Source organism: Vibrio sp. V38_P2S17PM301, from assembly GCF_009904845.1.
GTDB lineage: Bacteria > Pseudomonadota > Gammaproteobacteria > Enterobacterales > Vibrionaceae > Vibrio > Vibrio proteolyticus.
In genome coordinates, this window is sequence record NZ_WXWO01000039.1 from 1 (window position 1) to 85,294 (window position 85,294).

An 85,294-nucleotide genomic window follows, 5' to 3' on the forward strand; every position below is an offset into this window, starting at 1 on the left:
AAGTTTTTCTCTCAAAGCGGAGGTGCATTCTAGCGAGATAATTTGAAGAGTCAAACACTTTTTCAAATTTCTTTTCGGAGAAGTTTTTCACCTCGCTGATACCGCTGAAGCCTTGTGGCGTCTGCCGTGTCAGTGGATGCGCATTATAGGGAGTTGAGATTTCAGCGCAAGCCCTTTTTCAAAAAAAATTGAAAAAAGAGTCATTTCGTTGAATAAAGCATCAATAACGTAAAAAAGAGGGTATAAAACCCTCTTTTTTCGCTTCTGGAAACCCTTTAATTAAATAAAGGCATACGCATCTGCGTACATGTGATCACTTAACGCTTGTTTATTTTGTGTAAACTGTTCACGCGCAGAGCCCGCCATTTCAAAGCGACCCGCGATATAGATATCGTAGTCGGCCAGTGAATCGAAATCGTCATTAATGGCTTGCAATACGTTACCGACTTTTCCTTGCCAGTCTGCTTCTGCTTGTTCCACGACCGGAACAAAATGAACATTATTATATCGCTGTTCAATCGCGCGTAACTCGTCTTTCGCGTACAACTGGCATTCATCGCGCGCGCCCCAGTATAAATAGATGTTATTGGATTTGTTTTGCGCAATACAGTGATCCAAGATCGAACGTACGTAGCTGAAGCCTGTGCCCCCTGCGATCAGCAGCAGTGGACGTTGGCTGTCCTCTTTTACCCAAGCGTCACCGTGCGGGGCATCGATCGCGATATCCGTGCCATTCGCCAAAGCGGCTTGCATCGCCTCAACCACTTCACCGGCATAAGCATTATGCTCCGCTGCTCCGATGTGCAGCTCCAGCTCCCCCTCATGGCGGCACGGACTGCTGGCGATAGAAAACGGACGCTTGTCTTTTTCTCCCATTACCACCATCAGGTACTGGCCGGCTTTAAAAGCCACCGGAGTTTCTGGATGCAGCAGGATCTGGTATGTATTGCAGGCTAACGGCTGAATAGACTTTACTTTACATTGGATGGTCATGGTCTTCCTCTATACTTACTCATCAAAAGTAAGCACTAAATTACTTTCGGCTAAGGCCTGACAAGCAAATATCCATCCCTGTTCCTGCTCCTTCTCTGTCAGCATGGGTTCAAGGAGATAACTTACTTCGCCTTCTATTTTTCGGCACAGACACGCAGCGCATGCGCCGACCTGACAACGGTGCGGGAAGCTAATTTGATGGTTGAGCGCCGCTTCCAGCACTGTTTCTCCATCTTGCACATCAAACTGGATATTCGCTGGCTGCAAGATGACAAGGTGGCTCATAGGATACCTAACTTATCCCAGATCGCATCGATTTTTGCCACAAGTTGGGGATCTTTCTGAATAGGAGTCCCCCACTCGCGTTGTACTTCCCCGTCGAACTTATTGGTAGCGTCCAGAGCCAGCTTGCTGCTCTGCCCTTCCGTTGCCGGGTATTGAATGGTGTCGCGTGCCGGATCCATGCGCGTCGTGATCGCCCAGATAACATCATTCCAGTCTCTGACATTGACGTCATCATCGCACAGCACCACAAAGCGGGCATCACTCAAAGGCTGGAGCCATGGCCAGAGTGTGTCCAGCAAAGCCCGGGACTGACCAGCGGCGTCTTTTTTCATCGACACCAGTACGAATCGTTGCTGCGCACCTTGTGGCAGATGTATATCCACCAGATCCGGGCATATGTGACGTAGTTGCTCTATCTCTGCCTCACCAACCCGGGCACTCGGCGGGGTCAACGTATCAGATGCCCTGCTCTGCTCTGCTTCCCATTTTATTGTCGCATCCAGGCCCATTTTCGACCCCAGCCCCGTCACCGGAGAAGCAAAATCCAGTGAGTCGATCGGCGTGTTTTCGATCAAAAGGGTGTCGCGCACCGGATCCATGTGTTCGGTCATCGCCTGAACCACCTCATCCCAGTCGCGGGCATTGACTTGTTCATCACACACTATCACGAACTTGGTGTACATAAACTGGCGCAGGAATGACCATACCCCCATCATGACCCGCTTCGCGTGACCGGGATATTGTTTTTTCATGGTCACCACGGCCATGCGGTACGAGCACCCTTCCGGCGGCAGGTAGAAATCTGTAATCTCGGGAAATTGTTTTTGCAGAATCGGCACAAACACTTCATTGAGCGCCACGCCTAATACCGCCGGTTCATCTGGCGGACGGCCGGTGTACGTGCTGTGATAGATCGGCTCGTTACGCATTGTGATGTGCGTAACGGTAAATACGTGGTGACGTTCTTTTTCGTTGTAATAGCCGGTGTGATCGCCGTATGGACCTTCTTGCGCAAATTCAGTCGGATCGATATAGCCTTCCAGGACAATTTCGGCGCTGGCAGGCACATCCAAATCATTGCTGATCGATTTCACCACTTCGGTTTTACGGCCCCGCAATAAACCAGCGAAAGCGTATTCGGATAAGGTATCTGGTACGGGTGTCACCGCCCCCAGAATCGTCGCCGGATCCGCCCCGAAGGCGGCCGACACCGGAAACGGTTGGCCTGGATGAGTCTCCATCCAGTCGCGTAGATCCAGCGCTCCGCCCCGATGCGCCAGCCAGCGCATGATCACTTTGTTCTTACCCAGCTTTTGCTGACGGTAAATGCCCAGATTCTGCCGTTTCTTGTGCGGCCCACGAGTGATGGTTAAGCCCCACGTCATCAATGGCGCTACATCATCGGGCCAGCAACTCATAACCGGGATTTTGTCGAGGTCGACCTCTTCGCCTTGCCAGATGATCTCCTGGCAAGCGGCTTTGCGCAGCCGTTTGGCTGGCATATTGAGCACCTGACGGAACACCGGCAGCTTGTCCAGCGCATCTTTGAAACCACGTGGCGGTTCCGGCTCTTTGAGATAAGCGAGTAATTTGCCCACCTCGCGCAGCTCTTGAACGTCGTGGCGCCCCATTCCGATGGCAACCCTTTCCGGCGTCCCGTACAGGTTGGTCAAGACCGGCATGTCGTAACCAATCGGATTTTCGAACAGCAATGCCGGCCCACCGGCACGCAGCGTACGGTCACTGATTTCGGTCATTTCATAATGAGGATCAACTGGGTGAGTGATGCGTTTTAGCTTGCCTTGGCGTTCAAGATAATCTGTAAAATCGCGTAAATCCTTAAAACTCATAGGCCTTCTGCTGGCTGGTTAAACTGCACGCAGTATACCAAAAAGCACTCTAGACGGTGCCCCATTTTTCGTGTGGGTATTACTGGGCAATCGCCTGCAAAATCGCACTGCTTTTGACCTGTTGATTGCTGTCGGCCAAATCACGTAACCAACTGCCGTAGCCCTGCTCAGCCAGATGGCGAGCGACCAGAGGCGCCTCGTCGCTGTTGCCCATCCGCTCAATCAGAAATTGCTGTACCTCTTGCGGCATCGGCTTAACTCGGGTCAGGGCTTTGAGCGCGTCTTCTTTGAGGCTGGGATTGGCTGTTGCCAGTATCACCTGATGCAGCGAAAACGGATCATGACGGGCGGCTAAGCGTAACAACTCATCTCGGGTATTGCTGTCAGCGCGCATCAGCCACAACAATTTATACACTTCCGGGTCGTCACTGACCTGAGCCAGGCGCACCATCACCTGAGACGACGGCAACCAACTGGTGACTTTCGCCTGAGTCAGCTGCTGCGTGAGAGCCGTCAGGGCGCGAGGCGACAGACTGTCCAGTTCACGAATCAACAGCACTTCGCGGGTCTGAAGCTGATAATCACTGCCTGACAGCCAGTGTTGCAGATCCAGCTCACCACGTTCTGCCATCAGCACAAAATCGAGCGTGGTCTGATCCTGACGCCAACGTTTCAGCAGACGGAACGCGATCGCCGGATAGTCAAAAGCCGGCACACTGAATTCATACCCGTCTCCCCGTTCCAGTATTTGATACACGGGCGGCTGGGCTTGTTGACGCTCAATGAACAGTGCCATTTTCGGCGTTAAGATCAGGTCTTGGTGTTCGATTTCAGACAACAGGCGATAACGTGCCACCTCTTGTTGCGGCAACGCCAGTCGCTCGAGAGCGAAATTGAGAGAGTCGATTTTATCCGCTTTAACCAGCTGCATCAGTTCATCGACTTTGTGTTTGATCTGATCGTCATGCGCCCATTGCTCTATCACTTGTGGTGACATTTCCGTGGCGCTGAGTGGCGACACCGGGAGCAGTAATGACGATATCAGGAGAAGTGACGACAACATTCCTTGTTGCATGTTAACCTCCTTGTAACATCTTCCTCATTCTGAGCCTTATATAAATAGAATGCAATAAAAAACGCCACCGCAAGCGGTGGCGTTTTCACAAGTCAGAATGGGTTACTGACGACGCATCGCGTCGAAGAACTCATCATTGGTCTTGGTCATGGCCAATTTATCGATCAGGAATTCCATCGCGTCGATTTCACCCATCGGGTGAACAATCTTGCGCAGAATCCACATCTTCTGCAGCTCATCAGCTTTGGTCAACAGCTCTTCACGACGAGTGCCTGAGCGGTTGAAGTCGATCGCTGGGAAGACACGCTTTTCTGCAATCTTACGGTTCAGGTGCAGTTCCATGTTACCTGTACCTTTAAACTCTTCGTAGATCACTTCATCCATCTTCGAACCGGTGTCGACCAGTGCCGTCGCGATGATGGTCAGGCTGCCGCCCTCTTCCACATTACGAGCTGCACCGAAGAAACGCTTCGGACGGTGCAATGCGTTGGCGTCCACACCACCGGTCAGAACTTTACCTGATGACGGAACCACGGTGTTGTAAGCACGAGCAAGACGAGTGATTGAATCCAGCAGGATCACCACATCTTTCTTGTGTTCAACCAGACGCTTGGCCTTCTCGATCACCATCTCAGCAACCTGAACGTGACGAGACGCTGGCTCATCAAACGTCGAGGCAATCACTTCGCCTTTCACCAAGCGTTGCATTTCGGTTACTTCTTCCGGACGTTCGTCAATCAGCAGCACCATCAACTCACACTCAGGGTGGTTGTAGGCGATGCTCTGAGCGATGTTTTGCAGCAGCATGGTTTTACCCGCTTTTGGCGGAGCAACAATCAGGCCACGCTGACCTTTACCAATCGGAGAAGCCAGGTCAAGAACACGCGCCGTAATGTCTTCGGTTGAGCCATTACCACGCTCCATCACCATACGCTCGTTGGCGTGCAGTGGCGTTAAGTTCTCAAATAAAATCTTGTTGCGGGCGTTGTCCGGCTTGTCGTCGTTAACCGTGTTGACTTTCAGCAGGGCAAAGTAGCGCTCACCGTCTTTAGGTGGACGAATCTTACCGGCAATAGAGTCACCGGTACGCAGGTTAAAACGTCGGATTTGGCTCGGTGACACGTAGATGTCGTCAGGACCTGCCAGGTACGAACTGTCTGCACTGCGCAGGAAACCAAAACCGTCTTGAAGAATCTCCAGTACCCCGTCGCCAAAGATATCTTCACCACTTTTCGCATGAGCTTTGAGGATAGCGAAGATGATGTCTTGTTTTCTCAGACGTGCCAGGTTTTCAAGGCCCAAGCTTTCGCCCAGTTTGACAAGATCAGACACAGGTCTGTTCTTCAGTTCTGTTAGATTCATTGTGGTGGATGCTTGTTTAGTCAAAATAGGATCTGTTGTTAGTTAAGAAGGATTTGGTCGCAGGATTGACCAAGAAGTGAACACTTGTTTATTTAACGTGCGATAAGTTAGCACTAAATACTAGCCTAGTCTAGATTTAGTTACGCTTCAAAAACAAAACCGTGCATCGGTAATTATGCACGGTTTTATCATTTGAGCTAAGGCTTAAAGGTTTGCGTCCAGAAACTCTTTCAGTTGAGTCTTAGACAGGGCGCCAACTTTGGTTGCCGCTACATTGCCGTCTTTAAACAGCAGCAGCGTTGGAATACCACGAATACCAAACTTAGGTGGAGTACCTGCGTTGTGGTCGATATTTAGTTTGCCGATAGTGAGTTTGCCTTCGTACTCGTCTGCGATTTCGTCCAGGATAGGCGCAATCATCTTACAAGGACCACACCATTCTGCCCAAAAATCTACCAGAACCGGGCCTGCAGCTTTGATTACGTCATTTTCAAAACCGTCATCAGTTAGCTGCAAAATCTTATCACTCATCTTCCACTCCAATGTGTTTTTTTCTGAGCTGGTTGGATGATAACCAGTAAATAGATGCTCTATTGGAATGTATTTACTTTCGTATTGCAAGCTTAAGCTGATATTCTATAGCCATGAAAAAGACGCATATCACAGAGCAAAAGTTCGCCGATTTGGGATTACACGCCCAAGTTGTTGAAGGATTGGAAAAAAAAGGGTTCGAATACTGTACCCCGATCCAAGCCTTGGCGTTGCCGGTCCTGCTCACCGGCCAAGACATTGCAGGCCAGGCCCAGACGGGCACTGGTAAAACCCTCGCGTTTCTTACTGCTACTTTCCACCACCTGCTGACCACGCCAGAGCGCGAAGGCCGCCAGCCAACCCAGCCGCGCGCCATCATTATGGCTCCGACCCGTGAACTGGCTATCCAGATCTATAACGATGCTGAACCTCTGATTGCCAGCACCGGTCTTAAGGCCGCACTGGCCTACGGCGGTGAAAGTTATGATAAGCAGCTCACAAAATTGCAACAAGGCGTCGATATTCTGATCGGCACCACAGGTCGCATCATCGACTTCCATAAACAGAAGGTCTTTAACCTCGACAGCATTCAGGCTGTGGTTCTGGATGAAGCGGACCGCATGTTCGATCTGGGCTTTATCAAAGACATTCGTTTCCTGTTCCGCCGCATGCCCAATGCCAAAGAGCGCCTCAACATGCTGTTCTCTGCCACGCTGTCCTACCGAGTACAGGAACTGGCGTTCGAGCACATGAATGACCCGCAAAAAGTTGAGTCTGAACCGCAACAGAAAACTGGTCATCGGATTCAGGAAGAGCTGTTCTACCCATCCAACGAACACAAAATGTCGCTGTTGCAAACGCTGCTCGAAGAAGATTGGCCAGACCGTGCGATCGTGTTTGCCAACACCAAGCACAAATGTGAATCGATCTGGGGCCATTTGGCAGCCGACGGCCACCGTGTGGGTCTGTTGACCGGCGACGTACCGCAGAAAAAACGCGAAAAAGTGCTGGAACAATTTACGCAAGGCGATCTCGACATTCTGGTGGCCACCGATGTTGCCGCCCGTGGTCTGCACATTCCTCAAGTGACGCATGTCTTCAACTTCGACTTGCCGGATGACTGCGAAGATTACGTTCACCGTATCGGCCGGACCGGACGTGCTGGTGCCAGCGGCCACTCGATCAGCTTTGCCTGTGAACAGTATGCCATCAACCTGCCGGCGATCGAAGAGTACATTGAACATGCGATCCCGACCTCGGAATACGATCCGACCGCTCTGCTGACGGATCTACCACCGGCCATTCGCATGCGCTCAAGCTCGCAGCAGCAACGTCGCACCAACACGGGGGGTTCTCGTAACCGCAAACCGCAGCGTCGTCCACGCCCACCACGTCAACAAAAGGATTCGTAAGCCGTTTATGAGCCAAGCCGTCTCTTCTCCGCTCTATGCCGCCATCGACCTCGGGTCGAACAGTTTTCACATGCTCGTGGTGCGTCATATCGATGGCAGCGTGCAAACCATGGCCAAGATCAAACGTAAGGTGCGTCTCGCCGCCGGGCTGGACGACCACAATGCGCTGAGTCAGGAAGCGATGCAGCGGGGTTGGGACTGTTTGAGTCTGTTTGCGGAACGCCTGCAGGACATTCCGGCGCAACACATCCGTATTGTCGGGACCGCCACACTGCGAACCGCCACCAATGTGGATGTGTTTCTGACCCGAGCCAATCAGATCCTGGGGCATCCGATTGACGTGATCTGCGGAGAAGAAGAAGCGGCGACCATTTATAAAGGCGTCGCGCATACATCCGGCGGAATTGGCCGTCGCCTAGTGGTCGACATCGGCGGCGCCAGTACCGAACTCATCATCGGCGAAGGCTTTGATGCCAAAGCGCTGACCAGCCTGAAAATGGGCTGCGTCACCTGGCTGGAACGCCACTTCAAAGATCGTCAGCTCACTGCCACTAACTTCAGTAACGCGATTGCGGCAGCCAAAGCCACATTGCAACCTATTCTGGAGCAATACACCCGCCTCGGCTGGGACGTGTGTGTCGGCGCATCCGGAACGGTGCAGGCGCTGCAGGAAATCATGCTGGCGCAAGGCATGGATGAAGTGATCACCCTCGCCAAGCTGAAGCGTCTGCAGAAGCAGGCCATGCTGGCGGATCACCTCGAAGAGCTGGAAATTGAAGGTCTGACGCTGGAACGGGCACTGGTGTTCCCCAGCGGCCTGTCGATCCTGATCGCCATTTTTGAACTGCTGAACATTGACTCCATGACGCTGGCCGGCGGAGCGCTACGCGAAGGGCTGGTGTATGAAATGGTCAAAGAGCTGCGCCAGGACGACATCCGTGCCCGCACGATTGTCAGTGTTCAGGCGCGCTATCAGTTGGACGTCGATTACGGCAACCAGGTCGCCGCGTTGGCTGAAAAACTGCTGCACGCCTGTGGCGATGACTGGATCGAAGAAAATCAGGGCGCCATGCTGCTGGAGAGTGTCGCCAAGCTGCACGAGCTCGGTCTGACCATTGACTATAAAAAAGGCGGCGAGCACAGTGCCTACCTGTTGCAACATCTGGATCTGCCTGGCTACACCCGGGCGCAAAAGCACTTCCTGGGGGAAGTGGCACGCCGCTACCGGGAGCAGTTGACCTCGTTGCCGGAGCAGCACGCCTTGTCCGGCAACAGTGCGAAACGTGTGCTGCGTCTGTTGCGTCTGGCGGTTCTGCTGACGCACCGTCGCAGCGTCGCTCTGGAGCCGGAGGTGACACTGCACGCCGATGGTGACAAGCTAACTCTGACTCTCGATCACGGCTGGCTGGCAGCCAACCCGTTGACCGCAGCTGAACTGGAAATCGAAGCCAACCGCCAAACCGACATCGGCTGGCCGTTGGTGATTGCATCCCGCTAAATCGCGCTTCGAACACAAAAAAGCCCGGGTTGATTAACCCGGGCTTTTTATTACGGTTTAAGGTTGTTTGACTCCGGCGACCTGAAAATCCGGATTAACCGCGGTGATTTTGCGGATCAGATAGTTGAGCAGCACCCCATACATAGGGACAAACAATCCAAGGCTGATGATCAATTTGAAACTGTAGTCGACCAACGCAATTTCGGTCCAGTGCTCGGCCATAAAGGCGTCCGGACTCTGGTAAAACGCGATAGCAAAGAATGCCATGGTGTCGAGGGCGTTACCAAACAACGTCGAACAGGTCGGTGCCACCCACCACTGCTTCATCTGGCGCAGACGGTTGAAGACGTGCACATCCAAAATTTGCCCGAGCAGATAGGCCATAAAGCTGGCAATCGCAATCCGCGCGACAAACAGATTGAATTCACTCAACTGCGCCAGTCCCTGGAACTGCCCTTCCAAGAACAGCACCGACAGCACATACGACACCGCCAGTGACGGCAGCATCACCAGAAAAATGATCTTGCGCGCCAGCGGCGCACCGAAAATCCGTACCGTCAGATCCGTGGCCAAAAAGATGAATGGGAAAGTAAATGCGCCCCAGGTGGTATGAAAACCAAATAGGGTGAACGGCAACTGCACCAGATAATTACTCGAAGCAATGATGATCAGGTGGAACAGAACTAAATACGACAGGGCTTTGCGCTGCTGCGCAGGGGTAAAGTGACTCATGCGATACCTTTTTAGTTTGGTTTGGGGGCGAGGGAACCCAAATCGAACCCGTCTTGTGACGTGATTCTTACCAACAATGTCAATCAAATACGTGTGGCTGCCCGCCAGCAGGCAGCGGCGGGCGATTATACCTTAACCAATGACGTTCGCAATAGCCGCTAGCGAGGCAAACGTTTGAGCACTAAAAACCGCGCCGGAACAGTTCGGCAAGAAACGCCAGCTCCTCGGTAGACTCCTCCATCGACAGCGCCTCGAGCCACACGCATTCACTGTAATGCTCTGCCCGCAAAAACAGCTGGCAGCCTTCGAAATCGATCAACCAGGAATGGATATCCGCATCCCATTGCTTTTCCAGCACCCGCGCCGACAACAGAACCACCAGTCGCTCCCCCAGCTCAGGAAACGAATCAAAGTCAAAGCGCGGCGCACGAATAATAAGCCGTCCGTATTCGGGCTCGTATTCCACCAGTCCAAATTCTGTCGGTGTGTCAGCCATGATGAGTAATGTGCTCCTGAATCAAATCTAAGAATGGATCGGCGTATTTTTCCAGTTTACGCTGCCCGACCCCGCTGACCGCCAGCATCTCGCCGTACGACGTCGGCAGAATTTCGGCCATGTCGATCAAGGTCGCGTCACTGAACACCACGTATGGCGGCAGCCCGTCTTCATCGGCGATCGCTTTGCGTAGTTTACGCAGCTTGGCGAACAGTTTCTTATCATAGTGTTTGTTCGACAGTTTATCCGCTTTCGCGGCACGTGCTGCGGTATCTAACCTTGGCACCGCCAGCTCGAGCGACATGTCACCACGCAGCAGCGGCCGCGCTTCTTCGGTCAATTGCAGTGTCGAGTTGCGCGTGATGTTCTGAGTCAGCAAGCCTTTGTGAATCAACTGGCGGAAAATACTCACCCAGTAGTCGTGGCTGTGATCGCGGCCAAGACCATAGGTCGACAATTTATCGTGCCCGTTTTCCCGCACCCGGATATTTTGCATCCCACGCAGCACTTCCACCACGTAGCCCATGCCAAAACTCTGATTGACCCGGTAGACGCACGACAACGCTTTCTGCGCTTCCTGAGTGGCATCAAAATGTTTGGGCGGATCCAGGCAGATATCACAGTTCCCACACGGTTTTTCCCGGTACTCTCCGAAGTAATTCAGCAGCACCTGACGTCGGCAGGTCTGGGCTTCGGCAAACGCACTCATCGCGTTGAGTTTGTGGCTCTCAACCTGCTTCTGCGGACCGTCGTCTTTCTCATCCAACATGCGTCGCAGCCAGCTAATGTCGGCCGGGTCGTAGAGCATCATGGCTTCCGCCGGTAACCCGTCGCGGCCCGCACGGCCGGTTTCCTGATAATAGGACTCAATGTTACGCGGAATGTCGAAATGGACCACAAAGCGGACATTGGGTTTGTTGATCCCCATACCAAACGCGACGGTGGCGACAACAATTTGCAGATCGTCCCGCTGGAACGCCTCCTGTACCCAGGCGCGCTCATCGGCGTCCATGCCGGCGTGATACCCGGCAGCACGAATGTGGTTATTGCACAGTTTCTCGGTCAGCATTTCGACTTTCTTACGGCTGCCGCAATAAATAATCCCGCAACTGCCTTTGTTGCTGTCGAGAAAACGCACGATTTGCGACACCGGCTTGTGCTTCTCCACCAGCGTATAGCGGATGTTGGGCCGGTCAAAACTGCCGAGGTAAGTGTGCGGCTGATTCAGTTGCAGCCGATGGAGAATGTCTTTGCGCGTGGCGTCGTCCGCGGTGGCGGTCAGCGCCATCACCGGCACGTGTGCAAACTGCTGCTTGAGTTGGCCCAGTGCGGCATACTCGGGGCGAAAATCGTGTCCCCACTGGGAAATACAGTGCGCTTCATCCACCGCAATCATTGACAGCGGCAGACTCTCCAGACGTTCGATAAAGTCACGCATCAATACCCGCTCCGGCGAGACGTACACCAGCTTGAGCGTGCCCTGATGCATGCGGTTGTAGACCGAGATCAGCGCTTCTCGCGACATAGTGGAGTTGATGCACTCCGCCGCCACGCCGTTGGCTTTGAGTTGGTCCACCTGATCTTTCATCAATGAAATCAACGGAGAGATAACCAGCGTCAAGCCGTCACGAACCAGCGCCGGGATCTGGTAACAGAGTGACTTGCCGCCACCTGTTGGCATGATCACCAGGCTGTCCTGCCCGGCCATCGCCGCCTCAATCACCTCCTGCTGACCATCACGGAACGTCTGGTAGCCAAAAACGGTCTCCAGAACATGCTGGGGAGTGAGCGGCGGCTGAGTGGGTTCGGCTAACAGTGTGGAGGTCATTGAATTCTCGGTCAGGAAATGCTGAATGTGGATTGTGCATTGGCGAGCGCACATTGTAGTGGCGTTTGATGGTGAATAAAACCGCAAAATGTTAGGTGATTCACATCGTCGCTCGTATACTGCTCATTCGGATAGTAAATCAATAAGTGATGTCACATGACACTTGATGAACAACAAAAAGCACGCCAGGGCATCCTGCTCGCAGTCGGTGCTTACACCATGTGGGGCATCGCGCCGATCTACTTTAAGTCGATCGCCGAAGTGTCACCACTGGAAATTCTCAGTCACCGGATCGTCTGGTCGTTTTTCCTGCTCGCAGCCCTACTCCATTTTGGCCGTCGCTGGCGCACCGTTTTTGAGGTCATGAGTTCGAAACGCAACATGCTGTATCTGCTGTCCACCGCGCTGCTGGTCGGCGGTAACTGGCTGATTTTTATCTGGGCAGTCAACGCCAACCATATGCTCGACGCCAGTCTCGGTTATTACATTAACCCATTATTCAACGTGGTGCTCGGGATGGTGTTTCTCGGCGAGCGGCTGCGCAAAATGCAGTGGTTTGCGGTCACTCTTGCCACCTGCGGTGTGCTGGTGCAGTTGATCGCGTTCGGCTCCGTCCCCGTGGTCGCCATTGCACTGGCGATGAGCTTTGGTTTTTATGGCCTGCTGCGCAAAAAAGTCAGTCTGGATGCACAAACCGGCCTGTTTATTGAAACGCTGCTGCTGTTTCCGGTTGCGGCGGTTTATCTGCTGACCATGGCCGACAGCGCAACCTCAGACATGACAGCCAATCCGTGGTCACTCAACCTGCTGCTGGTCGCCGCCGGTGTGATCACCACACTGCCACTGCTGTGTTTTACCGGCGCCGCCACCCGGTTGAAGCTGTCGACGCTGGGCTTCTTCCAGTACATCGGCCCCAGCCTGATGTTCTTGCTGGCTGTGCTGGTGTACGGTGAAATTTTTACTCTCGATAAAGCCATCACCTTCGCCTTTATCTGGGGCGCACTGGTGGTGTTCAGTATCGATGGTCTGAGAAACAACCGTCGTTCACGTGCCGCCGCCATCGCGAAGTGATCGTTTTTTACAAGACAATCACCACAGTGCGGGATAAGCTTGGTTACTCAGTAACCAAGCTTTTTTTTGTCGCGATGGATCACGTCAGTTACCACACCTCTCCCAGTCAGGCCGTCAGTCTGATAGAAGGCAACTATCAGCGTTTTGCCTTCTCTCGCCACTATCACCTCGATTTCCACATCGGGTTGATCACCCAAGGCCAACAGAAATTCCGCCATCAGGGACGCTCTCATCTGGTCGGTCAGGGGGAATTTGTGATCATGCAGCCTGACGAGCTGCACGACGGCCAGTCGCAACACGATTCCGGTTACCAGACACGCGTGTTTGCGATCGATCCTGACTGGTTCAGTGATCTGGCGGATCCACGCCAAGCCGGTCAAATCATCAGCTTTGAGCAGTTGATCATCGCGGATCCTGCAATCTATTCACAACTGCTTAACCTGCACCGCTGGCTGAGCGTCCCCGACCTCAGCCAGTTGGCCAAAGACTGCCTGCCGTTTGAAGGCTTCAATCAATTGTTTGATCGATACGGCGCGCTAAAACGGCGCGACTGCATTCCGCTCGGTGAGCAGTCGGTCGACATGCTCAAGCAGTATTTGCTGGCCAATCTGGACCAACCGGTCAGACTCGAACAGCTGGCGGCGTTGTGCCAGCTCAGTCCGACTCAATTTCAACGCCATTTTAAAGCGCGCATGGGGATCACGCCGTACGCCTGGCTCAGTCGCTTACGTCTGGAGCAGGCGATGAAGCTGCTGAAATCCGGGTTGTCGGGCACCGATGTCGCCCATCAAGTCGGCTTTTACGATCAGGCACACTTCAGCAAGGCATTCAAACTCTCGTTCGGGATTTGCCCCTCACAGGTCAACTGACGGGCCGGCTGTCAGAAATTTACAATCGCCTAGGCTGACCGCTTGTCATACTCAAGCTCTCAAACTATAGAGTGAAGATTCGCTTATGAACGAAATAACCATTCTCGCCACACTCGCCGGGGTCCACTTTATTGCTCTGATGAGTCCGGGGCCAGACTTTGCCCTGGTGGTGCAAAACGCCACCCGTTACGGCCGCCAGACCGGGCTGTTTATTGCCCTGGGTTTGTCATGTAGCATTCTGCTCCATTCCTTGTTTAGCCTGACCGGCGTGAGCTTTCTGGTGCATCAACACCCCGCACTGTTCGCCCTGTTGCAACTGGCCGGGGGCAGTTATTTGCTCTATCTCGGCATCGGAGCACTGACAGCGATCTGGCGTGCTCATCGCGCTCCGCAAGACACAGACCCGGGCGCGCCCAAACCGGATCAGCTGCTGAGCAATAAACGTCAGGCCTTTTCACGCGGCTTTGCCACCAACCTGCTCAACCCAAAAGCCTTGGTGTTCTTTGTCAGCCTGATGTCGAGCCTGGTACCGGCCGGTATGTCGCTCGGCGGCAAGGGAATTGCTCTGGTGATCCTGTTCAGCCTGTCACTGCTGTGGTTCTCATTTCTTGCTTGGGCTTTGTCGACCGAACGTCTGCAACGCCGCCTGCAATCTCTGAGTGTCTATATTGATGGGCTGTGCGGGCTCATTTTCACCCTAATTGGTGTCAGTATTTTGTGGCAATCCCTCCTTGCACTGAGTCCGTTGTTCAATTTTTGATTCAACGTTACAAATCGCCAACAAACCACTAGACCTTGCAACATTCCACTGCCAATCTGAACCTGCATTCACGATAACAAGGAGAAAATGATGCAGTGGAAAACCACTTTCCTCACCACATCAATGTTGGTTGCCTCAGGAGCTTGCTGGGCCGATCAAGCCGCCGACAGTGTCGCACCGGAACAGAGCAGCGGCCTGGAACAGAAACAGCTGGTGAAAGCCCAGAATTACATGGTGACGGCGGCGAATCCGGTCGCAACACAGGCCGGCGCCGACATTCTCAAACAAGGTGGCAACGCGATCGATGCCATGGTCACCGTGCAGCTGATGCTGGGCTTGGTTGAGCCACAATCATCGGGGATCGGCGGAGGGGCATTTTTGGTCTACTGGGATGCCAAAAAGCAGCAATTAACCAGTTATGACGGGCGAGAAACCGCTCCACTCAATGCAACCCCGACGTTATTCCTCGACGAGCAGGGTCAACCACTGCAGTTCTATGATGCGGTGGTGGGTGGCCGCTCGGTTGCGACACCGGGCACAGTCAAGCTGTTGTGGGATACTCATCAGAAGTACGGCAAACTGGAATGGAAAAAACTGATTGAACCTGTGGTCGCCCTCGCCGAACAAGGATTCACCATCAGCCCACGCCTGGCCACACTGATTGCCGGCGATGCAGAACGACTGAGCCGTTTCCCGGCCACCAAAGCCTACTTCTTTAATCCCGACGGCACACCGAAAACGGCAGGCACCTTGCTGAAAAATCCGCAATACGCCGCCACGCTCAATGCCATCGCCAAACGCGGCGCCGATGCATTCTATCAGGGCGACATTGCTGCTGATATCGTGAAAACGGTGCAAAACGCCCCCGGCAATCCGGGAGTGCTGGCTCTGAAAGACTTTGATACCTACACCATCAAACAGCGTGAACCAGTGTGTGCCGCATACGCCAGCTACGACATCTGTGGCATGGGACCACCCAGTTCCGGGGCGCTGACGGTTGGTCAGATCCTGGCGATGACCGAAACGTACGATCTTAAAGCTTGGGGCGCAGACAATCCCAAATCCTGGCAGGTGATCGCCGACGCTTCACAACTGGCTTTTGCAGACCGGGGTCTGTACATGGCGGATCAAGACTTCGTCCCCATGCCGACCCAAGGCCTGCTCGACCAAGCTTATCTGCAAGACCGCGCTCAGTTGATCAAAGTCGGTCAGGCTCTTGGCAATGCCACCGCCGGTAATCCACCCTGGCAACATGCGCTGCGTCTCAGCCGCGATGAATCCATTGAGCTGCCCTCCACCAGCCACTTTAATGTCGTCGACCGGGATGGCAACGTTGTCTCCATCACCACCACGATAGAGAACGCGTTTGGTTCACGGCTGATGGTTCGCGGATTCCTGCTCAACAATGAACTGACCGACTTTTCCTTCCGCACCCACAGTGACGGCCGGCCGATCGCTAACCGCCTTGAACCGGGCAAACGGCCACGCTCTTCGATGGCGCCCACCATCGTGATGCACAATGACCAGCCCTATATGGCGATTGGCTCACCTGGCGGCAGCCGGATCATCGGCTACGTTGCCCAGGCGCTGATTGCCCACACTCAATGGGGTATGGATATCCAGCAGGCGATCAATCAGCCGCATTTGCTCAACCGTTTTGGAGAACTGGACATCGAACAAGGTACCGCCGCCGAGCGTTTGGCACCGCAACTGGAGAAAATGGGCTTTAAGGTTAACGTGCGTGACCTCAACTCCGGCCTGCACGCCATTCGGATCACCGCCGATGGTCTGGAAGGCGCTGCGGATCCTCGCCGGGAAGGGGCTGCGATCGGCGAATAAAAGATCCTATGGCGGATCGTCTCACCCGCTTGTGCGAGATCTCTCACAAGCGGGTGAGTCAAAATCGCTTTTTTGCTGAGATAAAGGCAGATAGATAACAATAACTTATTGATAATAAAAGACTTGATTGTATTTTAGTCATCCTCAATAAAAAGAAATCGATTTCACAATATTGCTGAGTTGGGCGGAAACCGTAAGATGAAGGGTGTCGGAAGGATACTGACACGGAACAGGAATTACCACGGAACAGGTAATCTTCAGGATGAAGAGACGGTTATTCAGGATGAATGATCGGGCAAGGACAGCAAAACGGACATTGAACGGACGCAATAGTGACTAGGATGGTTGCTACTAAGGATGGGAAATGGACACCTCTGGACGAGGCAAGGACTCAGCATCAGGATGATGCCAGGGACACCGCTCAGGGAACAAGTGATGTGAGCTAACGAGGATGGTTAGCGGACCAGGATAAGGTCGAGGACACCGCTAGGATGGCGATGAAAGGACTGCGCTGACGGAATACAGCACACTATCATGGATTTGATGCATGGAGCACTTTGAGTAGCTGGATTGCTGCGAGTAAGACTATAACCCCGATGGGCGCAAGCCCTCGGGGTTTTTCTTTGCCACAAAACTGTGATCACATTCCGCTCCTGCGATTGTCATCGGCTGCAAGCGCCAAATCCGATTGCGCCCGGCCGGTGAGACGCTAGAGTATCAGTCACCCTCGTAACTGTGGCGCAACCGTATGGACATCAAACGCCTGCATTATTTTGTGGCACTGGCTCACACCGGCAGCTTCACCAAAACGGCCGATCAGCTCGACATTGCCCAATCAGCCCTCAGCGTTGCAATGCAAAAGTTAGAGCAGGAACTCGGCCTCAAACTGATCAACCGCAATCATCGCCAAATCCAACTGACCGCTGACGGGCGCCGTCTGCTGACGCACGCGCAGCGTATCCTTGAAGATGTCGAGCAAGCCCGGCGGGAAATGAATGAACTGAAAGGTCTGGAGCGGGGTGAGATTGATTTTGGCGTTTCGGCGATGCTCGGGTCTTACTTTCTTCCCCAGGCACTGGCTGCGTTTGCTGAACGCTATCCGCACATCCGCATCCGGGTACAGGAACACGGCAGCGCCACACTACAGCGCATGTTGCTGGACGGCGAACTGGACCTGGCGTTTGTGCGCAGCGATCAGCCGCTGGATCAGTTGCGCTATGTGCGTTTATGCGCCGAGGAAATTGTCGCCTGCGTCAGCCGGCAGCATCACTTTACTGCCCAGCCCTTTGTCACACTGGACGAGTTCTGCCGTGAACCGCTGGTCCTGTTTCGTGAAGGCTATCTGCTGCGTGAAGCCGTCAGTCGTCACTGCCGCCAGCACCACCTCTCCCCCGATGTGCGCTTTGAAACCAACCTGATTGAACTGGTCAAGACGCTGGTGGGGCGTGAGCTGGGGATCAGTACCTGTCTGCGCCGCATCGTTCAACCACATGACCCCTTAGTGTGTGTCCCTTTTCAGCCAGCGCTGAAGCTCGAATTTGGCCTCGGCTGGAAGAGCAGCCATTATCTGTCCCACGCTGCCCGGACTTTCCTCGAATTTATGCAGGCCTGGCATCAGCCGTTATCCACCGAGCACAGTGGCGTTGAGTAATTATCACTTTTATAGATTGAAACTATCACATCAATATATTGTTTAGATAAACGGTCACCTGCTAACCTTGTATTCACTCAATAACGCCGCCAGGACGCGGGTTTTCGACAAGGAATGACCATGACGCAGCTTCACCCCTCTCAGCCCGATAACACCCTGCTTGAGGTGCAGCCTCACCCCAATAATGCCCGCCTGCAAGTCGTAACCCTCAGCCAGGCGCTGTTGAATCAGTTCCAGCAGCTCAGCGCACGCTGGGATCTACAAGCGATTGAATACAAGCCATTTTTGCGTTTTGCGGTGGCCGACGCGCTCGATCTGGCATCCGGACGCCAGTTGAAACCTTTGCTGAGAAACATCATCGATGATCGCGCCCATGGTGCTTTTCTGCTCCAGGCCGACACACAAACACAGGCCAACTGGCGAAATGATGACGCGCAGCGGGACGATTTTGTCAAATTGTCCACAGCGGTGTCACACCTGATCGGCTTGCCCAATTTTGATGCCATGTACGGCAAATATTACGCCCGCTTTACGGTCAAAAATGCCGATAACAGCGACAGTTACCTGCGTCAGGCACACCGACGGATGGAATTGCACAACGACGGCACGTACGTCAAAGAGCGCACCGATTTTGTACTGATGATGAAAATGCAGGAGCAGAACATGCAGGGCGGAGACTCACTGCTGCTGCACCTGGACGACTGGCAGGAGCTGGCGCGTTTTTACCATCACCCGCTCGCCAGCCACCCCATGATCTGGGGCGCTCCACCCAGCAAGAACACCGGTTACGACATTGAGCATGCAGTTTTTTTCGAACAGGACGATAACGGTCTGCCCCACATGCTCTTTATCGACCAGTTCGCCAAACCCAAAAATCTGGCGGAAGGTTTGTACCTGTATGAAATGGGGGAATCGCTCGAGCGTGACAATCACTGCTTCAACGTACGCGTGCCAGTCGGGGCGATGCTGGTGGTCCACAATCATCGCTGGCTGCACGGGCGGGACAAGTTCATTCCGCACCCCGAGCTGAGTCGTGAGTTATTGCGCCTGCGCGGCTGTTTCTCGCGTTAAGCACACAGTAAAAATAACAACGCCGCGCTAGGCGCGGCGTGAGTGTAGATGGATTGGTTTTATAACTGTTCCAGTTTGGCGTACGCGGTCACCAGCCATTTGATGCCCTCACCGTTGAACGCGACCTGTACCCGGCTTTGAGGCCCGCTGCCTTCAAAATTGATGATGGTTCCTTCACCAAATTTCGGGTGCATCACCCGCGACCCCAGACTAAAACCGGTTTCGTTGAAGTTCTCTTTCACCGCGGTCTGGCTGAAACGGCCACTGCTGGTCGGGCGACTGACCTGAGCTTTCATCCGTACTTCATCCAGGCAGTGCTGCGGCAACTCACGGATAAAGCGGGACGGTTTGTGGTATTTGTCCTGACCATACAAACGGCGCATCTCTGCGTAGGTGATGTAGAGTTTTTCCATTGCCCGGGTCATGCCGACGTAACACAAGCGGCGCTCCTCTTCGAGACGGCCAGCTTCTTCGGCCGACATCTGGCTAGGGAACATGCCCTCTTCCACCCCAACCATAAAGACCAGTGGAAATTCCAGACCTTTGGCGCTGTGCAGAGTCATCAGTTGTACCGCATCTTCAAACTCATCCGCTTGCCCTTCGCCCGCTTCCAGTGCTGCGTGCGTCAAAAACGCCGTCAGCAGCGTCATCTCTTCCGCTTCTTCCGGCTTTTCAAACTGCCGGGTTGCGGTGACCAGCTCTTCCAAGTTTTCAATCCGCGCTTTGGACTTCTCACCTTTCTCCTGCTCATACATCGCAAACAAGCCCGACGATTTGATCACGTGGTCAGTCTGCTCATACAGAGGCATCTCGGCAGTGTCATCTTCCAGCGCATGGATCAGCTCAACAAAACGGCTCAGCGCTCCGGCCGCCCGGCCCGGCAATACCTGCTCATCCAGCAGCGCCACACTCGCTTCCCACATGGTGCAACCCCGATCACGAGCTGCGAAACGGATCGTTTCCAGTGTCTTGTCGCCCAACCCGCGGGTTGGCGTATTGACCACTCGTTCAAACGCCGCATCGTCATTGCGGTTGGCCATCAAACGCAAATAGCTGAGGGCATCTTTGATTTCCTGACGTTCGAAGAAGCGCATCCCGCCATAAATCCGGTAAGGTAAACCAGCCTGAATCAGTGCCTCTTCCAGTACCCGCGACTGGGCGTTGTTGCGATACAGCATGGCGGCGTCTGTCAGTACGCCTCCCTTATCCTGCCACTCTTTGATTTTACTCACGGCAAAACGCGCTTCGTCCAGCTCATTGTAGGCCGAGTACACCGAAATCGGCTCGCCCGACTGACCGTCGGTCCACAGCTCTTTGCCCATCCGTTCGGTGTTATTGGCGATCAAGGTATTGGAGGCTTCCAAAATGGTTTTGGTCGAGCGGTAGTTCTGCTCCAGACGGATGGTGTTGACGCTTGGAAACTCAAGCGTGAACTTTTCAATATTTTCAACTTTCGCGCCGCGCCAGCCATAAATCGACTGATCATCATCACCGACGATCATTACATGGCAATCCGGCCCAGCCATCATACGCAGCCAGGCGTACTGGATGTTGTTGGTGTCCTGAAACTCATCAACCAGGATGTGTTTGAAACGCGCCTGGTAGTGTTCACGAATGTGCTTTTTCTCACGCAATAACTCGTGCGCACGCAGCAAAATCTCGGCGAAATCCACCAGTCCGGCGCGATCACACGCTTCCTGATACGCGCTGTACAACTGCAGATAAGTTTTGGTGATCGGATCGTGATACGCATCGATGTGCGCCGGACGCAGGCCTTCGTCTTTCTTGCCGTTAATCCACCAGGCTACCTGACGTGGCGGCCACTGTTTCTCATCCAGGTTCTGCGCCTTAATCAGGCGGCGCAGCAAACGCTGCTGATCATCACTATCGATGATCTGAAAATCTTCCGGCAGCTTCGCGTCCAGATAGTGAGCGCGCAGAATACGGTGACAGATACCGTGAAACGTGCCGTTCCACATCCCGGAGGCACTGCCCATCATCAATTCTTCAATCCGGCCGCGCATCTCCGCCGCCGCTTTGTTGGTAAACGTCACCGACATGATTGAAAACGGCGAGGCCTGTTCCACCGACATCAACCAGGCAATCCGATGCACCAGCACCCGGGTTTTACCACTGCCGGCCCCGGCCAGAACCAGCAGGTTCTCCAGCGGAGCGGCCACCGCTTCGCGTTGTTTATCGTTAAGGCCGTCGAGTAATAAAGAGGGATCCATCATGGCACAGCTACTGGTTATTTATACATAAAGCCTGATTATACCCAAGTGCGGTCAAGATGCACGCGCTGGCGGTCAAATCTCCGCCGCGAGCGCGCTGATACCGGCCAAACAAAACCGGGTTGGCTGGGGACGCAAGGGGTCACGAAACAAAAAAATTCTCACATGGAATCAGTTTGTTAAATAACAAAATCGAATAAAAAAGCGAAAATGTATATTTTTTGTGAAAGTTTTCCCCGGCTTTATCTATCTTCTTAAGGGAGCAAAGCAGGCAATTCGCCTGGCCGTCTTTGCCGACACACGAAGGAAAGTAAACAACCGTCTGAGGAATTGATGATGAAGAAATCGAATCTGGCCGTTACCGCGGCAGTCACCGGCTTACTGGCACTGGGTGGCACTATGCTGACCGCTACCCCGGCTGCGGCCGCAGAAAAAGAGAAGTGCTACGGCGTCGCCAAAGCAGGCAAAAACGACTGCGCGACCAAATCCAGCTCATGCGCGGGCACCGCCAAAGAAGACCATATGAAAGATGCGTTTGTCGTTGTCCCGAAAGGCCTGTGCGACAAGCTGGCCGGTGGCACTACTCAGTCTTCATAATCCCCAGTAAGGCGCGCTGTGGATTGGTACAGCGCTCCTTACTTTGCTTCCTGCACCAATTCGTGAGACAACCCTTATGCCATCCACCAGCCACAACATCACGACGCCCTTTCATCCTCTGAGCGGGGTCGGGTTGCGGGCGCCTCACCTGGATTACTTCTGTGCTCAGACTCCGCCACTCAGCTGGTTGGAGATCCACAGCGAAAACTACTTTCAGCCCTTCTCCCCCCAGAGACAGCAATTGCGTCAATTGGCCCGGGACTACCACATCAGCTGTCACGGCATCGGCCTGTCACTCGGCAGCGCCGAACGGGTCAGTCGCACGCACTTGGTCCGGCTCAAAGCGCTGGTGGATGAGATCCATCCCATCTTAATTTCTGACCACCTGAGCTGGAGTCAGCACGGCGGTCATTACTTTAATGATTTGCTGCCCTTGCCCTACACCGAAGAAGCGTTGACGGTTTTTTGCCGCAACGTCAGCGAAGTGCAGGAATACCTGGGCCGGCCAATACTGATTGAAAATCCCTCCAGTTACCTGACATTTCAGCACTCAACCATCAGTGAATGGGAATTTTTACGTGCTGTCCAGGCCCGTACCGATTGCCGTCTGCTGCTGGATCTGAACAATGTGCATGTGTCGGCGTTTAATCACGGCTTCGACTGCCAGACCTACCTAAATGCCCTGCCGGCAGAGGCCGTCGATGAAATTCATCTGGCTGGCTACACCGTCAAAACCCTCGAACAGGGCGAGATTTGGATCGATACACACAGCCGGCCAGTGAGTGATGCCGTCTGGCAGCTGTATGACGCCTGGTTACAACAACACGGCCCACGCCGAACGCTAATTGAGTGGGATAGCGACATTCCAGAACCCGCCGTTTTGCTCACCGAAGCAGCTAAAGCCAGCCAGCGGTTAAACGCGGCCGACCCCAAGATGAGGTGTTCATCATGACGCTGGCTGAGTTGCAACACCAGTTTGCTAATGCGCTGTGTTATCACGCTGACGGCGAGCAATGCGGCGTAAACAGCGATCACTTTAGCGCCGAGCAGAGACTGCAAATCTACCGCAATCATTTTGTGGTGAGTCTCGGCGAGGTGCTCAGTGCAACCTATCCGCTGCTGGAGCAAGTGCTGGGGGAAGCGTGCTTTGCCCAGATAGCCCGTCACCATGTGTTGCATCACCCCCTCAACGAAGGCGATGTCACTCATTATGGCGCCGGACTGGCGGAAACCGTTGGGCAGTTTACCGAGGTGCTCAAAGCGGCGCCCTACGCAGTTGCACTGGCTGAATTTGAATGGCAGATCGATCGGGCGCGTCAGGCGCAGGCCGAACAGCGACCCGCTACGTGCCAGCCAATGGAAAAACTGGCCGAAGTGCCAGCCGAACAATACACGGCGCTGTGTCTGCACCTCAGACCCGGCGTGTTGTGCCTCGCCAGTGACTACTCTGTGTTTGATTTATGGCATGCCATCCACCAGCAGCACTTTGATGATCTGGATTTGTCCCAACCGCAAGTTGGTGTGATTGCCGCTCACGCCGATGGTCGCCTGCAACTGCAATCGCTGTCTGATGCGGCCTATCAGTTGATGTTTCATGTGAAACATCAGCACTCACTGGGCGCGATTCCACCGGCACTGCTGAGCGGACTGAATGATTTAATGCAACACGACTGGTTGTGCGGCTTCTCACTGCAACACAACAGTGAATGTACACAAGGAGATACACATGTGTAAGGCGATCAAACACAGGCTCAGCGATTACGATGCGCAGGTGCGCCGCTTACAGAGTATCGGCATTCCGGTGCTCTTATTGCTGTGTCGGGCATGGGTGGGCTGGGTGTTTTTCAATTCCGGGCTGGTCAAGATCGCCTCTTGGGACAGCACCTTATACCTGTTTGAGTTTGAATATCAGGTGCCGCTGCTGCCGTGGCAGTGGGCCGCCTATCTTGGTACCGCAGCGGAGCTGATACTGCCGCTGTTTGTTGTCCTGGGGCTACTGACACGGCCGATGGCCACCTTGTTGTTCGCCTTCAATATTGTGGCCGTAGTGTCCTACCCGCTATTGTGGGAAAAAGGGTTTTATGACCATCAGTTGTGGGGCTTGATGCTACTCATAGTTATGCTGTGGGGCGCCGGCCCGCTGTCGCTGGATAGGTTGCTGCGCCAACAACTGCAGAATTAGTCACTGCTGTCGCCCGATAAATCGTCTTTGACCGAGTTGACGGCGTCACGCGAAGCATGCCCGATGGCTTTGGTGGTATCTCGGGTAGCATGACCAATCGCCGTTGTGGCGTCACGGGTGGCATGACCAACCGTGCGGCCAGCTTCTTTCAGTTCGGCACATCCTGTCACGCCGAGGAGGATTCCAGTGGTCAGCCATAACGCTTGGGTAAATTTCGACATAAGCACTCCTTTTATCATGCCACTCAATATATCACTGACGTAACGAATAAACCCACCCGTCACGGGTGGGTTTATCGTTTTATTTACTCAATTTTCACCGGCGGCAGACACCGCGCTCAGGCGGCGATACCACTGTGGCGCAGCAGCGCATCGATTTGCGGCTCACGGCCTCGGAAGCGTTTGAACAGTTCCATCGGCTCTTCGCTGCCGCCCATTTCCAGAATATTGTTCAGGAAACTCTGGCCGGTCTGCGGGTTAAAAATGCCCTCTTCTTCAAAACGGGAAAAAGCATCAGCAGACAACACTTCTGCCCACAGATAGCTGTAGTAACCGGCGCTGTAACCACCAGCAAAAATGTGGCTGAAGCTGTGCGAAAACCGGTTCCATTCCAGGCTTGGCAGGACAGCCACTTTGGCTTTCACTTCGGCCAGCGTTTCCAGCACTCGTGGACCAATCTCCGGATCGTACTCGGTGTGCAAGGTGAAATCGAACAGCCCAAACTCCAACTGACGCAGAATGAACATCGCCGACTGGAAGTTCTTGGCCGCCAGCATTTTTTCCAGCATCGCTTTCGGCAGAGGTTCGCCGGTTTCGTAATGGCCGGAAATAAACGCCAGTGCATCTTCTTCCCAGCACCAGTTTTCCAGGAACTGACTCGGCAGCTCCACCGCATCCCAAGGTACCCCATTGATGCCCGACACCGCGCCCGTTTCAACCTGGGTCAGCATGTGGTGGATGCCGTGACCAAATTCATGGAACAGCGTCACAACTTCATCATGGGTAAACAGCGCCGGCTTATCGCCTACCGGGCGGTTAAAGTTACACGTCAGGTAAGCCACTGGCGTCTGCAACTCGCCCTGGGCATTGATGCGACGCACGCGGCATTCGTCCATCCAGGCACCGCCACGCTTGTGCTCACGTGCGTACAGGTCGAGATAGAAGCTACCACGCAACTGGCCGTTCGCATCGAGAATATCGAAAAAGCGCACCGACTCGTGCCAGGTTTCCACCCCCTGACGTTCTTGCACTGACATGCCAAAGACCCGTTTCAATACTTCAAACAGCCCGCTAACCACTTTGGCTTCCGGGAAGTATGGACGCAGCTCCTCGTCGGAGATCTGGAACAGGTATTGTTTGTGTTTTTCACTGTAGTAAGCAATATCCCACAGGTTCAGTTCATCCACACCGAACTCTGCGTTGGCGAACTGGCGCAATTCGTCCACTTCACGCTCACCCTGCGTTTTGGCTCGGCCGGCCAGATCATTAAGAAAGCCCAACACCTGCTCGGGTGTTTCCGCCATTTTGGTGGCCAGAGATTTCTCGCTGTAGCTGTGAAAGCCGAGCATACGCGCAACTTCGTGACGCAGTTTCAACTGCTCGCTGATGATGTCGCTGTTGTCCCATTTCCCGGCATTCGGGCCACGGTCTGAGGCGCGGGTCACGTACGCTTCGTACAACTCCTGACGCAGCGCCTGATTGTCACAGTAAGTCATCACCGGCAGATAAGACGGGATATCGAGCGTCAGCAGGTAACCGTCCAGCTCTTTGGCCTGTGCTGCGGCTTTCGCTGCTGCCAGCGCCGATTCCGGCATGCCGGCCAGTTGCTCGACATCGGTCACCTGCTTCGTCCAGCCCATGGTTGCATCGAGTACATGATTGGAAAACTGCGAACTCAGCTCCGACATGCGCTTGCTGATTTCACCGTAGCGATGCTGCTCCGCCGCTGGCAGACCTATGCCGGACAGTTCAAAATCACGCAGCGCATCATTAATGGTTTTCTGTTGAGCGCAGCTTAAGGAAGCAAAAGCCTTACTGGCTTTGATGCCCTTATACGCTTCAAACAGCCCTTTATGCTGCCCCACCCAAGTGCCGTACTCGGACAGTAAAGGCAGACAACTTTCGTACGCCTCGCGCAGCTCCTCACTGTTGACCACAGAGTTCATGTGACTGACCGGCGACCAGATGCGACTGAGGCGATCATCCACTTCCTCGATCGGCGCGACGATGCTGTCCCAACTTGGTGCCTGGTCACTTTCCAGCACGGCTTCTATCTTGGCGCGGCAGTCGGCAATCGCCTGCTCGACCGCAGGTTTGACATGTTCCGGCTTAATCGCCGAAAACGGCGGTAAGTCGGTAAAGGTGAGAAGCGGGTTCGACATAAATCATTCCTTTTGCTGCAAAAGTGCCCGAAGCGGCACGCTTAATAATCTTGAGGTATTAAATAGTAAATATAGGTAGGTTCAGCAATTTTCAATAGTGGCGTATAATCGAGCATATACGTTTATTGTTGCACGACACCGATTGGGGTCGTTTCGAGAGTCTGATTTGTTAAGTTATCGCCACAGTTTCCACGCCGGCAACCACGCTGACGTAGTGAAACACATTGTTCAGAGCCTGATCCTCAACGCGCTCAAGCAGAAAGAGAAACCCTTTGTTTACCACGATACCCATTCTGGGGTCGGCCGTTACGATCTGACCCATGAGTGGGCAGAGAAAACCGGCGAGTACAAGCAAGGTATCGCGCGCGTCTGGCAGCAGCAAGACATTCCGCAGGAAATTCAAAGCTATCTGGATGCAATTAGACAACTTAACAACGGCGACACGCTACGCTACTACCCAGGCTCACCGCGCGTTGCCCGGGCTCATCTGCGCACGCACGACCGTATGGTGCTGACTGAACTGCACCCAAGCGACTACCCGCTGCTGGAGCAGGAATTTCACCGTGATCGTCAGGTCAGCATTTACAAAGAAGACGGCTTTTCCCGCCTCAAAGCCAGCCTGCCACCGAAGGAAAGACGTGGCTTGGTGCTGATTGATCCGCCGTACGAAATGGCACGCGAATATCGCGATGTGGTCCAGGCGATCTACCACAGCTACAAACGCTGGGCGACGGGCATCTACGCCATCTGGTACCCGGTGGTGAATCGCTGTGATATCGAGGACATGATTGAAGGCCTGCAAGGACTCGGCATTCGCAAAATCTTACAAATTGAACTGGGGGTGGCACCCGACACCAACGAGCATGGTATGACCGCTTCTGGCATGATAGTGATCAATCCACCATGGAAGCTGGAAAGCCAGATGAACGAGATTTTGCCTTTCCTTAAAGAAGCAATTGCGCCGGCGACCGGTCATTATAAAGTCGAGTGGATTGTGCCGGAGTAGCTCCGGCGTACGACGAATTTATACGGGTGGATTGAGTTCAGCCGATCTGCCCTCATCTAAAGATTAACCACAAATTTGGTTCCCCACCCCAGGGACTCGGGCAAGGAAACCAGGGACAACACCATTTGGAGAAAGTCATGGCGACTCATTTTGATTATATCTGTATCGGCGGCGGTAGCGGCGGTATCGCATCCGCCAACCGCGCGGCAATGTACGGTGCCAAAGTCGCACTCATCGAAGCACAAGATCTGGGCGGTACCTGTGTCAACGTCGGCTGTGTGCCAAAGAAAGTGATGTGGCACGGTGCGCAAATCGCAGAAGCGATGAACCTGTACGCCGAAGATTACGGTTTTAACGTGGATGTGAAAGGCTTCGACTGGAGCAAACTGGTTGAGAGTCGTCAGGCGTATATTGGCCGTATCCACCAATCTTACGACCGCGTATTGGGCAACAACAAAGTCAATGTCATCAAAGGCTTTGCTAAGTTTGTTGACGAGAAAACCGTTGAAGTGAACGGCGAACACTACACCGCGGATCATATCCTGATCGCCGTCGGCGGTCGTCCAACGATCCCTGACATTCCGGGAGCTGAACACGGCATCGATTCCAACGGTTTCTTCGATCTGGCAGAACAGCCCAAACGCGTCGCCGTGGTTGGCGCGGGTTACATCGCGGTTGAAATCGCCGGTGTACTGCACGCACTCGGCACTGAAACGCATTTATTTGTGCGTAAAGAGTCGCCACTGCGCAGCTTTGACCCAATGATCATTGAGACGTTGGTTGAAGTGATGGATGCGGAAGGTCCGAAACTGCACACCCACTCGGTACCAAAAGAGATCGTCAAAGAAGCCGACGGCAGCCTGACTCTGCATCTGGAAAATGGTGAAAGTCAAAACGTCGATCAGCTGATCTGGGCGATCGGCCGTCATCCGGCCACAGACGCAATCAACCTGGCCTCAACCGGTGTGACTACCAACGACAAAGGCTATATCAAAGTCGACGAATACCAGGAAACCAACGTTGCTGGCATCTACTGTGTTGGCGACATCATGGAAGGTGGTATCGAGCTCACCCCGGTGGCAGTGAAAGCCGGTCGTCAACTGTCTGAGCGTCTGTTCAACAACAAACCAAACGCGAAAATGGACTACGACCTGGTCCCAACCGTGGTCTTCAGCCACCCACCAATCGGCACCATCGGTCTGACTGAACCAGAAGCCATCGCCAAATTCGGTGCAGACAACGTGAAAGTCTACACCTCAGGTTTCACCGCGATGTACACCGCAGTCACCAAGCACCGTCAACCGTGCAAGATGAAACTGGTGTGTGCGGGCGACGATGAGAAAGTGGTTGGTCTACACGGCATTGGCTTCACGGTCGATGAGATGATCCAAGGCTTTGGCGTGGCGATGAAGATGGGCGCAACCAAAGCCGACTTCGATTCGGTTGTGGCGATCCACCCTACCGGCAGCGAAGAATTCGTGACGATGCGCTGAGCACCAGTCACAACGAAAAAAGGCCGCAAATGCGGCCTTTTTTATGCGTGCGTGAAACGCGATTATGACTTCATCGATTTGATCAGCCCATCCAGCTCTTTCAGCAGTTTGCTGGTGTCGGGATCAACTTTATTCATCGCCGCCACCAGTTTCTTCTGCAGCTGTTGATTGACTTGCTGCACGTCTGGGTTCGCCAAAAACTGTGTCCGTTTGTCCGCTTGTTGCTGTTGCTGGGCTTTGAGTTTGGTCAGGATCGACTGGCGCTCACTTTCCGTCAGGCCTTTGTCGGCCAGTTTCGTCCGGGCACTTTGTAGCGCCTGCTCAAAGCCTTGCGGATCATACCCGACTTCTTTGGCTTTCTTCTCCAGAGTGGCATTGGCTTTTTCCGTGGCATTCACCAGTTCAGGGTCCTGCTCATACGCTTTCTGTTTAATGGTCGCCAGCTCCTGCTGGATTTCCCCGACCCGCTGACTGATCTGCTGGCTCTGTGCGATCGCCTGTTGCAGATTGGCTTTGGTATCTTGAGTCTCACCCTGTGCCATCACGGGAGATGCTGCGACCGCAGCGGACAATGTCAGCAAAGTTAGCAATTTTTTCATAGGGCACCTTTAGATGTTGTGGTCGAATGGTGTGCGTTGCCATTCCACTCTAAGAGGTGTGACCATTATTTAGTCAAACTGCCGTCATGAATTGTTAACGGGCGGTCAAACCCCGCCTGCTACTTTACGCACATCACATTTAACAGTGAGGAGCCGCTGAGTTGATTGACCTTGCCACTGGTAAACAGCCCTTTGCGTTCAGCCCCCCAGTACGGCAGGTGGATCGGCCACTGTTTTTTCTCCATCACTTTAGTATCAAGCAAGGTCTGCCACTGCGTTTCTCCCGGCAGGCGCATGCCGAGCTTGCGGCAGGTTTGCAGCGCACGCTCGTAGCTGAGCCGGTTCCACGGTAAACCGTGTTCCATGTAAAACTGTTCATCACTGAACATCAGATACGGCACGCTGTAGGTGGTGCCGGCGATTTGAGTTTGCAACCGGATACTGATCTCATTTTTACTGCTGGCTTTGCTGGCCGGGGCCGGTTTGGCAGCAGGAGCGGGCTTGTTTGCCACCGGTTTCGCGGCCTGCGCTGGCTTAGCCGCGGCAACCCGGGTCACCGGCTTGGATTTTACACTCGGCGGATTGGCGGACACGGCTTTGACCGGCGCCCCTTTCGCCACTTCGCGGATAAAAGCTTCCTGGTAACCCGGCACGCGCTTCACTGCCGCCAGTTCACGCTTGGCCTGAGCGAAATCCTCATACGGACCAATCAGGCACCGAAAGCCTTGCTTCTCCGGCTTCCCCCACACATCTACCGAAAGGTGTTGATACAGGCGAGCGGCCGTCGCCAGCGGCATGGGTTTGGTCAGCATGCCGCACTGAATCCAGAAACTGGACTGCTGGGCACGCGGCGTCTGATTGCCCCATAACCCTTTGCCGATCGGGCAAGACTTGTCCAGTACCGGCAATTCATTGGTGGAGGCTTGCGTGGCATCACAGAGAAACTCCTCGCTCTGCGCCGCCGATAATGGGGCCGACAATATCAGCGCCACCAAGCCGAGCAGTGAGGAACGGCGAACTTTAGACATCTTTGCCATGCTCATATCCATACGCGTTGTATACCTTTTTTCGTGACTTTTTCAGGACGACTCTCAATGTATGAAACCGAATGCAAAAAAAGAGCCGTAATCACTTACGGCTCTTAGTTTAGGGAGATAATTGATTTAAAATCAATCGATGTCATCAACCTTTATAGATTTTCGGGTTGAATACGTCACGCAACCAGTCGCCCAGCAGGTTGATCACCAACACCAGAGTCACCAGAACGATGCCAGGGAAGACAGTGATCCACCACGAACCAGAGAAGATGTAGTTAAAACCAATACTGATCAGCGAGCCAAGCGACGGTTGGTCGACAGGCAGCCCCAGCCCGAGGAACGACAGGGCCGCTTCCGACATAATGGCGTTCGCCACCTGCACGGTCGAAATCACCAGGATAGGCGACAAACAGTTCGGTAGTATGTGACGGAACATGATGCGCATCGATTTAAAGCCCATCACGCGCGCTGCTTCAACATACTCTTTCTTCTTTTCCGCCAGAACTGACGCACGTATGGTTCGTGCGTATTGTGGCCACTCCGCCACACCGATGATCACCACCAGCATCAAGACGGCGTATTCGCTGTAAAATTCACTGCCAAAGCTGGCTTTGAAAATGGCCGAGACAATGATCGCCACCATCATGGTCGAGAACGACAGTTGCACATCGGCAAAGCGCATCAGGAAACTGTCGATCCGGCCACCGAAATAGCCCGCCGACAGACCAATCACGATCCCCAGCAACAGTTGCAGGCCAACCGCCAGGAAACCTATCGTCAGCGACAGGCGTGAACCGTACAAAATGGTCGACAGAATATCGCGCCCCTGGTTGTCCGTTCCCAGAGCAAAACGGGCATCACCGTCTGCCATCCAGGATGGCGGCAGCTCTGAGTCCATAATGTCAATCGCGGCCAGGTCGTACGGATCGCTCGGCGACACCAAAGGGGCCACCAGCGACAAACACAGAATCACCATAAAAATGGCAAAGCTGAACATGGCAACTTTGTCGCGCAGGAAATAGTAAAGAAAATCGGATTTTTTGAAACGCTCCCAACGAGAAGGAGCCGCAGTAACAGTTTGCATGATTATGCTCCTTTTCCGGTCAGATTCACGGTCGGGTTGATCAGACCGTACATCAAGTCAACAATGGTGTTGGTCACCACAAAAATCAGGCCGACGAAAATGACGTACGCGGTGATCAGCGGTGTATCTACCCGGTTGATGGCTTCTAGGAAAAGGAAACCGGTCCCCGGCCACTGGAACACAGTTTCGGTCAGGATGGTGTAAGCCACCATCGTACCGATTTGTACCCCACCGACGGTCAGAACCGGCAGCATGGTGTTTTTCAGCGCGTGCTGATAGTAGATTTTGTTCAGCGCCAGACCTTTCGCTTTGGCGAATTTAATGTACTCCGAGCTCAGTACTTCCAGCATTTCAGAGCGAACCAGACGGATAAACAGCGGCAGCATGATCGACGCCAGAGAGACACACGGCAGAATCAGGTGCGCCAGCCCGTCAAGCGTAAAATAACCGGACTCCCAGCCCAACCAGTTCGCGGTCTCGCCGCGGCCAAAGGACGGCAGCCAGCCCAGCTCTATCGAGAAAATGTACATCAGCATGATCGCGGTCAGGAACACCGGGATCGAAATACCAATACTACTGAACGCCATCACCACTTTGGTGAAAAAACTTTTGGGGTGAATGGCGGAATAAACGCCGAGCGGTATCGAGAGCACGATGATGATCACCGTGGCGCCAAACACCAGTTCAAGCGTGGCAACCAATTTATCGAGGATCACGTCCACCGCAGGACGTTTGAAGAAATATGACGTGCCCAAATCGCCTTGCAGCGCATTGGTCACAAAACGGGTGTATTTAGTCACGAAGGGATCATTCAGGCCCAACTCATCACGCAGTGCCTGACGTTCTGCTTCAGAAACCGACTGACCGACAAGCTCACGCAATGGGTCACCCAGGTTATCCTGAATGGCAAACGCCACCAAACTGATCACAAACATCACTATCAGTGCCTGAAACAGGCGCTTGACCAGAAACGAAAACATTCCTTGCCCCTTTCTATCCTTGAACTTCTGCCGAATCCGGGCAGAAGAGAGAAATTCAGCCTCAAAAATGGCACTTAACCCGACTGAAACAAAGCTAAGCACCAAAAGTTACTCAAAGGCATCCGCCTAAGCGGACGCCTTTGCGGGACTGGGGTTATTTGACCACCAGATCACCAAAGTAAGGGAAGTTCATTGCGTTGACGATCGGCTTGATATCGACGTTAGATTTCGCGCCCCACGCCAGGTTTTGCCAGTGCAGTGGTACAAACGCCGCATCGTTGTACAAGGTGGCTTCAACCGTTTGCAGCATCTTGGCACGTTTCGCCGGATCGGTTTCCACGTTCGCCGCTTCCACCAGCTTGTCGACTTCTGGGTTTGAGTAGTGACCGCAGTTGTACTGACCTTTACCGGTTTCTTCGTTACGGGTCATGGTCAGGAACTCAGAGAAGTTGGCTGAATCTTCGGTATCAGAGTGCCAACCGATCATCAGCATGTCCGCCGCACACTTATCAAACTCTGGCCAGTACTGAGCTTTCGGCATGGTCTTCAGATCCACTTTGATGCCGATTTTTGACAGCATCGCTGCGACCGCTTGGGCCACTTTCGCGTCATTCACGTAGCGGTTGTTCGGTGCGATCATGGTCAGCGTGAAGCCTTTCTCATAACCCGCTTCTTTCATCAGTGCTTTGGCTTTGTTCAGATCGTAGCGAGGCACCAGAGCGGAATCGTAACCGGCATAACCCGAAGGCCCTTGCTGGCCTGCAGCGGTGGCGAAGCCCTTCATGATTTTCTTCACGATGCCTTCATTGTTGATTGCATTCACGATGGCTTGACGCACACGCACGTCTTTCAGAGCTTCGTTGCTGCTCTGGTTCATCTGGAAAGTGATGATACGGGTACCCGGCAGTGTCACCAGATCGACCCCTTTGGCTTCTTCCACCCGTTTGTGATCGTTCGGTGCCACTGGCGCGATCATGTCAACGTCGCCTGACAGCAAAGCAGCCACACGCGTCGCGTCTTCTTTGATTGGCACCAGCGTCAGGTGGTCAACGTTGCCTTGCGTGTCTTTGTCCCAGTAGTCTTTAAAACGTTCAAACTCTACTTTTACGCCCTGTTCACGTGCCGTCACGATAAACGGCCCCGTGCCAGAAACGTGGGTAGACGCGTAAGAGTTGCCGTGTTTCACCAGCTCCGCTTTGTCTTTACCGTCGTCGGTCTTACCTGAGTAGAACTTGCTGTCCATTGGGAAGATGTAGGTCGCCGTTTGCAGTACCAACGGGTAAGCGCCTTTCGACACCAGGTCAACCGTGTAGTCGTCGACTTTGACCATTTTCTCATACGGTTCAAAGATCGCTTTGAAATCCGGTGAGTTTTTCAGACGGTCAAACGTCCAGACCACATCATCCGCTGTCAGCTCGTTACCTGAATGGAACTTCACGCCTTTGCGCAGTTGGAAACGGAAAGTCGTGTCGTTGATACGCTCCCATTTCTCAGCCAGACGCGCTTCAAAGTCCAGATCTTGTGTGTAACGAACTAGCGGATCGAACACCATGTGAGACATTTGCAGTGTACCGCCAGACAGTTGCTCATGTGGATCCAGTGATACCGGGTCTGCGTCGTAAGCGACGGTAATGTCGGCGGCGGCGGCGCTAAAGCTCAGCCCTGCTGCCATCAAAGCCACTGCCAGTTTGCTTTTCATGGTTTTCATTGCATAACTCCTTATGCGGGAATCCAATCCCTAGTTGTTGTATTTGCTTCTGTTTCTAAGACCAAGCTCGCTTGGACATTATTGGCTTACGCCGTTTTTACTTCTTCTCTCAAGCCTGTGAATTCAGGCATTAAAGAAATCAGTTGCTTACTGTATTCATGCTGCGGGTTCTGGAACAGTTGCTCCGTCGGCGCGACTTCCAGCAAAGTTCCCATCTGCATGACGCCCACCCGGTCGCACATCTGGCGAATCACCGGTAAATCGTGACTGATGAACAGCATGGTCAGGTTCAGCTCATCCTGGAGATCTTTCAGCAGGTTCAGGATCTGCGCCTGCACGGACACATCCAGTGCCGAAGTCGGTTCATCACAAATCAGCAAACGTGGACGGGTTGCCAACGCACGCGCAATCGAAATACGCTGTCGCTGACCGCCGGAGAATTCATGCGGATACTTCACCCCGGCCATGCGTCCCAGACCAACATGATCCAACAGATCGTTGACGATCTGGCGCGTCTCGGCTTCACTGTTGGTCAGTTTGTGGAAACGGATCGGCTCGGCAATGATGTCGAAAATTTTCATTCGTGGGTTCATCGAGGTGTACGGGTTCTGGAACACCATCTGCATCTGACGGCGCAGCGGACGTCGTTCGTTTTCCGACTTAAGCCCGGTCAGATTGATGCCCTCAAACGTCACTTTGCCTGAATTTGGCTGATACAACCCCGAGATCACGCGCGCAATGGTCGATTTGCCCGATCCGGATTCTCCCACCAGGCCGAAGGTTTCCCCTTCGAACACTTCAAAACTGACGTCATTGGACGCCTGAACATACTCACGGCGGCTTTCAAACAAGGAATCCTTGGTGACAAAACGCAGGTTAACGTGTTCGACATTCAACAATGGGCCGGTGTACTGGCGCTCATCCTGACTCTGTCCCAGCCAGTGGTTTTTGATGTCCAGCGGCTCCATTTCGGTCGCTTCTTCGATGTAGCTGACCAAAGGAAAACGGTCGAGTTTTTTGTCCGAGCGCGGAACCGCGGAAATCAGGCTGCGGGTATAGGCGTGATCCGGATCGCCAAGCACTTTGGCGGTCGGGCCAAATTCAACCAGATCGCCACGGTACATCACCGCAACCCGATCGGTCACGTTAGAGACCACCCCCATATCGTGGGTCACCAGCATACAGCCGACATTGTTCTTGATGCACAGATCACGGATCAGGCTGAGGATTTGGTCCTGGATCGATACGTCCAGAGCCGTCGTTGGTTCATCGGCAATGATCAGATCGGGCTCACCCGCCAAGGCGATCGCAATCACCACCCGCTGACGCATGCCGCCGGAGAATTGGTGAGGATACTGCTTGAGGCGGTTTTCCGGCTGCGGAATACCGACCTGATTCATCAGTGACAATGCGCGCTGATACGCTTCGTCATCACTGACTTTCATGTTGGCGTGAATGGTTTCTTTCAGTTGTTGTTCGACCGTGAACAACGGATTGAGCGACGTCATCGGATCCTGAAAGATAAATCCGATTTTAGAACCGCGCACTTTACGCATCGCTTCTGGTGACAGGCCCGATACCTTTTCGCCATCGAGAAACACCTCACCGCTGGCGATCAGGCCCGGCGGGCTGAGCAAATCACTCACCGCATTACCCACGGTCGATTTCCCTGCCCCCGACTCACCGACCACACCTACGATTTCGCCACGTTCAATATTGAACGATAACGCTTTCACGGCCACATGCACTCCGTGGCGCGACGGGTACTCGATACGAAGATTTTTAACTTCTAAAAGTGACATTACCAGACCTCTACTGCTTCGGCAGTTTTCTGCCCTGTCTGAAAAATTGAATCCATTCCTGCCAGTATAAAATGCTGGCAATTTACAAGCTCATCAATGTGGCAAAAATTTTACACAAAAGCAACAAACAGAGTATAAAAAATCGAAAGCGGTTAAATTAAAAGCAATTAAGCCATATAAAAATGCAGCTTGTATGCATATCATCTTGCCAGCCAAGGTGCTGTAGCACGTCCACTCTAGGTGACAAAGTCAGATTTTACTGCTGTTTCACGGCAAAAACATAAAACAAAATAAAAATCAGCCACTGAATTAAACTTCAAATTTTCCCGCTAGTTTTCCATTAACATTACAGAAACAAAAACCAGATATTTTTCATTACACGATATTACCTACAAGAGTCTGGGTAAATATTTAGTCAATAAAACTATCAAAAAGCCTAAATCGCCTGACGCACTACCAGATATCAAGATAGACAAAAAAACCGTCTTCCGTGAGGGAATCCCTTATAAATAGAGAAAAATACAATATTGTGTGATCGGACAGACGCTTAACGCGCGGCATGACGCGGAATTGTCCCATTAACGACAATGGGTATCCGTGGGAACGTAGCAGATGAGGTAAAATGAAGGCATTAGCGCCGAGGCAGCCGATAGATTTCTAAGCCGGAGCGGGTCACTGGGCGACAACACGTACGCGGCCACGCAAGCAAAACAAACAAAAAAAGCCTCGTCATTTCTGACGAGGCTTCTTAATGTGGTCGGTGAAGAGGGATTCGAACCCCCGACCCTCTGGTCCCAAACCAGATGCGCTACCAAACTGCGCTATTCACCGAGAATGGGGTGGCTAACGAGACTTGAACTCGCGACAACCGGAATCACAATCCGGGGCTCTACCAACTGAGCTATAGCCACCATCAAATTGTCATGTTTACCGCGTTGACGCCATAAACTAAAATATGGTCGGTGAAGAGGGATTCGAACCCCCGACCCTCTGGTCCCAAACCAGATGCGCTACCAAACTGCGCTATTCACCGAGAAATGGGGTGGCTAACGAGACTTGAACTCGCGACAACCGGAATCACAATCCGGGGCTCTACCAACTGAGCTATAGCCACCACTATATTTTGTACCGATAAACATCCTCCGGGATGAAATGGCGCGCCCGAAAGGATTCGAACCTTCGACCTTTGGCTCCGGAGGCCAACGCTCTATCCAGCTGAGCTACGGGCGCATGCCCTATCGGCGGAGTGGAATAATACGTATATCACACTATGCCGTCTAGTACTTTTTTAACTTTTTTTACCGTTTGACGCCTTTTTGGGCAATTAAACACTGAATGTCCGACGTTGACGATGTGACACACCCCCTGAAGCTGATAACTTGTTGTTTAATGCAACAAGTTATCGGGATATAATCACCCAATATTTACATTGATTTAACAGCATCTAACGCTGTAGATCAAACCCACTCTAATAATCAGGTAAGCACGCACTTACCTTCAGGAATGTAAAGTGAGTTTAATGGATATGTCTCGAAAAATTATCATTGCCTTGGTCGCTGCGTTCACTTTTTCTGGTGCCTCTTTTGCAGCAAGCGTCAGCCAAGAAAACCACGATGTCATCGCAGAGCGCATCAAACCTGTCGGTGACGTGTATCTGGCGGGCAGCGAGCCTGTGGTTGAGAAACCAAGTGGCCCACGTGACGGCGCGACCGTTTACGGCACCTTCTGTATCGCCTGTCACGCCTCTGGCGTCAGTGGCGCACCCAAGACCGGTAATGCGGCAGACTGGGGTCCGCGTATCGCGCAAGGAAAAGACGTGTTGAAAGATCACGCGATCAACGGCTTTAACGCCATGCCACCGCGCGGGACCTGTATGGACTGTAGCGATGACGAAATCGTTGCCGCCATCGAGCACATGATCGAAGGCCTGTAACCGGCATCGAGAAAAAAGGCTTGCCAGTGGCAAGCCTTTTTTGATCGTTATTTCTTGTTAAACATGGCACGTAAGTTGGCAATGTGTGCCTGGCCTTTAGCCATGCGCTCTTCCTGGGAGACCGGTTTTTTCGTCTGCTCCCACTCCACATCGTCGTACGGCAGTTCATCGAGAAAGCGGCTTTGCGTCGGTTTAATCAACTCACCGAACTGACGGCGTTCACGGCACATGGTAAACGTCAACTCGCGCTGTGCCCGGGTGATGCCCACGTACATCAGGCGGCGTTCTTCCTCAACATTGTCTTCGTCAATGCTGGTCTGATGCGGCAAAATGCCCTCTTCTGAACCAATCAAATAGACGTACGGAAACTCCAGACCTTTGGAGGCGTGCAGTGTCATCAGTTGCACCGCGTCACTGTCGTCATCTTCTTCACCTCGCTCCATCATGTCGCGTAGTGTCAGGCGCTGAACCACCTCTTTGAGGGTCTTCTCTTCCTGATCGTAATTATCGCCTTCCAGATCAGAAACAATCCACGAATAGAGATCCGAGACATTTTTCATCCGCATCTCGGCCGCTTTCGGACTGGCAGACGTCTCGTACAACCAGTCTTCGTAATTGATGTCGCGTACCAGGGAACGGACCGCTTCGACGGTGTCTCCCCGCTCGGCCTGATCGCCGATTTTCACCAGCCAGTGAGTGAAACGGCGCAGAGTCTCCAACCCGCGACCACTGAGGTGTTGTTCAAGTCCGATTTCAAAACTGGCCTCGAACAAACTTTTGCCCCGCATGTTGGCGTAACTGCCAAGCTTCTCCATCGTCACCGGGCCGATTTCCCGTTTGGGCGTGTTAACGATGCGCAGAAACGCGTTGTCATCATCCGGATTCACCAGCACCCGCAGATACGCCATGATGTCTTTGATTTCAGCTCGGGCAAAAAACGACGTGCCGCCGGACAACTTGTATGGCACTCGGTTTTGCATCAATGACTTTTCAATCAGGCGCGACTGGTGATTACCGCGGTACAAAATCGCATAGTCACGGTAATCGGTGCGGTTAAGAAATTTGTGCGCAATCAGCTCACCAGTGATCCGTTCCGCTTCGTGCTCTTCATTCTTGGCCAACAGGACTTTGAGTTTTTCACCGTCCGGAATTTCAGAAAACAGAGATTTTTCATACACGTGCGGATTGTTGGCAATCAGAATGTTGGCCGCGCGCAAAATCCGGCTGGTCGAGCGGTAGTTCTGCTCAAGCTTGATCAGACGCAGGTTGGGGTAATCTTCACCAAGCAGTACCAGGTTCTGTGGCTTGGCGCCACGCCAGGAGTAAATCGACTGATCGTCGTCGCCCACCACCGTCAGACGCCCGCGCTCACCGACCAGCAGTTTCACCAGTTCGTACTGACTGGTGTTGGTGTCCTGATATTCGTCCACCAGCAGGTAGCGAATCCGGTTCTGCCAGCGCTGACGCACGTCCTGATTATGACGCAGCAACAATACCGGCATCAGGATCAGGTCATCGAAATCAAGGGCGTTATACGCCTGCATCTGCTTTTGATACATCTCGAAACAAAATGCAAACAGCTGCTGCTGTTCCCCCTGGGCATGCGCCTTGGCTTGCTCCGGCGTCAGCATGTCGTTTTTCCAATTGGAAATCGTACTCATCAGTTGACGCAGCAAATCTTTGTCGCCGTCGAGCTGCTTCTCGGTCAACTCTTTCAACAGCGCCAACTGGTCCTGATCATCAAACAGGGAGAAGCCAGCTTTCAGCCCGAGGGTTTTGTACTCACGGCGAATGATATTCAGCCCGAGCGTGTGGAACGTCGACACCATCAGGCCACGCGATTCCGCTTTGCCCAAGGTCTGCCCCACCCGCTCTTTCATTTCTCGCGCCGCTTTATTGGTGAAGGTCACCGCCGCAATATTGCGCGCTTTGTAGCCACACTGCTGAACCAGGTAGGCAATTTTGTTGGTGATCACACGTGTTTTGCCCGAGCCGGCGCCGGCCAGCACCAGGCACGGACCCGACACATATTTCACCGCTTCATCTTGTCTTGGGTTCAGCTTCATCGTCAGCTCAATTCAGTAAAAAAACAGGGCGACTATAATAATGCTGCAATGGCATGATTGCTATTGTCTCTGCAATAAGATTTTTTACGTCGATTCACAATACTTGGTTGCATAACTGCCTGCAATGTGAGCTATAATGAATGAACGTTCATTCATTGGTGGTGGGATTTATGACCAGTAACACTAGTGTAGATAAACGTGAGCAGATACTCCTGGCCGCGGAAGCCCTGATTGCAGAATCCGGTTTTCAGGGGCTATCGATGCACCGGCTGGCAACCGAAGCCGGCGTCGCTGCAGGCACGATCTACCGTTATTTCTCGGATAAAGAGCATCTCCTCGATGAGGTACGTTTACATGTTACGCAACGCATAGCCAATGAAGTGCAGGCTGGTGTCTCTGATGATATGCCGCTGAAACAGCGCTATCGAACGATGTGGCTCAACATCTGGAATCTGGCCGGTTCTAATCTGGATATTCTGAAAAACCGGGTTCAGTACGAATCGTTGCCCTCTTCACAGTGCTGCGCACGTAAAGAAGTGGAGCGGGAAATGTTTGACAAGGTTTACCGGCTTTTCGAAGAAGGGAAACAAACCGGCCTGTTTAAACCTCTGGCTCATGAGGTGCTATCCGGCCTGAGCTTTGAAGCCAGCGTTGCGTTGGCACGAAAACACGCTTTGGGATTTTATCAGCTGGACGATGACGCACTTGAAGCGGCCATTGAAGCCAGCTGGGATGCAATAATTAAACACTAACTTGGAGTTCTCATAAGAATGAAAAAGTGGACTTTCTTTATGATACTGATCGTCATACTGCTGTTTGGCAGTGTGATAGGTGTCAACATGTTCAAGCAACAGAAGATTGCCGAATTCATGGCCAATCGGCCTGAGCCTGAATTTCCGGTCACCGCGATGGAAGTCAAAGCCGTCGACTGGGTACCGGTGATTGAAGCGATCGGCTTTATCGAGCCGAATCAGGGGGTGACCATTTCGAACGAAACCGCCGGCATTGTTGATCAAATCACTTTCGAGTCCGGCACTCAGGTTGAATCGGGCCAACCACTGGTCCTGCTCGACTCTGATGTGGAAAAAGCCAACCTGAAGAGCTCGCAGGCGCGCCTGCCAGCGGCCAAAGCCAAATACGAACGTTACCGTGGGCTGTACAAAAAAGGCTCCATTTCCAAAGAAGCGTTTGATGAAGCCGAAGCAAACTACTACTCACTGTCGGCAGACATCGAGTCGCTGAAAGCCACCATTGACCGCCGTGAAATCAAAGCGCCATTTGCTGGTGTGGTTGGTATCCGTAACGTGTATTTGGGTGAGTACCTGCAAACCGGTACCGAGATTGTGCGCCTGGAAGACACCAGCGTGATGCGTCTGCGCTTCACCGTGCCTCAGCGCGATATCTCTCGTATTAGTTTGAAGCAGGAAGTCGATATATTTGTCGATGCTTACCCGGATCAGCCATTCAAAGGGGCGATCACTGCGATTGAGCCTGCCGTCAGCGTGCAGAGCGGTCTGATTCAGGTTCAGGCAGACATCCCGAACAGCGACGGTAAACTGCGCAGCGGTATGTTTGCCCGCGCGCACATCATCCTGCCAAAGCTGGCAAACCAGGTGACGCTGCCGCAAACTGCCATCACTTTCACGCTTTACGGCAACAATGTTTACGTGATCACGGATAAAGATGGTGAGAAACGCGTTCAGCAACACGTGGTAAAAGTGGGTGAACGCACCAAAGACATCGCTCACATTCTTGAAGGCGTGAAACCGGGTGATACGGTGGTGACCACAGGTCAGGTACGTTTGAGTAACGGTGCTAAAGTGCGCATCGTCGAAAGCGATGCCACCACCACACCAGCTGAAACACCAATGCTGTAAGCGAGGGACACATGCGCTTTACTGATGTTTTCATTAAACGTCCGGTTTTAGCGGTATCGATCAGCTTTTTGATAGCCCTGCTCGGTTTGCAGGCGGTATTCAAAATGCAGGTGCGGGAATACCCTGAAATGACGAATACGGTGGTGACGGTCACCACCAGCTACTACGGCGCCAGTGCCGACCTGATCCAGGGCTTTATTACCCAGCCTTTGGAACAGGCCGTCGCCCAGGCAGACAACATTGACTACATGACGTCGCAATCGGTGTTGGGTCAGTCGACCATTACGGTCAACATGAAACTCAATACCGATCCGAACGCCGCGCTGTCCGACGTCCTGGCAAAAACCAACTCGGTACGTTCTCAGTTGCCCAAAGAGGCAGAAGACCCGACGGTTACCATGTCGACCGGTTCGACTACTGCGGTGCTGTACATCGGCTTTACCAGCCCTGAGCTGAACTCAAGCCAGATCACCGACTATCTGGAACGGGTGATCAACCCTCAGCTGTACGCCGTGAACGGTATCTCGAGCATCGACTTGTACGGCGGGCTTAAGTACGCCCTGCGCGTATGGTTGGACCCGGCTAAAATGGCGGCGCTCGATCTGACCGCCACCGATGTGATGTCGATTCTGAACGCCAACAACTACCAGTCGGCGACGGGTCAGTCGGTCGGTGAATTCGTGTTGTACAACGGCAGCGCCGATACTCAGGTGTCGAACGCCGACGAGCTGAAAGCTCTGGTGGTCAAAACCGAAGACAACGGCACGGTGATCCGCCTGGGTGACATTGCCAAAGTCATGCTGGCGAAAAGCCACGACACCTACCGCGCCAGTGCCAATGGCCGGGAAGCGGTAGTGGCAGCGATCAACGCGGCGCCAAGCGCCAACCCGATCAACATCGCTGCGGACGTGATGAAGCTGTTGCCGGATCTGAAGAAAAACATGCCGAGCAACATCGAGATGAACGTGCTGTATGACTCAACGATTGCGATCAACGAGTCGATCCACGAGGTAATCAAAACCATCGTGGAAGCGGCGATCATCGTACTGGTGGTGATCACCCTGTTCCTGGGGTCATTCCGGGCGGTCATCATCCCGATCGTCACCATTCCGCTGTCGCTGATTGGTGTGGCCATGGTCATGCAGGCAATGGGTTTCTCCTGGAACCTGATGACGCTGCTGGCAATGGTTCTGGCCATCGGTTTGGTGGTGGACGATGCAATCGTGGTACTGGAGAACGTCGACCGGCACATTAAAGAAGGCGAATCGCCGTTCCGCGCTGCCATCATAGGGACACGTGAAATCGCGGTTCCGGTTATCGCCATGACCCTGACGCTGGGCGCGGTATACGCCCCGATCGCGCTGATGGGCGGTATCACCGGCTCGTTGTTCAAAGAGTTTGCCCTGACTCTGGCCGGTTCGGTGTTTGTTTCCGGTATCATCGCGTTGACCCTGTCTCCGATGATGTGTTCGAAAATGCTTAAAGCCAATGAACAACCGGGCAAATTCGAGCAGAAAGTGCACCACTTACTGGATCGCATGACCAACCGTTACGAGCGCATGCTGCGTGCAGTGATGCAACACCGTCCGGTGGTGATCGCATTTGCAATCATCGTGTTCGGCAGTCTGCCGGTGCTGTTCAAGTTCATTCCAAGTGAACTGGCACCATCGGAAGACAAAGGGGTGATCATGCTGATGGGTACCGGCCAGTCCAACGCGAACCTGGACTATCTGGCCAACACCATGGCGGACGTGAACCGTATTCTGTCGGATCAGAAAGAAGTTCAGTTTGCTCAGGTGTTTACCGGTGTTCCGAACTCCAACCAGGCGCTGGGGATTGCCTCGATGGTGCCTTGGAGCCAGCGTGAAGCGAGCCAGGCTGATGTGACCAACCGCGTTGGTGGTCTGGTGAAAGACATCCCGGGCATGTCGGTCACCGCGTTCCAGATGCCAGAACTGCCCGGCGCGGGCTCCGGTCTGCCGATCCAATTTGTCATCACCACGCCGAACGCGTTTGAAAGCCTGTTCACCATCGCCACCGACGTACTGGCCGAAGTGAACCAGAACGCCATGTTTGTCTACTCGGACCTGGATCTGAACTACGACTCCGCGACGATGAAAATCAACATCGACAAGGACAAAGCCGGTGCGTACGGCGTGACCATGCAAGACATCGGGGTCACTCTGGGGACGATGATGGCCGACGGTTACGTAAACCGTATCGACCTCAACGGCCGTTCGTACGAAGTGATCCCTCAGGTTGAACGTAAGTGGCGCCTGAACCCGGAATCGATGAACAACTACTACGTGCGCGCGGCGGATGGTAAAGCAATCCCGCTTGGCAGCCTGATCACCATTGATGTGATTGCTGAACCTCGTTCACTGCCGCACTTTAACCAGCTGAACTCCGCCACCATAGGCACAGTTCCGGCGCCGGGTACGGCAATGGGAGACGCGATCAACTGGTTTGAGAACATCGCAGAAACCAAGCTGCCACGCGGCTACAACCACGATTACATGGGTGAAGCCCGTCAATACGTGACTGAAGGCAGCGCCCTGTACGCCACCTTTGGTCTGGCTCTGGCGGTGATCTTCCTGGTACTGGCGATTCAATTTGAATCCGTCAAAGACCCGCTGGTGATCATGGTGTCGGTACCGCTGGCTATTTGTGGGGCACTGATTGCGCTGGCATGGGGGGCGTTCCTTGGCACAACGACCATGAACATCTACTCTCAGGTCGGGTTGATTACCCTGGTCGGTCTGATCACCAAACACGGTATTCTGATCTGTGAAGTGGCCAAGGAAGAACAGTTGCACAACAAACTGAGCCGCATTGACGCGGTCATGGAAGCGGCCAAAGTTCGTTTGCGTCCGATTCTGATGACCACGGCGGCGATGATTGCCGGCCTGATCCCATTGATGTACGCCACGGGCGCTGGGGCGCAGCAGCGCTTCAGCATCGGTATCGTCATCGTGGCTGGTCTGGCGCTGGGGACACTGTTTACCCTGTTCGTACTGCCAGTGATCTACAGCTATCTGGCGGAAAAACATAAGCCACTGCCGGTGTTTGTCGAGGACAAAGATCTGGAAAAGCTGGCACGGGTGGATGAGGCCAAAGCAGCTCAGCGCCAGCTGGCTGACAACAACCATTAATTCATCTGCTCGTTGACTCTATTTACAGGCCACTTCGGTGGCCTTTTTTTATTGTGCTCGCTTTTTTACGCCAAACAGGGCGACTTTCCCAGTCCAATTACATAAAATAATCTCAAACGGACAGGAGTTATGACACATGTTTGATCCCAAAAAATTAGAGCAAGTCGCGAAGCAGATTCACGACGCCATGCCACAGCCGGTCAAAGACCTCGGCGCCGATGTGGACCAGAAGGTACGCCAGGTGATCCAGGGCCAGTTAAACAAACTGGACGTGGTCAGCCGCGAAGAGTTTGATGTCCAGACTCAAGTGCTGCTGCGCACGCGCCAGAAGCTGACCGAGATGGAGCAAAAACTGGCCGAGATTGAGCAGAAGCTGGCGGACAAAGAACAGTAATTCTGCCGCCTGCACGCTCTGACGCAGACAAAGAAAAAGGCTTGCCCATTCGGAGCAAGCCTTTTGTTTTAGTTAAGGTTGTGTTTGCTTGTTGTATTTATTGACCCCGATCTGTGCGGAGTGCATCTGGGGAGAACGTGTCGCCACCCTCCCCCCGATCTCTTGTCGGAGGCGACTTAGCCACCAACCGCAATGCGTTTCATGTCGGTCATGTAACCACGCAGCTCTTCACCGATGTACTCCACCGGGTGATTGCGGATCGCATCGTTCACGGCGATAAGCGTGGCGTTATCCACGTGGTTGGAAACCTCACCAAGCCCCTGACCAATCACGTCCGTGCCGACCGATGGCATGAACTGTTCACGCAGCAGCGGCGTGGCCACATTGGCAAATAAGTAGTTGCCGTATTCTGCCGTATCAGAAATCACCACGTTCATTTCATACAAGCGCTTACGTGCAATGGTGTTGGCAATCAGTGGCAGCTCGTGCAGCGACTCATAGTACGCTGACTCGTCAATGATGCCTGAAGCGGTCATGGCTTCAAACGCCAGCTCAACCCCGGCTCGCACCATGGCGATCATCAGGATGCCGTTGTCGAAGTATTCCTGCTCAGAAATCTCAACGTCGGATTCCGGGTAGTTTTCAAACGCCGTTTCACCGGTTTCTGCACGCCAGCCCAGCAGGTTCACGTCGTCGTTCGCCCAGTCAGCCATCATGGTGCTGGAGAAATGCCCGGTGATGATGTCATCCATGTGTTTGTTGTACAGCGGACGCATCAGCTCTTTCAGCTGCTCAGACAGCTCAAATGCCTTGACTTTGGCCGGGTTCGACAGGCGATCCATCATGTGCGTGATGCCACCGAACTTAAGCGCTTCCGTGATGGTTTCCCAACCGTATTGCAGCAGTTTACCGGCGTAACCGGCGTCAATGCCTTCCGCAATCATCTTCTCGTAGCAGACGATGGAACCGGCCTGCAGCATGCCACACAAAATGGTTTGCTCACCCATCAGATCCGATTTCACTTCCGCCACGAACGACGATTCCAGACAGCCTGCGCGATGGCCACCGGTTGCAGCTGCCCAGGCTTTAGCGATATCCCAGCCTTCGCCTTTCGGGTCATTTTCCGGGTGCACCGCGATCAGAGTCGGAACACCAAAGCCGCGTTTGTATTCTTCACGTACTTCGGTACCCGGACATTTTGGTGCCACCATCACGACCGTCAGGTCTGGACGAATTTGCATGCCCTCTTCCACAACGTTAAAGCCGTGGGAGTAACCCAGTGCCGCCCCTTCTTTCATCAGGGGCATCACCGTTTCTACTACATTGGTGTGCTGTTTGTCCGGGGTCAGATTTATCACCAGATCCGCTTGCGGGATCAGGGTTTCGTAGCTGCCGACTTCAAAGCCGTTATCTTTGGCATTTTTGTATGACTGACGTTGCTCGTCGATCGCCGCCTGGCGCAGCGCATAAGCGACGTTCAGACCCGAATCACGCATGTTCAGGCCCTGATTCAGGCCCTGAGCACCACAACCAACAATCACCACTTTCTTGCCTTTGAGGTAATCCGCCTCCGTCGCAAATTCACTGCGATCCATAAAACGACAACGACCAAGCTGGTCCAACTGCTCACGCAGGTTCAAAGTATTGAAATAGTTAGCCATGGGGCTCTCCTTTAATCATTCGTCCTAGAAAGGTCAGCGCTGACTCGCTGAATGATTTCATACTAAAGCAGACATCAAATTGCTTAAAGTGATATATTCACAATTAGTTATTGCAAATAATGCAACAGAAAGTGACCTATTCATGAACACCAAACACCTGCAGATGTTCATTCATCTGTGTGACAGTAAAAGTTTCAGCAAAACGGCATCGGCGATGCACATCAGCCCGTCGGCACTGAGCCGTCAGATCCAGAAGCTGGAAGACGAAACCGGTCAGAGCCTATTTCTGCGTGACAATCGCAGTGTCGATCTCACTCCGGCCGGCAAGCGTCTGCTGCCGGTGGCGCTGAAAATCCTCAACGACTGGCAACAGTACAGCGCGCAGCTGAGCGGCCATGAAGCAGAGCTGAAAGGGGAAATCCGTCTCTATTGTTCGGTCACGGCCAGCTACAGCCACTTACCGGAACTGCTTTCCGAGCTGCGCCTGCAACACCCTTTGATTGAATTTAAACTCTCGACCGGCGACCCGGCGCAGGCCATAGACAAGATACTCAACGATGAAGCCGACATCGCCATCTCAGCCAAGCCGGATCAACTGCCTGCGCGGCTGGAGTTTGAGACCATCAGCGAAGTCCCCCTGTCGGTGATTGCACCGATTGGCGTCAGCAGCTTTGCGGAGCAGTTGCAACAGGAGTCACCCGACTGGGATTCGATTCCGTTCATCATCCCCGAAGCCGGTACGGCCCGTGAGCGGGCCAACGCCTGGTTTAAAGCGATGCGGATCCGGCCGAACATTTACGCGCAAGTCTCCGGCCATGAAGCGATCGTCAGCATGGTGGCGCTCGGTTGTGGTGTGGGTATCGCGCCGGATGTGGTGATCAATAACAGCCCGGTCAGAGAAAAAATTCAGCGCCTGAAAGTCGAGCCGATCAAGCCCTTTACCCTTGGCGTGTGCTGCAAGCGATCGCAGTTGGATAATCCGCTCATCAAAGCGTTATGGACCGTGGCCGAAGGAAAATTTATTGCCCCTTAACCGGCGCCGGATCAATACAAACAAGCCACGCAGTTGCGTGGCTTGTTTCAGGAAGCGGGGTTAAATCACCCGGGAAAACTGCTGCTGGCGCGCTTTCTTCCGCAAGTATTTATCAAAACACATGCAGATATTGCGGATCAGCAGCCGGCCACGCAGAGTAACGCGAATTTCCCGCTCATCCACTTCCACCAGCTGATCGTCGATGAAGGTCTGCAACAGCGTCAGATCTTCGTCGAAATAACGGTTGAAACGCACACCAAACTGGCGTTCGATCTGATGTTTATCGAGACGGAAGTTACAGATCAACTGCTTAATGACCTCCCGGCGTAACAGATCGTCGCTGTCCAGCGCGACCCCTTTCCACAGCGCATGGCGCTGTTCACTGACCTGAGCGTAGTAGTGTTTGAGTTCTTTCTGGTTCTGGGCATAAACGTCCCCGACCATGGAGATCGCCGACACACCAAAACCGACCAGATCACAGTCGCCCTGTGTGGTGTAACCCTGGAAATTGCGGTGCAGTACGCCATTGCGCTGCGCCACCGCCAGCTCATCGTCCGGACGAGCAAAATGGTCCATGCCGATGAACTGATAACCGGCCCCGGTCAGGGTCGCAATCGTGTCCTGGAGGATCGCCATTTTCTCTTCTGCCGGTGGCAAGTCCTGATCCTTGATTTTGCGTTGAGCAGCGAACAGCTGCGGCATGTGCGCGTAGTTAAATACCGACAACCGGCCCGGCGCCATCGCCAGCACCTGTTTCAGTGTGTCGGCAAACGTGGCTTGCGTCTGTTTCGGCAGGCCATAAATCAGATCCAAGTTGGTCGAACGAAAACCCAGTTGTTTGGCACGCGCCACCATGGCAACAATAAAATCTTCATCCTGCTCACGATTGACCAGCTTCTGCACTTCCTTGTTGAAGTCCTGCACGCCAATACTGAGACGGTTAAAGCCTTCATTACGCAAATGGTCCAGCATCGTGAGTTCGATTTCACGCGGATCCACTTCGATGCTGATCTCCGCGTCGGCACTGAAATGAAATTCATCACGCAGCAGATTCATCACGCGACTGATTTGCGCTTCCGAGAGAAAAGTCGGTGTCCCGCCGCCAAAATGCAGCTGCGTCACTGTACGTCCCTGCAGCAAACCTGCACGAGTACGGATCTCCAGTTCCAGCACGTCCAGGTATTCATCGGCTTTGTGCGAGTGACGGGTGATCACTTTATTGCAGCCGCAGTAGTAACACAGTTTGTGGCAAAACGGGATGTGGATGTACAGCGACAGCGGTCGCTCAGGGTACTGAGTGCACGCCATGTCGTAATCGGCAATCGTGAACGCCTCGTGAAACTCCAGGGCGGTCGGGTATGAGGTATAGCGCGGTCCGGAATAGTTGTACTTCTCGAGTACGGCTTGGTCCCACACAATTTGCTGGCTGGCTACGACTTGCTGCGACATGGTGCTATTTTCCGTTCAGGCCCTCACGGGCGTTGCTTCTTTGACGGGCTATTTTGCCACACCGGAATGACAGACACCGGGTAGCAAAAGAGGTTTCTGGTATAAAATTTCAGAACTTGCTAGCTCGATCACTCACCCTTAAGTGTAGTGTGATCGAGCTAGCATGCGTTCGGTTCAGATCATCTGAATGTTGATCTGATTGTTCAGGGGCTGAACGTTTTTATGCAGCGTTTTCAGCTCTTCAACGATGGCATCGTTGAGACGAGATTCGGCTTTCTGGCGCGTCAGATTCTGTTGCATACGCTCTTTCTTCGCCAGTTGTTGACGATCGTCACCGCGCGCCATGTCTTTGACAATGTAGTACAACTCAGAAATCGCCGGATAGGTCTGATCAAAATCGACCCGGTCATCACCCTGGACATAGTCCATGATGCAGTAGACACGAATGCTGATTTCCGACAAATCGCACTGGCCCTGAATACCGGCCAGACACAATGTCTGAACATTATCAAAAATATTGGCGTTGCGTTTCTGAATCGCCAAAGCCTGGTGTTGCTGCTGCAACTCCTTTTGCTTCTTCAGTTGGAGCAGAAGGTAACCCGCGTACGAGGCTAAGCCGAGAATAATGATTCCACCCGCAATGGCCAGTAAGGTTACGTTCATCACTGTTTACTATCCTTTAAAATCGTTCAGATCCAGGTCTTCAAACTGAGACAACAGATCGTCGTCGGAACTGGCGCGACGCGGCGATTTTTTCGCTACGGGTGCCGGTTCGGACTCCGGCTCGCTGGCCAGATCGTCATCCGTCTCGTCGTACAGACCGAGTTGCTTCATCAGTGCCTCGATGCGATCGAGTTTTTCGTTCACGTACTTTTGCAGGCCAGCGCCCAGCTTTTCGCCATTGTCCAGACGTTCCAGCAATACGTTCAGTTGCGCATCGTTCTCCAGCATAGCCAGTTCCTGCTCAGCAGACAGGCGACGCTGAGTTTTGCTCTGCTTCTTCGGCGCTTCCACCACCAGTGGAATTTTCTTCTGGCTGCCTAAACGCGGATCACGTTGTTGCGCAGCCTGGCGCATTTGCTGCTCTTTGGCTTCCGAGTTACGGTTACCGGTTTTCAGCCCTTTGCGCTTTTTATCTCGTTTACGCAGACGGCCTTCGACGTCTGACTGAGTGCGGTTACGGACGACAACGACGTCGGTATTTCCGCCTGATCTTGCTTTTTTCTTGCGACTCATTACTGGGGTTTCCTCAGTAAAATTACATCTTTGCCTATAAATTCCAGCTTGAGCTGATCCCGCTCTGCCAGATACCGGAACGTTTGACGACTAAAAAACACCACATGGGTCGGGTCATTTTTATAGTGCCATCCGGCAAACGCCTCTACGTCGATAACCATCTTGGTCATCAGACCAATCCAGCCACCTGGCTTAACCAAATTCAACCATTGTTGCCACACCTGATCGGGCCGGTATAAGTGCTCGATGACTTCCGTGGCGGTCATAAAATCGTAACGATGCTCCAACACGCCGCTATCCGGGTGGTAATAGAGATCGTACAGACTGACTTTGTGCCCCTGCTCTTCGAGCATCAGCGACAAAGTCGGCCCCGGACCGCAACCAAAATCGAGCCCGTGCGACTGCGGCGCCAGGCGCTCTTGCAGCGGCTGCGCTATCCGCGACAAAAAGTGCCGATAGCCTTGGTCCGACGGATCGTTCTCATGCAGATCATAGTGAGCTTTTTCTGCCTTTGCATCCAATCGCTGAGATGGATCAACAAAAACCAGTGCGCAGCGCTGACACTGAAGATAGGCGCGGCGTGAGTCTTGAAAATAAAACTCAATCTCTGGGCTGTGGCATAAAGGGCAATCGTGCATGCGGTCATCCTCAAACAGGGATGCGCAACATACCAGAAACTGCGATCAGAGTGGAGCACTATTGGGTGTTTTCTCACCAGTTTGGCGAAAAAAATCCGAGAACCGGTGACAACAGAGATAAAAAAAGCGACAGGTAACCCCGTCGCTTTCTAAATGCCATCAAGTGGCGAAACTGTGTTGCACCCATTCCGGTGCACCAATATTCCTTTTGTTTTTCGTGCTTTCCCTGCGCAAAAGTGTCGTTTTTCACCATCCTGATGAATTTTGGCTTTCCTTTTGCTACTTCCTGTCTGTACCTGGGCTCATCCTGAGCCTGATCCGTTTCACTGTCTAAACCATTAGACGAGGTGACCATCCCTATCGGGTAAGCGTCCTGGCTTACCTGAATCCTTTCTCTTTCGAGCGGACATCCATGGCCCGCATCCTTGAAGACCTGCTTGGTCTGATATCCTGTGGCCAGCTCCCTGCTGACGGAACTACTGTACCTCAGCCGTTTAGACCTGCAAGAGCGCAAACACAAAAAATAAGATTCTTTGTCGCCTTTTAAACTGAGTTCATTTAAATCAATCAGTTATGAAAGATCGTGTTACATTTTTCCCGACAAGTATGGCGGATCTCTTACACAAACAGCAGACAGTCGCGAAGCAAGGCAGCCAGTAGCGATGTGATCTTGGTCAAAAAAACAAACCGCCCCGGTCGAGGACCGGGGCGGTTTGTTATAACCGTTGCTCGAGCGAATCAGGCTTAGTGCAGACCACCAACGTATTTAGACAGTGTCTCGATATCGTCGTCAGTCAGCTTTTTCGCGATGTCACGCATCATGCCGTTCATGTCGTTATTGCGGTCGCCATCACGGAATTTTTGCAGCTGAGCTTTGATGTAGTCAGCATGCTGACCAGAAATTTTAGGGAAACCTGAAAGCTCAGTACCGTTGCCGCGCGGGCCATGACAAGCGATACACGCGGTCAAACCACGTTCAGCATCGCCAGCGGTGTAAAGGGCTTGGCCGTTTTTCACCACGTTTTCCGGTGTTGTATTACCTGAAATGGGCAGAGAAGCGTAGTATGCCGCCAAGTCCGCCATGTCTTCTTCGGTCAATGGCATCGCCATACCACTCATTACCGGATCGTAACGGCCTTGTTTACCAGCACTTGTCATACCTAACTTAAGGTCCTTCAACTGCTTCTCAATGTATTTGGCGTGTTGGCCTGCAAGTTTAGGGTACATTGCAAGTTGACTATTGCCGTCCGCTCCATGACAGGCAACACACGTTTGGGATTTTGCTTTACCAGCTTCGATGCTGCCTTGGGCTAATACACTGCAGCTGGCTAAAAGACTCAAGATTAGCGCTAATTTCTTCATGACATTCCATTATAATTATCAAGCTTCCAGTACCACTCTGCGTTGCCACTCATGGTACAATAGGCGACCTTATGCCGAGCACGGTTATTTTACACATTTTCACAAAAAAGTAATCAATCGACTACACAAAGTCGAGATGGAGTTAACAGTGAGCGTAAAAATTCATTACCAAAACACGCATTTCATCACGAGTGCACCTGATATTCGTCATCTGCCAGAAGATGAAGGCATCGAGGTTGCGTTCGCCGGTCGCTCCAATGCGGGCAAATCCAGTTCTCTTAACCGTCTGACCAACCAAAAAAGCCTGGCAAAAACCAGTAAAACCCCCGGCCGGACACAGTTAATCAACCTGTTTAAGGTGACCGAAGGCTGTCATATCGTCGACCTGCCGGGCTACGGCTTTGCTCAGGTGCCACTCGAAATGAAGAAAAAGTGGCAGAAGTCACTCGGAGAATATCTGCAAAAACGTCAGTGCCTGAAAGGTCTGGTGGTACTGATGGACATCCGTCACCCGATGAAAGATCTCGATCAGCAATTGATTTACTGGGCCGTTGACTGTCAAATCCCGGTGCTGGTGCTGTTAACCAAAGCCGATAAGCTAAAAAGTGGCGCACGCAAAGCTCAGGTACTGAAAATTCGTGAAGCGGCGATGGCCTTTGGTGGCGACGTCAAAGTGGACGCTTTCTCGTCGCTCAAAGGTATCGGAGTCGATATTCTGCGTAACAAATTGGATGAGTGGTTTGCGCCCGCGCTGGCACTGCAGTTGGAAGAAGCGGCGCCCGACGATGAGCAGGGAGAAGCGCCAGCAGATGAACAGGCCGACTGAGCGTGTCCTAACCCGTTTCCAGCCCTGCCACTCGGTGGGGCTTTTTCTTACCTGTTTGTTGATCGCCTGGCCCCAGAAATAAAAATCCCCACCATCCTGGCGGGGCAACGGGAGAGAAATAGGAGGTAATTATTATTATGTGACTAAGGATTCACTAAAGCCGGCGATTTTTCAACCGTGCAATTTTACACTTCAACCTCTCCTTATTTGCCTCAAAGACTCAAAGTAAGATCATGATAATCTTATAGTTAGTATCTTTAGATTGCTCATTTCGCGCCGAAATGCGGTATTAGTTTTCTTTCTGAAATAACAAAACTGTGATTGGTGATAAATTACAAAATTGTGGTTTATTACCGATCATTTCGTGACGGAAGTATCCGCGAATGAAGCAATGGACGCTGAGTCGTCTTGGCGCAGTGAAGGTGGGAGTGGTGCTCTGGCGTTGGCCCAATAAAAAACGCCCCAGTCAAATACTGACTGGGGCGGCTGAATCAGCCTAATCCAATAACGTGAAACAAAAGGTCTGAAAGATAGAACATCTTACCTCTGTACCCTACGCCGCTTAATGTACAACAATTGGTCAGAAATGAAAACTCTTTTTGTAGTTTTTTTTCATTAAATTTTTATTAAGCAACATACGAGTATCCAGGGCCAAGTCTTTTTTAGAGACAAAAAAAAGCCAGTGTTTGTGCACTGGCTCATATATTTTCAGACATTCAGCACAAAAAGTGGTTAGTGCGCTTGATCCCAGTTGTCACCATGGCCCGCTTCAGCAACCAGAGGTACATCCAACTGCGCGGCCGACTCCATCAATTGTTGTACTTTACTTTCAATTTCGGACAAAGATGACTCTTCCACTTCGAACACCAGTTCATCGTGTACCTGCATTAACAGTTTCACGCGTCCCTGGCCTTCCTGCTCAATCCAATCAGCCACCAGCAACATGGCTTTTTTGATGATGTCCGCCGCCGTACCCTGCATCGGTGCATTGATCGCCGCACGCTCAGCCGCCTTGCGACGCATACCGTTTCGTGAAGTGATCTCCGGCAGATGCAACCGGCGGCCAAAGATAGTCTCAACGTAGCCCTGATCCGCCGCCGTACTGCGGGTGTCTTCCATATATTGCATCACTCCCGGGTAGCGCTCAAAGTAGGTGTCCATGTACTGCTGCGCTTCACCACGCGGAATGCCCAGCTGTTTAGCCAGACCAAACGCACTCATGCCGTAAATCAGGCCAAAATTGACCGCTTTGGCGCGGCGGCGTTGTTCACTGGTCACGTCTTCGATGTTGACCCCAATGATCTCCGCCGCGGTCGCCGCGTGGATATCTTTACCTTGCTGGAATGCTTCCAGTAGCGCTTTGTCGCCCGACAGATGAGCCATAATCCGCAATTCAATCTGCGAGTAGTCGACCGCCATGATTTTGTAGCCGTGCGGCGCCACAAACGCCTGACGGATCCGGCGCCCTTCCTCATTACGGATTGGAATGTTCTGCAAGTTCGGATCGGTTGAAGATAGACGCCCTGTCGCGGTTACCGCCTGATGGTAAGAAGTATGCACTCGGCCCGTTTCAGGGTTAATCATCTTCGGCAGTTTATCGGTATAGGTGGATTTGAGTTTGGCCAGGCCGCGGTATTCCAGGATCAGTTTTGGTAGTGGGTAATCGAGCGCCAGCTCCTGCAACACTTCTTCATTGGTCGACGGTGTGCCTGATGGTGTCTTCTTAACAACAGGTAAACCCATTTTCTCAAATAACAGCGCTTGCAACTGCTTAGGCGAGTTCATATTGAACTCCTGCTCAGCCACGTCGTAAGCTTGCTTCTCCAACTCGTCGAGACGCAGCGCAATTTCCTGAGACTGGGCAGCCAGCTTCATGTCATCGATCAACACCCCGGTGCGCTCAATACGTGACAGTACCGGCACCAGAGGCATCTCAATCTCGCGGTAGACACTGGCCAGCTTGTCGTCCTGTTCAATATTGGCGATCAGACGCTGATGCAAACGCAAGGTTACGTCGGCATCTTCTGCGGCGTAAGGCGCGGCTTGTTCGAGATCGATTTGATTGAACGTCAGTTGATTCTTACCTTTCCCGGCAATCTGCTCAAAGGAAATGCAGCTGTGCTGCAAAAAGCGCAGTGCCAGGCTGTCCATATCGTGCTTGCCACCAACGCTGTTGAGTACGTAAGACTCCAGCATGGTGTCGTGCTCAATGCCCTTCATCTCAATACCGTAACGCGCCAACACGCTGGCGTCGTACTTGAGGTTCTGCCCCACTTTCGCCTGGTTGTCGTCTTCCAGAATCGGTTTCAGTTGCGCCAGTACCCAATCACGATCCAGTTGCTCGGGTGCATCCAGATAATCGTGCGCCACCGGCACATACGCCGCAACTCCGGCTTGCGTCGCAAACGACACCCCAACCAGGTTAGCGACCATGTAATCCAGGCTGTCGGTTTCGGTATCAAAGGCAAACACCTCTGCCGCTTTGAGTTGCTCCAGCCAAGTCTGGAAGCTGCTCTCATCAAGAATGGTCTCGTAATGGCTGCGATCTATGGTCACTGCCGAAGTGTCCAGTGCCGCCTGAGCTGCGCCCCCGCTGCGGCTGCTGGTGCCGGCCTGCTCATCCGCCTGAATCACCGGACTGCTGCCGTCCAACAGCTCATTCAGCCAGGATTTGAACGCCAATTGGCTGTAGAGTTGTACCAGCTTATCAACATCCGGCTGCGCTTTTGTCAGTGACTGAGGGGTTTCTTCCAGTTCAACGTCCAGCTTGATGGTCGCCAGCTCATAAGACAGGTAAGCGTTGTCTTTGTTCTCAACCAGCTTTTTGGCCATGGTTTTCGAGCCACGAAAACCCAGCGCCGCAATGTCATCCAGTTGCTCGTAGAGGCGATTCAATCCGCCGATTCCCTGTAACAGAGCGGTGGCCGTTTTATCGCCCACGCCCGGCACACCCGGAATGTTGTCCACTTTATCGCCCATCAGCGCCAGATAATCGATGATCAGTTCCGGTGGAATACCAAACTTTTCCACCACGCCTTCACGATCCATCACTACATTGGTCATGGTGTTGATCAACGTCACGTTGTCATCGACCAACTGCGCCATGTCTTTGTCACCGGTACTGATCAACACAGGCATGCCCGCCTGAGACGCCTGATGCGCCAGCGTGCCGATCACGTCATCGGCTTCCACCCCGGGGATCACGATCAAAGGCAATCCCATTGCACGAATCACCTCATGCAAAGGTTCTATTTGGCAACGCAGATCGTCTGGCATTGGCGGACGGTTGGCTTTGTATTCCGGATACATATCATCACGGAAGGTTTTGCCTTTGGCATCAAACACCACCGCGATGCGATCCGAGGAGAACTGGCGCATCATGCTGCGCAGCATGTTGACCACGCCATACACCGCGTTGGTCGGGATCTCACCATTGCTCATCGTGCCCGGATAGGCATGAAACGCGCGATAAAGGTACGAAGAGCCGTCGATAAGAATCAACGGATTATCAGGAATACTGGCCATAATTTAGAGTATCCAAACATAAGCGTAAAAAGATCTGCTTAGGATGCCATGACTGCCGGGATGAATCCATTTTAACTCGGTGAACCTTACTCACACATTTGCTTAACGATCCAGCGCCACCACGCCCCATCTGTGGATAACTCTGTTTATATTATTTATCCACTGGTTTTTTTTTATCACTCAAACTGTCTTAATCTAAATTTAATACTATGAATATTAACGAAAAATAAGAAGATCGATCCCCTCACCCACGATCCTCACACGATCTTCGCTTGTGGAAAAGACCCTTGGTGCCCTTTTGCCCACCTCATCCGGACTGCGCTCAAATAACGGGCATAAAAAAAGCGACATCCTAAGATGTCGCCTAGCAAAAAGGGGTCAAAGCTTTCTTCATTAAGAATGGTCATGCTTTGCCATAAAGCTATAAATTACACTGGAAGCAATGTGAGCAATGTCGTGTCAAAAAGAATGCGTGCAAGCTCAGAAAGTGCTGTCTCATCACCTTTCAACCCAAAGTTAAGCGGTAAATCAACGTCCTTGTGAACTTTCCTCATTCCCTAAGACGAGATTAATAATAATCATTCTCATTTAAGTCGTCAACAGTTAAATGAGAAAAAATCTCATTTAATTTTTTATCACCGGAGACAAGGTTTTCACAAAGTGAATTCGGGCATCTTCCAGTGGTTGGCGTGGCTCAAAACCGGCAATCAGATATTGGTTACGCAGCAGCAAACGTAGCATGGCCGGAAACTGGTTACGGGATTTGACGGTGATCCGGCGATAACCCTGTGCACACGCCCACTGCTCTTGCACATCCAGCAGTTGTTGCGCGACACCTTTGTTTCTTGCCAGCGGCGACACACCACCAAACCAACTGTAAAACGTGTCAGCGTCGAGCTGATAACCGAGCTTAAATCCCAGTAGCTCCCCTGCCTCTTCCGCCACCAGCGTCAGGTGTGGTTTGTCCGCAATCCGCTCTTTCAACGTCGCGACACTCTCCCCCTGCGCAAATTCCGCAATCTGCTCGACCACCTGAATGACTTCTTGCAATGATCCCTGACGAATCGTCACCGCCATGTGTCTTCTCCTCACTCCATCATAACGAAACAGGCCGGCACGAGGCCGACCTGATGAGTCTGTTTTCAGCAGCGCGGAGGCTTAGTCCCGCTTCAGAAACTTCGCTGTTTCAGCGTTCTCCGCAGCCAGCCATTCGGCGACGTCTTTCGCAAAGTAAGTCAGGATACCGTCGGCACCGGCGCGCTTAAAGCACAGCAACGATTCCATCACGATCTCCTGTTCTTTCAGCCAGCCGTTCTGAATCGCGGCTTTGTGCATCGCGTATTCACCGGATACCTGATACGCAAACGTCGGCACCTGCAGTTCGGTTTTGACCCGGCGCACGACATCCAGATACGGCATACCCGGTTTAACCATTACCATGTCAGCCCCTTCAGTGACATCCATCGCCACTTCGTACAACGCTTCATCGCTGTTGGCCGGATCCATCTGGTACGTTTTCTTATTGCCACCTTTCAGGTTCGACGATGAGCCGACCGCATCACGGAACGGGCCGTAGTAAGCCGATGCGTACTTCGCTGAGTACGCCATGATCTGGGTGTGGATGTAACCCGCTTCTTCCAGCGCTGCGCGAATTTTTCCGATGCGTCCGTCCATCATGTCAGACGGTGCCACCACGTCTGCGCCCGCTTCCGCGTGCGACAGTGCCTGTTTGATCAGCACCTCAGTGGTCTCGTCATTGATGACGTAACCGTCTTCATCAATGATGCCGTCCTGGCCGTGGGTCGTAAACGGATCGAGTGCGACGTCGGTGATCACACCAATTTCCGGCACATGCTCTTTCAGCAGGCGGACGGCGCGCTGAACCAGCCCATCAGGATTGTGTGCTTCAGTCGCACACAGGCTTTTCGCATCTTGATTCACCACCGGGAACAGAGCAATAGCAGGAACCCCAAGCTGCGCCAGGTACTGCGCTTCTTCCAGCATCAGGTCAATCGACAGGCGCTCAACGCCCGGCATCGATTCCACCGGCTCGCGGCGGTCTTTCCCCATCAGAATAAACATCGGGTAGATCAGGTCGTTCGCCGACAACTGGTTTTCCGCCACCAGGCGACGGCTGAAATCGTGTTTACGAACGCGGCGCAGACGGCGCCCAGGGAACTGGCCTAGAATGGATACTGACACTCTATTCTCCTTATCTGGTGCAAGTGCTAGGACCGAAATCATAACACTCTCGCTTTTTCACGCTAGGGACAAACGGCAAAAATCCCAAAACGATCTATCAGTCTTATTGCTTATGCTCTGTTTTGCATTAAGGTCACGCCAGTTTGAGCCGGGCCCCGTGGCTGTTTTATACTAAGCCTAATCACTCAGGAGAGACACCCATGATCGACACCCACGCCCATATTTACGCCTCTGAATTTGACCACGACCGTGATGAGGTGGTGCAGCGCGCGCTGGCGCAGGGCATTGAGCACATTCTGTTACCCAACATCGATCTGGACTCCATTGAACCGATGCTCAAAACCGAAGCGGCCTACCCACAGGTGTGTCGTTCGATGATGGGCTTGCACCCGTGTTACGTCGATAGCAAGGTTGACCAGACACTGGCCACCATCGAAAGCTGGTTTGAGCAGCACCCGTTTATCGCGGTGGGGGAAATCGGTATTGACCTTTACTGGGACAAAACCTTCCGTGCAGAGCAGGAAAAAGCCTTCGTCACTCAGCTGAACTGGGCCAAACAGCGCCAGTTACCAGTGGTGATCCACACCCGTGATTCGATTGAGGAAACGCTGACTTTACTGGCGCAGGAGCAAGACGGTTCGCTGCGCGGCGTGTTTCACTGCTTTGGCGGCAGTCTGGCACAAGCGCAAGCCATCAACGGGCTGGGTTTCCACCTGGGTCTCGGCGGTGTGTCTACCTTCAAAAACGGCGGTATGGATAAGGTGATTCCGCATCTGGATATGGATTACGTCATCCTGGAAACCGACTGTCCGTACCTGGCTCCGGTGCCGCATCGTGGCAAACGTAACGAGCCGGCGTACACACAATTGGTTGCGCAGCGCATCGCCCAATTGCGGGAGATCGGTCTCGACGAGGTCGACAACCTGACCACAGATAACGCCAAAACCCTGTTCAATCTCAGATAAGCTCTTTTCTCCAGGTACAAAAAAGGCTGGCACTGGCCAGCCTTTTTGCACGTCAGGTGACGCATTACTCTTCCGCCGCCGCTTCGCCGTCGTCACTCTTGCGAGTATAAAAGCGCGCAAAGAACAGACCGATTTCAAACAACAGGCACATCGGAATCGCCAGCAGAGTCTGAGAAATCATATCCGGCGGCGTCAGCAGCATCCCGACCACAAACGCCGCCACAATAATATAGGGACGCTTTTCTTTCAGGCTTTGAGGATCGGTTGCCCCAGTCCAGCACAGCAGAATGATCGCTACAGGCACTTCAAAGGCGATACCAAACGCCATGAACAGTGCCAGCACAAAATCCAGATAACTGGCAATGTCGGTTGCAAACTCCACCCCGCCCAAAGAGATGGCGGTAAAGAAACCGAACACCAGCGGAAACACCACAAAGTAGGCAAACGCCACCCCGCAGTAAAACAGCAACGAGCTGGAAAACATCAATGGCATGATCAGCCGACGTTCGTGTTTATACAAACCGGGCGCGACAAACGCCCACACCTGATAAAGAATAAACGGCACGGCCACAAACACTGACGCAATCAACGTCAGTTTGAGTGGCGTGAAAAACGGCGATGCCACATCGGTGGCGATCATGGTCGCGCCGGCCGGCAGTTTCTCAACCAGAGGTTTGGAAACAAATTCATAAATATTGCCGGAGAAATACACCAACCCGACAAACACCACCACCACGGCGACAATGCATCGCAGCAAGCGATCACGCAGTTCGAGCAAGTGGCTGATTAAAGACTGTGTCTGCTCTACCGAAGACATGGCAAACCTCATTCAAAAAAGATCAAAAAAGAGCCGCATCCCTATGCAGCTCTTTGGTCATAAGACTACTCGGCTTTTTTCTCTGCCGTGTTGGTCGCTTGGTCCGCTGCTGGCTGTGAAGCCGCAACGTGGTCATCGTCTTGGGCGGCTGACGGCTCATCCGCCGCGGGCTGAGACGATGGTTTGGCATAAGGACGCTGAACGTCCTGCGCGGCTTTCTTCAGCTCCTCGACCGACGATTTGAGCTCGGGAGAGAGGTCTTCCATGCCCATCTGTTCCGCTTTGCGCAGATTTTCCTGCAGCTCCTGAACTTTCAGCTCATGAGACAATTCGTCCTTGACGCTGTTTGCCATGCTTTTCGCGGCCCGAATAAAGCTCGTGACACTGCGAATCGCGTGCGGCAATCGTTCCGGACCTAACACCACCAAGGCCACCACAGAGATCAATACCAGTTCCCAAAAACCGATATCAAACACGAGTTAGGCCTGCTCTTTGTCTTTCTTGCTGTCAGCAGTCGCGTCCGTTTTCTGCTGCTCTAAATTTTTTTGCTCGAAGTCGGCATCGGCGTCTTTTTTTGCCGACGCGTCTTCGTCGTTCATCGCTTTCTTAAAACCTTTAACGGCACTGCCCAGGTCACCACCAATGTTGCGTAGTTTCTTTGTGCCAAACAGTAAGATAACGATGACAGCAATAATGAGAAGTTGCCAAATACTGATACCACCCATTCTTTATACCTCGGGTCTGCTTAAAAAATACTTTCTGAGTTTACCGTCTATTGACGGTAAGCTCGCCAACTGAGCAGCCAAAATGTGACCCCAGTGATACCACTGACCACCGACAACTGCTCAAATGCGTTGTTGACCAATATTGCCGAGCATACGACTAAAGTGGCGCCAACGCCAAACAAAAATCTTCCGGTCGCCTGCTGACGTTTGCTGTCTCGATAGCCCTGATAAAGCTGATCCATACGCTGGTTCATGGCCTTACCCTGACGCAGGCTATCGTACAACAACTCCGGCAACTCCGGCAGTTTTTCCGCCCAGAACGGTGCCCGGTCTTTCACCGCGTTGATCACGGCTTGCGGACCCACCTGATTCATCATCCATGATTCGAGGAACGGTTTCGCGGTTTCCCACAAATCCAGCTGTGGGTAGAGCTGACGTCCGAGCCCTTCCACATACAGCAAGGTTTTCTGTAACAGCACCAGTTGCGGCTGCACTTCCATATTGAAGCGTCGTGCCGTATTGAACAGATTCAGCAACACATGTCCGAAAGAAATCTCGCACAGGGGTTTGGCAAAAATCGGTTCACACACAACGCGAATCGCAAATTCAAACTCATCGATGTTGGTTTCACGTGGAACCCAACCCGATTCCACATGCAGTTCTGCTACTCGGCGGTAGTCCCGATTGAAAAACGCCAGAAAATTCTCTGCCAGATAACGCTTATCTTCACTGTTCAGGGTACCGACGATGCCGCAATCCAGCCCAATCCATTGCGGGTTTTCCGGATGCGCCGGTTGAACGAACACATTGCCCGGATGCATATCGGCATGAAAAAAGCTGTCTCGAAATACCTGAGTGAAGAACACGCTCACGCCACGCTCGGCCAACAACTTCATATTGGTGCCGTTGGCTTTGAGCCCCTCAATATCAGAGACCTGAATCCCGTATATTCGCTCAGAAACCATGACAGTTTCATTACTGAAATCGGTAATGACTTCAGGAACATACAATTCTTCACTGCCTTCAAAGTTGCGCCGAAGCTGAATCGCATTGGCCGCTTCGCGGCGCAGATCGAGTTCATCGAGCAGCGTTTTTTCGTACTCGCGAACCACTTCAACCGGTTTCAAACGCCGAGCTTCAGGCAGCGCCTTGGCGACTATACGCGCCATCCGGTACATGAGTTTTAGATCTGCATCAATGACTGGGCGAATATCCGGTCGGATCACTTTAAGCACCACTTCCCGCCCCGACTCTTTGAGTTTGGCGGTGTGCACCTGAGCAATCGACGCCGACGCTAACGGGACAACTTCAAAGTCACTGAACCAGTTATCCAGGCTGCCGCCGAGCGCTTTTTCCATTTGCGCGCGCGCCAGGTGACCATCAAACGGTGACACCTGATCCTGCAGCAACGCCAGCGGATCGGCGATGTGCTCAGGAAACAGATCGCGGCGGGTCGACATCATCTGGCCGAATTTGATCCACACCGGCCCCAGCTCCTGCAGCGCGAGACGCAGACGCTCGCCAAGTGGCTTGTCCGCATGTTGGTTCTTAATCCAGAACAGAGATTTACGCGCCAGCAATGGCGCTTTGGTCAACTGATGTTCGCTCGGAAGGAGTTCATCCAGACCGTACTCCAACTGGACCCGGACGATGTGATAAAGACGTTTGAGCTCGCTTGGCGTCATGTTTTCTCCAGCAACTGGTTAAGTCGGGCATCAAGCCGGGCGGCCTGGCTGCGCACCTCGTCGACCTGATCACAAAAATGCGCCACTTCAAGTGGCGCGGGTGCCAGTTGCCATTCTTCGGTAATGACCTGAGCCAGATGACTTTGATGCTTGCGGGCCTGCGACGCCATCAGGTGGCCGACATTTTTTGCGCCCTGCACCAGCGTATGTGCCACTACATCGCCAGTCAAACGCGACAGCCATTCTTCGATATCCGGCTTACAGTCCGTCATCAACTGAGCAAATTTCTGCGCCAGTTGAATGTCGCCCTCCAGCACTAACTGGTCCTGTTTGATCAACTTGGTGATGTTGGCCTGCTCACGCAGTTGCGGTAACACCGCGACATTAAGTGACAGGTAGCAATCAGGCAGACCTTCATAGCTGGCCAGCACATCGATTTGCTGGCTGAATAGGAACGTCAGGGTTGTATTGAATTCTTTCAGATGCACCTGAATCGCCTGACCTTTGAGTCGGCTGAGACGACGACCCAGCTCGGGGTCGTCTTGAATCAGGGTATTGAGGGTGGTTTCGATGGCCGCGGTGACCAGGGGTTCAAATGGCATACTTCACCCTCAGAATTTGTAGCCACGGTGCAGCGCGACAATGCCGCCGGTCAGGTTGTAGTAACAAGTGTTGTCAAACCCGGCGTGTTCCATCATGCCTTTCAGCGTTTCCTGATCCGGGTGCATACGAATTGACTCGGCCAGGTAACGGTAACTTTCGGCGTCATTGGCCACCAGTTGCCCCATTTTGGGCAGCAGGTGGAAGGAGTACGCATCGTAAATTTTCGACAACGGCTCCAGCACCGGCTTAGAGAATTCCAGCACCAGCAGGCGGCCACCCGGTTTGAGCACCCGGAACATCGAACGCAACGCCGCGTCTTTATCGGTCACGTTTCGCAGGCAGAAACTGATGGTGATCACGTCAAAATAGTCGTCCGGGAACGGCAGGGCTTCCGCATTGGCTTGCACGTAATGCACGTTGCCCACAATGCCGCTGTCGCGCAACTTATCGCGGCCCACGTTAAGCATCGAGTTATTGATGTCCGCCAGCACCACATGGCCTTTTTCTCCGACGATGCGGGAAAACTTCGCCGTCAGATCACCGGTCCCGCCCCCGAGGTCAAGAATACGCTGACCCGGACGTGCGCCGCTGCAGTCAATGGTAAAACGCTTCCACAAGCGGTGGATGCCGCCAGACATCAGATCGTTCATGATGTCGTATTTCGCGGCCACGGAGTGGAAGACTTCGGCCACTTTCGCCACTTTTTCGTCTTTTTTGACCGTGGTGAAACCGAAATGGGTGGTTTCCTGATGATCTGGTGCCGTTTCGGCTTGCACGTTGGTATCCGTCATTCTCTGTCCTCTTGAGCAGCGTTAACACTGACGATGAGAGGCTCAATCGGCCTCTTTGCTGCGGGCGGTTAGTTTACTTTATCCTCAGCGTGATGTCTTTCTACTAACGAGTCATTTTCTGCGAAAGCCTCATTTTGCGCGATGTCGCTCAGAGCAGACGAAATCGGCCGTTTGACCTCGACACCCAATTGTTTGAAGCTTTCCGCCTGTCGGATGACGTTCCCGCGCCCGGTGGCCAGTTTATTCATCGCGCCCTGGTAATTTTGATTGGCTTTATCCAGCGCCCCGCCCAGGCTTTCCATGTCGTCGACAAACAGGCGCAGCTTGTCGTACAACTTGCTCGCCCGCTCCGCGATGATCTGGGCGTTCTGGTTCTGACGCTCATTGCGCCACAGGTTATCGATGGTGCGCAGCGCCACCAGTAACGTCGTTGGGCTGACCAAAATGATGTTGTGCTCCATGGCGTCTTTCACCAAACTCGGATCCGCTTGAATCGCGACCTGAAAGGCCGGTTCAACCGGAATAAACATCAGTACATAGTCGAGACTCTGTATTCCTTTGAGCTGGTGATAATCTTTGTGACTCAATCCCTTGATGTGCGCACGGATCGCCAACAGGTGATCGCTCAGCGCACGTTCACGCTGCGCGTCAGTGTCGGCGTTAAAGTACCGCTCGTAAGCCACCAGCGCCATTTTCGAGTCCACCACCACCTGCTTATCGTGTGGTAGATGCACAATCACATCCGGCTGATAACGCTTGCCCGCCTCGTTGTGCAAACTGACCTGGGTCTGGTACTCATGGCCTTCACGCAGACCGGATTCGGCCAGTACCCGGGCCAGCACCACTTCGCCCCAGTTGCCCTGCTGCTTGTTATCGCCTTTGAGCGCTTGTGTCAGATTCACCGCTTCACGGGTCATGTGCTCGTTGAGCTGCTGCAGTTTCTTCAATTCGTGCACCAGCGTGTGACGCTCTTTGGCTTCAAGAGTAAAACTGTCGCTGACCTGACGTTTAAACCCTTCCAACTGCTCACGCAGCGGCGTCAGAATGCCGTCCAGGCTCTGACGATTCTGCTGGTCAACTTTCGCGGTTTTGCTTTCGAACAATTGATTGGCCAGATGCTCGAACTGCTGCTTGAGCCGCTCTTCCGCTTTCTCCAGCAACTCCAGTTTCTCCTGACTGGCGAGCATTGCCTGTTCATGGCGCGCTTCCTGCTCTCGTAACCGGGCTTCGAGCTGAGACTTTTGTTCGCGCACCTGATTGAGCTGATCCGCGTATTGCTGACGTTCCTGTCTGACAGTGTCGAAATAACGCAGCTTTTCCATCACCGCCATCAGTTTGCCATGCGACTGACGCCGTTCGTATTCGGCTTTGTCGCGTTCATTGTCCAGCTCATCTAACTCCGTTTGCGCCTGAGTCAGTTCCTGACGTAACTGGTCGAGCTGAGTGTCATGCCACTGTTGATTGGCATTCAGCTGCTGTTCAAGCAATTGATTTTGATAGCGCATCTTCTGTTTGACCCACCACCCGGTGGCGACACCGCCAGCCAGCGCACTTGCTATCGCGCTGAGCAACCAGCCTTGATGTTCCAGAATCCATTGCATAATAAAGGTTTAACCCGTGTCAGACGTTTTTTATCATGGTATTTCGACACTGGATAAATGTCCAGTTTGTCGCCCAGATATCGAGCAGCTAGACTAGGCGTTTTGCTCTGCCTATCGTCGATAAGGAATATCATGAACGAACGCCGCGCGCTCGGATTTGCGCTGTCTGCGGTGCTGCTGTGGTCCACAGTCGCCACGGCATTTAAACTCACGCTGGCCGAATTCACACCGGTGCAAATGCTGACTGTCGCCAGCATCGTCTCTGCGCTGGCACTGACGCTGGTTTGTGCACTGCAAGGGAAGCTGCCTCAGGTACTGCCGACGTTCAGTGCCAATCCGCTTTATTTTGTCCTGCTCGGGCTGATCAATCCGCTTGGCTATTATCTGATTCTGTTTAAAGCGTATGATCTGCTGCCCGCCTCACAGGCTCAGGCCATCAACTACAGCTGGGCAATTACCCTGACCTTGATGGCCACGGTATTTCTCGGCCAGAAAATTCGCAAACAGGACTGGCTGGCGTGCGCGTTCAGTTATTTTGGCGTGGTGGTCATTGCAACACAGGGCGATGTTCTCGGCATGCACTTTGAGAGCCCGCTCGGCGTCGGACTGGCGTTACTCTCAACCCTGTTGTGGGCCAGTTACTGGATTCTCAATACCAAAAACCACGCCGATCCTGTCATCAGCGTACTGCTCGGTTTTCTGGTCGCCATTCCGTTTGCGCTGGCAATCAGTGGCTGGGAAGGCGCCGGTTGGTCAGACATCAGTGTCCGGGGCTGGCTGGCGGTGGGCTATGTAGGACTGTTTGAGATGGGCATTACCTTTGTTTTGTGGCTCACCGCTCTCAAGTCCACCCGCAACACTGCCCGGATCAGCAATCTTATCTTTGCGTCGCCATTTATTTCACTGTTGCTACTGGCCACCATTATCGGTGAGCAGATCCATCCGACCACACTGATCGGCCTGATGCTGATCATCACCGGGCTGGCGATCCAGCAGATCAAAACCCGTCGCCACGATCCCGACCGTTCATCAGCATCTGAGTAGCGTCACAACGCAGCGCCCGCGGCTCGGTATCGCAGGCGCTGGCGCTGGCTTACCCCGCAAACCGATTGATTGGCTTGCAAATCCGCCTCGTCATTTTTGAACCAAGATAACACTTTGACTTTACAACACGGCTAAGTCGCTGCTTTAGTGGGATTATTCCATCAGTTCCACGTGAACTGGATTAATAATAAAGTCAATAATAGATACCAAATCCCGCACCGGCCTCACGCAGCCGGTGGCAAACAGACGTCATTGGTCAAACACAATTCTATGTCTCATAACCCATTAATCAGCCTGCATGCTGATGCCATCACACAGGCACTGCATCAACTGCGCACCTTACTGAGCGGCCAATGTGCCCTGCTGAGTGGCCATATGCCGCACCAACCTGTGCTGGGAGACTCACTTCACGTGACAGCGGAGCTGGCCTCATGGTATCCGGGCCAATCCGAGCTGTATCACTGCCAGCACAGCGGTGTGACTCTGGCGCCTATCTGGCAGGATGCGTCTACACTGATCGCGCTGCTGGCTGTCAAATCTGCGCATCCGCAAACGGCCTGGCTAACACGCACTGCCGCCGACAGCCTGACCCACACTCTCGGGCAATCGTTGACGCTGCCCACTTTGCAGCAGTTCATAAACAGCCTGGACGATCACGCCTGGGTCAAAGACCCAAACGGGATATACATCATGGGTAACCTGGCGATTGAACAAGCCTGGGGACGTACGCTGAGTGAGATCGTCGGTGCCAGCGACCATCAGTTGTTCAGTCCGCAGCTGGCGCGAAAATTCATCGCTTCCGATCACAAGGTGATGGAACACGGCAAAGCCATGACCGTCGATGAGTGCTGCGATCAAGGCACCCGAGGCGACAAACAGTGGTATGAGACCATCAAGGCCCCCATCTTTGATCACCAGCAGCGCCTGGTCGGTATTCTCGGCATGACACGTAATGCCACCCAGCGCAAACAGGTCGAAAATCAGCTCAGCATCGCCACCAAAATCTTCAGCAACTCCCATGAGGGTGTGGTGATCACCGATGCCGACGGCAAGATCGTCGAAATCAACGCCGCGTTCAGCGACATCACTGGCTATCCGCCGCAGGACGTGATCGGCCATAATCCCCGCCTGTTGCAGTCCGGCCACCACGATCGCGCATTTTACCGCGACATGTGGGCACAACTGAAACGGGACGGACGCTGGAAAGGCGAATTCATCAACCGGCGCAAAGACGGTTCCGTTTACCCACAACTGGCTACCATCAGCGCGGTATACGACGAATACAAACAGTTGATGAATTACATTTGTGTGTTTGAGGACATCTCTCTCTATAAAGAGCATGAAGAAAAAATCGAGCAGATGGCGTATTTCGACCCGCTGACCGATTTGCCCAACCGTACCCACCTGATTCAGTTGCTCGACGAACAGATTGTCGCCAGCCGCGAAAGCGGCCGATCTTTCGCAACCCTGGTACTGGATGTCGACCATTTCAAACACGTCAACGATAGTCTGGGCCATTTCAGTGGCGACAAAATATTGTCTGAGCTTGCCACCCGACTGAAAGCGCATCTGCGTCACCAGGATCACATCGCCCGTATCGGTGGGGATGAATTTGTGATCATCCTCAGTGACCTCGACAGCACCGCCGACTTGTCACTGATGATGCAGCGCCTGTTCTCCAGCTTCCAGCAGACGTTTTCTCCGCACGAAGGCGCCGCCCTGCGCCTGTCGACCAGCATCGGTGTCGCGATGTTCCCTTGTGATGGTGACGACGGAGAAACCTTACTCAAAAACGCCGATACAGCGATGTATCAGGCCAAAAAGAATGGCCGCAACGGTTACGCCTTTTACACCCCGGAGCTGACGGATGTCGCGGTGTCGCATGTGCGGCTGCAGTCGGCGCTGCATGAAGCACTCGAGCTGGGGCAGTTTTCGCTCGCCTACCAACCCCAGTATCAACTGGCCGACGCCCGTCTGACTGGCTTTGAAGCTCTGATCCGCTGGCAACACCCAGAGCTCGGTGCAATCTCGCCAGCCCAGTTTATCCCGATTGCGGAGAAATCGGGCTTAATGCAGGCAATGGGTAAGTGGGTACTCACCACCGCTTGTCGGCAAGGTAAAACTTGGCTGGATAAAGGCTATGAGTTTGGCAAACTGGCGGTCAACGTTTCGGCCATTCAATTGCAGCAAAGCGAATTTACCGAACGTCTGGAAGCAATTCTGCATGACACCGGCTTCCCGGCCAACCGGCTGGAAATTGAGATCACGGAAGGGCTGCTGATGGAAGATCAGGAGCAGGCCATTCGGTATCTCGATCAGGTTCGCCAGTTGGGCGTTGAAATCGCCCTGGATGACTTCGGTACCGGTTATTCCTCCCTTTCCTACCTGAAAGGCCTGCCACTGCATAAACTCAAAGTCGATCGTTCGTTCGTCAGTGATGTGCCGGATGACACCGACAGCAACGCCATCGTCAACGCGATCATTGCCATGGGCCACACTCTGGGGTTGAAAGTGATTGCGGAAGGAATAGAGAATTCGCAGCAGCAAGACTACCTGCTGCGCCAGGGTTGTTGCTACGGTCAGGGGTATCACCTCGGCCGTCCGATGGACGCCGAAGCCGCCACCACCCTGCTTAAGGGTGCCTGAATCGGCCGGATCATCCACCCGGCTTGCGCTCTGAGACGAGCACAGGGCAATACACGCGTTGAGAAAATCTTGATATCAACCCCGGTGTGCCTGATAACGTTTTAGCTATTCCGTATCTATCTTGAGGACTTGTGCCACGTGGTGTGACTAGGATGTGGTTTTCACTAGAGGACACCATCATGACACTTCGTATCTATGCCGCCGAGCCGCAACACGTTCCACGGGTATTGCCCATGTACATGGGCTATCTGAACTTTTATCAGGTGCAAAAAACCACCATGCAGGCACAGCAGTACCTGACCGAGCGCCTGAACTTGGGCCAATCACGGATTTTTTATGCGGAGCTGGACGGCGCTGTGGCTGGTTTTTGCCAACTCTACCCTCTGTTTTGTTCACTGGAAATGAAGCGCATCTGGCTGTTGTACGATCTGTACGTCACGCCGCCAGCGCGCCGACACGGAGTCGCAGAGGCATTACTAGAGCGGGCCGATCAACTCGGCCGCGAGAGCGATGCCGCATTTATCATGCTCAGCACCGCCCAAGACAATCACCCCGCTCAGACGCTGTATGAGCAACACCACTACGTGCGAGATAATGAGTTTGTGGTCTACAATCGGAGGCTGGACTGATCACACCCACTGACCGGCTACATAACCACTCGACCAGCACCACTGAAAGTTGTAACCGCCGAGCCAACCGGTAACGTCCATCACTTCACCGATGAAATACAAGCCTTTGACGCTGGTGCATTCCATGGTTTTGGACGATAGGTGCCGGGTATCCACCCCACCCAACGTCACTTCCGCAGTACGATAACCTTCAGTGCCGTTGGGGGCAATTGTCCAATGCTCAAGATACTGCGCAATCGCTTCCAGATCATGGCTGTTGAACTGTTTAAGCGGTTTGTCGCACAGCTCTTTACGTTCAATCAACACTTCCACCAGACGTTTCGGCAGCACCTTGGAGAGAGTGTTTTTGAGGCTCTGGTTGGGGTGTTTCTCGCGCGAACACGTCAGCAACTGGCCGACATCCGCATCCGGCACCAGATTGATGGTCACACTCTGACCGGCTCTCCAGAACGAAGAGATCTGCAGCACCGCAGGTCCGGATAAACCTCGGTGGGTAAACAGCAGCGCTTCTTTGAATACCGTGCCATCTTGGGCAGTGATCTCCGCAGGAACCGCGATTCCGGAAAGTTCGGCAAACGCTTCTTTATCGGCTTTGTGCAGCGTAAATGGCACCAGTCCCGCGCAGGTCGGTACCACCGATAAGCCAAACTGCTCCGCCAAACGATAACCCAATGGGGTGGCCCCGAGTTTCGGCATCGATAGCCCCCCGGTGGCGACCACCAGCGACTGGCATTCGATCGTCTGACCCGCCACGTTCACCGCAAAGCCTTGCGGCGTCTGCTCGGTGTGGAGAATTTCCTGTTGATAGCGCAGAGTAATATTGGGCTGGTCACACTCACTCAACAGCATGTTCACGATGTCTTTGGCGGAGTTGACGCAGAACAGCTGACCATGATCACGCTCTTCAAACTCAATTTCGTACTTGCTCACCATGGTGATAAAATCCCAGTTGGTGTACTGAGACAAGGCCGATTTCACGAAATGCGGATTGCGGCACAAGTAGTTAGCAGCGGACACATCATAGTTGGTAAAGTTGCACCGACCACCACCAGAAATGAGAATTTTACGGCCCGGTTTTTTGCCGTGATCGAGCACCAGCACCCGCCGGCCACGCCGACCGGCGTGCGCCGCACACATCAGGCCGGCAGCACCCGCACCTATAATCACAACGTCAAACTTCTCACTCATGCTCTTTCCCGGCTCTTGTGCAATAAAAAAGGATGTGCGGGTGCACATCCTTGCCATTCGGGCGCTATTCTAACGGCAAATGCACGGCTTGCCAATTCACCACTTACAACACCAGAGCGGCCATCAGCGTCACCAGCAGCAGCGCCGTGGTCAGCACAAACAGCTCCCGCACCCGATCGCATTTGTGGGTGAACAGTTCGTCGTGATGATGATGGTATTCTTTACTTTTCAGGTAGTGAAACAACCGCACCTGTTTGGTGACGTTGCCATGGGTGGTAAAAAAGCCGTTGCCATCGACCTGCTGATACAACAAAGGGTGCGCTTCGCGCATGATATGAAGAAGAGAACGTAGTGCGGTGAAGTACCTTGCCATATTGACAAGAGTGACAAGCATTAGCGCAAATAGAATGGTGTCTCCACTGATCATCTTTTCCTCCCTACATCTTCATACCGGTGCCCGAAAGGAAAAGACGATCTGTCGATTATCTTTACGCTGAATCCAACTTATTCAGCAGAGGCATCCATGATTGAAGATGAGCCTTCTTTTGCCATTGCCGCCAGATCCTTATCGATGAAGAACAACGCTTTACCATCTTCGCCGACCAGTTCCAGCTTGTCTAAAATCCCTTTAAACAACTTCTCTTCTTCATGTTGCTCCGCAACGTACCACTGAAGGAAGTTAAACGTTGAGTAGTCCTGGCTGGTGAATGCCAGATGAGCGAGCTTATTGATTTTATCGGTGATCATCTGCTCATGCTCATAGGTTTCACGAAACACTTCACCTAAGCTAGCGAAGGTGTGTTTCGGTGCGTCAATCGCACCCAGAATCGGCATCGCACCCGTTTCGCTCACGTAGGTGAATAAACGCTGCATGTGCTCCATCTCTTCTACGGCGTGTTTGCGAAGAAATTCAGCCGCCCCGTCAAATCCTTTGTCCTCACACCAGGCACTCATTTGTAAGTATAGATTGGATGAGAAAAATTCGAGATTAATTTGCTCATTGAGCTGATCGACCATCGCTTGAGACAACATCGGGTACTCCTAGTTACTGTATCTGATTGTATTGTCGTTACTATATCACTTTGCCAACCATAACACTTCGCCCGGCGGATGTAGATATGAGATCGCCACGACAAAAATTATCCGCACCGGATGCTAACCTGTAGATAGACCCCAATAAGGAGATAGCACCATGAGTTATCAACACATTTTAGTCGCCGTGGATCTGTCTGAAGACAGCAAGAAACTGGTCGAAAAAGCCGTGGCACTGGCCAAACCCCTGGAGGCTGAAGTGTCGTTCATTCATATCGACGTTAACTACGCGGAGCTGTACACCGGACTGATCGACATTAATCTGGCCGAAACTCAGCACCAGGCAATGGAAGCGTCACAGGATCAGCTCAGAGCACTGGCGAATCACGCGCAGTACCCAATCAAGCATACCTTAGTCGGCAGTGGCGACCTGAGCAACGAGCTGTGCGATACCATCCAGGAGTTCGCCATCGATCTGGTGGTCTGCGGTCACCATCAGGATTTCTGGAGTAAGTTATTGTCCTCAACTCGCCAGTTGATCAACTGTTCTCCGGTCGACATGTTGGTAGTACCACTCAAAGACTGACGACACGACAAAACTCGGTTAGACTGCAGAGCAAATATTCATCACTCTGATTTGTTATGACCTATTTATCTGCAGTCACCCTGTTGTGGGCGTTTTCTTTTAGCCTGATCGGCGTTTATCTGGCCGGTCAGGTCGATTCTTGGTTTTCGGTGCTGATGCGAGTAGCCCTCGCCAGCTTAGTGTTTCTGCCTTTTCTCAAATTCCGTGGCGTTGCCAAACCCTTAATCGTGAAGCTGATGGCGATTGGTGGCGTGCAGCTCGGTCTGATGTACTGCTTTTACTATCAATCCTTCCTGCTGCTGTCGGTGCCGGAGGTACTGCTGTTTACTGTCTTCACGCCAATTTACGTCACCCTGATTTATGACCTGCTCAAAGGCCGCTTCTCCCCCTGGTATCTGCTGACCGCGATGATCGCCGTCGCTGGTGCCGCAGTGATCAAATTTGCCGGCGTCAACGAGCATTTTATGCAGGGCTTTCTGGTGGTTCAGGGCGCCAACCTGTGTTTTGCCATCGGTCAGGTCGGCTATAAATACGTCATGGAGCGTGAGCCGGTTGAATTGCCGCAGCATACCGTATTCGGCTATTTTTACCTTGGGGCACTGTGTGTCGCACTGGTGGCGTTTGCGCTACTGGGGAATCCGCACCAACTGCCTGCCACGTCACTGCAATGGGGTGTGCTGATCTACCTGGGTCTGATTGCGTCTGGCTTGGGGTATTTCGCCTGGAACCGCGGCGCCTGTCAGGTTAACGCTGGCGCGCTGGCAGTGATGAACAACGCTCTGGTGCCGGCGGGGCTGATCGTCAATATTTTGATTTGGAACCGCGATGTCGATCTGATGCGTCTGGCGCTGGGAGGTGCGGTGATCCTATTGTCACTGTGGGTCAATGAAACCTGGGTCAAACGCCGTATTGAACGCCGTTATCAGAACGCCTAACGGCATAAAAAAACGCCCGCATGATGCGGGCGTTTTTATCTCGTTTCATCAGTGCATCCGAGCGGCACTGCTGTCGGCTGGGTTTAGCGTCGTCAGACGCTGATTGACACGGCTGAACTGGCGCTCGAGTTTGTGATGCTTTTTCAGCAGCTTTTGCTGTTTTTTCAGCACCTTCTTCATCTTTTTATGAAATTTAGCCTGCTTCTTGGCGCTCTTTTTGGCTTGCTTGAGCGCTTTTTTCGACACTGGCTGAGCCACACCGTCGTTACAGACCGCAACCGGCATAATAAGCTCGCGCTCATCGGCTGAAATGGCAGGTGAGGCGTCGCTTACTGGCAGCGCCATCGGCTTGCACAACGCACTCTTATCGGCCGATGCGCGCGCACAGGAGCGACACAGGTACTTCGGCGCCGCCACCAATGACTGGATCTCGCCCAGGCTGGCCGCGATGTCGCGCCGATCCAGCTTACAAAAACGTTTCGCCATGCCACTACTCCAAAGCTAAGAATACGAATAGTTCTTAGTTAGATATAACCGCAGCGACGCGTTTAAGCAAGCACAAATCGTCCTGGTAAAGTCAATCTGCCGCCATTGCGGCATTCACGTAAACATCAAAGCGATTTTTCTTGGTTTCGATGGCCATGGTTGGCTTATGCCCTGCCAGCCACTCAGCGTAATCCGGGCGCTTAACCACCACCCGCTTGCTGGCCAAAGCCAGGGCCGGCTGCAACAGCGCATCCGCATCGGTGTCCGCGCCGACCAGCGACTGAAACACCCGCATCTCCTTTTTCACCAAAGCGGATTTTTTCTTGCTTTCCGGATGCGGGTACATGGGATCGAGATACACCACATCCGGACGGACAAACTCCGCATCTGCCGCCAACTGGGCCAGCGCATCATGGCTGGACGCATGCAGCAAGGTCATTCGCTCCTGCACCCAATGGCCAATTTCCGTGTCTTGACCCGCGCGCAACAGGCCATCTTCCAACAAAGCCGCCACTACCGGATGCCGTTCAACCATCTGTACCTGGCACCCTAACGATGCCAACACAAACGCATCACGGCCCAGGCCCGCCGTGCCGTCCAGTATGGTAGGCGTGACGCCTTTGTTAAGCCCGGCCGCTTTGGCAATCGCCTGACCTTTACCGCCGCCGAATTTGCGTCGGTGCCCAACCGCCCCGCCCACCAGGTCAACAAAAATCGCGCCCAGTTTAGGCTCATCGAGCTTACGCAGCTCCAGACGCTGCGCCGTCAGCACTAGAGCAAACTCACTCTGCGGGGTGTGCTGCAGGTGCCAGCGTTGGCCGATCTCATCGAGACGTGAGGCTTGATTGGGGTCTTCGCATATCAGTTGCAGCTGCAAAGTGGCTTCTCCACTAGATTCATTACACGGCGCGCAGTGTACCCAATTTCGCTCACCGTCACCACGCTGAGGCTATGTAAAATCGAGCCCGCCCTCACCCATCAGTTCGCTCATCAGTTCCGCCAGCGGTTTCGGCCGGCCAATCAGATACCCCTGAGCGTAATCCACACCCAACGCTACCAGATGCTCATAGATGGCGCGGTTTTCGACAAATTCCGCCACGGTCCGTTTACCCATCTGCTGGGCCAGATCGTTGATCGAACGCACCATCAGGCGATCCATCTCGTTATGGTCAATATCACGCACGAACAAACCGTCAATTTTGACGATGTCCACCGGTAAGCGTTTCAGGTAACCAAACGACGACAGGCCGGAGCCGAAGTCATCCAGCGCGATCAGACACCCCAGTTGTTTGAGCTGACTGAACAGCGAGATCGCCTGCTCCATATTGCTCATTGCCGCCGTTTCCGTGATTTCCAGACAAATCTTCCCGCACGGAACCGGACTGCTGGCCAGCGCCTGCAACAGAAACTGAACAAATTCGCGGTTGCCCATTGAGTGACCCGACAAGTTGATCGACACCAAGTCCAGTCGGGCCAGCGCATCCGGATGGGATGCGAAATACGCCAGGCTCTGGCTAACCACTACCTTATCAATCAGATGCGCGATGTTGTAGCGCTCGGAAGCGGGCATAAAGATCGCAGGCGAAATGTACTCACCGTCTGAATTACGAATTCGCACCAATACTTCACAGTACAGGCTGTCCGCTGGTTGCGACACATTGAGGATCCGTTGGCCAAACAGTTCAATCCGCTGATTCGCCAGCGCATCATGCACCAGGCTGACACTCTCCATTTCCAGTTCGCGACGCCGCAGATCCTGATCGTCCTGGCAATAGAGGTTGAAGCGGTTACGCCCTTCTTCTTTGGCTGCATGGCAGGCGGTATCCGCCTGTGCGTGTACCATCTGGGGGGACGTGGCAGTATGGTCTATCAAGCGAATCCCAATCGAGCAGGTCAGATTGAGTCGAATGTCGTTCCAGATAAACGCCTGCTCAGCCAGGGTACTGATGATACTGCGCGCCACGTGTACCGCGTCGCGTTCGGTGCAGTCTTTGAGCAAAAGCGCAAATTCATCCCCGCCCATGCGCGCCAGAATCGTGTTGTACGGCAGGACCTCCTGCAGCATGCTGGCGCAGAACTTGATCGCGGCATCTCCCGCCTCATGCCCGGCGGTGTCGTTGAGTACCTTCAGTTGGTCCAGATCAAGATACAGCATGGCGTGGGTACGCAGGTGGCTTTCCACTTCACTGAGGGCTTTGTCCAGTTCCAGTTCAAACTGGTTACGGTTGTAAGTGTCCGTCAGCAAATCATAACGGGCCTGATACGCCAGTTGATCGGCCAGCTTCCGCGTTTCGGTCACGTCTTCCCCGACAATCAGCAAATGACCGGTTTCTGCCAATGGGCGGATGTTCTCACGCACCCACATCGCATGCCCGTCGGCGTGGCGATATTCGATCTCCCGCTGCCAGACTCCTTTAGCCACCTGCTTAGGCTGCAGCAGCACCTGACGCGGTACAATGGCATCGGCGTGCAGATAGAATTCGCGCAGCCGATGACCAAGCAACTGCTGCTCTTCGTAGCCGAGCATCTGCTCGGTAAAGCGGTTCACCTGTTGGATACGGTTCTGCTCATTAAGCGTCAGCATCATCACCGGTTGCTGATCGTAATAGTGACTGAGGCTGGCTTCCCGCTGCATCAGTTTGTCTTCGGTCTGTTTGCGTGAAGTGATGTCACGCGCTTCAAGCAGAAAGCGCACCTGCTGGCCGACATCTTTGGGTAATGGTTTCAGGGACAACTCGAGAATTTGCACCCCGTGCTCCGGGTGCCACACTTCCACTTCAAACTGCGCCGGACGCGACGCTTGCTGCGCAGCGAAATAGTGTTTGATACGCTGCGCTGAGCCCGCCTCCAAATGTTTGTGCTGCCACAACGGTTTGTCCAGTTGATACTGAGGGTTATAGAGCAGCTCCTGCAACTTGCTGTTGCTTGATACGATCCGGCCATGTTGATCCAACATACCGATGTAGTGATAACTCTGATCAAACACCGATTCGAGCAGCACCTGGCTGTGGCGGGCTATCTGCTCACTCTTTTTCAGCCGCCGGGTGTAATAGATCAAGCTCAGCAGGATCAGCGACAACACCAGCACAGTCATCACCAGCAGTTCGAGCTCACGCTGATAACGTTCGGCAAACGGCAGTGGTTTATTAAAGAACACCCCGGCGGGCTCCCCTTCAATACCCAGCCCCCAACGGGTCACGGCCTGATAATCGAGTTTGATTTCCGGAGGAACACGTTTGACCTTGGGCAGTGGCGCCGACGGGTTGGCCAGTACCTCAAGCAAGGTGTCGGCGGCCGCTTTACCTTGCGAGTGACCGCTGAGAACCACGCCGCCAATGGCTCCGTTGCCAATGCCGAGATCATGCACCACGTAGACCGGCGCCTGAGCGTGGTGAATAAAAGTATTCCACTGCACCAGGTCACTGACCTCGCCTTGCTGGTCACGGTAATACACCCAGTACAAAATGGCGTCGTTGCGATTCATACCTGCTGCGCGCTGGTAGAGATGCTCAAAGGTATCCGGCACCAGCGGCTGGATCAGCGACTGGTACTGCGGCGACCGCGCAATAAAGTGGTTGAGCTGCTGACGCACCGCGGCCCCGGTACGGGAAAAGTCGGTCACAACATAAATCCGTTCGACATTGGGTTGCAATCGGCGGATTAACGCGATATTACTTTCGATATCAATGTCTTCTGTTACCCCGGTTGCACGCAGATCACGGTGCATCTCACGTGAGTAATTATTGATACCGCCGAAGATCACCGGCGTGTCGCCCAGTTGCGGTGCCAGACGCTGCATCAGGCTCAGGGCATTATTGTCACTCACCAGCACCGCATCATAACGCTCCTGCTCCAGCAGCGTTTTGTACAGCTGGTAGATCTGGTCAAAATACAGCGCGGACTGCAGCCGTTTGGTGTCGAGGTAGACCGCACGGGTTTTGATGTCGGCATGCGGTGTCAGGACGTCGTCGACACCATGCTGGAAGGCATCGGTCCAGAAGAAACCGAGATGATACGAGTGAACGATGAGCACACTGCGGTCCGTGGCGGACGCAACGCCGCTTAACAACAACGCGATCAGACACAAGACAACTCGCACGCTCTACACTCTCTCTTCATTCGTCAGTGATAAGACAGTATCATAACTGATGATAATTTATACTTTTATCACGTGCCGTAGCGCGCTGAATTTTTTAAACAGGATGCATAATGCAGAGCCATGAAGCCAAACTCGATGATCTCGACCGGGCCATTTTAAAAACCTTGATGGAAGACGCCCGTACGCCTTACGCGGAAATGGCCAAGCAATTTCAGGTCAGTCCGGCCACCATTCATGTGCGGATCGAGAAAATGAAATCGGCACAAATCATCCAGGGCACGGAAGTGATCGTCGATACCAAAAAGCTCGGTTACGACGTGTGCTGCTTCATCGGCATCAACCTGAACGCGGCCCGTGACTACCATTCCGCGCTGGAAAAGCTCAATGCGCTCGACGAAGTGGTGGAAGCCTATTACACCACCGGGGCGTACAACATTTTCGTCAAGCTGATGTGCAAATCAATTGAAGAGCTGCAATACGTGCTGATCGATAAGCTGCAGGCCATTGATGAAGTGCAGTCGACCGAAACCCTGATCTCACTGCAAAATCCGATCAATCGCAACGTCAACCCCTGAAACGACAAAGGCCCCGATACGTATCGGGGCCTTTGTATTGTGAAGCATTAGCGGCTGAGGTAAGCTTTCAGCTCTTCGGCAGTGATGCCTTGTTCTTTTAGTTGCTGAGCCAGCATATCCACTTCTTCGCCTTTGCGTGCATCGATAACTTGCTGGAACTGATAGACGATATCACGCAGCATATGTAACGGCACTTGCTTGGCAGCGCTGCGAATACGCTCACTGCTCTGGTTACCCAACTCATTGAGTAATTTGCCAAACATGATCTTCTCTGGAGACTCTTCCAGCTGCTCCAGCACTTTGGCCATTTCATACGTTGTCATTGACATAGTTATTGAGGTTCCAATCTAAATAGGTTTGCAACACAAAAAGAAGAACAAATATACACGCCTTTTGGTTGTTATCAAACATCTATTCACTTCATTTGTATCAGGCGCTTACGCCGCCGCATAATGCCAGCGCCGGCCTGCTTTCGACAGCAGAATGATCACGGCAGGCGCGACCAGCCACATCTGCAAAGCAATCATATGTTGCGGGTCCAGATTCAGACGCTGCATCGTCCCCACCACCAGGCCGGAACCGCTCATCTGAAACAGCCCCAACAACGCCGCAGCCGTACCGGCTTTATCCCCAAACGGTGCCAGCGCTTTCCCGGCAGCCGCGCCGAGAATCCAGGCAAACCCGACAGAAGAGAGGAAGATCGGCAACATGAACGCCAGTGCGGTTGCCGTTCCGGCCATTGCCAACATTACGCCGCCAGCGACCAGCAAGGTCACGATGCCAACCAACAACGTTGTGTGGGTCCCGAAGCGTTCCATGAATTTTGGAGCCGTCATACAAGCAACAATGTTGATCGCCGCATTGACCCCAAACCAGAACGTAAATTGGTTCATACTTAACCCCAGCCCTTCCATCAGCACCACCGGGGCGGATGTCACGTACGCCAGAATAACCGCCATTGCCAACATGCACAAAGAGGCATGAAACAGGAAAGACGGCGTTTTCACTACCGACCAGTAACGCTCCAGCTTAAACACCGCTTGTTTCTCGCTGCTGGGGTTGGTTTCTTTCATGTTGATCAGCAACCACGTTCCTACAGTCAGAGCATACAGTGCCATAAAGCTGAAGTTGGCTCGCCAGCCAAACTGCTGCGTTAGCCAACTGCCCAGGATGGGCGCCAATGCCGGAATGAAGCAGATGGCGCCGTTCAGGTAGCTGATCATTCGGCCGCTTTTCTCCGGACCAAAGATATCGCGAACTGTTGCAAAGGCTGCTACCGATGTCGCACACGCACCTAAGCCTTGTAGCAGTCTGGCCATCAACATCCACTCAATGCTCTGAGCCCCCCACGCCAATAAGGCGCTCAGGGCGTAGATGCTGATGCCACCCAATGCAACAGTTCGACGTCCGAGTTTGTCCGCCAGTGGACCGGCAAACAATTGACCGACGCCCATGGCAAACAAAAACCAGGTGATCGTATCTTGTGCTAACGCGTGTTCCACGTGAAACGCCTGCGAAATCTGCGGCAATGCCGGCAAGTAGATGTCGATCGCCAATGGGCTGAACAACACCAATAAGGTCAGCAGTGCCAACTGCACTTTACTGATAGGAACCGGGCCGGATTGAGACACAAGATACTCCAACAAATTCATCAAAACGGCGGCCATCTTACCCAGATTCAGATATGAGTAAAAATGGCTTATACTCATTACCAATATTCCAAATCAGAAAAACACCATGAACATCGAAAAACTGGCGCGCATCGACCTCAATCTGCTGGTGTGTCTCAATGTACTGATCGAAGAACTGAGCGTAACTCGCACCGCGCAGCGCTTGTGCCTCAGCCAATCAGCGGTCAGCAAAGCCTTGGCCAAATTGCGTGAGCAGTTTGATGATCCTTTGTTCATTCGCACCTCTCATGGCTTAAAAGCGACCCCCAAGTCACTCTATCTGAAACCGAAACTGGAAATGTTGGTCAATCAGCTCGAAATGATCACCCAGCCACCTGAGTTTTCCCCGAGTGAAAGCGAATACCGTTTCCATATTGCAGCGGTTGAAAGTGTCTATCCGTTGATCCTGCCGCATTTCCTGCCAGCGATTTTTCAACATGGTCCCAACCTCAACATCTCCATGCATGTGTGGAATGAAAACACGTTTAAACGCCTGCAGATGGGCGAACTGGATCTTGGCATCACGGGCAAAGACATCGACGTCAACGACGCGAAACTGACCATGTACCCACCCGACGACATCTGCGAGCAGGAAATCTATCGTGACGTACAAATGTGCGTCATGCGCAAAGATCATCCGGCCCTCAAACAACCCTGGAACCTACACACCTATCTGGCCATGCGTCACGTTCAGGTCCGCTGCGACGGGTATGACCGCTGGTTGCTGGACTACCGCCTGTCGGACATGGGCTGTGAACGCGACATCGCCATTGTAGTGCCTGACTTCAACAGCGCCGCCAGCTTATGTACTTACACTGACTTCGTCTTCACGGCCCCGAGCCACTTTACCCTGTTGGTCGCCAAACAGATGGATTTGGTGGTCCTGCCGCTGCCAATGGAGTTTCCTCCGATGGCTTACACTCTTTTCTGGCACAGAGACAGAGAAAGTGACCCCGCTTTGCGCTGGCTGCGGGATATTATTAAAGAGAAAACTCTGCACCTCAGATAATTGTCGGCCAGCGTTTGCAGCTCCGACGTAAAAGGAGTAGCTTAGTCGACCAGGTCTCAGACCATACAGTTCTGCCCAAAAGGACGTTTAGCAAAAGGATACTTTCAGATGCAAAATCACATTTCCGAACGCGTCGATGCGCTACGCAACTGGCTGGAGCAACACAGCTACGATGCGCTCATTATTCCGCATGAAGACGAATATTTAGGTGAATACGTACCAGCCCATAACGAGCGTCTACTCTGGGCCACCGGCTTCACCGGCTCAGCCGGCGCCGCGGTGATCACCCGCGATAACGCAGCGATTTTTGTTGATGGCCGCTATACGGTACAGGTACGCAAACAGGTCCCTGCCGACGTATTTGAATATCGTCACCTGATTGAAGAACCGTTTCTTGGCTGGCTGACAACTCAGCTCGCCAGTGGCGCCAAAGTCGCTTACGATCCGAGAATGCACCGCGCCAGTTGGCTGTCTGCGGCACAAACGGCCCTGGACGGTGAACTGCATCTGAGTCCGGTCAGCGACAACCCGATTGACCAGCTGTGGCAAGATCGCCCGCAACCGCAGGAATCAGAGGTTCGCCTGATGGACCTGACATTGGTTGGGCAATCCAGCACCGACAAGCGCGCAGAGATTGCGGCGTTAATTGCGGCCAAAAAAGCCGATGCAGCACTGCTGACAGAACTGGATTCCATCTGCTGGCTACTCAATATTCGCGGCCTGGACGTATCACGCCTCCCCGTGGTGTTGTGTCATGCGATTGTCCATCGTGACGCCAGCGTCGATTTTTTCTTTAAGTCTGAGCGTTTGCCACTTGGCTTTGAACCGCATGTCGGCCAAGGTGTACGTGTCCATGAGCCAGACGCCCTGCAAGCCCAGCTGGCTAAGCTTGAAGGCCGCAAAGTGTTGGTCGACCCAGCCACCAGTAACGCCTGGTTTACCCTGACATTACAAAGTACCGGCGCGCAACTGATCAACGCGGCCGATCCCTGCCTGCTGCCCAAAGCCGCCAAAAACGCCACAGAAATCGCTGGCATGAAAGCCTGTCATATCCGTGACGGCGCTGCCATGACCCAATTCCTCTGCTGGCTGGATAAGGAAGTCGCGGCTGGACGCCTGCACGACGAAGCTGTGCTGGCCGACCAGCTCCAGCGCTGCCGAGAACAAGATCCAACCCTGGCTGACCTCAGCTTTGATACCATTTCTGCGGCCGGTGAAAATGCGGCCATGTGTCACTACAATCACGAAAATCAGCCGCAACCGGGTCAGTTGACGATGAACACCCTCTACCTGGTGGATTCGGGTGGCCAGTACCAAGACGGCACGACCGACATCACTCGTACTGTCGCCATCGGGCTGCCGAATCAGGAAATGAAAGATCAGTTCACTTTGGTCCTCAAAGGCCATATTGCACTGGCAACCGCACGTTTCCCGAGAGGTACCTGTGGACACCAACTGGATGCCTTGGCGCGGCAATATCTGTGGGCCAACGGTTACGATTACGATCATGGGACTGGCCACGGTGTTGGTCACTTCCTCAGCGTACACGAAGGGCCGCAGCGTATCGCCAAAGCGGTTAACCCGACTGCCCTGCTACCAGGTATGGTTCTGTCCAACGAACCGGGTTATTACCGTGCCGATGCGTTTGGTATCCGGATTGAAAACCTGGAACTGGTGGTGGAAGTTGCGACTCAAGGCGACCATCATATGCTTGGCTTTGAATCGCTGACACGCTGTCCGATCGACCAACGCAACATCAACGTGAATCTGCTGACGCGGCCGGAGCTGAAATGGCTCAATGACTATCATCAGAAAGTGTGGCAAGACGTCAGCCCTCTGGTGGATGGTGAAGTGAAACAGTGGTTAGAACAAGCAACCCAGCCGCTCGATTACGCTTAATATCAGGACGGTGAAAGCAAAAAAAGTATCCACCGGCATAGCCGGTGGTTTTTCATATGCGCCTATAAGGCTCTCCTACTGGCAGCGCCCTAGCAGGCGCGTAGTGATCTGACATTTGCATATGACTATTTCCTGCGGCCCGTAAACGGGCTACCTGAATACGGGATCGACAATTGCTCTCCCATTTTATCCTGTTCTAGTTGGTGCTTTATGTAACTTTGTATCTTGCCGGTGTTTTTTCCTACCGTATCGACATAATACCCTCGACACCAAAATTCTCGATTCCTGTACTTGAACTTCAAATCCCCAAATCGCTCATAGAGCATCAAGCTACTTTTTCCTTTCAAATACCCCATAAATGATGAAACACTCATCTTCGGTGGTATTTCTAAAAGCATATGAATATGATCTGCGCAGCATTCCGCTTCAATAATATTCACACTTTTCCATTCACATAGCTTTCTAAGTATCTCGCCTACTGCTCTTCGTTTCTCACCATAGAACACCTGCCTTCTGTACTTTGGTGCAAAAAC

Annotated in this window: 75 protein-coding genes, 5 tRNA genes and 1 pseudogene; 30 read left to right on the top strand and 51 right to left on the bottom strand. The window is 53.1% G+C overall.

Translation table 11 applies throughout. The features are described 5' to 3' along the window. Positions 1–279: 279 nt before the first annotated feature. The 7 genes and pseudogenes from fre to trxA all read right to left on the bottom strand — a co-directional run bounded on the left by fre (position 280) and on the right by trxA (position 6,096). Positions 280–993, bottom strand: a complete 714-nt coding sequence (fre, locus tag CAG64_RS08865) for an NAD(P)H-flavin reductase (RefSeq protein WP_021707402.1) — start codon at positions 991–993, stop codon at positions 280–282. Between the two features lie 15 nt (positions 994–1,008). Further along, entirely contained in the window at positions 1,009–1,278 is a 270-nt protein-coding gene (locus tag CAG64_RS08870; RefSeq protein WP_021707403.1) for a 2Fe-2S iron-sulfur cluster-binding protein, read from the bottom strand. After that, complete coding sequence (locus CAG64_RS24095; RefSeq protein WP_443084065.1) at positions 1,275–1,661, bottom strand: hypothetical protein; 387 nt, start codon at positions 1,659–1,661, stop codon at positions 1,275–1,277. Before CAG64_RS24095 ends, CAG64_RS08870 begins: the two co-directional genes overlap by 4 nt. An 89-nt stretch (positions 1,662–1,750) precedes the next feature. Then, positions 1,751–3,128, bottom strand: a pseudogene (gene ubiD / locus CAG64_RS08875) (4-hydroxy-3-polyprenylbenzoate decarboxylase); the annotation flags it as partial. A 79-nt stretch (positions 3,129–3,207) separates the two neighbouring features. Beyond that, a complete protein-coding gene (locus tag CAG64_RS08880; RefSeq protein WP_161457476.1) occupies positions 3,208–4,203 on the bottom strand; it encodes a hypothetical protein in 996 nt (331 codons plus the stop codon). A 102-nt stretch (positions 4,204–4,305) separates the two neighbouring features. Next, positions 4,306–5,565 carry a transcription termination factor Rho gene (gene rho / locus CAG64_RS08885; RefSeq protein WP_040903291.1) on the bottom strand — a complete coding sequence of 420 codons (1,260 nt, stop codon included), beginning with the start codon at positions 5,563–5,565 and terminating at the stop codon, positions 4,306–4,308. Between the two features lie 204 nt (positions 5,566–5,769). Further along, positions 5,770–6,096 carry a thioredoxin TrxA gene (gene trxA, locus CAG64_RS08890; RefSeq protein ID WP_021707407.1) on the bottom strand — a complete coding sequence of 109 codons (327 nt, stop codon included), beginning with the start codon at positions 6,094–6,096 and terminating at the stop codon, positions 5,770–5,772. Positions 6,097–6,209: 113 nt separating this feature from the next. Between trxA and rhlB the strand changes: the two genes are divergently transcribed. Continuing rightward, positions 6,210–7,508 (top strand): ATP-dependent RNA helicase RhlB, encoded by a 1,299-nt coding sequence (rhlB, locus tag CAG64_RS08895; protein WP_161451852.1) that lies wholly within the window; start codon positions 6,210–6,212, stop codon positions 7,506–7,508. A 7-nt stretch (positions 7,509–7,515) separates the two neighbouring features. Further along, positions 7,516–9,006 carry a guanosine-5'-triphosphate,3'-diphosphate diphosphatase gene (gene gppA / locus CAG64_RS08900; RefSeq protein WP_161457477.1) on the top strand — a complete coding sequence of 497 codons (1,491 nt, stop codon included), beginning with the start codon at positions 7,516–7,518 and terminating at the stop codon, positions 9,004–9,006. A gap of 57 nt (positions 9,007–9,063) precedes the next feature. Here gppA and CAG64_RS08905 read toward each other — a convergent pair whose 3' ends face one another. The 3 genes from CAG64_RS08905 to recQ all read right to left on the bottom strand — a co-directional run bounded on the left by CAG64_RS08905 (position 9,064) and on the right by recQ (position 12,062). Further along, the gene (locus tag CAG64_RS08905; protein WP_161451848.1) at positions 9,064–9,738 is read right to left on the bottom strand and encodes a 7-cyano-7-deazaguanine/7-aminomethyl-7-deazaguanine transporter; all 675 of its coding nucleotides are present in this window, start codon (positions 9,736–9,738) and stop codon (positions 9,064–9,066) included. 181 nt (positions 9,739–9,919) lie between these two features. Next, entirely contained in the window at positions 9,920–10,234 is a 315-nt protein-coding gene (locus CAG64_RS08910) for a DUF3630 family protein (RefSeq protein WP_161457478.1), read from the bottom strand. Then, positions 10,227–12,062, bottom strand: coding sequence for an ATP-dependent DNA helicase RecQ (gene recQ / locus CAG64_RS08915; RefSeq protein WP_161457479.1), 1,836 nt, complete (start codon positions 12,060–12,062; stop codon positions 10,227–10,229). The genes CAG64_RS08910 and recQ overlap by 8 nt, the downstream gene beginning before the upstream one ends. 156 nt (positions 12,063–12,218) lie before the next feature. On the opposite strand from recQ, the gene rarD reads away from it, so the two are divergent. The 6 genes from rarD to glaH all read left to right on the top strand — a co-directional run bounded on the left by rarD (position 12,219) and on the right by glaH (position 19,323). Then, positions 12,219–13,133 (top strand): EamA family transporter RarD, encoded by a 915-nt coding sequence (rarD, locus tag CAG64_RS08920; RefSeq protein WP_161457480.1) that lies wholly within the window; start codon positions 12,219–12,221, stop codon positions 13,131–13,133. Between the two features lie 74 nt (positions 13,134–13,207). Further along, positions 13,208–14,002 (top strand): helix-turn-helix domain-containing protein, encoded by a 795-nt coding sequence (locus CAG64_RS08925; RefSeq protein ID WP_021707414.1) that lies wholly within the window; start codon positions 13,208–13,210, stop codon positions 14,000–14,002. Between the two features lie 85 nt (positions 14,003–14,087). Then, positions 14,088–14,762, top strand: a complete 675-nt coding sequence (locus tag CAG64_RS08930; protein ID WP_021707415.1) for a LysE family translocator — start codon at positions 14,088–14,090, stop codon at positions 14,760–14,762. A gap of 90 nt (positions 14,763–14,852) precedes the next feature. Beyond that, positions 14,853–16,601: a gamma-glutamyltransferase gene (gene ggt, locus CAG64_RS08935; RefSeq protein WP_161451860.1), complete on the top strand. Its 1,749-nt coding sequence runs from the start codon at positions 14,853–14,855 to the stop codon at positions 16,599–16,601. 748 nt (positions 16,602–17,349) lie between these two features. Then, complete coding sequence (locus tag CAG64_RS08940) at positions 17,350–18,252, top strand: LysR family transcriptional regulator (RefSeq protein ID WP_161457481.1); 903 nt, start codon at positions 17,350–17,352, stop codon at positions 18,250–18,252. Between the two features lie 120 nt (positions 18,253–18,372). Further along, positions 18,373–19,323 (top strand): glutarate dioxygenase GlaH, encoded by a 951-nt coding sequence (gene glaH, locus CAG64_RS08945; protein WP_237668150.1) that lies wholly within the window; start codon positions 18,373–18,375, stop codon positions 19,321–19,323. 59 nt (positions 19,324–19,382) lie between these two features. On the opposite strand, the gene uvrD is transcribed toward glaH, so the two are convergent. After that, positions 19,383–21,557, bottom strand: coding sequence for a DNA helicase II (gene uvrD / locus CAG64_RS08950; protein ID WP_161457483.1), 2,175 nt, complete (start codon positions 21,555–21,557; stop codon positions 19,383–19,385). Positions 21,558–21,890: 333 nt separating this feature from the next. Between uvrD and CAG64_RS08955 the strand changes: the two genes are divergently transcribed. From CAG64_RS08955 to CAG64_RS08970, 4 genes are all read left to right on the top strand, one after another. Beyond that, positions 21,891–22,151: a BufA1 family periplasmic bufferin-type metallophore gene (locus CAG64_RS08955; protein WP_021707420.1), complete on the top strand. Its 261-nt coding sequence runs from the start codon at positions 21,891–21,893 to the stop codon at positions 22,149–22,151. 76 nt (positions 22,152–22,227) lie between these two features. Continuing rightward, entirely contained in the window at positions 22,228–23,103 is an 876-nt protein-coding gene (gene bufB, locus CAG64_RS08960; protein ID WP_161457484.1) for an MNIO family bufferin maturase, read from the top strand. Then, positions 23,100–23,885, top strand: a complete 786-nt coding sequence (locus CAG64_RS08965) for an HvfC/BufC family peptide modification chaperone (protein WP_161457485.1) — start codon at positions 23,100–23,102, stop codon at positions 23,883–23,885. The genes bufB and CAG64_RS08965 overlap by 4 nt, the downstream gene beginning before the upstream one ends. Further along, complete coding sequence (locus CAG64_RS08970; protein ID WP_021707423.1) at positions 23,878–24,333, top strand: DoxX family protein; 456 nt, start codon at positions 23,878–23,880, stop codon at positions 24,331–24,333. Before CAG64_RS08965 ends, CAG64_RS08970 begins: the two co-directional genes overlap by 8 nt. Here CAG64_RS08970 and CAG64_RS08975 read toward each other — a convergent pair. Together CAG64_RS08975 and prlC are read right to left on the bottom strand one after the other, a co-directional pair. Then, a complete protein-coding gene (locus tag CAG64_RS08975; protein WP_021707424.1) occupies positions 24,330–24,554 on the bottom strand; it encodes a hypothetical protein in 225 nt (74 codons plus the stop codon). The two genes, CAG64_RS08970 and CAG64_RS08975, sit on opposite strands and share 4 nt — an antisense overlap. A gap of 116 nt (positions 24,555–24,670) precedes the next feature. Then, positions 24,671–26,713 (bottom strand): oligopeptidase A, encoded by a 2,043-nt coding sequence (gene prlC, locus CAG64_RS08980; protein ID WP_161457486.1) that lies wholly within the window; start codon positions 26,711–26,713, stop codon positions 24,671–24,673. 166 nt (positions 26,714–26,879) lie between these two features. On the opposite strand from prlC, the gene CAG64_RS08985 reads away from it, so the two are divergent. Both CAG64_RS08985 and gorA read left to right on the top strand, forming a co-directional pair. Further along, positions 26,880–27,719 (top strand): 23S rRNA (adenine(2030)-N(6))-methyltransferase RlmJ, encoded by an 840-nt coding sequence (locus tag CAG64_RS08985; RefSeq protein WP_161457487.1) that lies wholly within the window; start codon positions 26,880–26,882, stop codon positions 27,717–27,719. A 137-nt stretch (positions 27,720–27,856) separates the two neighbouring features. Then, positions 27,857–29,212 (top strand): glutathione-disulfide reductase, encoded by a 1,356-nt coding sequence (gene gorA / locus CAG64_RS08990; RefSeq protein ID WP_161457488.1) that lies wholly within the window; start codon positions 27,857–27,859, stop codon positions 29,210–29,212. A 62-nt stretch (positions 29,213–29,274) separates the two neighbouring features. Here the strand turns inward: gorA and CAG64_RS08995 are convergent, their stop codons facing one another. From CAG64_RS08995 to CAG64_RS09045, 11 genes are all read right to left on the bottom strand, one after another. Next, a complete protein-coding gene (locus tag CAG64_RS08995; RefSeq protein WP_021707428.1) occupies positions 29,275–29,811 on the bottom strand; it encodes a hypothetical protein in 537 nt (178 codons plus the stop codon). Between the two features lie 119 nt (positions 29,812–29,930). Next, positions 29,931–30,848, bottom strand: coding sequence for an SPOR domain-containing protein (locus CAG64_RS09000; RefSeq protein ID WP_237668151.1), 918 nt, complete (start codon positions 30,846–30,848; stop codon positions 29,931–29,933). Between the two features lie 145 nt (positions 30,849–30,993). Next, on the bottom strand, positions 30,994–31,932 hold the full coding sequence (locus CAG64_RS09005) for an ABC transporter permease (RefSeq protein WP_021707430.1): 939 nt from the start codon (positions 31,930–31,932) through the stop codon (positions 30,994–30,996). A gap of 2 nt (positions 31,933–31,934) precedes the next feature. Next, positions 31,935–32,912: an ABC transporter permease gene (locus CAG64_RS09010; RefSeq protein WP_021707431.1), complete on the bottom strand. Its 978-nt coding sequence runs from the start codon at positions 32,910–32,912 to the stop codon at positions 31,935–31,937. 154 nt (positions 32,913–33,066) lie between these two features. Next, positions 33,067–34,620, bottom strand: coding sequence for an ABC transporter substrate-binding protein (locus CAG64_RS09015; protein WP_021707432.1), 1,554 nt, complete (start codon positions 34,618–34,620; stop codon positions 33,067–33,069). An 86-nt stretch (positions 34,621–34,706) separates the two neighbouring features. Beyond that, complete coding sequence (locus tag CAG64_RS09020) at positions 34,707–36,422, bottom strand: dipeptide ABC transporter ATP-binding protein (protein ID WP_161457490.1); 1,716 nt, start codon at positions 36,420–36,422, stop codon at positions 34,707–34,709. A gap of 754 nt (positions 36,423–37,176) precedes the next feature. Next, positions 37,177–37,253 (bottom strand) — tRNA-Pro (locus CAG64_RS09025). A gap of 4 nt (positions 37,254–37,257) precedes the next feature. Continuing rightward, positions 37,258–37,333: transfer RNA gene (locus tag CAG64_RS09030), tRNA-His, on the bottom strand. A gap of 45 nt (positions 37,334–37,378) precedes the next feature. Further along, a tRNA-Pro gene (locus CAG64_RS09035) sits at positions 37,379–37,455 on the bottom strand. 5 nt (positions 37,456–37,460) lie between these two features. Beyond that, positions 37,461–37,536, bottom strand: a tRNA-His gene (locus CAG64_RS09040). Between the two features lie 39 nt (positions 37,537–37,575). Continuing rightward, a tRNA-Arg gene (locus CAG64_RS09045) sits at positions 37,576–37,652 on the bottom strand. A 289-nt stretch (positions 37,653–37,941) separates the two neighbouring features. On the opposite strand from CAG64_RS09045, the gene CAG64_RS09050 reads away from it, so the two are divergent. Further along, positions 37,942–38,355 (top strand): c-type cytochrome, encoded by a 414-nt coding sequence (locus CAG64_RS09050; RefSeq protein ID WP_040903228.1) that lies wholly within the window; start codon positions 37,942–37,944, stop codon positions 38,353–38,355. Positions 38,356–38,402: 47 nt separating this feature from the next. Here CAG64_RS09050 and rep read toward each other — a convergent pair whose 3' ends face one another. After that, positions 38,403–40,421 carry a DNA helicase Rep gene (gene rep, locus CAG64_RS09055; RefSeq protein ID WP_161452873.1) on the bottom strand — a complete coding sequence of 673 codons (2,019 nt, stop codon included), beginning with the start codon at positions 40,419–40,421 and terminating at the stop codon, positions 38,403–38,405. A 170-nt stretch (positions 40,422–40,591) separates the two neighbouring features. Between rep and CAG64_RS09060 the strand changes: the two genes are divergently transcribed. The 4 genes from CAG64_RS09060 (at position 40,592) to ubiK (ending at position 45,844) form a co-directional block, all read left to right on the top strand. Next, on the top strand, positions 40,592–41,173 hold the full coding sequence (locus CAG64_RS09060; RefSeq protein WP_156008765.1) for a TetR/AcrR family transcriptional regulator: 582 nt from the start codon (positions 40,592–40,594) through the stop codon (positions 41,171–41,173). An 18-nt stretch (positions 41,174–41,191) separates the two neighbouring features. Then, positions 41,192–42,298 carry an efflux RND transporter periplasmic adaptor subunit gene (locus tag CAG64_RS09065; RefSeq protein WP_021707267.1) on the top strand — a complete coding sequence of 369 codons (1,107 nt, stop codon included), beginning with the start codon at positions 41,192–41,194 and terminating at the stop codon, positions 42,296–42,298. A gap of 11 nt (positions 42,299–42,309) precedes the next feature. Continuing rightward, entirely contained in the window at positions 42,310–45,450 is a 3,141-nt protein-coding gene (locus CAG64_RS09070) for a multidrug efflux RND transporter permease subunit (protein WP_021707268.1), read from the top strand. A 136-nt stretch (positions 45,451–45,586) separates the two neighbouring features. Further along, a complete protein-coding gene (gene ubiK, locus CAG64_RS09075; protein ID WP_021707269.1) occupies positions 45,587–45,844 on the top strand; it encodes a ubiquinone biosynthesis accessory factor UbiK in 258 nt (85 codons plus the stop codon). 176 nt (positions 45,845–46,020) lie between these two features. On the opposite strand, the gene ilvC is transcribed toward ubiK, so the two are convergent. Then, complete coding sequence (ilvC, locus tag CAG64_RS09080) at positions 46,021–47,505, bottom strand: ketol-acid reductoisomerase (protein ID WP_161457491.1); 1,485 nt, start codon at positions 47,503–47,505, stop codon at positions 46,021–46,023. A gap of 142 nt (positions 47,506–47,647) precedes the next feature. On the opposite strand from ilvC, the gene ilvY reads away from it, so the two are divergent. Beyond that, positions 47,648–48,538, top strand: a complete 891-nt coding sequence (ilvY, locus tag CAG64_RS09085) for an HTH-type transcriptional activator IlvY (protein ID WP_161457492.1) — start codon at positions 47,648–47,650, stop codon at positions 48,536–48,538. 60 nt (positions 48,539–48,598) lie between these two features. On the opposite strand, the gene hemN is transcribed toward ilvY, so the two are convergent. The 5 genes from hemN to CAG64_RS09110 all read right to left on the bottom strand — a co-directional run bounded on the left by hemN (position 48,599) and on the right by CAG64_RS09110 (position 53,223). Next, a complete protein-coding gene (gene hemN, locus CAG64_RS09090) occupies positions 48,599–49,987 on the bottom strand; it encodes an oxygen-independent coproporphyrinogen III oxidase (RefSeq protein WP_161454275.1) in 1,389 nt (462 codons plus the stop codon). Positions 49,988–50,161: 174 nt separating this feature from the next. Next, positions 50,162–50,650: a DUF2489 domain-containing protein gene (locus CAG64_RS09095; RefSeq protein WP_161457518.1), complete on the bottom strand. Its 489-nt coding sequence runs from the start codon at positions 50,648–50,650 to the stop codon at positions 50,162–50,164. 9 nt (positions 50,651–50,659) lie between these two features. Beyond that, positions 50,660–51,223 carry a Der GTPase-activating protein YihI gene (yihI, locus tag CAG64_RS09100; RefSeq protein ID WP_161457493.1) on the bottom strand — a complete coding sequence of 188 codons (564 nt, stop codon included), beginning with the start codon at positions 51,221–51,223 and terminating at the stop codon, positions 50,660–50,662. Then, the gene (locus CAG64_RS09105) at positions 51,223–51,861 is read right to left on the bottom strand and encodes a class I SAM-dependent methyltransferase (protein WP_021707275.1); all 639 of its coding nucleotides are present in this window, start codon (positions 51,859–51,861) and stop codon (positions 51,223–51,225) included. The genes yihI and CAG64_RS09105 overlap by 1 nt, the downstream gene beginning before the upstream one ends. A gap of 744 nt (positions 51,862–52,605) precedes the next feature. After that, complete coding sequence (locus CAG64_RS09110; RefSeq protein ID WP_021707276.1) at positions 52,606–53,223, bottom strand: c-type cytochrome; 618 nt, start codon at positions 53,221–53,223, stop codon at positions 52,606–52,608. A gap of 148 nt (positions 53,224–53,371) precedes the next feature. Here CAG64_RS09110 and yihA point away from each other — a divergent pair, with 148 nt between their 5' ends. Continuing rightward, complete coding sequence (yihA, locus tag CAG64_RS09115) at positions 53,372–54,049, top strand: ribosome biogenesis GTP-binding protein YihA/YsxC (RefSeq protein ID WP_021707277.1); 678 nt, start codon at positions 53,372–53,374, stop codon at positions 54,047–54,049. A 491-nt stretch (positions 54,050–54,540) separates the two neighbouring features. On the opposite strand, the gene CAG64_RS24100 is transcribed toward yihA, so the two are convergent. The 4 genes from CAG64_RS24100 to hemB form a co-directional block, all read right to left on the bottom strand. Then, the gene (locus CAG64_RS24100; protein ID WP_438356636.1) at positions 54,541–54,588 is read right to left on the bottom strand and encodes a hypothetical protein; all 48 of its coding nucleotides are present in this window, start codon (positions 54,586–54,588) and stop codon (positions 54,541–54,543) included. A 193-nt stretch (positions 54,589–54,781) separates the two neighbouring features. Then, positions 54,782–57,574: a DNA polymerase I gene (gene polA, locus CAG64_RS09120; RefSeq protein WP_161454016.1), complete on the bottom strand. Its 2,793-nt coding sequence runs from the start codon at positions 57,572–57,574 to the stop codon at positions 54,782–54,784. Positions 57,575–58,198: 624 nt separating this feature from the next. Next, complete coding sequence (locus CAG64_RS09125; RefSeq protein WP_161457494.1) at positions 58,199–58,651, bottom strand: GNAT family N-acetyltransferase; 453 nt, start codon at positions 58,649–58,651, stop codon at positions 58,199–58,201. A gap of 81 nt (positions 58,652–58,732) precedes the next feature. Beyond that, on the bottom strand, positions 58,733–59,776 hold the full coding sequence (gene hemB / locus CAG64_RS09130; RefSeq protein ID WP_021707280.1) for a porphobilinogen synthase: 1,044 nt from the start codon (positions 59,774–59,776) through the stop codon (positions 58,733–58,735). Between the two features lie 200 nt (positions 59,777–59,976). Between hemB and CAG64_RS09135 the strand changes: the two genes are divergently transcribed. After that, positions 59,977–60,741 carry a TatD family hydrolase gene (locus CAG64_RS09135; RefSeq protein ID WP_161457495.1) on the top strand — a complete coding sequence of 255 codons (765 nt, stop codon included), beginning with the start codon at positions 59,977–59,979 and terminating at the stop codon, positions 60,739–60,741. A gap of 64 nt (positions 60,742–60,805) precedes the next feature. Here the strand turns inward: CAG64_RS09135 and tatC are convergent, their stop codons facing one another. From tatC to rmuC, 7 genes are all read right to left on the bottom strand, one after another. After that, positions 60,806–61,558, bottom strand: coding sequence for a twin-arginine translocase subunit TatC (gene tatC, locus CAG64_RS09140; RefSeq protein WP_161457496.1), 753 nt, complete (start codon positions 61,556–61,558; stop codon positions 60,806–60,808). Between the two features lie 65 nt (positions 61,559–61,623). Beyond that, positions 61,624–62,034 (bottom strand): Sec-independent protein translocase protein TatB, encoded by a 411-nt coding sequence (tatB, locus tag CAG64_RS09145; RefSeq protein WP_021707283.1) that lies wholly within the window; start codon positions 62,032–62,034, stop codon positions 61,624–61,626. A gap of 3 nt (positions 62,035–62,037) precedes the next feature. After that, the gene (gene tatA / locus CAG64_RS09150) at positions 62,038–62,283 is read right to left on the bottom strand and encodes a Sec-independent protein translocase subunit TatA (RefSeq protein ID WP_021707284.1); all 246 of its coding nucleotides are present in this window, start codon (positions 62,281–62,283) and stop codon (positions 62,038–62,040) included. Between the two features lie 47 nt (positions 62,284–62,330). Further along, positions 62,331–63,968, bottom strand: coding sequence for a ubiquinone biosynthesis regulatory protein kinase UbiB (gene ubiB, locus CAG64_RS09155; protein ID WP_021707285.1), 1,638 nt, complete (start codon positions 63,966–63,968; stop codon positions 62,331–62,333). After that, positions 63,965–64,570 carry a ubiquinone biosynthesis accessory factor UbiJ gene (locus tag CAG64_RS09160; RefSeq protein ID WP_161457497.1) on the bottom strand — a complete coding sequence of 202 codons (606 nt, stop codon included), beginning with the start codon at positions 64,568–64,570 and terminating at the stop codon, positions 63,965–63,967. The genes ubiB and CAG64_RS09160 overlap by 4 nt, the downstream gene beginning before the upstream one ends. Before the next feature lie 9 nt (positions 64,571–64,579). Continuing rightward, positions 64,580–65,362, bottom strand: coding sequence for a bifunctional demethylmenaquinone methyltransferase/2-methoxy-6-polyprenyl-1,4-benzoquinol methylase UbiE (ubiE, locus tag CAG64_RS09165; RefSeq protein WP_021707287.1), 783 nt, complete (start codon positions 65,360–65,362; stop codon positions 64,580–64,582). Between the two features lie 68 nt (positions 65,363–65,430). Continuing rightward, complete coding sequence (rmuC, locus tag CAG64_RS09170; protein WP_021707288.1) at positions 65,431–66,963, bottom strand: DNA recombination protein RmuC; 1,533 nt, start codon at positions 66,961–66,963, stop codon at positions 65,431–65,433. Positions 66,964–67,095: 132 nt separating this feature from the next. Between rmuC and CAG64_RS09175 the strand changes: the two genes are divergently transcribed. From CAG64_RS09175 to CAG64_RS09185, 3 genes are all read left to right on the top strand, one after another. Then, positions 67,096–68,007: a DMT family transporter gene (locus CAG64_RS09175; protein ID WP_161457498.1), complete on the top strand. Its 912-nt coding sequence runs from the start codon at positions 67,096–67,098 to the stop codon at positions 68,005–68,007. A 270-nt stretch (positions 68,008–68,277) separates the two neighbouring features. After that, positions 68,278–70,653, top strand: coding sequence for a putative bifunctional diguanylate cyclase/phosphodiesterase (locus tag CAG64_RS09180; RefSeq protein WP_161457499.1), 2,376 nt, complete (start codon positions 68,278–68,280; stop codon positions 70,651–70,653). 152 nt (positions 70,654–70,805) lie between these two features. Beyond that, positions 70,806–71,282 (top strand): GNAT family N-acetyltransferase, encoded by a 477-nt coding sequence (locus CAG64_RS09185; RefSeq protein ID WP_237668425.1) that lies wholly within the window; start codon positions 70,806–70,808, stop codon positions 71,280–71,282. On the opposite strand, the gene CAG64_RS09190 is transcribed toward CAG64_RS09185, so the two are convergent. The 3 genes from CAG64_RS09190 to ftnA all read right to left on the bottom strand — a co-directional run bounded on the left by CAG64_RS09190 (position 71,283) and on the right by ftnA (position 73,502). Next, complete coding sequence (locus CAG64_RS09190) at positions 71,283–72,470, bottom strand: NAD(P)/FAD-dependent oxidoreductase (RefSeq protein WP_161457500.1); 1,188 nt, start codon at positions 72,468–72,470, stop codon at positions 71,283–71,285. A 103-nt stretch (positions 72,471–72,573) separates the two neighbouring features. Next, complete coding sequence (uspB, locus tag CAG64_RS09195; protein WP_021707293.1) at positions 72,574–72,897, bottom strand: universal stress protein UspB; 324 nt, start codon at positions 72,895–72,897, stop codon at positions 72,574–72,576. 77 nt (positions 72,898–72,974) lie between these two features. Continuing rightward, complete coding sequence (ftnA, locus tag CAG64_RS09200) at positions 72,975–73,502, bottom strand: non-heme ferritin (protein ID WP_021707294.1); 528 nt, start codon at positions 73,500–73,502, stop codon at positions 72,975–72,977. A gap of 160 nt (positions 73,503–73,662) precedes the next feature. On the opposite strand from ftnA, the gene uspA reads away from it, so the two are divergent. After that, positions 73,663–74,088, top strand: a complete 426-nt coding sequence (gene uspA, locus CAG64_RS09205; protein ID WP_021707295.1) for a universal stress protein UspA — start codon at positions 73,663–73,665, stop codon at positions 74,086–74,088. 56 nt (positions 74,089–74,144) lie between these two features. After that, on the top strand, positions 74,145–75,023 hold the full coding sequence (locus tag CAG64_RS09210) for a carboxylate/amino acid/amine transporter (protein WP_161452837.1): 879 nt from the start codon (positions 74,145–74,147) through the stop codon (positions 75,021–75,023). Positions 75,024–75,071: 48 nt separating this feature from the next. Here the strand turns inward: CAG64_RS09210 and CAG64_RS09215 are convergent, their stop codons facing one another. The 3 genes from CAG64_RS09215 to CAG64_RS09225 all read right to left on the bottom strand — a co-directional run bounded on the left by CAG64_RS09215 (position 75,072) and on the right by CAG64_RS09225 (position 79,608). Next, entirely contained in the window at positions 75,072–75,509 is a 438-nt protein-coding gene (locus CAG64_RS09215; protein ID WP_161452839.1) for a hypothetical protein, read from the bottom strand. A 91-nt stretch (positions 75,510–75,600) separates the two neighbouring features. Continuing rightward, complete coding sequence (locus CAG64_RS09220; protein WP_021707298.1) at positions 75,601–76,386, bottom strand: class I SAM-dependent methyltransferase; 786 nt, start codon at positions 76,384–76,386, stop codon at positions 75,601–75,603. Positions 76,387–76,458: 72 nt separating this feature from the next. Further along, positions 76,459–79,608, bottom strand: coding sequence for an EAL domain-containing protein (locus CAG64_RS09225; protein WP_161457501.1), 3,150 nt, complete (start codon positions 79,606–79,608; stop codon positions 76,459–76,461). 110 nt (positions 79,609–79,718) lie between these two features. Between CAG64_RS09225 and asnC the strand changes: the two genes are divergently transcribed. Further along, the gene (gene asnC / locus CAG64_RS09230; RefSeq protein WP_021707300.1) at positions 79,719–80,183 is read left to right on the top strand and encodes a transcriptional regulator AsnC; all 465 of its coding nucleotides are present in this window, start codon (positions 79,719–79,721) and stop codon (positions 80,181–80,183) included. Positions 80,184–80,230: 47 nt separating this feature from the next. Here asnC and tsrA read toward each other — a convergent pair whose 3' ends face one another. Both tsrA and CAG64_RS09240 read right to left on the bottom strand, forming a co-directional pair. After that, on the bottom strand, positions 80,231–80,512 hold the full coding sequence (gene tsrA / locus CAG64_RS09235; protein WP_021707301.1) for an H-NS-like global regulator TsrA: 282 nt from the start codon (positions 80,510–80,512) through the stop codon (positions 80,231–80,233). 108 nt (positions 80,513–80,620) lie between these two features. Beyond that, positions 80,621–81,835 (bottom strand): multidrug effflux MFS transporter, encoded by a 1,215-nt coding sequence (locus CAG64_RS09240; protein WP_237668152.1) that lies wholly within the window; start codon positions 81,833–81,835, stop codon positions 80,621–80,623. An 85-nt stretch (positions 81,836–81,920) separates the two neighbouring features. On the opposite strand from CAG64_RS09240, the gene CAG64_RS09245 reads away from it, so the two are divergent. Both CAG64_RS09245 and CAG64_RS09250 read left to right on the top strand, forming a co-directional pair. Beyond that, on the top strand, positions 81,921–82,862 hold the full coding sequence (locus tag CAG64_RS09245; protein ID WP_161452845.1) for a LysR family transcriptional regulator: 942 nt from the start codon (positions 81,921–81,923) through the stop codon (positions 82,860–82,862). Positions 82,863–82,970: 108 nt separating this feature from the next. Next, the gene (locus tag CAG64_RS09250; RefSeq protein WP_161457502.1) at positions 82,971–84,761 is read left to right on the top strand and encodes an aminopeptidase P family protein; all 1,791 of its coding nucleotides are present in this window, start codon (positions 82,971–82,973) and stop codon (positions 84,759–84,761) included. 125 nt (positions 84,762–84,886) lie between these two features. Here the strand turns inward: CAG64_RS09250 and tnpA are convergent. Further along, a partial coding sequence (tnpA, locus tag CAG64_RS09255; RefSeq protein ID WP_161457240.1) for an IS200/IS605 family transposase occupies positions 84,887–85,294 on the bottom strand: 408 nt, incomplete at its 5' end.

What these genes read in the sequence shown, in the direction of transcription:
- CAG64_RS09110 (WP_021707276.1), bottom strand. Translation starts at nt 53,223, where the DNA reads ATGAAGAAATTAGCGCTAATCTTGAGTCTTTTAGCCAGCTGCAGTGTA.
- CAG64_RS09180 (WP_161457499.1), top strand. Translation starts at nt 68,278, where the DNA reads ATGTCTCATAACCCATTAATCAGCCTGCATGCTGATGCCATCACACAG.
- asnC (WP_021707300.1), top strand. Translation starts at nt 79,719, where the DNA reads ATGCAGAGCCATGAAGCCAAACTCGATGATCTCGACCGGGCCATTTTA.
- uspB (WP_021707293.1), bottom strand. Translation starts at nt 72,897, where the DNA reads ATGATCAGTGGAGACACCATTCTATTTGCGCTAATGCTTGTCACTCTT.
- polA (WP_161454016.1), bottom strand. Translation starts at nt 57,574, where the DNA reads ATGGCCAGTATTCCTGATAATCCGTTGATTCTTATCGACGGCTCTTCG.
- CAG64_RS09060 (WP_156008765.1), top strand. Translation starts at nt 40,592, where the DNA reads ATGACCAGTAACACTAGTGTAGATAAACGTGAGCAGATACTCCTGGCC.
- CAG64_RS09050 (WP_040903228.1), top strand. Translation starts at nt 37,942, where the DNA reads ATGGATATGTCTCGAAAAATTATCATTGCCTTGGTCGCTGCGTTCACT.
- CAG64_RS09240 (WP_237668152.1), bottom strand. Translation starts at nt 81,835, where the DNA reads ATGAATTTGTTGGAGTATCTTGTGTCTCAATCCGGCCCGGTTCCTATC.
- CAG64_RS09160 (WP_161457497.1), bottom strand. Translation starts at nt 64,570, where the DNA reads ATGCCATTTGAACCCCTGGTCACCGCGGCCATCGAAACCACCCTCAAT.
- CAG64_RS08970 (WP_021707423.1), top strand. Translation starts at nt 23,878, where the DNA reads ATGTGTAAGGCGATCAAACACAGGCTCAGCGATTACGATGCGCAGGTG.
- glaH (WP_237668150.1), top strand. Translation starts at nt 18,373, where the DNA reads ATGACGCAGCTTCACCCCTCTCAGCCCGATAACACCCTGCTTGAGGTG.
- yihI (WP_161457493.1), bottom strand. Translation starts at nt 51,223, where the DNA reads ATGAGTCGCAAGAAAAAAGCAAGATCAGGCGGAAATACCGACGTCGTT.
- CAG64_RS09175 (WP_161457498.1), top strand. Translation starts at nt 67,096, where the DNA reads ATGAACGAACGCCGCGCGCTCGGATTTGCGCTGTCTGCGGTGCTGCTG.
- CAG64_RS09135 (WP_161457495.1), top strand. Translation starts at nt 59,977, where the DNA reads ATGATCGACACCCACGCCCATATTTACGCCTCTGAATTTGACCACGAC.
- CAG64_RS08880 (WP_161457476.1), bottom strand. Translation starts at nt 4,203, where the DNA reads ATGCAACAAGGAATGTTGTCGTCACTTCTCCTGATATCGTCATTACTG.
- bufB (WP_161457484.1), top strand. Translation starts at nt 22,228, where the DNA reads ATGCCATCCACCAGCCACAACATCACGACGCCCTTTCATCCTCTGAGC.
- CAG64_RS09005 (WP_021707430.1), bottom strand. Translation starts at nt 31,932, where the DNA reads ATGCAAACTGTTACTGCGGCTCCTTCTCGTTGGGAGCGTTTCAAAAAA.
- CAG64_RS08965 (WP_161457485.1), top strand. Translation starts at nt 23,100, where the DNA reads ATGACGCTGGCTGAGTTGCAACACCAGTTTGCTAATGCGCTGTGTTAT.
- gppA (WP_161457477.1), top strand. Translation starts at nt 7,516, where the DNA reads ATGAGCCAAGCCGTCTCTTCTCCGCTCTATGCCGCCATCGACCTCGGG.
- CAG64_RS08975 (WP_021707424.1), bottom strand. Translation starts at nt 24,554, where the DNA reads ATGTCGAAATTTACCCAAGCGTTATGGCTGACCACTGGAATCCTCCTC.
- CAG64_RS08905 (WP_161451848.1), bottom strand. Translation starts at nt 9,738, where the DNA reads ATGAGTCACTTTACCCCTGCGCAGCAGCGCAAAGCCCTGTCGTATTTA.
- recQ (WP_161457479.1), bottom strand. Translation starts at nt 12,062, where the DNA reads ATGACCTCCACACTGTTAGCCGAACCCACTCAGCCGCCGCTCACTCCC.
- uspA (WP_021707295.1), top strand. Translation starts at nt 73,663, where the DNA reads ATGAGTTATCAACACATTTTAGTCGCCGTGGATCTGTCTGAAGACAGC.
- CAG64_RS09215 (WP_161452839.1), bottom strand. Translation starts at nt 75,509, where the DNA reads ATGGCGAAACGTTTTTGTAAGCTGGATCGGCGCGACATCGCGGCCAGC.
- CAG64_RS09020 (WP_161457490.1), bottom strand. Translation starts at nt 36,422, where the DNA reads ATGTCACTTTTAGAAGTTAAAAATCTTCGTATCGAGTACCCGTCGCGC.
- gorA (WP_161457488.1), top strand. Translation starts at nt 27,857, where the DNA reads ATGGCGACTCATTTTGATTATATCTGTATCGGCGGCGGTAGCGGCGGT.
- ftnA (WP_021707294.1), bottom strand. Translation starts at nt 73,502, where the DNA reads ATGTTGTCTCAAGCGATGGTCGATCAGCTCAATGAGCAAATTAATCTC.
- rarD (WP_161457480.1), top strand. Translation starts at nt 12,219, where the DNA reads ATGACACTTGATGAACAACAAAAAGCACGCCAGGGCATCCTGCTCGCA.
- CAG64_RS08995 (WP_021707428.1), bottom strand. Translation starts at nt 29,811, where the DNA reads ATGAAAAAATTGCTAACTTTGCTGACATTGTCCGCTGCGGTCGCAGCA.
- CAG64_RS09065 (WP_021707267.1), top strand. Translation starts at nt 41,192, where the DNA reads ATGAAAAAGTGGACTTTCTTTATGATACTGATCGTCATACTGCTGTTT.
- ilvY (WP_161457492.1), top strand. Translation starts at nt 47,648, where the DNA reads ATGAACACCAAACACCTGCAGATGTTCATTCATCTGTGTGACAGTAAA.
- CAG64_RS09015 (WP_021707432.1), bottom strand. Translation starts at nt 34,620, where the DNA reads ATGAAAACCATGAAAAGCAAACTGGCAGTGGCTTTGATGGCAGCAGGG.
- rho (WP_040903291.1), bottom strand. Translation starts at nt 5,565, where the DNA reads ATGAATCTAACAGAACTGAAGAACAGACCTGTGTCTGATCTTGTCAAA.
- prlC (WP_161457486.1), bottom strand. Translation starts at nt 26,713, where the DNA reads ATGTCGAACCCGCTTCTCACCTTTACCGACTTACCGCCGTTTTCGGCG.
- ubiB (WP_021707285.1), bottom strand. Translation starts at nt 63,968, where the DNA reads ATGACGCCAAGCGAGCTCAAACGTCTTTATCACATCGTCCGGGTCCAG.
- CAG64_RS09210 (WP_161452837.1), top strand. Translation starts at nt 74,145, where the DNA reads ATGACCTATTTATCTGCAGTCACCCTGTTGTGGGCGTTTTCTTTTAGC.
- trxA (WP_021707407.1), bottom strand. Translation starts at nt 6,096, where the DNA reads ATGAGTGATAAGATTTTGCAGCTAACTGATGACGGTTTTGAAAATGAC.
- tsrA (WP_021707301.1), bottom strand. Translation starts at nt 80,512, where the DNA reads ATGTCAATGACAACGTATGAAATGGCCAAAGTGCTGGAGCAGCTGGAA.
- ggt (WP_161451860.1), top strand. Translation starts at nt 14,853, where the DNA reads ATGCAGTGGAAAACCACTTTCCTCACCACATCAATGTTGGTTGCCTCA.
- ubiK (WP_021707269.1), top strand. Translation starts at nt 45,587, where the DNA reads ATGTTTGATCCCAAAAAATTAGAGCAAGTCGCGAAGCAGATTCACGAC.
- CAG64_RS08910 (WP_161457478.1), bottom strand. Translation starts at nt 10,234, where the DNA reads ATGGCTGACACACCGACAGAATTTGGACTGGTGGAATACGAGCCCGAA.
- tatA (WP_021707284.1), bottom strand. Translation starts at nt 62,283, where the DNA reads ATGGGTGGTATCAGTATTTGGCAACTTCTCATTATTGCTGTCATCGTT.
- CAG64_RS09185 (WP_237668425.1), top strand. Translation starts at nt 70,806, where the DNA reads ATGTGGTTTTCACTAGAGGACACCATCATGACACTTCGTATCTATGCC.
- CAG64_RS09190 (WP_161457500.1), bottom strand. Translation starts at nt 72,470, where the DNA reads ATGAGTGAGAAGTTTGACGTTGTGATTATAGGTGCGGGTGCTGCCGGC.
- uvrD (WP_161457483.1), bottom strand. Translation starts at nt 21,557, where the DNA reads ATGATGGATCCCTCTTTATTACTCGACGGCCTTAACGATAAACAACGC.
- CAG64_RS08955 (WP_021707420.1), top strand. Translation starts at nt 21,891, where the DNA reads ATGAAGAAATCGAATCTGGCCGTTACCGCGGCAGTCACCGGCTTACTG.
- rhlB (WP_161451852.1), top strand. Translation starts at nt 6,210, where the DNA reads ATGAAAAAGACGCATATCACAGAGCAAAAGTTCGCCGATTTGGGATTA.
- CAG64_RS09125 (WP_161457494.1), bottom strand. Translation starts at nt 58,651, where the DNA reads ATGGCGGTGACGATTCGTCAGGGATCATTGCAAGAAGTCATTCAGGTG.
- tatC (WP_161457496.1), bottom strand. Translation starts at nt 61,558, where the DNA reads ATGTCTTCGGTAGAGCAGACACAGTCTTTAATCAGCCACTTGCTCGAA.
- fre (WP_021707402.1), bottom strand. Translation starts at nt 993, where the DNA reads ATGACCATCCAATGTAAAGTAAAGTCTATTCAGCCGTTAGCCTGCAAT.
- CAG64_RS09070 (WP_021707268.1), top strand. Translation starts at nt 42,310, where the DNA reads ATGCGCTTTACTGATGTTTTCATTAAACGTCCGGTTTTAGCGGTATCG.
- ilvC (WP_161457491.1), bottom strand. Translation starts at nt 47,505, where the DNA reads ATGGCTAACTATTTCAATACTTTGAACCTGCGTGAGCAGTTGGACCAG.
- ubiE (WP_021707287.1), bottom strand. Translation starts at nt 65,362, where the DNA reads ATGACGGATACCAACGTGCAAGCCGAAACGGCACCAGATCATCAGGAA.
- CAG64_RS08925 (WP_021707414.1), top strand. Translation starts at nt 13,208, where the DNA reads ATGGATCACGTCAGTTACCACACCTCTCCCAGTCAGGCCGTCAGTCTG.
- rmuC (WP_021707288.1), bottom strand. Translation starts at nt 66,963, where the DNA reads ATGCAATGGATTCTGGAACATCAAGGCTGGTTGCTCAGCGCGATAGCA.
- CAG64_RS08870 (WP_021707403.1), bottom strand. Translation starts at nt 1,278, where the DNA reads ATGAGCCACCTTGTCATCTTGCAGCCAGCGAATATCCAGTTTGATGTG.
- rep (WP_161452873.1), bottom strand. Translation starts at nt 40,421, where the DNA reads ATGAAGCTGAACCCAAGACAAGATGAAGCGGTGAAATATGTGTCGGGT.
- CAG64_RS09095 (WP_161457518.1), bottom strand. Translation starts at nt 50,650, where the DNA reads ATGAACGTAACCTTACTGGCCATTGCGGGTGGAATCATTATTCTCGGC.
- CAG64_RS09245 (WP_161452845.1), top strand. Translation starts at nt 81,921, where the DNA reads ATGAACATCGAAAAACTGGCGCGCATCGACCTCAATCTGCTGGTGTGT.
- CAG64_RS08940 (WP_161457481.1), top strand. Translation starts at nt 17,350, where the DNA reads ATGGACATCAAACGCCTGCATTATTTTGTGGCACTGGCTCACACCGGC.
- CAG64_RS09105 (WP_021707275.1), bottom strand. Translation starts at nt 51,861, where the DNA reads ATGCACGATTGCCCTTTATGCCACAGCCCAGAGATTGAGTTTTATTTT.
- CAG64_RS09010 (WP_021707431.1), bottom strand. Translation starts at nt 32,912, where the DNA reads ATGTTTTCGTTTCTGGTCAAGCGCCTGTTTCAGGCACTGATAGTGATG.
- CAG64_RS09250 (WP_161457502.1), top strand. Translation starts at nt 82,971, where the DNA reads ATGCAAAATCACATTTCCGAACGCGTCGATGCGCTACGCAACTGGCTG.
- CAG64_RS09000 (WP_237668151.1), bottom strand. Translation starts at nt 30,848, where the DNA reads ATGGCAAAGATGTCTAAAGTTCGCCGTTCCTCACTGCTCGGCTTGGTG.
- CAG64_RS08930 (WP_021707415.1), top strand. Translation starts at nt 14,088, where the DNA reads ATGAACGAAATAACCATTCTCGCCACACTCGCCGGGGTCCACTTTATT.
- hemN (WP_161454275.1), bottom strand. Translation starts at nt 49,987, where the DNA reads ATGTCGCAGCAAGTCGTAGCCAGCCAGCAAATTGTGTGGGACCAAGCC.